Raw genomic sequence first — 111505 nt, forward strand, 5'->3', positions numbered from 1 at the left:
CCGTCGAACGCATGATGCGCGACGCCAAGATCACCCAGATCTACGAAGGCACCAACCAGGTCCAGCGCATCGTCATGGCCCGCAACCTCCCGTAACCACCTGCCCGTCGAAAGGAGACAGGCCGTGACCCTGAAGATCGCTGTCTGTGTGAAGTACGTTCCCGACGCCACCGGCGACCGCGGTTTCGCCGACGATCTGACCACCGACCGCGAGGCCGTGGACGGTCTGCTCTCGGAGCTCGACGAGTACGCGGTCGAACAGGCCCTGCGGATCTCCGAAGAGGCGGACGACGCCGAGGTCACCGTGGTGACGGTGGGCCCGGACGACGCCAAGGACGCGCTGCGCAAGGCGCTGTCGATGGGCGCCGACAAGGCCGTGCACGTCAACGACGAGGACATCCACGGCACCGACGTCATCGGCACCTCGGCCATCCTCGCCAAGGCCCTGGAGCGGACCGGCTTCGACCTGGTCGTGTGCGGCATGGCCTCGACGGACGGCACCATGGGCGTGCTGCCGGCGCTGCTTTCCGAGCGGCTGAACCTGCCGCAGATGACGCTGCTGTCCGAGGTCTCGGTCGAGGACGGCACCGTGAAGGGCCGCCGGGACGGCGACGCCGCGAGCGAGCTGCTCCAGGCCCCGCTGCCGGCCGTCGTGTCGGTCACCGACCAGTCGGGCGAGGCCCGTTACCCCTCCTTCAAGGGGATCATGGCCGCCAAGAAGAAGCCGGTCGAGGAGCTGGACCTGGACGACCTCGGCATCGACGCCGACGAGGTCGGTCTCGCGGGCTCCTGGACCCTGGTCGAGTCGGTCGCGGCGCGCCCGCCCCGTACGCAGGGCACGATCGTCACGGACGAGGGCGAGGGCGGCAAGCAGCTCGCCGCGTTCCTCTCCGCCCAGAAGTTCATCTGACCCACCGTCACCACCCCTCAGGAGCAAGGAATCATGGCTGAGATCCTGGTTCTCGTGGACCACGCCGACGGTGCGGTCCGCAAGCCGGCCCTCGAACTGCTCACCCTGGCCCGCCGGCTCGGCGAGCCCTCGGCGGTCGTCCTCGGCGCCGGCGAGGCCGCGGCCTCGATCGCCGCGACCGCCGGCGAGTACGGCGCGGCGACCGTGTACGTCGCGGACGGCGCCGAGTTCGGCGAGCAGCTGGTGGTGCCGAAGGTCGACGCGCTGGCCCAGATCGCCCGGGACAAGGGCGTCGCCGCCGTGCTGGTGACGTCCTCGGGCGAGGGCAAGGAGGTCGCGGCGCGCGTGGCGCTGCGCCTGGGCTCGGGGCTGATCACGGACGCCGTGGAGCTGGAGGCCGGCGAGAACGGCCCCGTCGCCACCCAGTCGGTGTTCGCCGCCTCGTACCAGGTGAAGTCGGCCGTCTCGCACGGTGTGCCGGTCATCACCGTCAAGCCGAACTCGGCCGCCCCCGAGGCCGCTCCGGCCGCCGGCACGGTCGAGAACGTGTCGGTCGCCTTCTCGGGCAACGCCGCCACGGTCGTCTCGCGCACCCCGCGGGTCTCCACCGGCCGCCCGGAGCTGACCGAGTCGGCGATCGTGGTCTCCGGCGGCCGCGGTGTCGGCGCGGCCGAGGGCTTCGAGGTCGTCGAGAAGCTGGCCGACTCGCTCGGCGCGGCCGTCGGCGCCTCCCGCGCCGCCGTCGACGCCGGCTGGTACCCGCACTCCAACCAGGTGGGCCAGACGGGCAAGCAGGTCTCGCCGCAGCTGTACATCGCGGCGGGCATCTCCGGCGCGATCCAGCACCGGGCCGGCATGCAGACCTCGAAGACCATCGTCGCGGTCAACAAGGACCCGGAGGCCCCGATCTTCGACCTGGTCGACTACGGCGTGGTCGGTGACCTCTTCGAGGTGCTGCCGCAGCTGACGGAGGAGATCGGCGCGCGCTGATCCCTCACATGACGAGAGGGGCGGGGGGGGGGGGGGGGGGGGGGCCCCCCCCCCGGGGGGGGGGGGGGGGCGCCCCCCCCCCCCCCCCGCCCCTCTCGTCATGTCCGCGGTCCGTCAGAACCAGCCGTCGAGCGCGACCTCCTCGCAGAGCCGGACGACGGGCCTCCGGTCGGCGCCGGAGCCCTGGTGGGCCAGCCTGACCCGGGCTCCGGGGCGCACCGCGTGCGGGGGTCCGTCGACCCGGCAGCGGACGACGAAGCCCTCGGCCATGTGCACCGGCCAGAGGTCGGCCTGGGCGGCGGTGAAGGCCCGCCGCACCGAGATCACCCCTTCTCCGGCGCTGAGTTCGGGGGCCAGGTCCGTCGACCCGCAGGTCGGACAGAGCAGGCGCTGGAAGGTGGTGGTGTGGCACCAGCGGCAGCGCTGGAAGTAGAGCTCGGGCTCGGCGGCCGACTCGTCGGCCAGGACGCTGGTCCCGTTCCGCAGGCCCGTTGATCCGGATCCGGTGGGGAACACGATGCTTCTCCTTGCACTCGGCGGCTCAACCGTGCATGGAGCAAAGATATGGCACTGAGTGCCAGCAAATAAAGACCTGAGTTCCCTCAATTGACGATACTGAGATCCCTCCGTGTCCTCTCAGTTCTCCCCGAGGCTCGACTCCACCTCGCGCACCACGCGCCACATCGGGGTGGAGCGCCTGGTGATGACGACGACCACGTCGTCCTCCTCCCCCACCGGAGCCGCCGCGTGCGGGCTCCAGGTCTCCCGCACGAACGCGAGCGCCCGGTCGACCTCCGCCAGCGGGTCGCCCTGGCCGCCGGAGCGCAGCCAGTGGCGCAGGGCGTGGTTGTGGGCGGCGACGACGGCCGCCGCCACGACGTTGGCCCGCAGGGTGCCGTCCCGGCGGTCGGCGAAGCGGGTGCGCAGATAGTCGCCGAGGGTCTTCTCGTACCGCCAGACGACGGAGAGCTCGTACGTCCGCAGCCCGGTCACCTCGCGGGTGAGGCGGTAGCGCTGGACGGAGAAGGTCGGGTTCTCGGCGTACATCCGCATCACGAGCCGGGTGGCCTCGCAGACGCGCTCCAGGGGGTCGTCGGTGTCCTCGCTCGCGGCGAGGAAGGCCGTCATGTCGGCCAGGCTCTGCTCGTGGTCGGGGAAGACCACGTCCTCCTTGGAGGGGAAGTAGCGGAAGAAGGAGCGCCGGCCGACCCCGGCCGTCCTGACGATGTCGTCGATCGTCGTCTGCTCGTAGCCGCGCTCCAGGAAGAGCTGGAAGGCCGCCGCGACGAGGGAGTCACGCATCGAGGGCTTGGCGGGGTTGGTGCTCATGCCCCGAACCTAGCACTCGGACCCCTCGTGCGGCGGCACTTGGTGCCAAGCACCAGGTCAGGACCGCCTGCGTCTCAGCGGGCGGCCATGCGCAGGGCGCCGTCCATCCGGATGGTCTCACCGTTGAGGTAGTCGTGCTCGGCGATCATGGTGACGAGACGGGCGTACTCCTCGGGGCGGGCGAGCCGCTGCGGGAAGGTGACCCCGGCGGCGAGCCCGGCCCGGATCTCCTCGGAGAAGCCGGCCATCATCGGGGTGTCGACGATACCGGGGGCGACGGTGACGACCCGGATGCCGAACGGGGCGAGGTCGCGGGCGGCGGTGAGGGTCATCCCGGCGACGCCGGCCTTGGACGCGGCGTACGCGATCTGGCCCACCTGCCCCTCGAAGGCGGCGATGGAGGCGGTGTTGACGACGAGCCCGCGCTGTCCGTGCGCGTCGGGCTCCTGCCGCGCGATGACCTCGGCGGCGAGCCGCATCACGTTGAAGGTGCCGAGCAGGTTGACGTCCAGGACAGCACGGAACAGCGCGAGGTCGTGCGGCCCCTTGCGGCCGAGGATCCGCGCGGAGGGCGCGATGCCGGCGCAGTTGACGGCGAGCCGCAGCCCGGCCCCGTCCTCCTCGACGCGGGCGAGCGCGGCCCGCACCTGCTCCTCGTCGGTGACGTCGGCCGCGATCAGGGTGACCCCGTCGGCGGGGGCCTCGGCCCCGGCGACCGCCTTGTCGAGGTCGAGACCGTAGACGGTGGCCCCCTTCGCGGCGAGCGCGGCGGCGGTGGCGGCCCCGAGCCCGGAAGCGGCCCCGGTGACGAGCGCGGCGGAACCTGCGATGTCCATGGAACTCCTCGTACGAACCGGCGGCCCGCCTCCGGGCCGCCTCATGGGTGGTCTGCTGCTTCCCGGGGCCCGGCCCCGGGCCCCGGACGCCCCGCCGCGGTCAGGCAACGGTCAGGCCGCGGCTGATGACCAGCCGCTGGATCTGGTTGGTGCCCTCGAAGATCTGCATGATCTTCGCCTCGCGCATGTAGCGCTCGACGGGGAAGTCACGCGTGTAGCCGTAGCCGCCGAGGACCTGCACCGCGTCGGTGGTGACCTTCATGGCCGTGTCGGTGGCGATCAGCTTCGCCACGCTGGCCTGGCGGCTGAAGGGGCGGCCGAGGTCGCGGCGGCGGGCCGCGTCCAGGTAGGTCGCCCGGGCCGTGTCGACGGCGGCGGCCATGTCGGCGAGCAGGAAGCCGAGGCCCTGGTGGTCGATGATCTTCCGGCCGAAGGTGGTGCGCTCGTTGGCGTACGCGACGGCGGCGGCGAGGGCGGCCTGGGCGAGTCCGGTCGCGCAGGCGGCGATGCCGAGACGGCCGTTGTCGAGGGCGCTGAAGGCGATCTGGAGGCCCTGTCCCTCGGCGCCGATGCGGCGGTCGGCCTCGACGAGCGCGCCGTCCCAGTAGGCGGAGGTGGTGGGGACCGCCTGGAGGCCCATCTTGCGCTCGGGCCTGCCGAAGCTCAGGCCGTCGGCGGCGCCGGGGGCGAGGAAGCAGGAGATGCCGTGGCTGCCGGGGGCGGTGCGGGCGAACAGGGCGTAGAAGCCGGCCCGGCCGCCGTGGGTGATCCACGCCTTGGTGCCGGTGACCCGGTAGGCGGCGCCGTCCTCGGTGAGCTCGGCCTTGCAGGCGAGCGCGGCGGCGTCGGAGCCGGCCTGGGGCTCGGAGAGGCTGTAGCCGCCGATGAGGCGGCCCTCCAGCATGTCCGGGAGCCAGCGCTCCTTCTGCTCCGGGGTGCCGAAGGCGTACAGCGGGTGGCAGGCGAGCGTGTGGACGCTGGTGGCGACGGCGACGGCGGCCCAGCGGGCGGCGAGCTCTTCGAGGACCTGGAGGTAGACCTCGTACGGCTGGCCTCCCCCGCCGAACTCCTCGGGATAGGCGAGGCCGAGCAGCCCGGCCTCGCCGAGGGTCGCGAACAGCCCTTCCGGATAGGTCTCGGCGGCCTCGTGCTCGTCGGCGCGGGGGGCGAGCTCCTTGTCGGCGATCTCCCGCACGAGAGCGATGAGGTCCGCTGCCTCGGGGGTGGGAAGCAGGCGGTCGACATCCATGGCGACTCCATCACGACGCAGTCGGTGCTGCGAAAGAGCGAAACGGTACTGCGAGGGGTACCGCAGTACCGGTTAGCGTAGCGCAGAAGGCTGCCCGCGTAACCCCCCGAACGGGTCGACCCGGCATACTGTTCGGGTGATCGAGACCTCCGCCGCCGACACACCCCGGCTCACCGGCCGGGGCGCCGCCCGGCGCTCCGAGCTCTTCGAGGAGCTGGTGGCGCTCCTGGTCTCCGAGGGCTTCTCCCAGCTGACCCTCGACGACCTCGCCGCCCGGCTGCACTGCTCCAAGCGCACCCTCTACGGCCTCGCAGGCAGCAAGGAGCAGCTCGTCCGGGCCGCCGTGGTGCACTTCTTCCGGCGCGCCACCGTCCGCGTCGAGTCGGTGCTCGCCGCCGAGTCCGACCCGGCCGAGCGCCTTGCCGCCTATCTGCGCGCCGTCTCGGCCGAACTGGCCCCGGTCTCGGGGGAGTTCTTCGACGACGTGGCCGCCTTTGAACCGGCCGCGGAGGTGTACGAGCGCAACACGCGCGCCGCGGCGGGCCGCGTCCAGCAGCTGATCGAGGAGGCGGTCACGGCCGGTGTCTTCCGCGAGGTGCACGTGACCTTCGCGGCCGACGTCATCGCCTCCGTCATGGTCCGCATCCAGCGGCGCCAGGTGGCCGCCGCGACCGGCCTCGCCGACGCGGCGGCGTACGAGCAGCTCGCCGAGCTCCTGCTGCACGGCCTCCGCAAGGGCTGAGCCCGCGGCCCCGCCTGGGCGGGCCCCCGCGCCCGTACCGTACGCGTGCCGGTGCCGGGGCCCGCGCCACGGCGCACGCGCCCCGGCGCCGCCGCCCACGCCCGCGCACGCGCCCGACGTGACGACCGCACGCGAAAAGCCCGTCGGGCACTCCGGAAGACCGGAGTGCCCGACGGGCAGGACGAGACAAGGGCGCCGAGGAACCGGCGCCCGCGCCGGGCGCCGGCCGCCGGACCGGCCGTCAGGCCACCAGACCGTCAGGCCACCACGCCCTCAGGCCGCCAGACCGTCAGGCGGACCCACGGGCGGCTCCTCAGGCCACCGAGCCGATGCGGCCCGCCGGCGTGCGCGGGCCGTCGTGGTGGATGGGGGTGTGGGCGCCGGTGAGGGAGACGCCGCTGCCGCCGCGGCGGTTGGCGACGATCTCGGCGCCGATGGACAGGGCCGTCTCCTCCGGCGTACGGGCGCCGAGGTCGAGGCCGATCGGGGAGCGCAGGCGGGCGAGTTCGAGTTCGGTGACGCCGACCTCGCGCAGGCGCTTGTTGCGGTCCTCGTGGGTGCGGCGGGAGCCCATCGCGCCGATGTAGGCGACGGGAAGCCTCAGGGCGGTCTGGAGCAGGGGCACGTCGAACTTGGCGTCGTGGGTGAGGACGCACAGCACGGTGCGGCCGTCGATCTCGCCCGCGGCGGCCTGGGCCTCCAGGTAGCGGTGGGGCCATTCGACGACGATCTCGTCGGCGTCCGGGAAGCGGAGCTTCGTCGCGAAGACGGGCCGGGCGTCGCAGACGGTGACGTGGTAGCCGAGGAACGCGCCGACCCGGACCAGCGCGGACGCGAAGTCGATCGCGCCGAAGACGATCATGCGGGGGGCGGGGACCGAGGACTCCACGAGGAGGGTGAGCGGCTGTCCGCAGCGGCTGCCGTCCTCGCCGATCTCGACGGTGCCGGTGCGGCCCGCGTCCAGCATCGCGCGGGCCTCGCCGGCGGCGGTGCGGTCCAGCTCGGGGTGGCCGCCGAGCCCGCCCTCGTACGAGCCGTCGGGGCGGACCAGGAGCGCCCGGCCCATGAGCTCCTCGGGGCCGGACACGATCCGGGCGAGGGCCGCCGCCTCCTTGGAGACGGCGGCGGCCAGCGCGGCGGGGTAGACCCCGCCGCGGACCGGGGTGACGAGGATGTCGATGACACCGCCGCAGGTCAGACCGACGGCGAAGGCGTCCTCGTCGCTGTAGCCGAAGCGCTCGACGACCGTGCGGCCGTCCTCGATGGCCTGTTGGCACAGCTCGTAGACGGCGCCCTCCACACATCCGCCGGAGACGGATCCGATCGCCGTGCCGTCGCTGTCGACGGCGAGCGCGGCGCCCGGCTGCCGGGGCGCGCTCCCGCCGACGGCCACCACGGTGGCGACGGCGAAGTCACGTCCCTGCTCGACCCACCGGTGCAGCTCCTCGGCGATGTCCAGCATCTCGAACTCCTCGTGGATGTGTGGGAGGGCGGCATCAGGGGCGTCAGCCGACGCCCAGCCAGCTCTCGATCGGATGGATCGCGAAGTAGACGACGAAGACGGCCGTCAGGGCCCACATGAAGGCTCCGACCTCCCTCGCCTTGCCCTGCGCGGTCTTGATGACCGCGTAGGAGATGACGCCGGCCGCGACACCGGTGGTGATGGTGTACGTGAAGGGCATCAGGACCACGGTGAGGAACACCGGGATCGCCACGGAGCGGTCGCTCCAGTCGACGTGCTTGGCGTTCTGCATCATCATCGAGCCGATGACGACCAGGGCCGCGGCGGCGACCTCCTGCGGCACGATCGCGGTGAGCGGCGTGAAGAAGAGGCACAGGGCGAAGAAGGCGCCGGTGACCACGGAGGCCAGGCCCGTACGGGCGCCCTCGCCGACGCCGGTGGCGGACTCGACGAAGACCGTCTGGCCGGAGGCACCGCCCGCGCCGCCGATGACGCCGCCGGCGCCGTCGATGAACAGGGCCTTGGACAGGCCCGGCATGCGGCCCTTGTCGTCGGCGAGCTTGGCCTCGGTGCCGACGCCCAGGATGGTCGCCATGGCGTCGAAGAAGCCGGCGAGCACCAGGGTGAAGACGATCATGGTGATCGTGATGTAGCCGACGTCGCCCCAGCCGCTGAAGGACACGTCGCCGAAGAGCGAGAAGTCCGGTGCGGAGACCGCGCTGCCGTCGAGCTCCGGCGCGCCGGAGAACCAGGCCTTGCCCGGGATGTCGGCGATCCAGTTGAGGACGACCGCGACGATCGTGCCGACGACGATACCGATGAGGATGGCGCCGGGGACGTTGCGGGCCTGCAGGGCGAAGATCAGCAGCAGGGTGACGGCGAAGATCAGGACCGGCCAGCCCTGGAGCTCACCGGCCGGGCCGAGCGACACGGGACCGCCGCCGGGGGCGGGGTTCTCGTGCACGAAGCCGGCCTTCACGAAGCCGATGATGGCGATGAAGAGACCGATGCCGATGGTGATGGCGTGCTTGAGCGCGAGGGGGATCGCGTTCATGATCATCTCGCGGAGGCCGGTGACCACCAGGAGACAGATCACGGCACCGTAGGCCACCGACATGCCCATGGCCTGCGGCCAGGTCATGACGGGGACGACCTGCGAGGCCATCACGCCGGAGACGCTGAGACCGGCCGCGAGGGCCAGCGGGACCTTGCCCCAGAAACCCATCAGGAGGGTCGTGGCGGCCGCGCACAGCGCCGTGGCGGTGATCAGCGCGGGCTGGCCGAGGACGTTGCCGTCCACATCCTTGCCGGAGAGGATCAGGGGGTTGAGCAGGAGAATGTACGCCATCGCCATGAAGGTGGTGACGCCGCCGCGGATCTCCGTCGCGACGGTGGATCCTCTCTCCGAGATGTGAAAGTACCGGTCGAGCCAAGACCTGCCGGCGGGGTTGCGCGAGCCGTTGCCCGCGTCCTCGGCCGTGGTCTTGGGCTCCACTGACGACTGGGTCATGGGGCCTACTCCCAAGGTTCAAAGGGGCACCCGCAGAAAGCGTTGGGGATTGCGGGATTTGGGATATCAAGTTGGCTGCACGACCCGGGGGACGGCCCGAGACGAACGGGTGAATCGGTACTGCGGTGGTGCGGTGGTGCGGTACCGCGGATCTGCGGTACCGCGGTGGTGCGGCTCTTCTGTGGTGCGTACTGCTGTGGTGCGGTACTGCGGGGATCCCCGGACGGTGCGGGCTGGGAAGTGTGACGTTCCTGGGAGGCACGCACCGTCCGGAGAGGTCCTACAGGGTGCCGGTCAGCGCCTCGGGGCGGACCGGCGTCTTGTTGAGCTCGAGCCCGGTCGCGTTCCGGATCGCCGCGAGGACGGCCGGGGTGGACGACAGGGTCGGGGCCTCACCGATGCCCCGCACGCCGTACGGCGCGTTGGGGTCGGCCAGCTCGATGTAGTCGACCGGGATGGTCGGCGTGTCGAGGATGGTCGGGATCAGGTAGTCCGTGAAGGAGGGGTTCTTCACCTTCGCGGTCTTCGGGTCGACGATGATCTCCTCCATCACTGCCACGCCCAGGCCCTGGGTGGTGCCGCCCTGGATCTGGCCGATGACGGAGAGGGGGTTGACCGCCTTGCCGACGTCCTGGGCGCAGGCCAGCTCGATCACCTTGACGAGACCGAGCTCGGTGTCCACCTCCACCACCGCGCGGTGCGCGGCGAAGGCGTACTGGACGTGGCCGTTGCCCTGGCCGGTGACGCGGTCGAAGGCCTGGGTGGGGCGGTGCCGCCACTCCTCCTCGACCTCCACGGCCTCGTCGCCGAGGACGTCCACGAGGTTCGCGAGGACCTCGCCGCCGTCGGTGACGACCTTGCCGCCCTCCAGGAGCAGTTCGGCCGTGGCCCACGCCGGGTGGTACGAGCCGAACTTGCGCCGGCCGATCTCCAGCACCTTCTCCCGCACGATCTCGCAGGAGTTCTTGATGGCGCCGCCGGTCATGTACGTCTGGCGGCCCGCGGAGGTCGAACCGGCCGAGCCCACCTGGGTGTCGGCGGGGACGATGGTCACCTGCTGGACGCCCAGCTCCGTGCGGGCGATCTGGGCGTGGATCGTGACACCGCCCTGGCCGACCTCCGCCGCGGCGGTGTGGACCGTGGCGACGGCCTCGCCGTTGATGACCTCCATGCGGATGCGGGCGGTCGAGTAGTCGTCGAAGCCCTCGGAGAAGCCGACGTTCTTGATGCCGACGGCGTAGCCGACGCCCCGTACGACACCCTCGCCGTGCGTGGTGTTGGACAGGCCGCCCGGCAGCGCGCGGACGTCCGCGCCCTCCCCGGCCGACTCCCACTGGCGCTCCGGCGGCAGCGGGCGGGCCTTGACCCGGCGCAGCAGCTCGGCGACCGGCGCCGGCGAGTCCACGACCTGGCCGGTCGGCATGATCGTGCCCTGCTCCATGGCGTTGAGCTGGCGGAACTCCACCGGGTCCATGCCCAGCTTGGCCGCGAGCTTGTCCATCTGGGCCTCGTAGGCGAAGCAGGCCTGGACCGCGCCGAAGCCGCGCATGGCGCCGCAGGGCGGGTTGTTGGTGTAGAGGCCGATCGCCTCGATCTCCACGTCGTCGATGACGTACGGGCCGACCGACAGCGACGAGGCGTTGCCGACGACGGAGACCGTGGAGGAGGCGTAGGCGCCGCCGTCCAGGACGATCTTGCACTTCATGTGCGTGAGCTTGCCGTCCTTGGTGGCGCCGTGCTCGTAGTAGAGCTTCGCCGGGTGCCGGTGGACGTGCCCGAAGAAGGACTCGTACCGGTTGTAGACCATCTTGACCGGCTTGCCGGTGCGCAGCGCGAGCAGCGAGGCGAGGATCTGCATCGAGATGTCCTCGCGGCCGCCGAACGCGCCGCCGATGCCCGCCATCGTCATGCGGACCTTCTCCTCGGGCAGGCCGAGGCACGGGGCGATCTGCTGGCGGTCCGCGTGCAGCCACTGGGTGGCCACGTACAGGTCGATGCCGCCGTCCTCGGCCGGCACCGCGAGACCGGACTCGGGGCCGAGGAAGGCCTGGTCCTGCATGCCGAAGGTGTACTCGCCCTTGACGATGACGTCGGCGCGCTTGGCGGCCTCGTCGGCGTTGCCCCGGATGATCGGCTGGCGGTGCACGATGTTGGGGTGGGGGACGTACGCGGCGTGGTGGTCGTCGCGGTTCTCGTGCACGAGCACGGCGTCGGGGGCGGTCGCCGAGGCCTCGTCGGTGATGAGGGGCAGCTCCCGGTACTCGACCTTGATCTTGGCGGCGGCGCGGCGCGCGGTCTCCGGGTGGTCGGCGGCCACGAGGGCGACCGGCTCACCGTGGTGGCGGACCTTGCCGTAGGCGAGGACCGGGGTGTCGCGGAACTCCAGGCCGTAGTTCTTCGCGGCCGGCAGGTCGTCGGCCGTCATGACGGCGTAGACGCCGTCCATGGCCAGGGCCTCGGAGGTGTCGATCGACACGATCTCGGCGTGCGCGACGGTGGACCGCAGGGTCTGGCCCCACAGCATGTCCTCGTGCCACATGTCCGAGGAGTAGGCGAACTCGCCGGTGACCTTGAGGGTGCCGTCCGGGCGGAGGGTGGACTCGCCGACGCCGCCCTTGGTGTGGTTCTGGGTGACCTCGGTCGGCGTGCCGGCCGGTACGGTGCGTGTGTTCTGAGCCATCGTCAGACCGCCTCTCCCTGGCGCTCCTGGCGAGCGGCCGCGAGGCGGACCGCGTCGAGGATCTTCTCGTAACCGGTGCAGCGGCAGAGGTTGCCGGAGAGCGCCTCGCGGATGTCCGCGTCCGACGGGGACGGGTTGCGCTCCAGCATCTCGTCGGCCGCGACCAGCAGACCGGGGGTGCAGAAGCCGCACTGGACGGCGCCCGCGTCGATGAACGCCTGCTGGATCGGGGACAGTTCGACGCCCTCGCCGGTCTGCGAGTCCTGACCGGGCTTGGCCTCCCACCGCTTGGCCTCGTCGAGCGAGGTGCCGCAGGCGCCGGAGGCGCAGCCGCCGTGGCCGTGCTCCTCGCGCTGCTTGGCGTACTCCGCCAGGCCCTCGACGGTGACGACCTCGCGGCCCTCGACCTGGCCGGCGGCGACCAGGCACGAGCAGACCGGCACGCCGTCGAGACGGACCGTGCAGGAACCGCACTCGCCCTGCTCGCAGGCGTTCTTGGAGCCGGGCAGACCCAGGCGCTCACGCAGAACGTAGAGGAGCGACTCGCCCTCCCAGACGTCGTCGGCTTCCTGCGGACGACCGTTGACCGTGAAATTCACGCGCATGGTTATGCAGCTCCTTCAAGGGTGCGGCCGGTGCCGCGGTACTGCTCCCAGGTCCAGCCCAGCGTGCGGCGGGCCATGATGCCCACCGCGTGCCGGCGGTACTTGGCGGTGCCTCGGACGTCGTCGATCGGGTTGCAGGCGCCGGAGGCGAGCTCCGCGAACTGCTTGGCGATCGAGGGAGTGATGATCTTGCCGCTCTCCCAGAAGCCGCCCTCCTCGAGAGCCGCGTTCAGGAACTCCTCGGCGGCCGTCGCCCGCACCGGCGTCGGCGCGGCGGAGCCGATGCCGGTGCGCACGGTCCGGGTCTCCGGGTGCAGCGCGATGCCGAAGGCGCACACGGCGATCACCATCGCGTTGCGGGTGCCGACCTTGGAGTACTGCTGGGGTCCGTCCGCCTTCTTGATGTGGACGGTCTTGATGAGCTCGTCGGGCTCCAGCGCGTTGCGCTTCACGCCCTTGTAGAACTCGTCGATGGGGATGAACCGGCTGCCGCGCACCGACTCGACCTCGACCTCGGCACCCGCCGCGAGGAGCGCGGGGTGGGCGTCGCCGGCCGGGGACGCGGTGCCCAGGTTGCCGCCGACGCCGCCGCGGTTGCGGATCTGCGGAGAGGCGACCGTGTGCGAGGCGAGCGCCAGACCCGGGAGCTCGGCCCGCAGGTTCTCCATGATCTGGGTGTACGGGACGGAGGCGCCGAGGCGGACGTTCTCCTCGCCGACCTCCCACTCGCGCAGCAGCTCGATCCGGTTGAGGTCCAGGAGGTACTCGGGACGCCGGTGGTCGAAGTTGATCTCGACCATGATGTCCGTACCGCCTGCGATGGGCACGGCCGTGGGGTGCTCTGCCTTGGCGGCGAGCGCCTCCTCCCAGCTGGCGGGGCGAAGGAAGTCCATGGTGGCTCTCTTCTTGTGCTTCTAGTGATCAGGGGGGTGTCGTTCGTACGGGCCAAAGGGGACGGCCGGCCCTCGACATGCAGTTCATGTGCTGTTCACGTGGTGTGTGGCCTAGTACACAAGCCCTCCGACCTCGGGGTGCAGTGACAGAAACCATGAAGCGGTTGGCTGGCTGCCATCGTCGTCTTGTAGATTCGAACGAAAGGCGGGGAACAGTCACCTCACTGTTTCCCCCCGGAAACGGTGGCACCGCGCCACCGACGACAACGCGACACCCATCCACCCCTGACGAAAAGGAACGGCGGCGACATCATGCGGCTGCGCGCACTGCTGGAGAACGACGCGCTGGGGCTGCGCCTGCTCGGGGGCGAGGACGAGCTGGACCGCACCGTCCGCGGCGTGATGACGACGGACCTGAAGGACCCGAGCCGCTACCTGTCCGGCGGTGAGCTGGTCCTCACCGGCCTCGCCTGGCTGCGGGAGCCGGCCGACGCCGAACCCTTCGTCCGCATCCTCGCCTCCGCCGGCGTGGCCGCCCTCGCCGCCGGAGAGGCCGAGCTCGGCGACATCCCCGACGATCTCGTACAGGCGTGTTCTCGCCACCGGCTGCCGCTGTTCGCGGTCAACGAATCCGTTGCGTTCGCGACGATCACCGAGCACGTTGTTCGACAGGTCTCCGGCGAGCGCGCCGGAGACCTCGCCGCCGTCGTCGACCGCCACAGGCGCCTGATGACCTCCGGGCCCGCCGGCGGCGGCCCCGAGGTGGTCCTCGACCTGCTCGGCTCCGACCTGGACCTGCGGGCCTGGGTGCTGTCCCCCACCGGCCGCCAGATCGCCGGTGCCGGAGAACCCCTGGAGCCGGGCCTGGCCGCCACGCTGGCCGGCGAGCACCTCGCCGCCACCCGCACCGGACGGCGCGGCCCGCACCGCCTCACCGTCGCCGGATCGCCCTACTCGCTGTTCCCGATCCGCAACACCGGCCGCGGCGCCGCCCCCGCCACCCGCGACGTGCGCGAAACCGTCCTGTCCGACTGGCTGCTCGCCGTCGAGGCCGACGCCGGCGACTGGCCCGCCGCCCGCCTCGACCTGCTCCAGGGCGTCACCCAGCTCATCGCCGTCGAACGCGACCGGCGCGAGGCCGCCCGCACCGTGCGCCGCCGGCTCGCCCAGGAAGTCCTCGAACTCGTCCAGACCGGCGCCGCGCCCGCCGAGATCGCCGCCCGCCTCCGCGTCGCCGCCCCCGTCCTCCTGCCCGGCCTCGGCACCGCCCCGCACTGGCAAGTCGTCGTCGCCCGCGTCGAATGGGACCAGGAGCCCGGCCAGAGTGCCGTCGACACCGGCCCCATCGCCCAGTCCCTCCTGGAGGAGATCCTCGTCGACCCGGCGGCCTCCGGAGCCGACTCCGCCGACCGGATCGCCGTCGCCCACAGCGGCGACGAGGCCATCGCCCTCGTCCCGCTCGCCACCGCCCCCCTGCCCGACAGCGAGGACGAGGTCCCCGCCGCCGCCGTCGGCCTGCACGCCGACGCCCTCCTCGCCTCCGTCCGGGCCCCGCTCTCCGCCGGACTCGACGGCGACGGCCGGCTCACCCTCGGCGTCAGCGCCGCCGTCCACTCCGCCGAGGGCCTGCGCGGCGCCCTCGAAGAGGCCCGGCACGCCCGCCGCGTCGCCGCCGCCCGCCCCGGCCGGGTCTGCGCCGCCGGACACCACGAGCTCGCCTCGCACGTCCTGCTGCTGCCCTTCGTGCCCGACGACGTGCGGCGCGCCTTCACCGCGCGGCTGCTCGACCCGCTGAAGGACTACGACCGACGCCACCGCGCCGAGCTCATCCCCACCCTCGAAGCGTTCCTCGACTGCGACGGCTCCTGGACCCGCTGCGCCACCCGCCTCCACCTGCACGTGAACACGCTGCGCTACCGGGTGGGGCGGATCGAGCAGCTGACCGGACGCGACCTGTCCCGGCTGGAGGACAAGCTCGACTTCTTCCTCGCCCTGCGCATGAGCTGAACGGGTGAAGACGACTCCCGGGTGAGCGCGTTCATCTCATCGGGTGATCAAGCGGGCTGACGGGGCGGCAGGCGACTGCCGCCCCGTGCCATGCCGGGCCGGGTTTCCGCCACCCCTCCCTTTGTGAAAAGTTTCACCCGACCCCTTGGCCCGGCGTCCGGGTTCGTGCTGAGATGCCGTCCTACTCAACAGCTCGATGGCGCGCTCGGGGAGGGCAATGTGGAGTACGGCCGGGGCACCCCACTGGAGACCGCGGTCTGGAGACTTCGCTCACGCGGCTGCTGGACGGACGCAGCCGAACTCCTCGCCCCGCAAGCGGCCGAACCGGCCGCCGCCCTCGAACGAGCGGCTCTCCTGATCGAACGCTGCCTCTACACCGAGCAGGGCTGGGCCGACGCGGAGGAAGCCCTCCGCGCGGCGGAGGCCGTCGCGACGAGCGACGAGGAACGCGGGGCCGCCGCCTGCGAGCGCGGTTACCTCGCGTACGCCTCCACCCTGCTCGGCGTCCGCGACCGGGCCGACGAGGCCCGCGCCGCGCTCGGGCGCGCGGCGGCCCTCATCGGCCCCGAGACGCCCCGCCGCGCCCTGCTCGACTTCCGGCGCGGCCTCGTCGCCCAGAACCTCGGCGACTCCCCCCAGGCGGCCCGCGCCGCCTACCGCCGCGCCCACGAGGGCGCCACCGCCCACGGCGACACCCTCCTCCTCTCCTTCACCTGGCGCCACCTCGCCGGACTCGCCCTGCGCGAGGGCCAGTTGGCGGAGGCGCGACACGGCTTCACCGAATCGCTGCGGATCCGCGAGGAGTTGGGCTACCTGGTGGGCACGGTCCCGGCGCTGGCCTCGCTCGCGGAGGCGGAGACCGAACCGGAGGCGGGGCGGCTACGGGCTGAGGCGGGGCGGCTGTTCCGGCTGCTCGGGGGCGTACCGACGTGGCTGGCGGGGCAGTTGGCGCCGCGCGCGGCGGTCTGAGGGTTCGCGGCGGCCTGAGGGTTCGCGGGGGGACGCGGGTTTCGCGGGGGCGCGGGTTCGCGGGGCGCGGCTGCGCGGTGGGGGGTGGCGCGGGGGCCGCTCCGGGGGTCGCATTCGGGACTGCATGATTTACGGCGCGGGGCCGTGCCCGGAGACGTACGGGCCCTTGTTCCGCGCCACAAATCACGCTTTACGTCCCGAACACGACCCCCTGCGCGTCCCCCACGCCGGGCCGTCGGGCGTCTGCGGGCCGTGCCACGACGCGCGCGTTATCCACTGACCCGCTCCAACCGCACCAGGGCCTCGTCCAGGCCCACCACCAGCGCGCCGTCCGGCGTGACGGTCACGGACCGCACCGGCGGGCCCGGGCGGAAGTCCACGTGGTCGTCCTGCTCCAGGCGGTCGAGCCGCACCGTGCCGTCGGCCCAGGCGGTCGCGAGGAGCGGGCCGTGGGGGGTCTCGGTCGCGGAGAGGGAGACGACCGGAGAGGGGCGCTCGGCCAGCGGGGACGGGTCCGGGTCGCGGCCCGGGGTCCAGCGGCGGACCGTGCCGTCGGTGCCGCCGCTGCAGACGAACGGGGTCGCCGACTCGACCGCCGCCACGGCGGTGACGCGGCCGCTGTGCAGGGCGGCCTGGTGCAGGCCGGTGAGGCCGAAGGCGTGGACGGAGCCGAGCCGGTCGCCGACGACCACGGAGCCGGCGATGGCGGCGAGGGCCGTGCCGGGGTGGCGGGTGAGGGTGGTGGAGACCGCCTCGGTGAGGCGCTGGAGGTAGGGCGGGCGGGGCCGGGTGCCCCGTACGGTGTGCAGCCGGCCGCGCTCGTCGAGCAGCAGGACGGTGCCGTCGGGGGCCGGGGCGAGGGAGGTGACGCGCCCGGTGACGGGGTGGTCGAGACGCCCGAGGGGGCGGGCGTCGGCCGCGGACAGCAGGTGGACGGTGCCGGCGAGGTCGGCGACGAGGAGGGTGCCGTCCTGGGCGGCGAGGGCGGCGGCGGGGCCGGGCCAGGGTGGTGCGACGTCCCCGGCGACGCGGGTCCAGCGCACGCGCCAGGGCGCGCCGGCGGCGAGCTCGTGGAGGGCGGGCCGGAGCCGGGGGTCGGCGCCGTCGCCGAGGAGGGCGAGGAGGCCGAGGGCCCGGTCGGCGGGGGTGCGGGCGGCGCACAGGGCCTGGCCGGCCCGCAGCCAGGCGGGGCGGAGGCCGCCGTGGTCGTCGGCGGGGTCCTGGACGTAGCCGGTGGTGACGGCGACGGGGTCGGCGGCGCAGACGGCGTGGGGGTCGGAGAGGTCCGGCGGGAGCTGGGCGGGGGGCTGGGGCGGCTCGGGGGCCTGGTCCTCGTCGACGAGGGTGACGCGGCCTTCGGCGAGGAGGGTGTGTTCGGGCGTGCCGGGAACGGTCTCGACGACGACGCGGACGCGGCCGAGGGCGGCGAGGTCCTTGAGGAGGCGGGCGACGGCGAGGGGTTCGGCGGCGGTGTGGAGGGCGGGCAGGAGGAGGACGGTGCGGGTGGCGCGGCCGGTCTCGGTGGTGGCGAGGGCGCGGACGAGGTCGCCCGGGGAGGCGGCGACGACGCCGAGGTGGTCGGCGACGGCCCAGGCGGTGCCGAGGGCGGTGCGGCCGGTGAGCGGCACGAGGGCGCGGGTGGTGCGCCGGCGTCCGGCGGCGCGGGGGCCGTGGGCGGCGAGCCAGTCGAGGAGTCCGGGGGCGCCGGTGACGAGGCACAGGCGGGGGGCGTCGGGGGCGGTGAGCCAGCCGAGCAGGGCCGCGGCCCCGGGGCGCTCCGCGCGGACGGACGGCATGGGCACCTCTCGGTCGGCGCGGTTCGGACGTACGGAGACCTTAGTCGTCAGTCCTGCGCTCCGGTGAAGTGCTCCCGTACGAGGGACGACACGACGGGGAGGTCCTGGGCGACGAGGGCGTCGAGGAGGGCGGTGTGTTCGGCGGCGTCGGCGACGAGCCGGCCGTGGCTGGTGGCGGGGGCGCTGACGAGGGGCCACTGGGAGCGGCGGTGGAGGTCGTCGGCGATGTGGAGGAGCTGTTCGTTGCCGGCGAGGGAGAGGACGGCGCGGTGGAAGGCGCGGTCGGCCTCGGCGTAGTGGGCGCGGTCGCCGCGGGCGGCGGCGGTGGCGGTGGCCTCGGCGAGGGGGCGGAGTTCGGCCCAGCGGGCGGCGGGGACGGTGCGGGCGAGCCGGAGCATGACGGGGACCTCGATGAGGGCGCGGACCTCGGCGAGTTCGGCGAGTTCGCGGGGGGTGCGTTCGACGACCCGGAAGCCGCGGTTGAGGACGACCTCGACGGCGCCTTCGGTGGCGAGTTGTTGCATGGCTTCGCGGACGGGGGTGGCGGACACGCCGAAGCGTTCGGCGAGGACGGGGGCGGAGTAGACCTCGCCGGGGCGGAGTTCGCCGCCGACGAGGGCGGTGCGCAGGGCCTGGAGGATCTGACCGCGGACGGAGTGGCGGCGGACGGTCCTCGGGGCCGGCTCGCCGTGGGTGTGTTCGCCGCGTACGTCGTGGGCGCGGGCCTGCCCGGGGACCCTCGCGGTGGCGTCGTAGGGGCTCTGGGCATCGCCGTGGGACGCGGGCGCGGACCTGTCGGTGGTCCGTCCGCGCGTGTCGCCGTGCTCCACCCGGGTCCTCCTGCGCTGTCGTGCCGGGCCCCGGCTCGCGGTGGCGGGGTCCCCCGTGCACGATAGGCGGACGGCGTCGCAGTTCAAACACCGTACGCATCGGGTAAGGTAAGGCTAACCTGCTAACGATCGCGATTCGGTGGTCCCGCATGACCGTGCCCGCTCTGCTGCCGTCTGCTCCCGCTTCGCCCGTCGCGGCCGCGTACGCCCGGCTCGGCGAGGTGTTCACCGCCCTGCGCGTCGACGAGCGGGCCAGGGACGAGCGCATGCCGTGCGGTACGGGCTGGGTCGGCGCGGACGAGCTGGGCGCGGGCGGGGACGGCCTGGACGCCTTTCTCGCCTGGGACGACACGCAGGTGCGCCGGGACTACGGGCGGCCGGCCCGCCCGGACGTGGTGGCGAGTTTCGCACTGCACCGTTACGCCTGGCCGGTCTGCCTCCTGGTGACCCTGCCGTGGTTCCTGCACCGCAGGGTGCCCCGCCTTCCGGCCCGGAACGTGGCCTTCCATCGGGCGCTCGGCCGGCTCGCCGTGCGGGTGGAGGAGTTCGCCTGTCTGCCGGGTGACCCGGCGGCCGCGCTGCCGGGCGCGCGCGTGGTGGCAAACGAGGAGGCGCTGCGGGCGGAGGTGCGCGAGGCGCTGGCCGAGCACTTCGAGGAGGTCCTGGCCGGCTTCCGCCCCCGGATGCGCCGGGGACCGCGGGCGCTGTGGGGCATGGTCACGGACGAGATCGTCGAGGGCCTGTGGTACATCGCGGCACTCCTCGGCGAGGAGCGGCGGGCGCTGGCGGAGCTGGAGCGGCTGATGCCGGGGTCGGTCACACCGTACGTGGGGGCGGCCGGTTTCCGGGAGCTGCCGGGTTCGGCGGAGGCGTGCGGGACGGCACGCTCCACGCGGGACCGGGCGTCGTGCTGCCTCTTCTACACGCTGCGCCCCGAGGACACCTGTCTGACCTGTCCGCGGACGGCCGACGCGGAGCGGGTCCGCCGGCTCGCGGCGACCGCCTGAGGTCACACCACTCCCCCGGGTGATGTGACTCGAACACAACCCGGCTTCTTAGCGCGCGAGTTCGACCAGATCGCACCTATTCGTATGCCGTGCGACCCCGTTGGCGTGCTCTTGCCGCGAAACCCTCTGCCCGCCCCGCCCGGTCGGCCAGTATGGGCGGCCGTATCGCCCTGTTGCGAGGCACTACTGCGAGGCAAGGGACACCGCAATGAGACTGACCGACATATCGCTGGACTGGCTGCTTCCGGGCGGCGTGATGGTGGCGGGAGTCCTGACGGCGGTGGCGGTGCTCGCGCGCGGCAAGCGCGCCGGTGACCAGGCCGCGGCCGAGGACTCCTGGGAGCGCAGCGAGGAGCGCCGCAGACGCAAGGAGGCCGTCTACGGCACCGCCTCCTACGTCCTGCTCTTCTGCTGTGCCGCGGTCGCGGCGGCGCTCTCCTTCCACGGGCTCGTCGGCTTCGGCCGGCAGAACCTCAACCTCTCCGGGGGCTGGGAGTACCTGGTCCCGTTCGGCCTCGACGGCGCCGCGATGTTCTGCTCGGTGCTGGCCGTCCGCGAGGCCAGTCACGGCGACGCGGCCCTCGGCTCCCGTCTGCTGGTGTGGACGTTCGCGGGCGCGGCGGCCTGGTTCAACTGGGTGCACGCCCCGCGCGGCCTGGGCCACGCCGGTGCTCCGCAGTTCTTCGCGGGCATGTCGCTGTCGGCCGCGGTGCTCTTCGACCGGGCACTGAAGCAGACCAGGCGGGCGGCGCTGCGCGAACAGGGCCTGATCCCGAGGCCCTTGCCGCAGATCCGGATGGTCCGCTGGCTGCGGGCGCCCCGGGAGACCTTCGGCGCCTGGTCGCTGATGCTCCTGGAAGGCGTACGGACCCTGGACGAGGCCGTCGACGAGGTGCGCGAGGACCGCCGGGAGAAGGAGCGGAACCGGATCCGCAGGCGGGAGCAGGCGAAGCTGGACCGGGCGCGGCTGAAGGCGCTGAACCGTCAGCACCGCGCGTTCGGCCGGTCCGGCCGTCAGGTCGAGATGGCGGCGCTGGGGGCCGCCTCCGGTGCGGGCTCCGCGACGGGCACGGTGCAGGCCGCCGTCGCGGAGCCCGCCATAGCGGACCCCGGACAGCTGCCGCTTCGACCCCGGCCCTCCCTCCAAGCCGTGAAGGGCGCTGAGCCGCGCCCGGGTGATTCCCGCACGGCGGAGCCCCGGACGGTGGACCTCACCGCCGAGGACGACACCCAGACGCTGCCCCGGCTCGACTCCCTGGAGCGCAAGCTCGCGGACCTGGAGCAGCAGTTCGGCTGAACGCGGTCACGGCGGGGCCGCCTCAGGCGGCCCCGCCGTTCAGTTCGAACCAGACGACCTTGCCCGCCTCGTGGTTCTCCACCCCCCAGGAGTCGGCGAGTGCCTGGACGAGGACGAGTCCCCTGCCGTGCGTACCGTCGTCGGCGTGCGGTACGCGCGGTGCGGGCAGCCCGGAGACGAAGTCCCGGACCTCGACCCGCAGGTGCTCGGGGGCGACGGTGGCGCTGACCACCGCCCCGTGGTCCGTGTGGATCAGGGCGTTGGTCACCAGCTCGCTGGTGAGCAGTTCCGCGACGTCGGTGGCGCCCGGTCCGCCCCACGTCCCCAGCATCGCCCGCAGGGCGTGCCGCACCTCCGGCACCGCGGCGAGATCCGCGCATCCCACCTTTCTGAGCAGCCCCGTCGGCTGTTTCGCCTCCCCGGCCATAACCCCCCACCCCGTCGTCGCGTCGAACAGGCTCACGGGGATGCATGCCCAAGGGGCACGCGGGCATTCATCGGCGTGCACGGACCGTCAGGGCCTGGGTACGTTCCGCAGGTTGGATCGAGCCATCTGGAGCATGCGGCCCACTCCCCCGTCGAGGACGATCTTGCTCGCGGAGAGGGCGAAGCCGGTCACCATGTCGGCCTTGATCTTCGGCGGGATGGACAGGGCGTTGGGGTCGGTGACGACGTCGACAAGGGCCGGCCCCTTGTGCCGGAAGGCGTCCTTCAGGGCGCCCGCGAGCTGCTTGGGCTTCTCGACGCGGACGCCGTAGGCTCCGGCCGCGCGGGCGACGGCGGCGAAGTCGGGGTTCTTGTAGGACGTTCCGTACGAGGGCATGCCGGCGACCAGCATCTCCAGCTCGACCATGCCGAGCGAGGAGTTGTCGAAGAGGACGACCTTCACCGGCAGGTCGTACTGCACGAGGGTGAGGAAGTCGCCCATCAGCATGGAGAATCCGCCGTCGCCCGACAGGGTGACGACCTGGCGTCCGCGGTCGGTGAACTGGGCGCCGATGGCCTGCGGCAGCGCGTTGGCCATGGAGCCGTGGCTGAACGAGCCGATGATGCGGCGCCGCCCGTTGGGGGTGAGATAGCGGGCCGCCCACACGTTGCACATGCCGGTGTCGACGGTGAAGACGGCGTCGTCGTCGGCGATTTCGTCGAGGACGGAGGCGACGTACTCGGGGTGGATGGGTACGTGCTTGTCGACCTTGCGGGTGTAGGCCTTGACGACGCCTTCGAGGGCGTCGGCGTGCTTCTTGAGCATCTTGTCGAGGAAGCGCCGGTCCGTCTTGGCCCGCACGCGCGGGATGACGCAGCGCAGGGTCTCGCGCACGTCGCCCCACACGGCGAGGTCGAGCTTGGAGCGCCGGCCGAGGCGCTCGGGCCGTACGTCGATCTGCACGATCTTCACGTCGTCCGGCAGGAAGGCGTTGTACGGGAAGTCGGTGCCGAGCAGGATCAGCAGGTCGCACTCGTGGGTGGCCTCGTAGGCGGCGCCGTAGCCGAGGAGCCCGCTCATCCCGACGTCGTACGGATTGTCGTACTGGATCCATTCCTTGCCGCGCAGCGCGTGGCCGACGGGCGCCTTCACCCGTTCGGCGAACTGCATGACCTCCGGGTGCGCGCCGGCGGTGCCGCTGCCGCAGAAGAGCGTCACCCGGTCGGCGGAGTCGATCATCCGGACGAGGGCGTCGATCTCGGCGTCGCCGGGCCGCACGGTGGGCCGGGTGGTGACGAGCGCGGTCTCGACCGCCTGGTCGGGGGCCGGTTCGGAGGCGAGGTCGCCGGGGAGCGAGACGACGCTGACGCCGCCCTGGCCGACGGCGTGCTGGATCGCGGTCTGGAGCAGCCGGGGCATCTGCTTCGGGCTGGAGATGAGCTCGCTGTAGTGGCTGCACTCGCGGAACAGCTGGTCGGGGTGGGTCTCCTGGAAGTAGCCGAGGCCGATCTCGCTGGAGGGGATCTGGGAGGCCAGGGCCAGAACCGGGGCCATGGAGCGGTGGGCGTCGTACAGGCCGTTGATGAGGTGGAGGTTGCCGGGGCCGCAGGAGCCGGCGCAGGCGGCGAGCCGGCCGGTGATCTGGGCCTCGGCGCCGGCGGCGAAGGCCGCCGTCTCCTCGTGCCGCACCTGGATCCAGTCGATGGCGGCGTTGCGGCGGATGGCGTCGACGACGGGGTTCAGGCTGTCGCCGACGACTCCGTACAGGCGCTGGACGCCCGCGCGGACGAGGATGTCGACGAACTGTTCTGCGACATTCTGTTTGGCCATGGGTCCATCAACCCATGGCCGTGGAGGTTACGCCTCCCAGACGGCCACCCCCGTACGGTCGTCGGCGTAACCGGTCACCCTCAGCTGGGTGTCGGCGAGGAACGCGGCGAGTCCGGGCGGCTCGGCGCCGGCCCAGCGGGCGGCGAGCTCGCGGGCCAGGGCCGGTTCGCCGCGCAGCGGCTCGGCCAGGCCGTGGGAGGCGAGCAGCAGGGTGTCGCCGGGGCGGGCGACGGAGGCGCGGAAGCGGAACGGTTCGGCGGGCGGGGGCGGAGGGTCCTCGACGAAGGGGCGGCCGGGCGCGTCGGTGACGCCGAGCTTCAGGGTGAGCCGGTCACCGGTCTCGGTCGCCTCGGGGACGTCGGCGGCCTCGCGGGGGTCGGCGGCCTCGCGGGGGTCGCGGGGATCGGCCGTGGCCGGGGGTGACGGCCGCGTGCCGGCGGTGGCGGCCGGTTCGGGCAGGAGGGGCTCGATGTCCTGCCAGGCGCCGTCGCGGAGGCGGAAGAGTCCGCCGGGGCCGACGCCGAAGAAGATCCGGGTGCGGCACGCCGGGTCGGCGGTGAGCAGCAGACAGCGCAGGCCCGCCGTGTACTCCTCGGGGTCGAGGCCGCGTTCGGCGGCGCGGGCGCGCAGCTTGCCGTAGGTGCGGTCGGTGAGCCGGTGGAGGCCGGACTTGAGGTCGCGGCGGCGGCCGGAGCGGATGTCCTCGGAGAGCCGGGCGTGGCTGCGCCCGACGGACTCGCCGATCCAGCGGCAGACGTCGGCGGCGGCGAGGTGGGCGTGTTCGGCGGTGCGCCGGCCGGCGGCGACGGCGACGAGGACGAGGGCGCTGTCGTCCTGGCCGAAGCGGGCGGTGAGCAGGGCGTCGCGGCGGGGTTCGCCGCGGAAGCGGGCGGAGTCGCCGCGGACGGAGGCGGCGCGCAGCGTGTAGGCGCCGTAGCGGGCGCCGTCGAGGACGGTGTCGGCGACGAGTGCGTCGAGCTCGCCGGGGCGGGCGGCGGGCAGGGCGGTGGGTTCGGCCTCGTAGGTGGGCGGCCGGCTGCCGATGTGTCCGGTACGGGGGCGGGGCGCGGGGACCTGGACGGTGGGGGGCTCACTGGGCGGTGCCAGGGCCGGCTGCGCCAGGGGCGGCGGCGTCCGGGCGGGTGCGGCCTCGGCGGGCGGAGCCTCGGCGGGCGGGGCCTCGGCGGGCGGATCCGCCTGGGGCGGGGCCTCGGTGGGCGATCCGGCTTCGGGCGGGGCCTCGGCGGGCGGGCCGGCCGTGGTGCGGGCGGCGGAGGCGTAGCGCTCGTCGAGACTGTCGGACGTCGGGGCGGGCGCGGTGTCGGGCGCCGCCTCGTCGTAGAGCTTGTCCCACCAGTTGGTGTCCCCCTGCTGAGTCATGCCCTTATTGTCCACCGCACAGGCCGTCAGAAAACGGGACATCCGGAAATGTGTCGCGGAAGCAGGGGGTGCGGAAGGGGTGGTCCGGGAAACGGGTGGTCCGGAACCGGGGGTCGGGAAAGGGGGTCCGCCGGGCGGCCCCACCCCCCACGGGAAGGACGCCCGGCGGACCGGCGTGATCAGCGCACGTCGTAAGCGCGGACCACGGTCTGGGTGACGGAGTTGCCGCGGGCGTCCGTCAGTTCGGTCCTCAGGGTGACCTGCCGGCCGGTGGCGCCCGCGTGGTCGACGGTCGCGCTCCAGGCGTCGCCCTGCCGGGAGACCGGCGCTTCGGTCCAGGTCTCGCCCCCGTCGTAGGAGTACGAGAGCCGGGCCGAGGTGAGGGGTGCGGGGGTGTAGCCCGCGTGGCCCGTCACGAAGAGGCCGATCCGCTGGCCGTCGGTCGCGGCGAGGGTCTTGAGTCCGTCCTCCGGAAGGTCGTACCGGGGGAAGAGAATCGGGATGCCCTGAGAATAGACGCTCTCGTCGAGGCGGGAGGTGAATTCCCACACGGAGGTGACGGCCATGGAGCGGGCCCACACCTTGCTGCCCATCTTCATGGTGCGCTGTTCGAGGGTGTACCTGCCGGGTTCGGCCGGCACCTCGAACACTCCGAACGGCCAGGCCGTCCGGCCGAGCACTTCTCCGTCGCGGCTGAGCCGGAGGCTTCCGATGTCACCGAAGGAGCCGGACTCGGCGTGGTGGGCGCTGTCGCCCCACAGGGCGGCGGCGAAGCCGATCAGGTTGCCCTGGCGTTCGGCGACGAGGACCGGCTTTCCGGCCCGGTCGCGCGGGGCGGTGGGGGTGACGACTCCGTCGTACCAGCTCTCGGAGCGCCGCTCGCCCGCCCGGTAGACGTGCGGGGTGCCGATCATGAGCTCGCCGAAGGGGAAGCTGGAGCAGAGCGTCTTCTCCCAGACGGTGTCCCCGGCCGTGTAGTACTCGGTGCGGGTGCCGGGCGCGGGGGCCGGCTCCAGGCCCGCGAAGGAGGCGGAGGCGCCGCTCGGGCGCCGGGCGAGGCCGAAGTCCACGAAGTCGTTGGCGATGCCCATGGCGGTGTACGTGGACCGGGTGCTGCCCAGGGCCGCGTCGCGGACCCGGTAGGTCCGCTCGTCGCGGATCGCGCCGGACTCGGGGAACGCCAGCTGGTAGACGTACGGGCTTCGCGCGGTGGCCTTCCACGTGAGGGTGACCTCGCCGGCGGAGAGCCTGCCCAGGAGCTTCGCGGCCTCGGCCGACTCGACGGCGAGCACCGGCAGTCCGGCGCTGCCGAAGCCGGCGCTCGGGTACCAGCGGCCGGGGGCCGTGCGGTGGCCGAGGACGGCGACGGCGCCGGCGGCCTTGGCGTCGCGGGCGACGGTCCCGGAGTACTCCTCGCCGTCCGCGAAGCGCACCAGGGCGATCCTGCCCCTGACCTGAGCGGCCGTCAGCTCGGCCGGGGTGCCGGTGCCCGCGTCGACGAGGCGCGCGGTCCCGGTGCCGTCGAGGTTGTCGGAGCCGGTGGAGCCGGTGACCGGGTGCAGGGCGAGACCGTCGCCGGTGGTGAGCGCGGAGATCTGCGGGGCGGCGGTGCGCCAGTAGCTGCCGAACTCGAAGTCGCCGTTCTCCGCCTCGCCCTCGACCGAGGCGTAGTAGCCGCGGAGGGTGCGGCCGGCGGCGACGCTGCCGGCGTGCAGCCAGGTGCCGTCCCAGGAGCGGGCGAACGCGAGGGTGCCGGAGCGCACGTCGGAGGGCCGGTCGGTGCGCACGGAGAGCCGGTGGGCCTTGCGGGCGTCGAGGACGACGAGGGTGTCCTTCGTGAGCCTCAGTTCGGGGCGGGCGAGGTAGCTGAGCGAGTCCTCCAGGGTGGCGCCGGGCGTGGCGTCGCGGGTGGTGACGAAGGCGGAGAGGAAGTAGCCGCCGGGGCGGAGCCGGTAGACCTGGTCGGTGGCGCCGTCGTTGAAGCGGCGTTCCCCGGTGGCGGTGTCGGTGCCGATGACGTCGAGGGAGGAGGCGCCTTCGGCGGACCTTCCCTGACGGTCGATCAGTTGGACGCGGAGGGTGACGGTTTCGGGCTCGACGTACAGCGAGAACGGGGTGGAGACGTGGATGCCGCCGGGTCCGGTGGCGAGGACGCGGCCGGTGACGTCGCCGTACTGGGCGCGGTCGAGCCGGGCGGCGGGGTCGAGCCGGAGCGGGACCTCGACGGTGGCGCCGGCCGGGACGGTGACGGTGCGGCTGCCGAGGCGGGCGACGGAGGACCGGACGGCGGAGCCGTCGTTGCCGGTGACCCGCTGCACGGCGAGGGAGAGGGTGACGGGCTTGTCGCCGGTGTTGGTGTAGGGGACGGCGACGGTGGTGCGGTCGGCGGCGCCCTGCGGCCAGGGGTAGGTGCCGCCCTGGACGGCGGGGGCGCCGAGGACGGTCTGGTCGACGGCGGCCTTGACGTCGAGGCGGCCGCCGCCGACCTCGCGGACGTCGCCGGGGACGCCGCTGTCGGCGGAGGAGACGAGCGCGGCCTTGATCCGCTGGGCGGTCCAGTCGGGGTGGCGCTGCCTGAGGATCGCGGCGGCGCCCGCGACGTGCGGGGTGGCCATCGACGTACCGGACATGCCCTGGTACGCGTACACGCCCCGGCCGCCGGCCGCGGCGGCGGAGATGGCGACGCCGGGGGCGGCGATCTCCGGCTTGAGGGTGTGGCCCAGGGTGGTCGGACCGCGGCTGGAGAAGGAGGCGGTGGAGTCGTCGCGGTCGGTGGCGCCGACGGTGAGGACGCTCGGCGCGCAGCCGGGCGAGGAGACGGTGTTGAGCGAGGGGCCGCTGTTGCCGGCGGCGACGACGAACAACGTGCCTTCTTCGCGGCCGAGTTGCTCGGCGGCGACGCTCATCGGATCGGTGCAGTCGGTCTCGGAGGGGTTGCCGAGGCTCATGGAGACGACGTCGGCGCCCTGGGCGACGGCCCACTCCATGCCGGCGATGATCCATGAGGTGGCGCCGGAGCCGGAGTCGTTCAGGACCTTGCCGTTCAGGAGGTCGGCGCCGGGCGCCACGCCCTTCTTCCTGCCGCCGCTCGCGGCGCCGCTGCCGCCGACGGTGGAGAGCGTGTGGGTGCCGTGGCCCTGGCGGTCGTCGGCGGTGTCGGAGTCGGTGAAGTTCTCGGAGGCGGCGATCCGGCCCTTGAGGTCGGGGTGTTCGGCGTCGGCGCCGGTGTCGAGGACGGCGACCTTGGTGCCGGTGCCGTCGTAGTCCGCCGCCCATGCCTCGGGGGCGTGGACCTGGGCGGTGGAGCGTTCCAGGGTGGCCCGCACCTTGCGGTCGAGCCACAGCTTCCGCAGGCCGCCGCGCGACGCGGTGCGGGCGGCGGGTCCGTCGACGTCGGCCCAGAAGGTGGCGGCCTGCTTCTTGTCGGCGGTCAGCGCGACGGCGTCGACGCTTTCGAGGACGTGGCCGCGGGTGGCGCCGCGCGGGGCGGGCGGCAGGGACCGGGCGGTGGCCAGGTCGGTGCCGTAGACGGCGATGAGCGGGAGGGCGGCCGAGCCGGCGTCGTCGTAGCCCTGGCGGATCAGTCCGGTGACGTTGAAGAGCTCCTCGTCGACCCGGCCCGCGGCGAGGGCGGCGGTGGCGCCCTCGGGGTAGACGTAGAGCTCGGGACCGGACCTGCGGGTCTGGACGGACGGCACGGTGCCGTCCTCGCGGGGCAGCGCGGCGGCGGCCGGGTTGCCCTGGGCGTCCCGGGTGACGAGCACCCGGTCGCCGGTGACGAGGGTGACCGTGGCGGGTCGCTGCGCGGCGGTCCGGGCCGCCTCGCCGCCGACCAGCGGTCGCTTGCCGGTCGCCGGGGCGTCCTGCGGCGTTGCCGCCGTGGACGTCGCGACCGCGGTGACGGCCAGGACGGCGGCGGTCGCCGCCCCCAGGGCCGTACGCGAAATCGGGCGCATCACTCTCCCCATCTGTTTCCGGGCATGGCGGCACAAGGTGCCCATCTCCGGAGGCTGTCGGTGCTGCGGTGGCGCCACATTGGCAGAGGTGAGGGTGGTGGAGGCAGGATGGGCGCGGCGGGAATGCGCCGTGGCCGATTCCCGCCAGTGCACCGACGGAACGAACGCGTCCGCCGGTCGTCCCGGGAATCTCCGGGTCGTCCGGGGACGTCCGCGCGAGGGGTGGGGTCAGCGATGCTGGGAGCGATAGGTCTCGACGAACGGCAGGAGTCCGCCTACCGCGCTCTGGTCGCGATGGGCGCGGCCGAGGTCTCCGACCTGGCGCACCGGCTCTCGCTGCCGGTGGTCGACACCGAGCGGGCGTTGCGCCGCCTGGAGTCGCAGGGTCTGGCGGCGCAGTCCTCGGCCCGTACCGGGCGGTGGGTCGCGGCGCCGCCCGGCGTGGCGCTCGGCGCGCTGCTCACCCAGCAGCGGCACGAGCTGGAGCAGGCGGAGCTGGCGGCGGCGCTCCTCGCCCAGGAGTACCGGGCCGAGGCCACCGAGCCGGCCGTGCACGACCTGGTGGAGGTGGTGACCGGCGCGAGCGCGGTGGCGCATCGTTTCTTCCAGCTCCAGCTGGGTGCCACGCAGGAGGTCTGCGCGCTGGTGACGGGCAAGCCGATCGCGGTGACCGGCCTGGAGAACGACGCCGAGGCGATGGCCGCCGAGCGGGGCGTGCGCTATCGGGTGGTGATCGAGCGCGAGGTGCTGACCCTGCCGTCGGGTCTGCACGAGCTGTCGGCGGCGCTCGGCCGCGAGGAGCAGATCCGGATCGTGGACCGGGTGCCGACGAAGCTGGTCGTCGCCGACCGGACCCTCGCGATGGTGCCGCTCACCGGCCGCGGCGCCGAACCGGCCGCGCTCGTGGTGCATGCCAGCGGGCTCCTGGAGTCGCTGATGGGCCTGTTCGAGTCGGTCTGGCGCGAGGCCCTGCCGCTACGGCTCGGCGCGGGCGCCCAGGTGACGGAGGACGAGGTCCCGGGCCCGGACCCGACGGACCTGGAGATCCTCAGCCTGCTGCTCGCGGGGATGACGGACGCGAGCGTGGCCAAGCAGCTGGACCTGGGGCTGCGGACGGTGCAGCGGCGGGTGAAGGGGCTGATGGAGCTGACGGGCGTGACGACCCGGCTGCAGCTGGGCTGGCACGCGTACGAGAAGGGGTGGGTGGCGCGGCGGTGAGGGGGGCGCGAGGGGTGGGCGGTCGTGGGGGGCTCATGGGGCAGGGGCCTGTCGCGGGGCCGTAGGGCCGGGCCTTCGGGGCGGGGCCGTATGGCAGGGTGGCGGCCGGTTTTCTTTCGGCTCGGAGCGGAACGAATCCCGCCCTCTCCCCTCTCCCCCAGGAGCACGACTCATGAACGGAAGGCGCCGCCGCGCCCTGCTGACCGCCGTCACCCCGATGCTGGAGCCCGGGGAGCGGGTGGAGGTCACCTCCCTCGTCAACCTGAGCTCGGTGTCCGTGCGCCGTACCGCCGCCTTCGGCATCGCCTCGGCGATCGCCAGCGGCGGGTCGATGGCGGTGATCCCGGCGCCGACCCCGATGTACCTGGCGATGACCGACCGCCGGATCCTGATCTTCCGGGCGGACCCGGTGTTCGCGAAGCCGGTCGAGCACACGATGACGATCCGGCGGGAGGGTTTGTTCCGCTCGGAGATCAAGGAAAGGTTCCTGAACTCGTCGTTCGTACTGTCGTCCCCGTACAGCGAGACCTCGCTCAAGGTCATCTTCCCGCTGATCGACCGCAAGGCCCGGAATCTGGTGGCGGCGGCCCTGCCGGTGGCGGGCTGACCGTCCCTGGCCGGCCGGTCTTGACCTGCGGGAACATCCGACTTCCGGCACCCTTGGCAGATGGGTGTGTGGCAGCTCCTGATGGTCGCGATGGTGATGCTGCTCGGCCTGTTCGGGGTGCTGACGCCCGGCGTGCCGGGGACGTGGCTGGTGTGGGCGGCGATGCTGTGGTGGTCGCTGCACGAGCAGTCGGGCCTCGCCTGGATCCTCCTCGTCTCCTCCACCGGACTGCTGCTCCTCACCCAGGTGGTCGTATGGCAGCTGCCGCCGCGCCGCTTCCGGGGCGTGGGCATCACCCGGCGGATGGTGACGTACGCGGGAGTGGGCGCGTTCCTGGGCTTCTTCCTGGTGCCGGTGCTGGGAGCGATCCCCGGGTTCGTCGGCGGGATCTACCTCTCCGAGCGCCTCCGCCTCGGCGGCCACGGCCAGGCCCGTGCCGCCACGCGCACGGTGATGCGGGCGGCGGGGACGAGCGTCCTGGTGGAGCTGTTCGCGTGCCTGCTGATCGTGGGGGCATGGGCGGGAGCGGTGATCTGGGGCTGACGGGGGCCGGTTGGCCGGTCGTGAGCCGGTCGGCCGTGAGCCGGTCGCGGTCAGGCGTGCGCGGGGGTGGCCGTCCACGGGGTCAGGCCGACTCAGGCCGTCCAGGGGGTCGGGGCGATGGCGGACACGTCACGCGGTCCGCAGGTAGCGGGCGGCGTAGGAGCGCCAGGGCCGCCATTCCGGGTGGGCGTCGGGGGCGTCCTCGGGGTCCGGGAACACGTCCGGGTCGCCGAGGGCCCGCATGCGGATGACGGCGGCGGCCCGGGGGCTCACTCCGGGTACGGCGGCCAGGGCCGCGGCGGAGGTCGCGCGGTCCGCACCCGGATCGAGGCGGACGGTCCCGTCGGCGAGCGCGGCGGCGAGCGGCCCCGCCACGGGGTGCCCGACGAGCGCGGCCGGCCGGGGGAACACGTGGGTGAGCGTGCCGCAGGGCGTCTCCAGGGGCGTGCCGTGGCCGGCCACGAGCCGGGCGGCCTCCTCCGGGCCGACGACCGTGCGAAGCGCGAACTCCTCCGGCTCCGCCGTGCCCGGTGACCGTACGCCGGGGCGGGCGGCGACCTCCGCGGCGAGGGCGGGATCGGCGCCGAGGCGTTCGGCGACGGCGTACGGATCGGCGTCCAGGTCGAGCAGCCGGCGCAGCCGCTGCACGGCGGTGGTGAGGTCGCGCAGTTCGGTGAGGTGGATCCGGGCCTCCAGCCAGGCGCCGGGGGAACGCTCGTCGACGGAGACGATCCCGGTGCCGTACGGGAGGCGGAGCGTACGCCGGTAGGTACGGGCACCGGGCTCGCCGACCACTTCCTCGACGCCCGGCACCGCCTCGGCGGCCAGCAGGTCGAAGACCTCCCCCGCCGCGTACGGCCCCCGGTGGGCGAGGCGCAGCGGCACCCCGGCGGCGAGCGCGGTGCGCGGACCCGCGCCGGTGCCGGACTCGGCGCGCAGTTCGCTGGGGGTGCGGGCGTAGACGGCGCGGATGGTGTCGTTGAACTGCCGGACGCTGGCGAAACCGGCCGCGAAGGCGATGTCGGTGACCGGGAGCGGGGTGGTCTGCAGCAGCAGGCGCGCGGTGTGCGCCCGCTGCGCGCGGGCGAGCGCCACGGGCCCGGCCCCGAGCTCGGCGGTCAGCTGACGCTGCACCTGCCGGGCGCTGTACCCGAGCCGTACGGCGAGGCCGGGCACGCCCTCCCGGTCGACGACCCCGTCACCGATCAAGCGCATCGCGCGCCCCACCACGTCCGCCCGCACGTTCCACTCGGCGGCCCCGGGCACGGCGTCGGGCCGGCAACGCCGACAGGCCCGGAACCCGTGCCCCTGCGCCGCCGCGGCGGTCGGGAAGAAGCGGACGTTCCGCCGCTTGGGCGTGACGGCGGGGCAGCTGGGCCGGCAGTAGATCCCGGTCGTCGCCACCCCGAAGAAGAACACCCCGTCGAACCGGGCGTCCCTGCTGCTCACGGCCCGATACCGAGTCTCCTCGTCCCCGGGCCAGCCGGCGGCGGTGCCCGTCGCGGTGTCCGTCGTCGCCGTGTCCGTCATGCCCTCCAGTGTGCGCGAGGAGGTGGAGCCGAACTGGCGGTTTTCGGACACGGAGGTGGGAGGAGGGAGTGCGGGACGCCTGTGACCGGGCCAATAGCCAGGGCCGGGGCCGAGGTCCGGCCCGGATCCCGCCCCCTCTATGGGCCCGACGGGCGGGCAGCCGGTACCAGTGGTCCGCGCCGGTCAGGCCGGGTCCGCGCCCGACCGCGTCTGCGGGCCGCGTCCCGCGCGTGCACGCGAAGGCGGGTCACAGGCCCAGGTGGCGCAGGGCCGCCGCGACGTGGCCCCGCAGGGAGCGGTCCCAGCCCGCGACGGCACCGGAGACCGCGACCGCGTCGGCGTGCACGAGGACGGTCAGTGCCGCGTCGGGCAGTGCCGTCACCTGTCGGCGGGCCAGGGCGATCGCGGCCGTGACCCGTACCACGTCGTCGGGTGAGGCAAGGCCCGTCGTCAGGGCTCCGAGTTCATCGGCACCGGGGTGTCCGGGCAGGTGGGCAAGGGCGAGGTTCGCCGACGCCCGCGCTTCGGCGGTGACGCACGGCACGGCGGCGAGCGCGCCCGGCAGTCTTGGCACCGGGGAGAACCAGACGAGCAACGCCGCCGCGAGGGTCACCACGGCGGGGTCGGGATCGTGGAGCCACCTCAGGAAGGAGGCCGTATGACGCTCGGCCGCTCGGTATGCCTCGGCGGCCCAGTGCAGTGCCACGGCGTCGGCGACGTCGGCGACGGCATGGATGTCCGGGTCCTCCTCCTCGAAGAGAACCCGGAGCACCGCATCCTCGTCCGCCGGACGGACACGGTCGGCGTCGGCGAAGGCCCGCGTGGGATCGAAAGGCAGTTCGTCATCGCGCAGGTCGCCGATGGCGACGGCATGCAGGATGTGGAGGACGGTGTCCCGGTCGGGAGTCGACGGAGTGTCGACGAGGGCGACGAGCGGAGCCACCACACGCGCGCTGGCCGGCCACCGGGTGCCCTGGTGGTAGACGCTACTGGTGAGGGCCGACGTGGCCGCACGGCGTACGGCCGGGTCGGAGCCGGACAGTGCCGCCAGATGCCCCGGGACGTCCGCCGCCCGGCCGTGGGCGTGGTACAGGCCGGCCCAGTCCGTCGACGGTGGGATGCTCACGGATCGAGAGCCTAACGACTTGTCACCCGGTGGCGCGGGGCCGGCCGTGACATGACGACGGTCGCACGGGCCGAGTGAATCGTGACGCCCCTCCTCCGCCCGCGCGGTCATGTCCCACCTCGCCTTCTGTGGCCTGACCGTGCACATCTCGGCGATCTGATCGAGGAGTCGGTCGGCCCGTGGACGGCGCGGTGCGAAGCCGCGCTCAAGGAACGACGCGGGCGCGACCGTCAGCGGGCGGCTGTGCCGGACCCGATCACCAGGCCCCCGGGTACGCCCGGCGGCCGGGCGGCCGGGCGGCGCCGGTGATGCTCCGATCGACGTGCGTCGCCGGGGTGCGGCCGGGGGCGAGCGAGGCCCGCTCCCGGCCGGGCGCCGCCGTGCCGGCCCTCAGCGGACGCGACCCCGCTTCGCGGCCATCGCCGCACGCCCCTCCGCGCCCTTGCGCTTCCAGTCCTTCAGGATCTCGGCGCGGACGCGGGCGTCGGTCTTGGCGACGAGGCGCTGGTTCTCGCGGAGGAGCTTGCGGTAGCTGTCGAGGCGGCGTTCGGGCAGGGAACCGTCGGCGATGGCGGCGGTCACGGCGCAGCCCGGTTCCGTCTCGTGGGCGCAGTCGTGGAAACGGCACTCGGACGCGAGGTCCTCGATCTCGGCGAACACCTGGCCGACGCCCGCCTCCGCGTCCCACAGGCCGACGCCGCGCAGACCGGGGGTGTCGATGAGCACGCCGCCGCCGGGCAGGACGAGCAGGTTGCGGGTGGTGGTGGTGTGCCGGCCCTTGCCGTCCACGTCGCGGGCGGCCTGGACGTCCATGACGTCCGCGCCGAGCAGCGTGTTGGCGAGGGTCGACTTGCCCGCGCCGGAGACGCCGAGCAGCACGCTCGTCCCGCCTCCGGCGACCGCCCGGAGCACGTCGAGTCCCTCCCCCGTGTGGGAGCTGACGGGCAGGACCTGGACGCCGGGCGCGACCGTCTCGACGTCCTCGACGAGATACGAGAGCCCGACCGGGTCCGGCACCAGGTCGGCCTTGCTGAGGACGACCAGCGGCTGCGCACCGGACTCCCAGGCCAGTGCCAGGAAGCGTTCGATGCGGCCGAGGTCGAGCTCGACCGCGAGCGACACGGTGATGATCGCGTGGTCGACGTTGGCCGCGAGGATCTGCCCCTCCGACCGCTTGGAGGAGGTGGAGCGGGCGAACGCGGTACGGCGCGGCAGACACGCCCGTACGTAACGGGGGTCGCCGGCCCCGTCCGGGTCGACGGCCGCCCAGTCGCCGGTGCAGATCACCCGCAGCGGGTCGTGCGGGGTGACGAACGCGGTGTCGGCGCGCACGAGCCCCTCGGGGGTGACCAGGTCGCACTGGCCGCGGTCGACCCGGACGACCCGGCCGGGCAGCAGGCCCTGTGCCCCGTACGGGGCGAACTCGGCCGCCCACGCGTCGTCCCAGCCGAAGGCGTGCAGGGAGGAGTGGTCGGTGGAGCTGGTGGTGGTGGAGCCGGTGGTGGAGAAAGACAAGGGGAACCCTTCACAGGGTGGCCCCGGCGCTGCGCTCGGCGCAGCCGGTGGAAAAGGTCAGCCGGTGGCCACGGAGGTGGAGTGGACGAGCATCTGGATGCGGGCAACGCCCGTCGTGACGACAGCCATCGGTCACACCTCCTGGTCGAAAGGGTCGGCAAAAAGCCTTCTGGACCACGATCGTCGGTCTTCGCGGTCCAGAAGACCGTAGCGGGCGCACGGCCCCACGCGCCACGCGTTTTTCCGGCGCGCCCGAACACCCCGTCAGGCGGGGAGCGCGTGACCGGTCGTCGCGTCCACGTGGTCCGGCAGTTCGTCGTGACGGTCGCCCACCGAGAGCGTCCCGGTCGGCTCGAACAGCAGGATCGCGGCGCCGGCCGGGGCCGACGGACGGTGTTCGGTGCCCCTCGGCACGGTGAAGACCGAGCCGCGCGGCAGGACGACGGTGCGCTCCCCGGTCGGCTCACGGAGGGCGATCCGCAGCTCCCCGTCGAGCACGAGGAAGAACTCGTCGGTGTCGTCGTGCGCGTGCCAGACGTGGTCGCCCTCGACCTTGGCGACGCGGACGTCGTAGTCGTTGACGCGGGTGACGATCCGGGGGCTCCAGAGGGCGTCGAAGGAGGCGAGGGCACCGGCCAGGGCGATGGGTTCGTTGTTCATGGGCCGATCCTCGGCGGTCCCGCCCGTACGCCGTGAGTGCTAGAAATCGCGCATGGCGAAAGAATCCTCGCAGGGCAGGGCGGCCGGTGCGGCCGGAACGACGGGGGTGACCGGGGCAACCGGGGCGGCCGGGGCAGCCGGGGCAGCCGGGTCAGCCGGAAAGGCGCTCCACCGGGTCGTCGTGATCGTGGACGAGAACTCGAACCCCTTCGAACTGGGCTGCGCCACCGAGGTCTTCGGGCTGCGCCGCCCCGAACTCGGCCGCCACCGCGACCTCTACGACTTCTCGCTGTGCTCGCCCGAGCCCCGCACGCCGATGCGCGACGGCTTCTTCGCCCTCACCGGCGTCGCCGGCCTGGAGGCCGCCGACACGGCGGACACCCTCATCGTCCCCAACCGGCCCGACGTCGAGGTGCCGCGCCGCCCGGCCGTGCTCGACGCGGTCCGACGGGCACACGCGCGGGGCGCGCGGCTGATCGGCTTCTGCAGCGGCGCGTTCACCCTGGCCGAGGCCGGGGTCCTGGACGGGCGCCGCGCCACCGCGCACTGGCAGTGGGCGGACGACTTCCGTGCCCGGTTCCCCTCGGTGCGGCTGGAGCCCGACGTGCTGTTCGTGGACGACGGCGACATCCTGACCGCGGCGGGCAGCGCGGCCGCGCTCGACCTGGGGCTCCACGTGGTCCGCCGGGACCACGGCGCCGAGATCGCCAACGCCGTCAGCCGGCGGCTGGTCTTCGCGGCGCACCGGGACGGCGGTCAGCGGCAGTTCGTCGAGCATCCGATGCCCGAGCTCAGGGACGAGTCCCTCGCACCGGTCCTGGCCTGGGCGCGGGAACGCCTGGACGCCCCGCTCGCCGTCGCCGACCTCGCCGCCCGCGCGGCGGTGAGCCCGGCGACGCTGCACCGCCGCTTCCAGGCCCAGCTGGGCACGACCCCGCTGGCGTGGCTCACCGGTGAACGGCTGACGCTGGCATGCCGGCTGATCGAGCGCGGCGAATCCCGCTTCGAGGTGGTCGCCCGGCGCAGCGGCCTGGGCACGGCGGCCCATCTGCGCATGCTGATGCGCCGCGAGATCGGCATCACCCCGTCGGAATACCGCCACCGCTTCGGACCGCCGCCGGCCCTGCGCTGATCCCCATAGCGGCGGCCGCCACCCCGGCCGCCACCGCCACCGCCGGGCCGACCGGGCCTGGCCGCGCACCGGGCCGCCTCGTCGTGTGGGGCCCCCACCGCCGGCCCTGGCCTCCCTCCGCGCCGCCTCGTCGCGTGCGGCCCCCACCGCCGGGCCTGGCCTCGCACCGCGCCGCCTCGCCGTGTCCGATCCGTACAAGACGAGACCGCGCCGCCCTTCCTACCGTGCGCGCATGAACACGAACCGATCCTTCCCCTCCCCGGCCCCGTCCCCCGTGCCCACTCCCCGTCTCGACGTCGTCGGCCTGGTCACGGCCGACATGGCGGCGTCCCTCGCCTTCTACCGGCTGCTCGGTCTCGATGTGCCGGACGGCGCCGAGCGGCAGCCGCACGTGGAGGTGGCGTTGCCGGGCGGGATGCGGGTGTTGTGGGACAGCGAGGAGGTCGTACGGTCCTTCGACCCCGCGTGGACGCGGCCGGCCGGCGGCGGCGAGCGGGTGACGCTCGCGTTCCGCCTCGGGGAGCCGGCCGAGGTCGACGCGCTGTACGAGACGCTGACCGCCGCCGGTCATCGCGGCCACCTCAAGCCGTGGGACGCCGTCTGGGGACAGCGTTACGCGGTCGTGCTCGACCCGGACGGGTCCGCGGTGTCCCTCTACGCCGATCACACCGATCACCCCGACCGCGTCGACGCCGCCGACCACCCCGACCGCGCCGATCACGCCGGCGAAGCCGCCCGCACGGACGCCGTGTAGCGGGACAGGGTCGTGCCCGTCAGGGCGCGCATCTCGCGGGCGAGGTGGGCCTGGTCCGCGCAGCCCGCGCGGTGGGCGGCCTCCGCGTACGGCACTCCGGAGGTCACCAGGTCGAGGGCGCGCCGCAGCCGCAGGATCCGGGCCAGGGTCTTCGGGCCGTAGCCGAAGGCGGCGAGCGAGCGCCGGTGCAGTTGCCGCACGCCGAGGCCCACCGCGTCCGCCGCGGCGCCGACGGGCTCTCCCGCCCGGAGCCGGGCGACCACGGCCCGCAGCAGCGGATCGGGCGCGGGCGCTTCGGCCGCCCTGCGCAGCACCAGCGCCTCCAGGGCGGCGGCCCGGTCGGCCGCCCCCGTGACGTCGTCGGCGAGCCGCCGGGCGGTGCGGGCGCCCCACAGGTCGGCGAGCTCGACCCGCCGGTCGCGCAGGGCACTCGCCTCGGTGCCGAGCACGGCCGGCGCGTCGCCGGGCGCGAACCGCACCCCGGCGTAGGCGTGGGCGGGGCTCTCGGGCACGTACGCCCGCGTGTCGGGCCCGGCCACGAGCAGTGTGCCGTCGGCCCAGATCAGGTCCATGCAGCCGTCGGGCAGGACCGGCCGGGTGCCCGGATCCGCCGGATCGGCGGTGCCGGTGAGCCGGGTCCAGACGACCGCGCCGTCGAGCCGGGAGGGACGTTCCTCGTACACCCCACCAGGGTAGGCGGACCGCCTGACAGCGGCCGATCGGTCGGACAGAATGGTGCGTGAGCCAACTGGTCGGGCCACGGGGGTCTTTGTGGGTACGTTCATGGAGTTCGGCACGGAGAGCGGCGCGGTCCTGGTGGAGGCCGACGGGCACCAGCCCGGCGCCCGCCCGGTCTCGCGCGGCGGGAACTCCCTGGTCCGGGCGGGCCAGACGCTGGAGGAGGCGCTCGCCGGGATCCGTACGGCGGCGGAGTCCGCGCTGGCGGTGTTCCGCGGGGGTTCGCTCCGGCCGGACGGGGTGGAGCTGGAGTTCGGCGTGAAGCTGACGGCCGAGGCGGGCGCGGTGATCGCCAAGACGGCGGTCGAGGGCCATCTGGTGGTCCGGCTCTCCTGGTCCCCGGACTCCGGCGCCCCGGAGGCGACGGTCACGGCCCCCGCCGAGACCGCTGCGGAGTCCCGGGGAGAGGCGCCCGTACCCGAGGCATCCGGGCCCGAAGCATCCGGGCCCCGGGCATCCGGACCCGAGACCTCCACGTCCGGGACCTCCGTGTCCGACGCGCCCGCGCCCGGCGCATCCGTGTCCGAGGCGGGTGACGGCGGACTGCTCGGCGGCCGGTGATGTCCACGACGCCGTCGACCCCCTCGACGCCCTTCTCGGCCTGGCACGCGCGGGTCGACCACGCGGGCGAGGTCCTGGGCTCCGCCTTCCTCGTCACGTCCACCACCTTGCTGACCTGTGCCCATGTGGTCGCGGACGTCGACCGCGTCTCCGTGCGGTTCCCCGGCGCGCAGGGCCTCGGCGAGCTCCCGGCGCGGGTCGCGGTGCGCGGGCCGTGGGGCGGATCGCCCACCGACCCGGGTGACGTCGCCCTGCTCGCCCTCGACGGGCCGGTCGACATGGCGCCGGCCGTGTTCGCCGCGCCCGAGGACCTGCGGGACATGTGCGCACCGCCGCGCCTGGTCGCCTACGGCTTCCCCGAGGGCTACGAGCGCGAGGGCGCCCAGAGCGAGGTGCGGATGCTCGTGCCCGGTCAGTTGATCCAGGACGAGTGGAACCAGGTCGAGTCCCTGTCCGGGCACGGGCAGAAGCCCTCGTTCGGTTTCAGCGGCTCCGCCGCCATGCGGGCCGACGACGGGACGGTCGTCGGCATGGTCACCGCGTACGACCCCACCGCCCACACCGCCCGGATCATCCCCGCCCGGGTGCTGGCCCGGTACGTCCCCGCCCTCGCGCCTCTCGTGCCGACGCCGGGCTGTTCGGCCGATGAGAAGCGCTGGTTGCGCGAGCTCGTGGACCGGGTCGAACGGACCGGTGCGCTGCGGGTCCCGGTGGAGCGGCTCCTGCGCGCGGCGGCCGGCCCCCTCCTCCCTCCCCCGCCGACGGCCGCGCACTCGGGGCTGTGGCAGGCCGTCTGGTATCTGCTCACCGAGACCCGTCCCGCGGACGGCCGGGTGCCGCTCGCCGAACTCGCGGAGCGGCTCGCGGACCAGGTTCCCGACGAGGAGCTGCGGTGCGAGTTCCGCGCCTGGGCGCGCCACCACCGCGCCCGGCACGCCCCGGTCGCCTCTCCCCCCTCCTGTCGTCCCTCCGCGCCGCCCCGGCCCGACCCGGCCTCCTTGCCCGCCTCGCCCGCCTCGCCCCCCTCGTTTCCCACGCCTCCCTCCTCTTCCTCGTCTTCCTCACCTCTCGCATCTTCCCCACCTGACTCGCCTGCCTCGTTCACCTCCCCGGCGTCATTCACCTCCTCCGCGTCGTCGCCCTCGTCCTCCGCGTCGTCGCCCTCGTCCTCCGCGTCGCCCATGGACGCGGCCGGACCGGAGCGGGAGGCGCCGCTGCCCTGGGCGCCGATCCTCGTCGAGGTGCGGCACAGTGGGGCCGACCGCGAGACGGTGCTGGCGGAGGTGTCCGTGCACCGGCACGGCGAGCGGATCCTGGTGAGCGAACGGCGGCTCGCCAAGGCCGACCTGCGCGCCTGGGTGTGCGACCGGATCGACGAGGCCCACCACGACATCGTGGACGGCCGGCCGCTGGTCGCGTTCGCCCTGCCCCGGGGCTGGCTCAACAAGAACGTCGACCAGTGGCGGCGCAGACGGCGCGAGCAGCCGCTCGGCTGTCTGGTGCCGGTCGTCCTGCTCGACCACGACCGGCGCACCAAGGGCCGGCACCAGTACGAGCTGCGGAAGAAGTGGGGCGAGCTCGAACGTCAGCATCGCTCGTCGCTCTACCGGGTGGCCTGTGACACCGCTTACCAGCCGGCCCAGCTCGCCGCGTGGCTCCAGGGCGTGGGCGGCGCGGTGGGTTTCACCCGGCCGCCGACCGCGGCTCGTACGCGGAAGCTGCACGACGCGGCCCTGGACGCGCCGGCGCCGATCGTGTTGTGGCCGCGCATCGGCTGTCCGCCGGGCGAGCCGTGCACAGGCGGCTGCCGGGGCGACGGCTTCCTGGACCGGATCGCGGAGTGGATCTCGGCCGCACCGCCGTACGAACTCCCCGAGCTGGTCCGTCAGTTGCGCATCCAGGCGTTCACCCACCTGGAAGCCGAACGGCACTGGGCGGCGGACGGCCTGTCCCTCGTCTGGGACGATCCGCACTGCTTCGCGAACGTACGCCCGCTGCGCAGCTCCCCCGTCGGCTGACCTCACCCCCTGGAGACGTGCACATGTCCCTCTGGCCGGTCTACACCGGATCGAGCGCGCCGCACGACGGCATCGACGCGCTGCCGGCGCCGCCGCCGTGGCGGCGGTTCGACGGCGGCCCCGCACTGCCGCCGGCGCGGGAGGAGGAGGACGGCGGGGCTCCGGGACGGAGCCACCGGGCCCGGACCTACCAGCCCACCGCGGAGACGGTGCGGTGGGTGAACGCCGCCCTGTATCTGCGGCGGCCGCTGCTGGTCACCGGCCCGCCGGGAAGCGGCAAGTCCAGCCTCCCGTACGCGGTGGCGCGGGAGTTGCGGCTCGGCCGGGTGCTGCGCTGGAACATCACCAGCCGCACGACGCTCACGGACGGGCTGTACCGCTACGACCCGCTCTCACGGCTCTACGCGGCCGGCCGGGGCGGGGCCGGTGGTGCGGGCGGGGCGGGCGGGGCGGGCGGGGCGGCCGGCTCCGACGAGGCGAGGATCGAGGACCATCTGCGGCTCGGCCCGCTGGGCACCGCGCTGCTGCCGTACGAGCGTCCGCGCGTGCTGCTCATCGACGAGATCGACAAGTCCGACCTCGACCTGCCCAATGACCTGCTGCACATCCTGGAGGAGGGGCAGTACGAGATCCCGGAGCTGGTCCGGGCGGCACGCTCGCACCCGGAGGCCGAGGTGATGGTGGCCGACTCGGAGGAGCGGGTGCCGGTACGGCACGGGGAAGTGCGCTGCCGGGCCTTCCCGTTCGTGGTGCTGACCAGCAACGGTGAGCGGGAGTTCCCGCCCGCCTTCCTGCGCCGCTGTGTGCGCCTCGAACTGCGGCAACCGGTGCGCGAGCAACTGGAGGACATCGTGCGGGCCCACCTCGGCGAGCTCGACGAGCGGGACCGCGCGCTCGTGGACACGTTCCTGCACCGGGGCAGCGCGGGCGAGCTCGCCACCGACCAGTTGCTCAACGCCATCTACCTCACCCGGACTTCGGGCCTGGAGGCGTCCTCGCTGGAGGAGCTGGCGAAGGCGCTGATGCCGTATCTCGGCCGGGTCACGGAATCCTGGGACACCGATGACTTCTGACGCGGCGGACGGCGAGGGCGGCGCGGGGCACGGACGCGACGAGGGGCGTACGGGCGATGGGCGCGACGAGGGGCGTACGGGCGGTGCGGAGCGCACGGGCGGTACGGGCGGTGCGGGGCGTACGGTCGACGAGGGGTGGTCGCGTGCGCTGAGCGCCCTCGCCGGTCTGCTCGGCCGGGCGGGACAGGAGCCACCGACCGGGCGTGAACTGGCCGAGCTCCTCTGGCTGGCCCGCCAGATGGACGGCCCGACCGGGTTCCTCACGGGGACCGACCGGCGAGGATCCGGGACGCCTCACCTCCCTCCTGGCATGCCGGTCGACGTCGACAAGCCGCCGAAGCCGTCATCTCCGCGCGAAGGCCCCACGGCGCCGACCGCCCCACCACCGCCCGAACCGCCCGCCGTCCCGGACGCCTCGCCCCGGGTGCCGCTGCGCACCCCGGCGTGCGGGTCCGGCCCCGTCACCGAGGAGCGTGCGGGGCACGCCGGTCTGCTGGCGCCGGCGCCGCCGATGCTGGCCGGACCGCTCGCGCTCCAGCGTGCGCTGCGTCCGCTGCGGCGCACGGTACCGGCCACGGACGGCTGGGAGCTGGACGAGGCGGCGACCGCCGACCGGATCGCCGCCCTCGGCCCACTCGGCCCGTCCGGCCCTCTCGGCCCCTCCGACCCGTCCGGCCCACTCGGCCCCTCCGATCCGCCCGGCCCTCTCGGCCCCTCCCATCCGCCCAGCCCCTCCGATCCGCCCGGCCCGCTCGGACCGCCCGGCCCCTCCGGTCCACCCCGCGCACCCGGACCGTCCGGACCCCGCCGGCTGCTGTGGCTTCCGGTGCTGCGGCCCCGGCGCGAACGCTGGCTGCACCTGCGGATCGTCCACGACACCGGCCCCACCATGGCCATCTGGCGGCCGCTGGTCCACGAGCTGCACACCGCCCTCGCCCAGACCGGCTCCTTCCGCACCCTCGACGTGCTGGCGCTCGGCGCGGACGGCCGGCTGCCGCCGCGCCACCGGGAGCGGGGGCGCACCGCGGTCCTGGTGGTCAGCGACGCCATGGGACCGCAGTGGCGCGACGGCCCGGCCGGAGTGCGCTGGCGGACCACGCTCGCGGCCCTGGCCGCGGAGATGCCGGTCGCGCTGCTCCAGCCGCTGCCCGAACGGCTGTGGCGGCACACCGCGGCGCCGACGGTGCCGGGCCGGTTCGCGTCCCCCGCGGCGGGCGTGCCCAACACGGCCCTGGCCTTCGAGCCGTACGACGACGGTCACGCCCCGCCGGGCGTGCCCGTGCCCGTGCTCGAGACCTCGGACGTCTGGCTGGGCCACTGGGCCGCCCTGGTCGCCTCCGTGGCCGGTACGGAGGTGCCGGGCGCCGCGGCCTTCGTGACCCCGGCCGCCCCCGCCCCGCCGAACGACGCCCTCACCCCCGAGGACGCCGACCCGAAGGAGCTGGTGCTGCGCTTCCACGCGCTCGCCTCGCCGCAGGCCTTCCGGCTGGCTGCGCACCTGGCGGTCGGCTCGGCGCACCTTCCGGTGATGCGTCTTGTGCAGGCGGCCGTCGAGCGGCGGCCCGAACCCCGGCACCTCGCCGAGGTCGTGCTCAGCGGCATGCTCGTCGCCCACCCGGACGCGCCCCCCGGTGCGTACGACTTCCGTCCCGGGGTCCGCGAGGCCCTGCTCACCGCCCTGCCCCACACGTCCATGGTCTCCACGGCGCGGCTCCTGGCCCGCGTCAGCACCGAGATCGAGTCCCGCGCGGGCAGGCTGCCGGGCGAGTTCCGGGCGCTGGTGGAGTGCCTCGCCGGGCAGGACGGCGAGCGGGCGGTGGGGCGGCCGTTCGCGCTGGTGAGCGAGGAGTGCCTGCGGATGCTGCGGGGGCCGGAGCGGGCCGCGCCGATCGGCGCCGGGATCCGCCCGCCGTACGAGGACGACGGCCGCCCGCCGTACGGGGACGGTGACCGGCCGCCGTACGGGGACGGCAGCGGCCCGCCCGCCGGCGGCGCCCTGTACGGGGCCGACGTCCCGTCGGCCGGCGGCCCACCGCCCGCGGATCCGCCGTCGGCGGTCCCGCCCGGGGCGCACCCGCCGCGCGAGGATCCACAGCGCGAGGATCCGCAGCGTGAGGATCCGCCGCATGCCGACCCGCCGGCCGCCCTCGGCGAGCGGTACGAGACCGGCGCCCGGCTCGGAGGCGTCGGCAGCCGGGTGTGGAGCGGCTACGACCGCCGTCTGGAGCGGCCGGTCGCCCTGGCGTACCGCTCCTTCCCTCCCCCGGGTGAGCGTCCCCCGGGCGCGACGGACACGGACGCGGTGGTGTCGGCCGTCATCCGGCACTTCGTGGAGACGGAGGCGGGCCCCGGCCTGGTCCCCGTGCTCGACGTCGTCGCGTTCGGCACGGGCTGTTGCCTGGTGACCGAGCTGGTCGAGGGGCGTTCGCTGCGCCGGTACCTCGACGCCTCCGGTCCGCTGCCGGTCGAGGAGGCGGTACGGATCGGCCAGGCGGTGCTCGGCGGTCTGCGGACGCTCCATCGGCAGGGAGCCGTCCACGGCGACCTCACGCCCTCCAAGGTGCTCGGCGCCGACACCGACGCGCCCCGGCTGCGCGACCACGGACTGCGCTGGCCGTACGCGGACGACGGCGACCCGGGCCCGGACACCCCGGGGCTCTTCCCCCGTGACCCGGCTCCCGGCGTCCGGCCCCTGCGGGGCACCGCGCGCTATCTCGCCCCGGAACGGCAGCACGCGGAACCCACCCCCGCCACGGACCTCTACGCCCTCGGGTGCCTCCTCTTCGAGATGCTGACCGGCGCCCCGCCGTTCACCGACGACGACCTGGGGACGGTGCTCCGGCACCACGCCGAGACCGAACCGGCCGACCCGGGCCGTCTGCGCCCGCAGACCCCGCCGGCGCTGGCCGCCGCGGTGCGGGCGCTGCTGGCGAAACGGCCGGAGGCACGCGAGAGCGGCGCAGCGGCCCTGGACGGCCTCCACCAAGGGCCGGGCCCGGCGGCCGCGGACGTCGTCTACGGACTGCTCGGGCCGCCGCGTGCGACGGTCGGGGGCGAGGACGCCACGGAGGCCTCGTACCGCAACAGCGCCTTCCTGTGCCGGCTGCTCGCGGCACGGGGGGAGCCGGTCGGGGAGGCCGAGCTGCGCGCGGCCGTGCCCGGGACGCCGGCGGAGGAGCCGCTGACGTACGCCCTGCGGCTGCGCGACCTCGGCCATCCGGTGGAACTGCTCCACGGGGCCTACCGGCTGGCCGTCGGGCCGGGCTCCCTGGACCTGCTCCGGGCGGAGGCCCTCGCCGAGCAGGCCGCCGAGGCGCTGCGGCGCGGTGACCGGAACGCGGCACGCCACGCGCTCGGTGCGGCGCTCACCCTCTGGTACGGGGACCCGCTCGACGGGGTGCCGGGGCCGTGGGCGGCGCGGGAGCGCGACCGGCTGCGTGCCTTCCGCGAGGACCTCGCCGAGCAGGCGGCGGAGCTGGACACGCCACCGCGGACCGCGCGGGGCGTGCTGCTGGTCCGCCGGCGCTCCGGCACCCGGGCCGTCCCGAGCACGCTGATCACCGACCTGGACGCCCTGGTCCGCGATCGGCTGGGCCCCCTGTCCTTCGGCCGGGTCCAGCCGCACACGGACGGTTCCCTGCGAGCGTCCCTCTCGCCGGGACTCGACGCGGCGGAACTGGTGGCGTGGGCGGTGGAGGAGTTTCCGGACGCGCTCGCCTCCCGGCTGTCCGCCGCCGGCACCGGCCGTACGGTCGCGCCGGTACGGGTCGATGTCGTCGTCCACGAGGGCACCGAGGCCGCCGGGGTGTCCCTGGCGGCGGTCGGCCGGGAGCCCACGGCGGCGGAGCGCGAGGCCGCGCTGCTGATCGTGACGGTCCTGGTGTCCCATCGCGTGCGGGCGAGGCTGCCGCGCGGCCTGCGCCGGAACTTCGGCACGGTCACGGAAACGGCGGAGGGCTGGCAGCACGTGGTGGTCGTCCGACGCCCGGGGCCGGTGACCTGACCTGGCCTGACCTCATCTGACCTGACCTGGCCTGACCTGACCTCACCTCACCTCATCTGACCTGACCGGACCTGACCGGCCGCGGGCAACCCGCTGTCAGTCCTTCTCCCACCCCGCGTGCAGCCGCGACTTCACGTCGTCCGGCGGCAGGAACCGCGACCAGCGTTCGGGGAACTCCGACGGCATGTCGGGGTCGTCCTCGTCCACGTCCTCCGCCTCCGCGCGGAGGCGGGCCATCAGTTCGGCCGCCTGGACGGCGCGGGCGCGTTCGTTGGCCTCGCGGGCGGCGGCCGTGGCGACGGAGGGCCAGACGCGGTCGATGGCCGCGTTGACGGCGGCGCCGACGAGCACGGCGAAGGCGGAGATGCCGATCCAGAGGAGGACGGCGATGGGGGCGGCGAGGGAGCCGTAGATGGTGGGCCCCTCGACCTGGCTGGTCAGGTAGATGCGCAGCAGGAAGCTGCCGAGGACCCACATCGCCAGGGCCACGAGGGCGCCGGGGATGTCCTCGATCCACGGCGAGCGCACCGGCACGGACACGTGGTACAGCGTCGTCAGGAAGGCGATGGACAGCAGGATGACGGCCGGCCAGTACAGCACGGAGACGACCTCCGTACCGAAGGGGACGAACTCCACCACCCGGTCCGGGCCGACGACCGCCAGCGGGAGGACGACGGCGCCGATGATCAGGGCGATGATGTAGAGCAGGAAGGCCAGCAGCCGGGTCTTCACGATGCCGCGGTGGCCGTCGAGGCCGTACATGACGGTGATGGTGTCGATGAAGACGTTGACGGCACGGGAGCCGGACCACAGGGCGATGGCGAAGCCGAGGGAGATCAGGTCGGGCCGCTTGCCGTGGGTGACGTCCTCCAGGAGGGGCCGGGCGATCTCGTTGACGCCCCGGTCGGACAGGACCGTCCGGGCGGCGTGGAGGATGTTCTCCTCGATGCTGGCGACGGTGTCGGTGTTGGTCCACTCGTCGGCGTAGCCGAGGAGGGCGATCAGGCCGAGCAGCAGCGGCGGCAGCGACAGCAGGGTGAAGAAGGCGGCTTCGGCGGCGAGGCCGAGGATGCGGTACTCGATGCACGAGTTGACCGTGTCCTTGAGGAGCAGCCAGACCATTTTGCGCTTGGAGACGTTGCGGTACAGGACGCGGGCTCGGTGGAGCCGGCTCCAGGGCCGCCGCTCGGGTCGTTCGGGTGTTTCGTTTGCTGCCTGCACCTCCTTACCGTATCGGCATGGCAGCCGGCACCCACACCGTGACCAACCAGGCTCCGCCCCTGGTGGCGTACGACATGTTCACGTCCGATCGGGCCCTCGCGGAGGCCGTCGAGCGGCATCTGCCGCCGGACGTGTACGGCGAGGCGATCGGGCACCTGACCTCCTTCGGAGTGTCGGCGGGCTCGGCACAGGCGCAGGGGTGGGGGGCGCTCGCGAACGAGTGTCCGCCACGGCTGCGCACCCACGACCGGTACGGCAACCGGATCGACGAGGTCGACTTCCATCCGTCGTGGCACCGGCTGCTCGGCCGGGCGGTGACGGCGGGTCTCTCGGGCGGCGCATGGGGCCGTCCGGGTGGTCATGTGTGGCGGGCGGCGGGTTTCGTCCTGGCCACGCAGGTGGAGGCGGGGCACCTGTGTCCGCTGTCGATGACGCACGCGGCGGTGCCGGCGCTGCGGGCCGAGCCGGAGCTCGCGGCGGCGTGGGAGCCGCTGCTCGCCTCGCGGGTGTACGAGCAGGGGCTGCGGCCGCCGCTGGAGAAGGCGGGCGTGCTGCTCGGGATGGGCATGACGGAGAAGCAGGGCGGCAGCGACGTACGGACGAACACGACCCGGGCGGAGCCGCTGGCGGCCGACGGGGAGTACGTGCTGACGGGGCACAAGTGGTTCTGCTCGGCCCCGATGTCGGACGGCTTCCTGGTGCTCGCGCAGGCCCCGGCGGGGCTGACCTGCTTCCTGGTGCCCCGGGTGCTGCCGGACGGGACGCGGAACACGTTCCTGATCCAGCGGCTCAAGGACAAGCTGGGCAACAGGTCGAACGCGTCCGCCGAGGTGGAGTTCGACGGGACGACGTGGGCGCGCCGGGTCGGCGAGGAGGGGCGGGGGGTGCGCACGATCATCGGGATGGTGGCGGCGACCCGGCTCGACTGCGTGCTGGGCTCGGCGGGTCTGATGCGGCAGGCGGTGGCGCAGGCCGTGCACCACGCCTCGTACCGCAGGGCGTTCGGCGGGCTGCTCGTCGACAAGCCGCTGATGCGGAACGTGCTGGCCGATCTGGCGCTCGAGTCGGAGGCGGCGACGGTGCTCGGGCTGCGGCTGGCGGCGGCGTACGACGCGGACGCGGAGCAGGAGCGGGCGCTGCTGCGGGTCGCGGTGCCGGTGGCGAAGTACTGGGTGACGAAGCGGTGCACGCCGGTGGTGGCGGAGGCGCTGGAGTGCCTGGGCGGGAACGGGTACGTGGAGGAGTCGGGGCTGCCGCGGCTGCTGCGGGAGTCGCCGCTGAACTCGATCTGGGAGGGCGCGGGGAACGTGCAGGCCCTGGACGTGCTGCGGGCACTGCAGAGGGAGCCGGCGGCGCTGAACGCGTTCCTGGAGGAGGTCGGGCGGGCCCGCGGGGCGGATCACCGGCTCGACCGGGCGATCCGGGACCTGCTGGCCGAACTGGCGGACCTGGAGGGGATCGAGGCGCGGGCGCGCCGCCTCGTGGAGCGGATGGCGCGGGTGCTCCAGGGGGCGCTGCTGGTGCGGTGGGCGCCACCGGAGGTCGCGGACGCGTTCTGCGCCTCGCGGCTGGGCGGGGACTGGGGGACGTCGTTCGGGACGCTGCCGCACACGCTGGACCTGGCGACGGTGGTGGAGCGGGCGCGGCCCGTGGACACGGATTGACGGGGACGGGTCCCCGCACACGGACCGACGGAGAAGGGTCCGCGCATACGGGCCGACGGAGACGGGTCCACACAGACGGGCTGACGGAGACGGGTCCGCGCTGACGGGTTGAACGTCCGTTCGCGGGGACCGCCTCGGGGGTGACGGTGGTGTGTTGTGCCGCGCGTGCCAGGGGTGGACCTGAGGGGGTCGGCACGCGCGGAAGAGCGGAGGGTGGTGCTGCGCCGACACGGCACCACCCTCCGCTTCGGTTCCACCCTCCTGTACGGGGGCGGGCGTCGCCAGAGTTGCAAAGGGTTGCAGGATTACCCGAAGCGCCCCGCGTGCGGCACTGCGGCGCGGCACGATGGGCGCCGGGACGCACACAGTGCAGAACCGATACAGCACGGATACCGCAGAGATACCGCAGCAGGACAGCACCGATCCGACGCCGATACGGCACCGCGGTGGCTGGGAGGGACCGATGAACAACACTCAGCTCGACCTGAACCGGCTGGCCGCCATGGATTCCGCCCAGGCGACGCGGCTGCTGCTCAAGGTCCGCGAGGCGACCCTGTCCGGCCGGACCCCGCCGGTGGCGCCGCGTCCGGTGATCGACGCGTCGTGGCAGCGGATGTTCCGGCTCGGCCTCGACCCCGACCAGGGCACGAGCAGTGTGCTGCTGCGGCGCGACGAACTGGAGGAGCGGCGCCGGACGACGGCGCTCGGCGAGGTGATGCGGACGCTCAGCGCGGGTCTCGCCGGGATCGCCGACGCCTCCATGCAGATCATGGTGGTGACGGACGAGCAGGGCCGGGTGCTGTGGCGGGAGGGCAACATGGCGGTGCTGCGCCAGGCCCACGGGATCTGTCTGGAGGAGGGCGCGGCCTGGAGCGAGCACGACACCGGGACGAACGCGGTGGGCACGGCGCTCGCCATGGGCAAGGCCGTGCAGGTGCACTCGGCCGAGCACTACGTCCACCAGCTGCACAACTGGACCTGCGCCGCCGCGCCCGTGCACGACCCGCGCGACCAGCGGCTGCTCGGCATCGTGGACGTGAGCGGTCCGGCGTCCAGCTTCCATCCGGCGACGCTGGCGCTGGTGGCCTCGGTGGCGCAGCTGGCGGAGGCGGAGATGCGGCAGCGGCACCTGCGGTCGATCGAGCGGCTGCGTTCGGTGGCCGCGCCGATCCTGTGCCGGGTGGGCGGCCGGGCGATCGCGGTGGACACGCACGGCTGGACGGCGGCGGTCACCGGGATGGCGCCGGTGGACCGGCTGGCGCTGCCCAAGTCCTTCCGGGCCGGGCGGGTGTGGCTGCCGTCGCTGGGGATGTGCGCGGTGGAGCCGTTGCCGGGCGGCTGGCTGCTGCGGGTCGAGTCGGAGACGGCGCCGGCCGGTGCCGGCTCGGGCGCGGCGAGCCGGGTGGTCCTCGACCTGAGCCGGCCGCGCCGCTGGACGGTGGCGGTGTCGGGCGCGGCCGGCAGCTGGTCGCAGGAGCTCAGTCCGCGCCACGCGGAGTTGCTCTATCTGCTCGCCCTGCACCCGGAGGGGCGGACGGCGGCGGACCTGGCCCAGGACGTGTTCGGCGACCGGACCCGGACGGTGACGGTCCGGGCGGAGCTGTCGCGGGTGCGCCGCAACCTGGCGGGGGTCCTCGCCCACCGCCCGTACCGCTTCAGCGAGGAGGTCGAGGTCGAGGTCGTCACCCCGCCCCGCCCGGTCGACCTCCTCCCCCACTCCACGGCCCCGGCGGTCCGCGCGGCCCGCGCGGGCCAGGCAGGGAGCACGGGACAGGCAGGGAACGCGGGATAGGAGGGGAGCACGGGACAGGCGGACGCGCCGGGACAGGCGGACGCCTGGGCGGCGCGTGTCATCGGGCCCTGCCGGGATCCAGTAGGGTGACGTGCGCTCGTCAAACGGGCGCCTTTCCTTGCACACGCACATCTGCAGAACACTCAACGGGGGTTGAAGCGTGAAGCTTCGTCATGTCCGCGCTGTCGCCGTCTTCGGAATCGCCCTGGTCGCCCTCACCGGCGCCCGCGGCTCCAGCGGCGGAAGCTGCGGCGGTGGCCACGACTCGAACAGTTCCAGCAGCTCCGGCAGCTCCGGCAGCGGTTCCGACAGCAACGGCTCCAGCTCCGGTGGTGTCACCTCGGGGGGCGTCGGGGGCTCGTCGAAGGACCGTGCGCAGCGCGATGTCCGCATCGACGACTGCGCCCTGAGCGCCGACCGCAAGAACCTGGTCGCCAAGGTGACCGTCACCAACAGCGACTCGTCGGCGTACCTCTACGACGTCACCCTGCAGTTCAAGGGCGCCGAGGGTTCGAGCGCCGCCAACCTGGCGCTGGCCGAGATCAAGGACCTGCGGGTCGAGGGCGGTACGTCGAAGCAGGGCGAGGCCACCACCCCGTACACCGGCAGCGGTGACGGCTCCGAGTACACGCGCTGCGTCGTCGTCGACGCCGACCGCACCATCGGCTGACACGGGCTGAGCCGAGACACGTGAGCGGGCCCCCGGCTGCGGCCGGGGGCCTTCGCGCGGTGTGGGACCCCCCCTCGCGGTGGCGGATCACCCTCCCCATGTCCGGACCGCCCTCCTGGTGTCAGACCGTGCTCGCCAGGTCCTGCGCCCAGGGCGGGTTCGCGCCGCGGACCGTGCAGGTGGTGGCGGCGACCCGGGTGCCGAAGGCCACGGCCTCGTGCAGCAGGGCGGGGGCGAGGGCGTCGAGGCGGCCACCGAGCGCGCCGGCCGTGTGGAGGCGGTGCAGGAGGCCGGCCGTGAAGGCGTCGCCGGCGCCGACCGTGTCGACGACGTCCACGGGCGGGGCGGGGACGTGGGTGCGCACGCCGTCGTACGAGACGAGGGCGCCGGCGCCCCCGAGGGTGACGACGACGAGCGGGACCCCGGCGCGGTGCCAGGTGTCGCAGGCGGCCTCGGGTGCGGTGCCGGGGTGGAGGTGGGCCAGGTCGTCCTCGCTCAGCCGCAGGACGTCGGCGAGGGCGCACCAGTGCGGGAGCCGGGCGCGGTAGCGGGCGGGCGCGACGAGCAGCGGGCGGACGTTGGGGTCGAGGGAGATCGTGGTCGTGGGCCGCAGCTCCGCGAGGAGCTCCTCGACGGCGGCGGCGCCGGGTGCGCGGACCAGGGCGAGCGAGCCGGTGTGCAGACAGGCGGGGGCCGCGCGGCGGACGGGGGCGAGCTCCTGTCGGGTCCACTGCCAGTCGGCGGTGTTCTCGGCGTGGAAGGAGTAGACGGCGGCGCCGTCGGGGCCGAGGTCGGCGACGGCGAGGGTGCTGGGTTCGGCGGCGTCCGGGCACAGGTCGGTGCGGACGCCGGACGCGGCCAGGCGGCGGCGGAAGAGCCCGCCGAAGACGTCGCCGGAGAGGCGGGCGACGAGATGGGTGGGGGTGCCGAGGCGGGCGAGCGCGACGGCGGTGTTCGCGGGCCCGCCGCCCGGCAGTACGTCGAGCCGGAGGCCCGTTCCTCCGGTCGCGTCGGGGGCGACGAAGGCGTCGGCGACGCATTCGCCGAGTACGGCCACGGGGCGGCGGGTCGCGGTCATGCGGGGTGCCTTTCGATGAGCGGGCGGGTGTGGGACCGGAGGGCGGGCGGCGCCCGTGCGAGGCCGGGGCCGGGCGGCGCCCGTACGGGAGCCGTACGGAAGCCGGGCCGGGGCCCGTACGGGAGCCGGACCAGGACGTACGGGAGCCGGACCGAGGCCGTACGGGAGCCGGATCCGGGCCCGGGCCCGGCCGGCTGCCCGACGGCGGGGCGGGCCGCCGGCCCTCCGGGCGGGTGTCAGTCGGTGAGGACGGCGGAACCGAGCGGGGTCAGGGAGGCGCTGACCAGCCGGATCCGGCCGGTCGGCGCGGTGAACTCGACGGCGTCGGAGTCCCGGTAGCGGGGGTGGACGCGGGCGGTGAGGGCGCTGCCGTCGCCGGCGAAGACCTCGACGGAGGAGCGGTCGATCAGGATGTCGAGGGCGAGGGTGTCGCCGGGCCCCGGGGTGACGTGGGTGGTGTACGTGGCGGGGGTGCCGTAGCCGGCGCGGGTGGTGTCGAGGGCGAGGGTGCCGGTGGACTTCTCGTAGCGCAGTTCGGTCGCCTCGGCGGCTGACGCCTTGAGGCGGAGCGTGACCGTGTCGGCGGTGGTGGCGCCGAGGTCGATGACGGCCTTCAGGCGGGCGCTGTCGCCCCGGCCGATCCGCCAACTGCCCTGCACCGTCTTGCCGGTGACGGTGGTCGGCGGTCCGGCGGCAAGGGAGTCGGCGGCGGCGACGGGCCGCTGGCCGAGCCGGCCGTCGGGGGTGAGGAAGAGTTCGCGGTGCAGGGTCTGGGCGCCGGCCCAGCCGCCGATCCTGGTCGGTTCCTTGGCGTTCCAGTCGCTCATCCAGGCGGTCGCCAGCCGGCGTCCGGCGTCGTCGAGGTAGCTCTGGGCGGCGTAGGCGTCGCCGCCGCCGTCGAGGATCCCGTGGCGTTCGGCGGTGAAGCGGTGGCCGTCGTAGTCGCCGACGGCGTAGCGCTGCAGGGACTGCCCGCCCTCGTTGGTGGAGTACAGCAGGACCCACCGGCCGTCCAGCGGGAAGAGGTCGGGGCACTCCCACATGGCGCCGGTGCTGCCGTCGCCTTCGGTGAGGACGCCGTCGTACGTCCAGGTCCGCAGGTCGTCGGAGGCGTAGAGGTGGACCTTGCCGCGGCCGGCGTCGCCGGAGCCGACCACCATCTTCCAGCGGCCGTCGAGCGGGTCGCGGAACAGCTTGGGGTCGCGGAACCCGGCGGAGGAGCCGGGCGGGGCCTGGGAGACGACCTCGGTGCCGGGGGTGAAGGTGACGCCGTCGGTGCTGGTGGCGATCTCGACGGTCTCGGGGGTGGCGCCGGGGTGGGCGGCGGTGTCGGTGGACCGGGTGTAGGCCACGGTGAGGGTGCCGTCGTCGTCGACGGCGCTGCCGCTGAAGATGCCGCTGTTGTCGGTGGGGGTGGCCGGGGGCGGCGGGGTGAGGGCGACGGGCCGTTCGCGCCAGTGGACGGCGTCGGGGCCGTCGGCGTGCGCCCAGTGCATCGGGCCCCACTTGGGGGCGTCTGGGTGGTACTGGCTGAACAGGTGGTGCCGGCCGCGCCACTGGATCAGCCCGTTGGGGTCGTTGATCCAGCCCTGGTAGGGCGTGTAGTGGAACTGGGGCCGCAGCGGGTCGGCGGTGAAGTCGCGCCGCGCGGTGGGCTGGTTGGCCTGGCCGAGGGTCCGGAAGACGAGGCCGTTGTCGTCGCGCAGGGCGGCGTCGCCGACGCGTACGTCGTCGAGGTTGAGGTGGCCCCAGCCGCCGGTCTTGCGGTCCACGACCTCCAGGTGGACGGGCTGGCCGCGCCAGGCCGAGGTGTCCCACACGGTGCGTACGTACGCCTCGTCGTCGACGCCGGTCTGGGTGAGCAGCCGGGCTCCGTCGGCGTCCCTGACCAGGGCGACGTACAGGCGCTCGGGGTCCCAGCCGCCGGCGACGAGGAAGCTGAGCCGGGCGGGGGCGGCGAAGGTCGAGGAGGTGAGGGTGCCGGTGGCGTCGTCGCCGGCGGCGGCGAAGCCCCAGAGGTGGTGGCGGCCCCGGTGGTGGAAGGGGCCGCCCCAGTAGGTGGTGGCGGCGGTGACGGCGCCGGTCCCGAAGGCGGTGCCCGAGGCGGTCCAGCCGGTCAGGTCCCCGGTCTCGAAGCCGGGGTTGACCGGCCCGGACGGGAGGGCGCGGGGGGTGGCGGCGTGACTTGTCACCGGTGTGGTGAGGGGGAGGGCGGCGGCGACGAGCGCCGCCGCGAGAAGGGTGGTGTGCGGTGCTTTCCAGCGGCTCATCCGGAAGCCTCCGTTGCCAACTCGTGACGAGTAGGGGGCATTGACGTTGCTCGCCGCGGAGTCCATCATCCTGGCCAGTCGATGTCAACGTTGACATAAGTCAACGATGACATCGACGCCGACATCCCTGCGTCCCCGAGGAGCCGCGCCATGAAGCGCACCCGGCGCATACCGCGCACCACCACGTCCTTCATCGCCGCGACCCTGCTGCTCACCGCCTGCGGCGAGGGAGCGCAGGGATCCGGCGGCGGGAACGGCGCCGTCAAGGTCGGTCTGATCACCAAGACCGACACCAACCCGTTCTTCGTGAAGATGAAGGAGGGCGCGGAGCGGGCCGCCGAGAAGTCCGGCGCCGAACTGTCCACCGCCGCGGGCAAGTTCGACGGCGACAACGAGGGCCAGGTCACGGCCATCCAGAACATGGTCGCCGCGGGCGTCAAGGGCATCCTCATCACGCCCAACGACTCCAAGGCCATCGTCCCGGCGATCGAGCAGGCCCGGAAGAAGGGCGTCCTCGTCATCGCCCTCGACAGCCCCACCGACCCCCAGGACGCCGCCGACGCGCTCTTCGCCACCGACAACCTCAAGGCCGGGGAACTGATCGGCCGTTACGCCAGGGCGGTCACGGCCGGCAGGCCGGCGAGGATCGCCACCCTCGACCTCGCCCCGGGCGTGGCCGTCGGGCAGCTGCGCCACGACGGCTTCCTCAAGGGCTTCGGCATCAAGGAGGGCGACCCGGCCCTCGTGTGCTCCCAGGACACCGGCGGCGACCAGGCCAAGGGCCAGACGGCGATGGAGAACTGCCTCCAGAAGGCCCCCGACGTGAACATCGTGTACACCATCAACGAGCCCGCCGCGCTCGGCGCGTACACCGCGCTCAAGGCCAAGGGCCGGGAGAAGGACGTCCTGATCGTCTCCGTCGACGGCGGCTGCACCGGCACCCGGGCCGTCAAGGACCGCAGGATCGCGGCCACGTCGCAGCAGTACCCGCTGCTGATGGCGGCCAAGGGCGTCGAGGCCGTCGTCACGTACGCCAGGACCGGCACCAAGGCCGCCGCCCTCCGAGGAGCACCCTTGACCACCACGACCACCGCCCCGGCGGGCGCCGCCCCCGCGCCGCCCACGGCCGCACCGCGCGGCCGGCAGCTGTTCACCCATCCCACGGCGGGCCCGCTCGTCGCCCTGCTGGCCGCCTGTCTCTTCTTCTCCTTCCAGAGCGACCAGTTCCTCTCCGGCGGGAACCTCTCCCTCGTCGTGCAGCAGGTCATGGTCGTCGGCACCCTCGCCCTCGGCCAGACCCTGATCATCCTCAGCGCCGGCATCGACCTGTCGTGCGGCGCGGTCATGGCCTTCGGCTCCATCGTGATGGCGAAGCTCGCCGCCGACGGGACCCTGCCGCCGCTGCTCGCGGTGATGGCCGGCATCGGCGTCTGCGCCCTGTTCGGCCTCGCCAACGGCGCGCTCGTCACCCAGGTCAGGCTGCCGCCGTTCATCGTGACGCTCGGCATGCTCAACATCGCCTTCGCGCTCACCCACATCTACTCCGACGAGCAGACGATCACCGAACTCCCCGCCCTGCTCACCGGCCTGGGCGAGACCTTCCCGCTGGGCAGCACCGACATCACGTACGGCTCGGTGCTCACCATCGTCCTCTTCCTCACCTTCGCCTACCTCCTGGGACAGACCGCCTGGGGCCGGCACACCTACGCGCTCGGCAACAGCCCCGAGGTCGCCCGGCTCACCGGCATCCGCACCACCCGCCTGCTGCTCGGCGTCTACACCCTCGCCGGGGTGATCTACGGCATCGCGGCCCTGCTGCTGGTCTCGCGCACCGGCGTCGGCGACCCGAAGGCGGGCCAGACCGACAACCTGGACGCCATCACGGCCGTGGTGCTCGGCGGCACGAGCCTCTTCGGCGGGCGCGGCGCGGTCCTCGGCACCCTCGTCGGGGCGCTGATCGTGGGCGTCTTCCGCAACGGCCTCCAGCTCATGGGGGTGGGGTCGATCTACCAGACCCTGATCACCGGCGGCCTGGTGATCCTCGCCGTGACCGTCGACCAGTTCTCCCGCAGGAAGGCCCGCCGATGAGCACGCCCCCGCCCACGCCCACGACGACTGCGACGACGACTCCGACGCCCGTGCTGCGCGCCCGCGGCCTCGTCAAGCGGTACGGACAGGTCACCGCGCTCGACGGCGCCGACTTCGACCTGATGCCCGGCGAGGTCCTCGCCGTGATCGGCGACAACGGCGCCGGCAAGACCAGCCTCATCAAGGCGCTGACCGGGGCGCTCCAGCCCGACGAGGGCACGATCGAGCTCGACGGCGTGCCGGTCCGCTTCCGCGACCCGCTGGACGCGCGCCGGCACGGCATCGAGACCGTGTACCAGGACCTGGCGGTCGCGGCCTCGCTCGACATCGCCAGCAACATGTTCCTGGGCCGGGAGGTGCGGCGGCGCGGGCCGCTCGGCTCGGTGCTGCGGATGCTGGACAAGAAGCGGATGCGGGAGGAGTCGGCGGCGCACATGGCCGATCTGAGGATCGGGCTGCGCTCGTACACCCAGGCCGTGGAGACGCTCTCCGGCGGCCAGCGGCAGGGCGTGGCGGTGGCCCGGGCGGTCGCCTGGGCGCGGCACGTGGTGGTGATGGACGAGCCGACGGCCGCGCTCGGGGTGAAGGAGTCGGCGCAGGTGCTCGACCTGATCCGGCGGGTCCGTGACCGGGGCCTGCCGGTGGTGCTGATCAGCCACAACATGCCGCACGTCTTCGAGATCGCGGACCGGATCCACGTCCAGCGGCTCGGTCGCCGGGTGGCGCAGCTGCGGCCTGCGGACCATTCGATGGCGGAGGTCGTGGCGATCATGACGGGCGCGCTGACGGTGGAGGGGCCGGGCGGCGGTACGGTGCCGGTGAAGGGCTGAACCGACGACAGGAACGGTGATCATGGCGGGCACCCGGCGGCCGACTCTGGCCGATGTGGCGGCGCGGGTCGGAGTGACCCCGAAGACCGTGTCCCGGGTGCTCAACGAGGACGGCCCGGTCTCCGCGGCGACCCGCGAGAAGGTGCTCGCGGTCGTCGAGGAGCTGGGTTTCCGGCCCAACCTCATGGCCCGCAACATGCGGGTGGGGGCGCGGGACTCGACGGTCGGCCTGGTGGTGCCGGACATGGGCAACCCCTTCTTCGGCACGGTCGCGGGCGGGGTCGAGCAGGCCGTACGGGGCCGGGAGCTCACCCTCCTCATGGGGTCGTCCGGCGAGCGGGAGGAGGCGGAGCACGCGCTGATCACCACCTTCCTGGCCCGCCGGATCAGCGGCCTGCTCGTGGTGCCGGCCGCCGGGAGCGACCACCGCTTCCTGCGCCGGGAGCGGGAGGACGGCCTTCCGCTGGTCTTCCTCGACCGGCCCGGTTCGGGGCTCGCCGCGGACGCGGTGGTCAGCGCGAACGAGGAGGGGGCGCGGGTGGGAGTGGCCCATCTGATCGCCCACGGGCACCGGCGGATCGCCTTCGTCGGTGACCGGCCGGCCCGGCTGTACACCCGCAGGACCCGGCAGCGCGGCTACCTGGCGGCGCTGGAGGCGGCGGGCATCGCACCCGATCCGGCGCTCGTGGTCACGGCGCACGATCCGTACGCGGCGGGCGTGGCGGTACGGCGGCTGCTCGCCCTCGCCGATCCGCCGACCGCGGTGTTCGCGGCGAACAACTTCGCCACCCTCGGCGTGGTGCCGGCGCTCGCGGAGGCGGGCCGCCGGGACGTGGCCCTGGTCGGCTTCGACGACATCCCGCTGGCGGGTGTCCTGGAGCCGGGCCTCACGGTCGTGGCGCAGGACCCGGCGGCGATCGGGCGGGCGGCGGCCGAGCAGCTGATCGCCCGGCTCGACGGGGACCGCTCGCGGGCGGTGACCCGCACGGTGCCGGTGACGCTGGTGCCGCGCGGCTCGGGCGAGCTGCGGCCACCGGCGGGGTGACCGGACGCGGGGCGGCGGCCGCCCGACCGGGGCGCCACCCGCCTCCCGCCCGCCGGGCCCGGGGCCGCACGAAGCCTCCCGCCCGCCGGGCCCGGGGCCGCACGAAGCCTCCGGGCCGCCCGACCGGGCCGCCACCCGTCTCTCGGACAGGCTGTCCGCCATGCGGACAGCATTCCGCCAGGACCGAACACGGTGGGAATCCGATCCTCCGCATGATGCGATGAAGCCATGAGCATCACTCTCACCACCTGGTCCCTCGAACAGACCTCCCCGTCCGACCTGCGCCCGGTCCCCGCGCCCGAGGGCGGGGACCTGAGGATCGTGCGGGCCGAGGTGCCCTCGCCGGAGTTCAGCCGCTTCCTCTACACCGCGGTCGGCGGCGACATCCGCTGGACCGACCGGCTGCCGCTGACCTACGCGCAGTGGCGGGAGATAGTGGAGCGGCCGGGCGCCGAGATCTGGGTCGCGTACGAGAAGGGGACGCCGGCCGGGTACGTGGAGCTGGAGGCGCAGCCCGACGGCGTGGTGGAGATCGTGTACTTCGGCCTGATCCCGGCCTTCCGCGGCCGGGGGATCGGCGGCCACCTCCTGTCGTACGGGGTGGAGCGGGCCTGGGACCTGGCCGAGCGCTGGCCGGACCGGGAGCCCACCCGGCGGGTGTGGCTGCACACCTGCTCGCTCGACGGCGAGCACGCGATGGCCAACTACGAGCGCCGCGGCTTCCGGCTGTTCGACACCAACGTCGAGCAGACCGAGGAGGCCGAGAACCCGGGCCCGTGGCCGGGCGCGTACGCCTGAAGGATCCCGGGCGATCCCGCACCCTCGGCCTTCGGGCCGTCAAAGGGGCCCTGAACAGGGCCCCTTTCGCGTGACCCACACCACACCATCTCGCACACCGAGACAGTCATGTCCATATTCTGGACGAAGCTGGACTGGGTCCAAAGTCCCGTGACACGCTTCCGTCATGTCTGGAACTGGAATTGCCTTGGTGAGTCGGCGGCACGTCGACCTCGGCCGCATGTCCAGCGCCATGTGTTCGGCGCGCTGAGAGAACCAGCACCGCCGCACATCTCTTCTGAAGTCCTGTCCCTGCCACCGTCGCGCCACCCTCCGTACCGAGCGCGAGTGTGCAGGTCAGAGCCGCCCTCCCGCAGTCCCGAAGGACATATCGCCATGGCCGCCACCCCGGAAAACCCCACACCCGCCGCCGCCCGCCGCAAGGCCGGGCGCCACCGTGGCGAGGGTCAGTGGGCCGTGGGGCACTTCACCCCGCTGAACGGCAATGAGCAGTTCAAGAAGGACGACGACGGTCTCAATGTACGGACACGTATTGAGACGATCTACTCCAAGCGCGGTTTCGACTCCATCGACCCCAACGACCTGCGCGGACGCATGCGCTGGTGGGGCCTCTACACCCAGCGCCGGGAGGGCCTCGACGGCACCAAGACCGGTGTCCTGGAGCCGGAGGAGCTGGACGCCGAGTACTTCATGCTCCGCGTCCGCATCGACGGCGGCCGGCTGACCACCGAGCAGCTGCGGGTGATCGGCGAGATCTCCCAGGAGTTCGCCCGTGGCACCGCCGACATCACCGACCGGCAGAACGTCCAGTACCACTGGATCCGTATCGAGGACGTCCCGGAGATCTGGAACCGCCTGGAGGCGGTCGGCCTGTCCACCACCGAGGCCTGCGGTGACACCCCGCGTGTCATCCTCGGCTCCCCGGTGGCCGGCATCGCCGAGGACGAGATCATCGACGGCACCCCCGCCATCGAGGAGATCTACCGCCGGATCGTCGGCAACAAGGACTTCTCCAACCTGCCCCGCAAGTTCAAGTCCGCGGTCTCCGGCTCCCCGCTGCTCGACGTGGCGCACGAGATCAACGACATCGCCTTCGTCGGCGTGAACCACCCCGAGCACGGTCCCGGCTTCGACGTCTGGGTCGGCGGCGGCCTGTCCACCAACCCCAAGCTGGGCGTCCGGCTCGGCGCCTGGGTCTCCCTCGACGAGGTCCCCGACGTCTACGAGGGCGTCATCTCCATCTTCCGCGACTACGGCTACCGCCGGCTGCGCAACCGCGCCCGGCTGAAGTTCCTCGTCGCCGACTGGGGCGCGGAGAAGTTCCGCCAGGTCCTGGAGGACGAGTACCTGAAGCGCAAGCTGACGGACGGTCCCGCCCCCGAGCAGCCGGCCGGCCGCTGGCGCGACCACGTGGGCGTCCACAGGCAGAAGGACGGCCGCTACTACGTGGGCTTCGCCCCGCGCGTCGGCCGGGTCGACGGCGCCACCCTGACGAAGATCGCCGAGATCGCCGAGGCGCACGGTTCGGGCCGCATCCGTACCACCGCCGAGCAGAAGATGATCGTCCTGGACATCGAGGAGGCGCAGGTCGACTCGATCGTCTCCGCCCTGGAGGCCCTGGACCTGCGGGTCACCCCCTCGCCGTTCCGGCGCGGCACCATGGCCTGCACCGGCATCGAGTTCTGCAAGCTGGCCATCGTCGAGACCAAGGGCCGCGGTGCCTCGCTGATCGACGAACTGGAGCGCCGGATCCCGGAGTTCGACGAGCCGATCACCATCAACATCAACGGCTGCCCGAACGCCTGCGCCCGTATCCAGGTCGCGGACATCGGTCTCAAGGGCCAGCTGGTCCTGGACGACGAGGGCAACCGGGTCGAGGGCTACCAGGTCCACCTGGGCGGCGCGCTCGGCCTGGAGGCCGGCTTCGGCCGCAAGGTCCGCGGCCTGAAGGTCACCGCGGCCGAGCTCCCGGACTACGTCGAGCGGGTCCTCAAGCGCTTCCAGGCGGAGCGCGAGGACGGCGAGCGCTTCGCCACCTGGGCGGCGCGCGCGTCGGAGGAGGCCCTGTCGTGAGCGGAGCGAGCGAGACGAGGGAGGGCGCATGAGCGAGCGGGCCGCCCCCTTCCACTGCCCCTACTGCGGGGACGAGGACCTGCGTCCGAACGAGCAGGGCCATGGCGCCTGGGAATGCGCCGCGTGCAGCCGAGCCTTCCAGCTGAAGTTCCTGGGGCTGCTCGCCCCGGGAACTTCGATCAAGTCCACTGGAGGGGAACAGACATGACGGTCACTCAGGAGACGACCGCGGCCGACCTGAAGGCACTCGCCGAGCAGGCCGGCCGCGATCTGGAGGACGCCTCCGCGCTGGAGATCCTCCAGTGGGCCGCCGACACCTTCGGCAAGGAGTTCTGCGTCACCTCCTCGATGGAGGACGCGGTCGTCGCCCACCTGGCCTCCCGGGCGATGCCCGGCGTGGACGTGGTGTTCCTCGACACCGGCTACCACTTCCCCGAGACCATCGGCACCCGTGACGCGGTCGACGCCGTCATGGACGTCAACGTCATCACGCTGACCCCGCGTCAGACGGTGGCCGAGCAGGACGCCGCGTACGGGCCGAGGCTGTTCGAGCGCGACCCCGACCTGTGCTGCGCGCTGCGCAAGGTCAAGCCGCTGGAGGAGGGCCTGACCCGCTACCGCGCGTGGGCCACCGGACTGCGCCGCGACGAGTCCCCGACCCGGGCGAACACCCCGGTCGTCGGCTGGGACGAGAAGCGGCAGAAGGTGAAGATCTCCCCGATCGCCCGCTGGACGCAGGAGGACGTGGAGGCCTACGTCCTGGAGCACGGCGTGCTCACCAACCCGCTCCTCATGGACGGTTACGCCTCCGTCGGCTGCGCCCCCTGCACCCGCCGGGTCCTCGAGGGCGAGGACGCGCGGGCCGGCCGCTGGGCCGGGCGGGCCAAGACCGAATGCGGGCTGCACGGCTGATGACCACCCCCGAGACTTCCCAGGAGAACGACGTGACCGGTGCCACCATCTGGCTCACGGGCCTGCCGAGCGCCGGCAAGACCACGATCGCGTACGAGCTGGCCGGCCGGCTGCGCGAGGAGGGCCACCGCACCGAGGTCCTCGACGGCGACGAGATCCGCGAGTTCCTGTCCGCGGGCCTCGGCTTCAGCCGCGAGGACCGGCACACCAACGTGCAGCGGATCGGCTTCGTCGCCGAGCTGCTCGCCTCGCACGGCGTGAAGGTCCTGGTCCCGGTCATCGCCCCGTACGCCGACAGCCGCGAGGCGGTCCGCAAGCGCCACGAGACCGCGGGCACCCCGTACGTCGAGGTGCACGTGGCCACGCCGGTGGAGGTGTGCTCGGAGCGCGACGTGAAGGGCCTCTACGCCAAGCAGGCCGCGGGCGAGATCAGCGGGCTCACCGGCGTCGACGACCCGTACGAGGCGCCCGAGACACCCGATCTGCGGATCGAGTCCCAGAACCAGACCGTGCAGGAGTCCGCGGCGCAGCTCCACGCGCTGCTCACCGAAAGGGGCCTGGCGTGACCACTGTTGCCCACGTTCACGACGCGACCGACAGCCCGTTCGCGCTGACGCACCTCGACTCCCTGGAGTCCGAGGCCGTCCACATCTTCCGTGAGGTGGCGGGCGAGTTCGAGCGGCCGGTGATCCTGTTCTCCGGCGGCAAGGACTCGATCGTCATGCTGCACCTGGCGCTGAAGGCGTTCGCGCCGGCGCCGATCCCGTTCTCGCTGCTGCACGTCGACACCGGGCACAACTTCCCCGAGGTCATCGAGTACCGCGACCGGGTGGTCGCCGAGCACGGGCTGCGGCTGCACGTGGCCTCGGTGCAGGAGTACATCGACGCGGGCAAGCTGCGCGAGCGCCCGGACGGCACCCGCAACCCGCTGCAGACCGTCCCGCTGACCGAGGCGATCCAGCAGCACCGGTTCGACGCCGTCTTCGGCGGCGGCCGCCGTGACGAGGAGAAGGCCCGCGCCAAGGAGCGGGTGTTCAGCCTGCGCGACGAGTTCTCGCAGTGGGACCCGCGCCGTCAGCGGCCCGAACTGTGGCAGCTGTACAACGGCCGGCACGCCCCCGGCGAGCACGTGCGGGTCTTCCCGCTGTCCAACTGGACCGAGCTGGACGTGTGGCAGTACATCCAGCGGGAGAAGATCGAGCTCCCGGAGATCTACTTCGCGCACGAGCGCGAGGTGTTCGCCCGCAACGGCATGTGGCTGACGGCCGGCGAGTGGGGCGGCCCGAAGGAGACCGAGACCGTGGAGCGGCGGCTGATCCGCTACCGCACGGTCGGTGACATGTCCTGCACGGGCGCGGTGGACTCCGACGCCACCACCCTGGAGGCCGTGATCGCCGAGATCGCCGCGTCCCGGCTCACCGAGCGGGGCGCGACGAGGGCGGACGACAAGCTGTCCGAGGCCGCGATGGAAGACCGCAAGCGCGAGGGGTACTTCTAATGAGCACGTCCACCGAACAGCCCACCGCCGGGCACGCGGAGCTGGCGGCGACGACCCTGCTGCGTTTCGCGACCGCCGGGTCCGTCGACGACGGCAAGTCCACCCTGGTGGGCCGACTGCTGCACGACTCCAAGTCGGTGCTGGCCGACCAGCTGGAGGCCGTCGAGCACGCCTCGCGTTCGCGCGGGCAGGAGGCGCCCGACCTGGCGCTGCTGACCGACGGCCTGCGGGCCGAGCGGGAGCAGGGCATCACCATCGACGTGGCCTACCGCTACTTCGCGACGCCCCGGCGCCGGTTCATCCTCGCCGACACCCCCGGGCACGTGCAGTACACCCGGAACATGGTCACCGGCGCGTCCACCGCCGAGCTCGCGGTGGTGCTGGTCGACGCCCGCAACGGGGTGGTCGAGCAGACCCGCCGGCACGCGGCCGTCGCCGCCCTGCTGCGCGTCCCGCACGTGGTCCTCGCTGTGAACAAGATGGACCTGGTCGACTACCGGGAGTCCGTCTTCGCCGCGATCGCCGAGGAGTTCACGACGTACGCCTCCGAGCTCGGCGTCCCGGAGATCACCGCGATCCCGATCTCCGCGCTCGCCGGCGACAACGTCGTGGAGCCGTCGGCGAACATGGACTGGTACGGCGGCCCGACCGTTCTCGAACACCTGGAGACGGTGCCGGTCAGCCACGACCTGACGGCCTGCCACGCCCGCTTCCCGGTGCAGTACGTGATCCGTCCGCAGACCGCCGAGCACCCGGACTACCGCGGGTACGCGGGCCAGATCGCGGCCGGCGCCTTCCGGGTCGGCGAACAGGTCACCGTACTGCCCTCGGGCCGGACGTCGACGATCACCGCGATCGACGCGCTGGGCGAGTCGGTCGACATCGCCTGGGCGCCGCAGTCGGTCACCATCCGTCTCGCCGACGACATCGACATCTCGCGCGGCGACCTGCTCGCCCCGAGCGGCGACGCCCCGGCCACCAGCCAGGACGTCGAGGCGACCGTCTGCCACGTCGCGGACACCCCGCTCACCGTCGGCCAGCGGGTGCTGCTCAAGCACACCACCCGTACGGTCAAGGCGATCGTGAAGGAGATCCCGTCCCGGCTCACCCTGGACGACCTCTCCCAGCACCCCGACCCGGGCCGGCTCGTCGCCAACGACATCGGCCGGGTGAAGGTCCGCACCGCCGAGCCGCTCGCGCTCGACGCGTACGCCGACTCCCGCCGTACCGGCTCGTTCCTGCTGATCGACCCCGCGGACGGCACCACGCTGGCCGCCGGCATGGCCGGCGAGTCCTTCGCCACCGCCAAGGCCACGGTCTCCGTGGACGACGAGGAGGGGTGGGACTTCTAGATGGCCCAGGACATGTACGCGACCTTCGCCAAGGAGGGCGGCCGGGTGGGATCCGGCGCCCTCGGCGCGGGCCGGGGAGGTGTCGCGCGATGTGCGTGCTGACCTCCGTACGCCGCTCCGGCGGCGCGACGCCGCTCCACCCGCACGCATCCGTGCGGCACCGACACCGACATCGAAGACGCTGAATCGAGGGGAAGACCTCCCGTGCCTGCCACCACCCGTACCACCCTGCGCCGCAGCCTGGTCACCGCCGCCGCCCTGCCCCTGCTGATCGGGGCGCTCGCCTCCTGCGGCTACGGCTCCCAGGCGAAGAACGCCGAGGACTCCGCGAAGAAGGTGGCAGCCGAGGGCGAGAAGCTCTCCGCCGACACCGTACGGGTCGGGTACTTCCCCAACCTCACGCACGCCACGGCCCTGGTCGGCGACCAGGAGGGGATCTTCCAGAAGGAGCTGGGCGGCACCCGGCTCGAGACGACGTCCTTCAACGCGGGTCCCTCGGAGATCGAGGCGCTGAACGCGGGCTCGATCGACATCGGCTTCATCGGTCCCTCGCCGTCCATCAACGGCTACACCAAGTCCAAGGGCACCAACCTGCGCATCATCGGCGGCTCGGCCTCCGGCGGCGTGAAGCTCGTGGTGAACCCGGCGAAGATCAAGACCCTGGACGACGTCAAGGGCAAGCGGATCGCCACCCCGCAGCACGGCAACACGCAGGACGTGGCCTTCCTCAACTGGATCTCGGAGAAGGGCTGGAAGGTCGACGCCCAGAGCGGCAAGGGTGACGTCTCCGTGCTCCGTACGGACAACAAGATCACCCCGGACGCCTACACGTCCGGCTCCATCGACGGCGCCTGGGTGCCGGAGCCGACCGCGTCCAAGCTGGTCAGCGAGGGTGCGAAGGTCCTGCTCGACGAGTCCGACCTGTGGCCGGGCAAGCAGTTCGTCATCACCAACATCATCGTGTCGCAGAAGTTCCTCAAGGCGCACCCGGATGTCGTCGAGGCGGTCCTGCGGGGCTCGGTGAAGACCAACGAGTGGATCAACGCCAACCCGGAGAAGGCGAAGGCCTCCGCCAACGCGCGGCTGAAGGAGCTCACGGGCAAGCCGCTCGGCGACAAGGTCATCGACGGGGCCTGGCCGTCGATCCGGTTCACCGACGACCCGCTGGCCGCCACGCTCCAGGCGCAGGCCGACCACGCGGTCAAGGCCGGTCTCCTCGAAGAGCCCGACCTGGCCGGCATCTACGACCTGAAGCCGCTCAACAAGGTCCTGAAGGCCGCGGGCAAGCCCGAGGTCTCCGACGCCGGCCTCGGCGCGAAGTAACCCACGTCCGCAGCTGACACCCAGGAGGTGACGACCATGGCCACGACCACCACGCTCGCCAAGGCCGAGGACCGCGTCGGCGCGGTGGGCCACGCCGCGCGCATCGAGCACGTCTCGAAGTCCTTCGGCGGACCCGCCGGCGGCCAGCTCGTCCTCGACGACATCTCGCTCGATGTCGCCCCGGGCGAGTTCGTCACCCTCCTGGGTGCCTCCGGCTGCGGAAAGTCCACCCTGCTCAACCTGGTCGCCGGGCTCGACCGGCCGTCCGCGGGGTCCATCGACACCCCCGGCGGCCGGCCGGCCCTGATGTTCCAGGAGCACGCCCTCTTCCCGTGGCTGACCGCGGGCAAGAACATCGAACTCGCACTGAAGCTGCGCGGGGTGCCGAAGGCGGAGCGCCGCCCGGAGGCCGAGCGGCTGCTCGAACTCGTCCGGCTCAGCGGCTCGTACGGCAAGCGGGTGCACGAGCTGTCCGGCGGCATGCGCCAGCGCGTGGCGCTCGCCCGTGCCCTCGCCCAGGACAGCGACCTGCTGCTGATGGACGAGCCGTTCGCGGCGCTCGACGCGATCACCCGGGACGTGCTGCACGACGAGCTGACCCGGATCTGGCGCGAGACGCGGCTGTCGGTCCTGTTCGTCACGCACAACGTGCGCGAGGCCGTGCGCCTCGCCGAACGGGTCGTCCTCCTGTCGTCCCGGCCGGGCCGCATCGCCCGGGAGTGGACCATCGACATCCCGCAGCCGCGCCGCATCGAGGACGCCGCCGTGGCGGAGCTGTCCGTCGAGATCACCGAACAACTGCGTGGGGAGATCCGCCGCCATGGCCAGCACTGAGACGACGACCACCGCCGTCAAGGCCGACGACCTCGCCGGCCTGGAGGCCGGCCTCGACGCCCTCGACAGCGTGCAGATCAGCCGGACCCCGCTGCGTGAGGTCCTGCTGAAGAAGGTGCTTCCGCCGGTCCTCGCCGTCGTGCTCGTCCTGGCGGTGTGGCAGCTGCTCGTGACCCTGGAGGTCGCCGAGGAGGGCAAGCTGCCGTCGCCGGGCGCGGTGTGGGACAGCCTGGCCACCATGTGGCTGGAGGGCACGCTCTTCGGCGTGCTGTGGACCAGTGTGTCGCGGGCGCTGCTGGGCTTCCTGATGGCGCTCGCCATCGGTACGCCGCTCGGCCTGCTCGTGGCCCGGGTCGCCGTGGTGCGCACGGCGATCGGCCCGATCCTGTCGGGCCTGCAGTCGCTGCCGTCGGTGGCCTGGGTGGCGCCGGCCGTGCTGTGGCTGGGCCTCGACGACTCCATGATGTACGCGGTGATCCTGCTCGGCGCGGTGCCGTCGATCGCCAACGGCCTGGTGGCGGGCGTCGACCAGGTGCCGCCGCTGTTCCTGCGGGCCGGGCGGACGCTCGGCGCGACCGGGCTCAAGGGCGCCTGGCACATCGTGATGCCGGCCGCGCTGCCCGGCTACCTCGCGGGCCTGAAGCAGGGCTGGGCGTTCTCGTGGCGCTCCCTGATGGCGGCGGAGATCATCGCGTCCTCGCCGGACCTCGGTCTCGGCCTCGGCCAGCTCCTGGAGAACGGCCGCAACAACTTCGACATGCCCGGCATCTTCCTCGCGATCTTCCTGATCCTGCTCGTCGGCATCGCGATCGACCTGCTGCTCTTCAGCCCGCTGGAGCGCGCGGTGCTGCGCCGCCGCGGCCTGCTGGTGAAGGCCTGAGCACCATGAACGCCCCAGTCCTCCTCGTCGTCGCCCACGGCAGCCGCGACCCGCGGCACGCGGCGACCGTCCAGACGCTGGTGCGCCGGGCCGGTCTGCTGCGGCCGGGCGTGCGGGTGGAGACGGCGTTCCTGGACTTCAACCTGCCGTCCGTGCCGGGGATCCTGGACCGGCTGGCCGCGGAGGGCGTGCGCGAGGTGGTGGCGCTGCCGCTGCTGCTGACCCGCGCCTTCCATGCCAAGGCCGACATCCCCGCCGTACTCCGCCAGGCGCCCGCCGGGCTCCACATCCGGCAGGCGGACGTCCTCGGCCCTTCTCCGCTGCTGCTGGCGACGGTGGAGCGGCGGCTGTACGAGGCCGGGCTCACGCCCGGCGACAAGAGCACGACCGGGGTCGTCCTGGCCTCGGCGGGCTCCACCGACCCGGAGGCGATCGCAGCGATCGCAGAAACGGCGCGGGAGCTGCGGAACACCGGTTGGTGCTCCGTGCGGCCTGCGTTCGCCTCCGCATCCCTTCCCCGTACGGACGAAGCGGTACGGGCGCTGCGCGCCGAGCCCGGCGTCCGGCGGGTGGCCGTGGCCCCGTACGTGATCGCCCCGGGCCGCCTCCCGGACCGCATCGCGGCGGGCGCGTCGGACGCCGACGTCCTCGCCGGTGTCCTCGGCCCCTCCCCCGAACTGGCCCGGCTGCTCCTGGAGCGGTACGAGGAGGCGGCGCGCGCCCCGGAGCGGGTGGCGGTCGCGGGGTAACCGCTCGGCGGATCAGCCGGTCGGCCCGGCGGCCGGGTTCCGGCCGCTGAGGGCGAGGGCCCGGGTGAAGGTGTCCGCGTCCGCGGGGGCGGTGACGGGCGCGGCGAAGCCCTCGTAGCGGCGGTAGACCTCGGCGTGTTCCTCGACGACGCCGAGGACGAAGGCCGCCGTCGGTTCGGGCAGGTCGATGTCCTGGCCCGTGGAGCGGGCCAGGTCCCAGCCGTGCAGGGCGAGTTCCTTCACGAGGAGGGCGGCGACGGTGGGGGCGGGCATCGTCACGTAGCCGGTGTCGACCTCGCCGTCCCAGACGCCGGGGCGCTGCCAGGCGGCCAGGGCGCGGTCGAGCCGGTCCGCGTACCGCTCGGCCCAGTCGGGCTCGGCGGTGAAGTCCCGTTCGACGGTCTCCTCGGGGAGCGGGGTGCGCAGGGCGCGGTGTTCGAGGCCGTGCGCGGAGTAGAGGACGAGGTGGTTGGCGAGTTCGCGGACCGTCCAGTCGGCGCAGACGGAGGCCGTGGCGAGCTGCTCGCCGGTGACTTTGCGGGCGATGCGGGCCGCTTCGGCGGCGCACACGGTGAGGTGGTGGTGGATCTCGTTCATGCGCCCGACGCTAGGGGCCGTCCGGGGGCCGGTCTTGAATTTTCGCGACAGGGCCACGGGCCGTGTCAGGAGACGTCGAGGCCGCCGGTGCGGGTGCGCTTGATCTCGAACAGGTCGGGGTGGCCGGCGAGCACGCGGAAGGCGTCGAAGAGTTCGGCGGCCTTCTCGCCGCGCGGGACGGCCCGCAGGACGGGTCCGAACCAGGCGGTGCCGTCCACGTGCAGGGTGGGGGTGCCGACGTAGGCGCCGGCCTCGGGGTCCTTGCCGGCGTCGTGGCTGCGGCGGACGGTCTCGTCGTGGGCGGGGTCGTGGGCGGCGTCGGCGAGTTCGGCGGGCAGGCCGAGTTCGGCGAGGGATTCGGCGATCACGGCGTCGAAGTCCTTGTTCTTCCGCTGGTGGATGCGGGTGCCGAAGGCGGTGTAGAGGGGGCGGAGGATGTCGTCGCCGTACTTCTCGGCGGTGACGGCGGCGACTCTGACCGGGCCGATCGACCGGTCGACGAGGGTGCGGTACCAGTCGGGCAGTTCGTTGCCCTCGTTGTGGAGGTAGAGGCTCATGACCTTGAAGCGCAGGTCGAGGTCGCGGTGCCGTTCGACTTCGAGGATCCAGCGGGAGGTGATCCAGGCGAAGGGGCAGGCGGGGTCGAAGTAGAAGTCCACGGTGGTCGTCATGGCGTCGACCCTAGACCCGGCTTGGCCCCTTCCAGCGGGCCATTCAGGCTCCGCCGGACTGGGCCAATCAGCCCGTCATCTCGACCAGCTTGCGGACCGTGTTCCAGTTGCGGGCGGTGACGGTGAGCCCCTTGAAGAGGGCGGGCCGGGACAGGACCTCGCCGAGCCGGGAGCGGCCGAGGCCGTCGGGCGCGTAGAGGTAGAGCACGCGGTCGCCGAGCGCGAAGGACTCGGGGGCGAAGGACGCCCGGTCGAGGCCGGCGAAGCGGTCCTCGTCGACGGGGCCGGAGAGGAAGAAGGCGTGCAGCTGCTTGCCCTCGAGCTCGGCGGCCGGGTAGGGGCAGTCGGCGGCGACGGCGGCGAGGTAGCCGTGGTCGCGGACGAGACAGTCGACCGGGAAGCCGAAGCGCTGCTCGATCGCCGCCTCGACGGTCTCCCTGACGGCCTCGTCGGGCTCGTCGGCCCCGCTGGTGAAGACGGCGTTGCCGCTCTGGAGGTAGGTCTTCACGCCCCGGTGCCCGAGCTCTTCGAGGAGCGAACGGAGCTCCGCCATGGGGACCTTGCGGTGTCCTCCGACGTTGATCCCGCGGAGCAGCAGGGCGTAGGTCGTCGTCATGGGGCCACCTTAGAGGTCGTCTCGTTCGGTTGGCCTGCGGTAGCACGTGCGGCCTTGCGCCGGGGCGCCGGCTTTCACCTCCGCCCTCGCCCAGCCCGGTCATCCGGCTTGAGCGGAGCTGCTCGTGGCACGACGATCCCACGGACAGATCCAAGAGACAGGCCCCTACATGCCTGAGGGGGTCAGCTCTGCTATCCAGCGGCGGGCCTCGGCGGAAGGTGTGTCGGCGCCGAGGAGGGGGCCGGACGACAGCTTCCGTCTTCCCTTGTCCTCGCTCGCCCAGAACGTCAGGGAGGCGGTGCTTCTGGTGCAGCCCGAGGGCTGCTTGCTGTCGGCGAGCTCCGCGGGCGCGATGCGGAGCCGGGTCGGCTCCTGGGAGAACACCTCCGCCTTGTACGTGCACCTCTCGCCCACCGCGCTGATGGACACGAGACGGATGTCGCGCTTCGCCGCGCCCTGACCCATCGTGACTTCGAAGCGGTAGGTGCCGTCCGCTCCCCGGCCGCCCCACGAGCCCCGGAACTTCTCCGGCAGCGCGCCCGTGGCGGGCGGCACCTTCTCGAACAGGTCGGGTTCGTAGGAGGTCTGTCCGTCATTGTGGCGGTCGTAGAAGCTCGGGTCGTCCTCCCACTCGAACGCACCGTTCCACGAGGCGACGAACGCCCCGGTACCGTCCGGGCGGGAGGAGCTGTAGTCCTCGGTGGTGTCTTCGCACCGTTCCGCCTCGGACCGGGGGCTTACCCTCTTCAGCCGGCTCGATCCGAGCGCGATCGCGTCGCTTCTGGAGGCGGTGATGGTGCTTTCCCAGACGCACAGCCGCACCTCGTTGAGCAGGGAGTACTGGGCGGTGCCCTTCGCATCGACGAGCAGGCGTGCGAGCGCCCCCTCCCTGCGCAGGTCGCCCATGCTCAGGCGCGCCTCCCAGCTCCCCTGCAACGCCTTCGGAGCACTCAGCGACGGTGGTTCCCCCGCCCCGCCCTGCCACGGGCGGAGCGCGAGCAGGCCACCGACGGTGACGAGCACCACGACGGCTGCCATCCCCGCCACGACGGCCGGGCGACGCCGCTGTTCCGGGGGCTGCGCCGACACGTCCGAGCGTGCCGTTTCGTCGTGTCCCGGCCCCACCGTGGGCGCCTGCGCGAGCGCGTCCGACGGAGCCGCGGCGGGCGCGGGCACGGGCTGAGGTGCGGCGGGCACGGGCCGGGGTGTGGGTACGGGCCGGGCGGGCACCGGCGGAGTGGGAACCGGACCCGGCACGAGGGCCGTGTGCGGCCGCAGCGGATCGAAGTCCAGCAATTGTGCCGCGTGCCGCCCCAGTTGGCCGAGCAGCGCGCCCGGAAGCCATTCATCGACGCCTTCTGTGGCGGTGCGGGCGGCGATCTGCTCCGGCGTGGGGCGTTGTGCCGGGTCTTTCCGCAGGCAGTCCCGTACGAGTCCGAGGAGCGTCTCCGGCAGCCCGTCCAGGTCGGGCTCCTCCTCGGCGACCCGGAACAGCTGGGCGTGCAGCCCGTTGCCGGTCGCCCCGAAGGGCTGGCGCCCTGTGGCGGCGTAGGCGAGGACCGAACCCAGGCAGAACACATCGGAGGCGGTGGTGACGTGGAGCCCACGCACCTGCTCCGGGGACATGAAGCCGGGCGAACCGATCACCATGCCCGTACGGGTCTGCAGGCTGTCCCCGCTGATGCTGTCCAGCGCCCGGGCGATACCGAAGTCGATGACCCGGGGCCCGTCCACGGTGACCAGGACGTTGGACGGCTTGAGGTCGCGGTGGACGAGTCCCGCCCCGTGGATGGCCTGCAGGGCGAGCGCGAGCCGGTTGGCCAGGACTCGCACCGACTGCTCGGGCAACGGCCCGTGCCGCTCGGCCACGACGGCGTGCAGATCGGGTCCGGGAATGTACTGGGTCGCGACCCAGGGCGTCTCCGCGTCCGTGTCCGCGTCGAGCACGGCAGCGGTCCAGGCTCCACCGACCCGTTTCGCGGCCGTGACCTCGCGCGCGAACCGGGAGCGGAATTCGGCGTGTTGGGCGAACTCGGTCTGCACGACCTTGACCGCGACAGTGCGCCCGCCTTCGGAGCGGGCGAGATAGACCCGGCCCATGCCGCCGGCACCTAAGCGGGCGATGAGGCGGTAAGGGCCTATGCGCGGCGGGTCTTCGGCAGTCAACTGGTCCACGAGGAAGGAGGGTAGCCCAACGGTCCACCAGCGAGGGGTCGGACGGTTTCGTTCCGTGCAGCGGGTGCGGACCGCCCGTGCCCGGCAGGGAATTGCTTGTGTGCGAGATCGCCGCCCACAGGCCCAGCCGCGTCCTGCCTCGCGCTGTTTGAACGGGATAGCTTCGATCAGTCGGCGACGGTGCCGATCAGCCGCCGCGGGGTGATCCTCACGACCACCCGCATCACCTCCGGCGGCAGTTCCAGGTACTCCTCGCCGGCGCCGGGCCCCTCGTACTGCTCGGCCAGTTGCACGGCCAGCTTCCGGTCCACGTCCTCGGCCACCGTCGCGGTGCCGCGTACCTCCAGGTAACGCAGCGGGTCGGCCCGGTCGTAGACGGTCAGGCTGACCCGCGGGTCGCGCTCCGATCGGGAAATCCCGTGCCGGCGCGCGGGCACGGGACGACCGCCGCGCCCCGTGGGGGAGGGCACGGCGGTCGCCGGTCTCAGTGGTGCTCCGCGCGGACCGTCGTCACTCGACGATCTTCAGGAGCTTGTTGGCGGTGCCGGGGTTCGCGTTGGAGATCTTGTCGGGGGTGGCCCCGGAGATCAGTGCCTCGGCGACCTGGTCCGGGGTGGCGTCGGGGTGGGCCGCGAGGTAGACGGCGGCGGCGCCGACCACGTGCGGGGTGGCCATGGACGTGCCGGAGATGGTCTTGGTGCCGGTGTCGCTGTCGTTCCACGCCGAGGTGATGTCCGAGCCGGGGGCGTAGAGGTCCACGACCGAGCCGAAGTTGGAGAAGCTCGACTGCTGGTCGTCCTTGGTGGAGGAGGCGACGGTGAGGGCCTCGGTGACGCGGGAGGGGGAGCCCTGGCCGGCGTCGGAGGACTCGTTGCCGGCGGCGACGCCGAAGGTGACGCCGGAGGCGATCGCCTTCTTGACCGCCTCGTCCAGGGCCGGGTCTGCGCTGCCGCCCAGGCTCATGTTCGCGACGGACGGGCCCTTGTGGTTCTGGGTGACCCAGTCGATGCCGGCGACGACCTGCTCGGTGGTGCCGGAGCCGTTGTCGTCCAGGACGCGGACGGCGACGATCTTGGCCTTCTTGGCGACGCCGTGGGCGGTTCCGGCGATGGTGCCGGCGACGTGCGTGCCGTGGCCGTTGCCGTCCTGGGCGGTGTTGTCGTTGTCGATGGCGTCGAAGCCGTCGGCGGCGCGGCCGCCGAAGTCCTGGTGGCTGACGCGGACGCCGGTGTCGATGACGTACGCGGTGACGCCCTCGCCCGCGTTGTCCGGGTAGGTGAACTTCTTGTCGCCGGCCGTGTCGGCCTGGTCGACCCGGTCGAGGCCCCAGGACGGCGGGTCCTCCTGGGTGGCGTTGATGGTGAACCTGCGGTTCTGCACCACCTTGGCGACGGCCGGATCCGCGGCGAGGCGCTTGGCCTCGGTCTCGGTGAGGCCGTTGACGGAGAAGCCGTTGACGCTGGAGTCGTACGAGCGGCGCAGGGTGCCGCCGTACTCCTTCGCCAGGTCGTTCTTGCCGCTGCGGCCGGTCTTCTCGTCGAGCAGCACGACGTAGCTGCCGGCGACGGCGTTCTCGGCGCCGAGGCCGTAGACCGTTCCCTCGGCGGGCGTGGGGGCCGCGCCGGCGAACGGGCTTGTGAGGGCGGTGATTCCGGCGGCCGCGGCGATCGCGGTCGTGACGGCGATGTAACGGGTCCGGCGGACTCGCTTGTGTATGGCCATGAAGAGGGGTCTCCTCGTCAGGATTTGTGGGGGGTTGGGCCACCGGCGGGAAGATCTCCGGTCGCTCGTTCGAAACCCTGACTCATTGACGAGTGCAAATCAAGACCTTCACAGAGCTATGACTTGTTCAACAAGGTTTCTTAATAAGAAAAGGGGCGAGTCTTCTCAACTCGCCCCTTGCCCCAGCCCCTTCAGGATCGGGGCACCTCCGCCTCGATGAGCTCCGCCTCGATCAGGTCGGCCGCGCGCCGCGTCCCGCCCTCGCCCGCCATCTCCTCGGCGATCTCGCGTGCCCGGCGGGCCACTTCGGGATCGTCCACGAGAGCGAGCACGGTCTCGCGGAGCCGTTCGGGCGTGACCTCCTCCATGGGCAGGTGGCGGGCGACTCCGAGCGCCTGGAGCATGTCGGCGTTGCCGAACTGGTCGACCGCCTGCGGCACGGCCACCATCGGAGTCGCGGTGGCCAGGCCCTCCTGGCTGCCGCCGGCCCCCGCGTGGGTGACGAAGGCGTCGGCCTGCTGGAGGACGGCCAACTGCGGCACCCAGGAGTGCACCTCCACGTTGTCGGGGACGTCGCCGAGTTCGGCGGGGTCGACGAACCTGCCGATCTGCAGCACCACGTGCCATCCGTCGAGGCCGCCGAAGGCCTCGACGCAGGCGCGGTAGAACGCCGGCTGTTTGGTGAAGGCGGAGCCGAGCGAGACCAGGAGCACCTTCCCGGCCGTCTCGGGGCGCCGCCACTCCCCCGCGTCCGGCTGCTCGGCGCGGCAGGAGCCGACGAAGGTGTAGACGGACTGGTCGACCCGGTCGGCGTGCGGCTGGAGTGCCTTCGGGATGAGGACGAGCGCGCGCCTCGGGCGGGCGATGAGCCGGTCGGGGTGGGTGTCGACGCCGTGGGCGGCGAGCCACTCCTCGAACCGCGCGTAGTACGCCTTGCCGCGGGGAGAGGCCTTGAGCTCGGCGAACATCGGCTCGGCGACCTCCTCCTCGTATCCCTCCCAGGGGACGAGATTCGGCCAGAGCGAGAGGGCGGGGACGCCCCAGGTGTGGGCGAGGACGGGGGCGGGGTACGAGGTGATGTCGTGCAGCACCAGGTCGGGGCGGTCCTGGTCGAAGGCCGCGGCGAGCTGGGGCAGGGCCTGGACGGCGTCGTCGAGGAACGGCTCGATGTTGTCGATGAGTTCGGTCCCCCAGGCGTCGGGGTCGTCGTCGGTCGGCAGCACGCTCTCGTACACGACCGGGGTGGCGCCGGTCGCGGCGACCTTGTCGGCGAAGGAGGCGGGGATCGCGTAGCTCACGCGGTGCCCCCGGTCGACGAGTTCGCGGATGACGTCGAGGCTGGGGTTCACATGGCCGTGGGCGGCGATGGAGAACATGGCGATGTGGGAGCGGTGAGTCGCGGTCATGAGGAGGACTCTAAACGAGACGAGACGTCTCGTCCAATCTTTTTCCCGTACGCCCCCCTGCGGGGCGACCGGGAGCTCAGTCCCGCTGGTAGCGGGCGAGCACCCGGTTGCCGTCCTCCACCAGACGCCGTCTCAGCTCCTCGTCGCCGATCGCCCCGCTGTAGTACTCCTGGAACGCGGGCGTGGCGACCTTGTCCTTCCACTCCGGATAGCCGCGCACCGACTGCGCGGGCGCCGGCCGCAGCTGCCGGGCGACCGCCGCGCCCGTCGCCCAGCCGGCCTCCGGGGTGTGCAGGGCCGGGTCGGCGAGCGCGGTGGTGGAGGTGGGCAGCATCCAGTCGCCGAGCGCGAGCCGGACGGTGTTCCGGGGCTGGAGCAGGAAGTCGAGGAACGCGGCGGCCTCCCGCTTGTGGGGACTGTCCTCGGCGATGGAGAGGGTCTGCGGACTGACGCCCTGCGCGAGCCCGCCCGCTCCGGCGGGCGCGGGCAGCACCATCCAGTCGAAGCCCTTCGGGGCCTGCTGGACGATCTGCTGGCGGTACGAGAAGCCCAGCGGGACCATCGCGTACCTGCCCCCGAAGAAGCCGGGCAGGGTGTCGGAGCCGCCGCTGCCGAGGGTGGACCGGGAGGCGGTCCGGTCGGTCGCGACCATCGCCCGGATGGTGCCGGGCACGACGGCGTCGCCGTCCTCGAAGCGCAGCGTGACCTTGCCGTCGGTCCCCCGGTGGAAGAGCCGCCCGCCGGCCGACAGGCCCAGGTTGAGCGAGACGGAGACCGGTTCCTTCAGCGGCCAGGCGACGGCGTACCGGCCCCGGCCCATCCGGGCCGTCAGGTCCCGCGCGACGCTCCGGAACTCCTCCCAGGTCCAGGGCCGTTCGGGTGTGGGGATGCGGACGCCAGCCTGGGTGAGGATCTTCCGGTTGGCCATGATCACGCGCGGTTCCTGGAGGAACGGCACGCCGTAGATCCCCTCGCCGAAGGTGGTGGTCCGCCAGCTGTGCGCGGGGATGTCGGCGCGCAGCCGCTCGGACAGCAGGGGGCGCAGGTCGGCGAGGTAGCCGCCGTAGGCGAAGTCGGCGAGGTCGTCGGAGGCGTCGTGGATGAGGTCGGGTGCCTCGCCGCCCTCGAAGGAGGTGAGCAGCTGGTCGTGGACCGAGTCCCAGCTGCCCTGGACGTAGTCGACCTGGACGCGGGGGTGGGCGGCGTTCCACTCCGCCACCAGTTCCTTGTTGGCGTCGACGGACTCCTTCTGCCAGGCCAGGGACAGGAAGCGGAGCCGGACCACTCCGTCGGCGGCCCGCTCGTCGCCGGAGCCGCCCGCGGTGCAGCCGGCGAGCAGCAGGACGAGGACGGCGACGGCGCCGGCGAGCTTCGTCAGGCGCCTCATGACTTCACCGCCCCGGCCAGCATGCCGCCGGTGATCCGCCGCTGGATGACGGCGAACACGACGAGGGAGGGCAGGGTGGCGAGGAAGGCCGCGGCGGCGAGCGGCCCGAGGTCGGCGACGCCCTCCGCGCCGAGGAAGTGCGTGAGGACCACGGGCAGGGTCTGTTTCTCCGGGGTCTTGAGGAGCACCAGGGCGAAGAAGAACTCGTTCCACGCGGTGATGAAGGCGAAGAGGGCGGTGGCGACGATGCCGGGGGCGAGCAGCGGGCCGGTGACGGAGACGAGGATCCGCAGCCGTCCGGCGCCGTCGACCGCGGCCGCCTCCTCCAGCTCGGTGGGCACGGCCCGTACGTAGCCGGTGAGCATCCACAGGGCGAAGGGCAGCGACCACACGACGTACACCGCCACCAGCCCGCCGAGGGTGTTGATCAGATGGAGGTTCTTGAGGATCAGGAAGAGCGGGATGATCAGCAGGACGAAGGGAAAGGCCTGGCTGACCACCACCCAGCCGGTCGCGGCGGTGGTGAGCCGCGAGCGGCGGCGGGCCAGGACATAGGCCATGGGGGTGGCGACGGCGACCGCGACGAGGGCGGCGGCGAGCGCGGCGAGCAGGCTGTTGCCGGCCGCCCGGAGCAGCGGCTGTTCGTCGAAGGCCTGCCGGAAGTTCTCCAGCGTGGGGTCGTGCGGGATCCAGGTGGGGTGCAGGGAGCCCAGTTCGCGGGCGGGCTTGAAGGCGGTGGAGACCAGCCACAGGAACGGGAAGGCGAGGAAGACCAGATACGCGAGGAGGGCCGCGTACTGGCCGGCGCGGGCGGGCCCGCTGGTACGGAAGGCACTCACCGGTCCTGATCTCCCTTGAGCCGTCCGACGAGGAACAGGGCGAGGAGTACGGAGACGACGGCGACGAGCACGCAGCCCATGGCCGCCGCGTAGCCGAACTGGCCGTAGCGGAAGGCCTCCTCGTAGGCGAAGAGCATCGGCAGCCGGGTCCGGCCGCCCGGTCCGCCGGCCGTCAGCACGTACACCAGGGCGAAGGAGTTGAAGTTCCAGATGAAGTTGGTACTACCTGTCGTCCGGATCCGCTCACCTGGCAGTCGTCCCAGCGAGGAGCTGCTGACCTGCGCATTTGCCCGCATGGTCCATCATGGGTTGATCAGTGGACGTGGCACGTTGAGCAAGATCATCTCCCGCTCGTTTCCCACCTCTCCCCCACACAGACCAGGGCCGGGTCGCTCAACACCCTCGAAGGCGTCCACAGCGACCCGGCCCTGGCTTTGGCCAGCGAATGTCTCGTACAAGGAGTGGACCTTGAGGGACACTCGCTGGTGCGAGCACCCGTCATTGTGGGACGGGTGACCGTAGGGGCCGTCTTCTGCTCGCGCTGGGGAATGGGCGAACTGGAGGCGGTCCCATCGGCGCCTGCGAGACCTGAACCCGAGGCGCCGAGCTCTCTATGCAGTTGCCCCCGGTATACCAACCGAAGCGTAGCGCCCTCTAGATATATCTAGCGGCCTCCGCGATTCGTACCCTGCGACCCTCAGTGAAGATCATCCCCAGGGGTCGCCATGTCAGCCGATGCGCGCTACCGCCGCATCGCCGCCGACATCCACGCCCGCATCCAGGCCGGCGAATGGAGATCGGGAGAACTTCTGCCCTCCCGAATCGTCATGGCCCAGCGGTACGGCGTGCACGAGCAGACCGTCCGGCTGGCCTACCAGCTCCTCCGGCAGACCGGAATCCTCGAGGGAGAGAAGCGCCGCGGCGTCTACGTAGCGCACCCTCCTGCTATGCGCACCCTCACGGATCCCGACGCGCCCTGGCCCTTCAGTTGCGAGACCACCGAAGCCGTCTCCTGCCGGGCGACGGATGACCTGTCCGCTCGCCTCGACGTTCCCATCGGCGCCACCCTTCGGCGCGAGGTGGTGGAATGCATGGACCCGGGGGGTCGGTCGGCCATGCTGGTCACGTCGTGGTGGCGCGGCCGGCGCCGACGGCATGCATCGTTCGTAGTGGAACTGGGAGTGCGGCCGGTGGTCGAGAACGAGGCCCGGTCGCTCGGGCTGCTGGCTGACGCCCTGGCCTACCGCTTGGTGCGGACACGTCTCGATGATGGGGGGCGCCCCGTGGAGACCGCTGATCTCGTCCTCCCGATGGATCGCTGGATGATCCGCCTGAGCGGCACGGCATAGCGCGACGTCAGCGGGGGCGCCCAGCAGTGCAGGGCCTGACGCACATGTCGCAGCATGCACTACTTGGCATATGCCTGTGAACGGGTGTGCGAGAGAAAGTTGCACGCTCAGTTCACACGGGGCGCGTTTCTGTCACAAGGAGCGACGCTTTGGGGATAGTGTCCGACCCCCGCCGTAGGCTTGCCGCATGCCCGAGTCGACTGAGACACCCCGCCAGACGGCCGCCGAGCTCAACGACCAGATCCGCCACCTGGTCCGCGGCGGGCTCACGGCGACGGCCGGCGCCGAGTACCAGCGGCTCGTCGTCGCCTGGGCCGAGGCGCTGCGAGCCGAGCAGGAACTCGCCGCTTAGGATCCGCCCGTGGCAATCGAACTCTCACCCGAGCTGATCCGGCTCGAGCAGCAGGCCTGGACAGAGATCCAGGCCAAAGCCCTCACCGTGGAGACCGCGGCGGCGGTCCAGCAGGCGATCACCGCGCATACGGAGGCGACCGGACAGGACCGGTATAAGGTCGAGATGGCGCTGAAGAAGCAGGTGCGGAACCCGGAGCCTCCGGCGGCCTCCGAGTAGGCGCCGGGCGCATCCGAGGCGGCGCCGTCGACAGAATGCAGCAGTGGGCCCCCACCGTCGTCGGCGACGGTGGGGGCTCGCTCGCGTCCAGACAGTGCCCCGCCCCGGTGCATCACGCCGGGGCGGGTCCGGTAGCCGCGTCAGCCAGAAGACGCGGATAGATGACAGCTGGGTACAACTCGCCGCTGACAGCCCCAGATGCTCGGCGATCCACCTGACCACTAGACTCGAACTTGTGTACGACTTGCCGCCGGATCTGCCCCGCCTCCGCACCCTGGAGACGTACCTCGCCATGCTCCTCGGCGACGTCCGCGACCGCATCCGGAAGGCCGAACAGCAGCAGGCTGCAGCCGTATCCGCCCGAACCCTGCCCGCAGGACCCGGCTTCGTGCTGTCCTTCCTGCGGAAAGGCGGCCAGGCCCACGCCGACAGCGTCCACCTCGATGACTGCACGATGGCTAGCCGCCACACCCGCCCGCTCGACCGCGACCAGGCCCTCCAGGCCATCACCACCGGTGGCATCCGCGCCTGTGAAATCTGCCGGCCCGACTCCGAACTCGGAGTCCTCGAGTAGGACCGGCGGCCTTGGGCACTCGCCGGTGCATGAGCGCCCCGATCATCGTCCACAGGCCCAGCCCGTCCGGCGGCCGGCGCGTCACCGTTCGCGACGACCAGATCCTCGGCCTCGCTCACAGCGACAAGGACGTCGTCGAGTTCCTGCGCCGAGCCGGCCTCGACGACGCAGAGGCCCTACTGGACGACCCGCGCTGGGTCGAGTGGCGCGGAGGCCGAGCCCACGAATACGAGGCCGCCTAGGACGCCCGCTTTCGGGCCGTCTTCTTTGCTGGCGCCTTCTTCTCGGTGGTGGTCTTCTTCGCTGCTGTCTTCTTCGCTGCGGCCTTCTTCTTCGGCTTCGGCATCTCGTGCACCGTGGCCGGCCCGCCGGTCTCGCCGCGGGACTCCCGCGCCTTCGCCACGGACGCCTCCAGGGCCGCCATCAGGTCGACCACCGGCGCCGTAGGCGCCTCCTCGCCCTCAACCGGCTTGGGCTGGCGGTGCTCGGCCTTCGCGGCGATCACCTCGTACAGCGCCTCGGTGTAGTGGTCGGTCAGCCAGTCGCCAAGGTCGGCCATGCGCTCGATCGACATGGTCGCCAGCAAGGCGAGCGCGCCTTGGATCTCCTGCTCGGTGAGCTCCGTCTCCGGAGGTGCGAGCTCGCCGGACGAGCGGATCTCGTCGCCCCAGTGCAGCCCCTGGATGACCAGGGCCTCGCCGAGGGGGCGCATCAGCCCAAGGCGCTCACGGCCGCGCAGCGCGTACTTCGCGACGGCCACCTTCTCCGTGCGGTCGAGGGCCTGCCGCAGGAGGGTGTACGGCTTCGCGGCGACGGCGCCACTCGGGCGGGCGTAGTAGTCGCCGGCGCCGTAGCTGACCGGGTCAATCGAGTCGGCGTCGACGAACGCCACGATCTCGATCGCCTTCGCCGTGGGGAGCGGCATGGCAGCCAGGTCCTCGTCCGTGATCGGGACGAGATTGTCCTTGGACACCTCGTAGGCCTTGCCGATCTGGTCCTCGGTGAGCACCTCGCCGTCAATCTCGCAGCGCTTCTGGTAGCGGATCCGGCCCCCGTCCTCGAGGTGGATCTGCCGGAAGTGCACGTCGTGCGACTCGGTCGCCGGCTCCAAAGTGATGGGCACCGTGACCAGGCCAAACGAGATCGCGCCGGACCACATAGGACGGGGCATCGTGCTCCTCCAGAACGCCCCCCTGGGGTTCTGACCTCAGGCTATGCAGACGCCCCCGGTGATCGCACGCCTGAAGCCTCCCGTGGGGAGGACCGGGAGGCCGGGCGCGGCCCCGCCCACTGGGACAAGCAGGCGAGGCCAAGCGCGGTCCCTCTCCGGGGGATGGTTGCGAGGACCGCGTGCGCACAGCCTGCACCCGGCGCCCGCAGCGACGCTAGAGGCGTGCACGAAAGAGACGGCGGCATATGACCAAGTTCTGTCAGCACGTGCACATAGCGGTGATGGTTGTCTCGGCCATAGGGCCTCCTTGGGTGGTGGGAAGTTAAAGGCCAGTTGAGCCGATGGAGGCCCGACTGCGCATCTCTACAAGGTTGTTCGGAGTGTCGCGCGCAACTGGCCTCAACGCTGGGAGCCGCCTGGGGCGAGCAGGTTGGTCAGTTCGGCGATGGCCTCAGGTGAGGGCTTGAAGTACTTGCGGACGTTCTCAGGCTTCTTGTGCCGCGACTTCGCCATGAGCATCAACAGGGATGCGCCCTGCTCGCCGAGGTGGGTAAGCGAGGAGTGCCGGTACTCGTGGAGGTCCCAGCCCGTCCCGGGCCCGGCTGTAGCGGTGGCCTCGTCAAGCAGTGCGCGTGCTTGGCCGTAGGAGAGGCGGGCGAATCCGGTGTCGGGGCAGACATCACGGGCGCTGACGATCTTCCCAGGACCCGGTTTCCGGTGGGCTACAAAGACAGGGCCACGGGTGCGGTCCTTGAGAAGGCGCGGGAGTAGCCGCGCCGTGCCGGCGTCCCAGTAGACGGTCTCGAGGACGAAGTCGTCACGGGTTTCGCCGCGCCGACGGGTCTTGGCCTTTGCGCCCTTGGCCTTCACCTGGCAGCGGCGGCCGGCGAAGTCGAGATCCTCGATGTTGAGGCCCAGGATCTCGTCGGAGCGGGCGGCCGTCTCGTACAGCATGCGCCAGAGCGTCTTCTCGCGCAGGTGGATGTCGCGCCGGCCGATGAGGCGGTCGATCTCTGCCTTGGATCGTGCGGGAGTATCGCTGTCGGGTGGGGTGATGCGCTTCGACCAGGGCGGTACGGAAGGGCCGCCGTATCCGCGCTCCTGGCACCACGTGAACCACGATTGCACGGCCGCGCGGCGGGCGTTCCACGTGTTGACGGCGGCCAGTCCCCAGAGTTGCTCTAGGGCCTGCCCGACTTCGTCGTCGGCGATGGAGTCGAGCGGTCGCCCGGCCCCGATGTGCTCGACGGTTTTGCGGATGCCGATGCCGTAGTTCCGTGCCGTGTTGGGGTTGTTCAGCGCGTCCAGGTAGCGGTCTGCCGCCGCCTGGACGGTGAGCGCTTTGCCGGTGGGGAGCTGTACGACGTTGCCCACGTTTCTCCTTGCCGCAGATAACAGGGTGGGTTCGTGCGGCCGTTGGTTGGCATCCGTCCAGCTCAGCTTTGGCCGTACCACAGATAATAGAGCATTATCTGTGGTTAACTTCAGCGCATGGCCTACGACATGGAGCAGCGGCGCGAAGCTGCTGAGAGAAGCGGCGTGCCCTTCGAGTACCTCGCCCGTCTCGTTGCGGCAGAGTCGACTCCCGACGACCCTCGCGGCGACGGGGCCCTCATCCGCCAGATGACGGTGGTCTTCGACCACCATCTGGCCAAAGCGCTCATCGGCCCGGACCCAATTGAGGACTTGAAGCGCTTCGGGTTTGTGGAGACCGCCGAGATCCTCGAGGCTCGCCGCAAGAGCTAAAGGACACAGCAGAGGGCCCCCGCCGCGTGATGCGGCGGGGGCTCTGTCATTCCTCCTGTGGCCAGTCGGGCTCGAGGAAGAGGCCTTCGTGCTGGGGGGTGGGCTGCTCGGGTAGCACACCCATGTCGACGAGGGTCTCGGTGTCGGCTGCGGCCGGGTCGATACGACGCTCGACGGGCCGAGGGGACGGCGGTTCAGGCATGGTCACACTCCGGTGCGGTTGTACTCCTCGACGAGCGGGTGCACAGGCACCGGTTCGATGCCGGCCTTGTGCATCTGGTCCGCCCACCGGTTCACAGTCCATGAGAAGGCCCGCAGCAGCGACTCGCACCGGGCCTGCCGGCCACGCAAGGCACTGTTCTCCTCGTCCACCCTCTTCACCGTAGCCTGGAGCACCGCCAGGTCTGCGGCCTGCTGCTGCGGGGCGGCCGATGCCTTCGCGGCCTTGACGGTGGCGCGGGCGACGAACACGCCGCCCCCGCCCAGGATGCCGCCGGCGGCCCCCACGATGGCCGCCCAGTCACCGACGTTCATCCGGCCTCTTCTCTCCGGCCGCGGCGAGCTGGGGGACCGAGTACTCGGGCACCGTCGCGGCCCACATGATGACCCCGACATGTGAGGTCAGGTACCAGACCGCGACCCAGATGGCGCGGGAGTAGTCGCCGGTGAGGACTGCCGCCAGGTAGGCGACGGCCCACACCGATGGGGGGATGAGCGCCGCGAGGAAGCCGTAGCGGTCACGGCCGACGCGGAGGAACGCGGAACTGACTGTGATGAGGCCGCACACGATCCACAGCCAGGCCCAGTGGCGCAGGCTGCACAGGTTGGTGAGCAGCTGCAGCCCGTCGCCGCTGGGCGGGTCGACGAGGAAGCTCACGCCCCAGCAGGTCTTGCCGGTGCCGAGAATGAGGAGGAAACCGCCGCGGCGCCCCAAGTGCTTTCGGGCGCGCCGCAGCGCCGCGCACCGCACCTACACCCCAGTGACGCTGCGACCGCTGGTCGTCGGCGAGACCTGGCCGCGGGTGATGAGGCCGAGGACGGCGAGCACGACAGCGTTGAGGGCGCCCACGGTCTCAGCGGACACCTCCAGGCCGTAGGCGGCGAGGAGAGCGACGCCGGCGGCGACGAGACCGGTGAACGCACTCGGGGCGATGGGGCGGGTCATGGCGGCGGTCGCGGCGGCCAGGACAGCGGAGATGGCAGCGACGATGGCGCCTGCCTGCTCGCCGCTGAGGCCGACGTTGAAGGTGACGAGCAGCGACAGGGAGGCGCTGAGGGTGGCGATGACGAGCGCGGGCTCGCGGCCGAAGATTCTCATGTGGGTCTCCTTCAGGCGGCGGGGGTGCCGTTGATGTCGACGTCGACCTTGATGACGGCGTCGCGGATGGCTGCCTGGACGGCGGCCACGACCTGGTCGGTGTCGACGTCCTCGCCGACGAGCTTCGTGAGCGCCTCCACCGCAGCGGTCAGGGCGGCGAGCTGGGTCATGACCCGCTGGTGCCGGCTATCAGCCCAGCGCACGAATGTGGCGGCAGACCGGGTCGGCCCCTCCGGGTCGGTCGGGGACTTCCACGCGGTGGCCCACGTCTTCGCGGCAGCCAGGTCCGCGATCTTGTTCATCTCGGCGTCGGTCAGGGGCACGTCGTTCTCCTCGAGCGGTGGGGTGGTCTGGCCGGGGTTCCAGCTCGGCGGGTGCTTGAGCCGCTCGGCGACGGCCCGGCGGAAGGCGTTCATGTCGATCCGGGGGTCCAGCGGCTTGCGGCGGGTGGCTTCCTTGTGCGCCCAGATGGAGTCCGCCGACCAGCCGTGAAAGCGGCACCGGGCAGCCTGCACGCGGACAGCGACGTCGTACTGCTTCGCCGGCCAGGCGCGGCCCTCGGCACCGGAGTTCTCCACCTCCAGGCCGTAGGAGACGGCGTTGCCGTCGAGCTCGTCGGGGCCGGGCGCCGGGTGCACGGAGCGCTCGTTCAGCACGACGTCGTAGGCGTTGCGCGCCACCTTCCCAGCGTGGTTGGTGCGGCCGTTCCCGACGAGGTAGAGGCGGCCGGAACGGGCGAGGAAGTCGTGGCACACAGGGCCCGGAAGGTCGGCGTTGCCGCGGTAGCAGTAGTCCGCCAGGCCGGATCCTTCGCCGGCAGTGTGGTGGACCATCGTGGCGTGGACGTCGCCCCAGGCGCCGCGGCCGTTGCGGTTGTGGGTGCGCCAGCCGGGCATCTCGACGATGTCGGTGACGCCCTCGGCGCGCAGGGCCGCCAGCCACTGGTCGGCGGTCATCGGTGTGGCCATCGGGCCTCCAGACATGCAGAAAGCCCCGGTCCGTGGCGGCGGGGCGGGGGCGGGATTAGATGAGGCCCCAGACGGTGATGCACCGGTAGTCGAAGGTGGCCGTCGAGGCGGAGTTGACCCGGTGCTTCATCGTCACTGTGAGGGTCTCGCCGGCTACCAGGCCGGTGAGGCGCTTCGTCAGCGACAGCGACAGGTTCGTTGTGCCGGAGCCGGACCAGATCAGGGCGGCGTTGTCGTTCTCCGTGTACACGGTGCCGGACGTCGACCCGACGCCCCGCCAGCTGGTGATCGTGTTGAGCGAGCCGGAGTTCCGCTGCGTAGATCGGATCGCGACCATGACGCGGCCGGAAGGCGGGACGGTGATCGTGGTGCTGAGGGCGCCGCCGCTGGCGTCGGTGAAGGTGGTCGACGTGGTCGTGCGAGACGAGGTGTCTTCGGCCTCATTGCTGTCGACGGTGATCAGGGCGTCAATGTCCTCGGCCAGGGTCTGGTAGTGCTCCCACAGCCGGTTGTGGTCCGTGGACTCGGGATACGTGATGCCCTTGGGTGTCTGCTGGGTCATCCGCGCCTCCAGTTGATCGTCATGGTCCACGCCGCGGACCATGAGGCGCGGCCGGCAAGTCGGATGTAGGGGTCGTCGGAGGTGATGCTGATGGCGAGGCCGCCGCGTGTTCCGTCGACCATCGCTTGGGCCCACGAGGTGGGGATGGCGAAGGCGTTGTTGGTGGCGTTCACGGCGAGCGATGGGCCGGTGGTGGTCTCGTTGAGTGTCGGCGCCCCGGAGGGCCGTGTGGACTGGGTGACGAGGCGCAGGGTCGCAGTCCGGGCGGCGTAGTCACCGCTGGTGAGGCGCCGCACTTGGACGGTGGCGCCTGTCACGGTCGCACCGGCGAGGGACCGCGGTGTGGAACCGTAGAAGACGCAGCCAGTCATGCGGCCGAAGGACGAGCCGGTGTAGCGGCCCTGGTAGGTGTCGGCCGAGTTCACGGCGCCGATGTCGGTCCGCCACACGCCGTCGCGGTAGGTGGCCGTGGCGACCGGGGAACACACGAGCCTGCCTGTCTTCACCACGGGCTTGGGGTCAGGTGAGGTGTCTCCGCCGTCCGGCCCCGATCCGGCCGCGGGAGGTGTGGGCGGTGATGAAGGGGCTGCTGGGACTTTCGCGATAGCCCAGTAGGTGGGGCCCCGGCGCACGAAGAGCAACTGGTCGTTGGCGGCGACGGTCAGGCCAGAGACGACGCGGGCGGTGACCTCGATGCCGCCGACGCGCACGACGCACGCCCCGCTCGACGAGGCTGTCAGGGCGACGCCCTGGAGGGCGCCGATGCCGGCCAGGCTGACGCGGGTATCTGCGAAGTCGGGCATCAGATCACCCTCACTGTCAGCGTCATCGCCTCGGTCGTGTAGGGCAGGGTGAAGGCGTCGATGATGCAGGGCTGGGAGGTCAGGCCCGCCCCTGTCACGGAGACCACGTCGCCAGTCATCAGGCCTGGGTGGGGCAGGGTGGTGACGGTGAGTTTCCGCGAGGCGTTGCGGCGCAGTCTCTGCAGGGCAGTGTTGGCGGCGGTGCGGCACTCGGTGATGGTTCGTAGCAGCGGTGAGTGCATGCGGTAGGGGACGGGGAGCGGGTTGAAGTTGCCGCCGTATCGGAAGGGGCTGCCGCCCTGCTGGTCGTAGGCAACACCTTGAATCTGGTTGCCGCTGGCGTCCTCGCCGGACGCTACGACGGCGTTGTAGGCGCCGTCTCGGCTTGCGGATCCCTGCCAACGAACGACCGTCCCGTCAGCGGCCTCTGTGAGATCGAAGACGGGGGTGCCTGACTCGTCGAGGGGCTCGACCACCAGAACGCCGTCTTCGGTTACGCGGGCGTCCGCTGGCCATGCGGCCACGACTTCGGTTAGTGCAGCCATCCGGTCGTCGTCCCACTGCATTCCCAGAGGGACGGCCCGGTCCGTGAGGCCGCCGTCGATTACGGCGGTGAGCGCTGGCTCGACGAGGGCGCGGACGACGCTGCCGAGGGTGTCGGTGCTCGATGGCTGGAAGGGGGCGACGAACCGTGCCTCTTCGATGAGGCTGAGCAGGCCGAGGAGGGTGAGTTCCACCTCGTCGCCGTCGGTGCTGGAGTCGTCGATGAGGAACCATCCGCGGTTGATCCACTCGGTGTGGTTGCCGACCTCGATGCCGTAGTCGATGCGAAGCTGCTGGCCGTAGGTGGCGAGGGGGTGGTCTGGGGTGAGAGGGGCCCAGTCTGTCCCTCGGTCGCGGCGGGGGACTCGGAGGGTGATGCGCTCCGGCACGGCCATGGAATGGTCGCGGGTTTCGCTTCCGGCGGCGATAGGGATTTCGTCCGCGAGGAGTTGGCCGCCCAGCCATGATTCGGCTCGTATGCGCATCTTCTGGTCGCCGCGGACGATGGCGAGCGCTTCGTCGGACATGCCCAGCATGGATCACCCCCAGTCGTACAAGGCGATGTCCAGGAGCGTGCCTGGGAACGCGGTGGCGAGGTCCTGAAGCGAGGTGAAGTTGTCGGCGATGTCCTGCAAGGTGAAGCCGGCGGCCTCCAGAGTGTCGGGCCACGGCTCGGCGGCGTCCGCTTCGAGCGTCCACACGACTTGCTCGTCGTACCAGGTGGGGTCTTCCTCGTCGGAAGGGATCGCGTAGTGGCCGTCGAGACGGGCAAGTTGCGTGCGGTGCCGGATGAGGATGACGCCTTCTGTTGCGGAGTCGAGGACAGTGTCCAGGTCGGTCGCCGCGGCGTCACTCTCCGTCTTGAGCACCAGGCTGAAGGAGGGCGCCGAGCGAGGCTTTGACACCATGACGCGTCGGCCGCCTACGTTGAAACGGGTGGCGTCCCGGTCTCGCTTCCTACTTGAGGTGGCCTGGAGTCGGACGGCCGCACCGATGCCGGTGATGGCGTCGCTGATCACGTCGCTGCTGACGCTGGAGGTCAGAGAGTTGGAGGTGATAACCCACTGGACGCCGTTGACGTCTGTGAGGACAGCGACGTAGGAGACCGGGACGCCGAAGGGCTGCTCGCCGTCGACCCGAAGTAGCACATTGCTGCCGGTCACGTCGACGGCACTGGCTGCGCGGACGACGGTGCGAGCGGTGCCCACCTGTCGGTACACGGTGACCGTGGAGACGTTCTCTGCCAGGAGCCCGGTGACGGACACCAAATTGCGCGGCGGGAAGACGCTTTGTGCCGTGGCTGTGATGCTGGCCGAAGCTTCCCTCAGCCGCAGCACGCCCGCGGCGCCAGTGGAGGCGACCGCGAGCGTCGCGGTGACGGTCGAGGTGGTGGTTCCCGAGCCGGCAGTGACGCTGCCGGTTGCAGTGCCGAGACGTGCGTCGTGACCCGTGGCCACGGAGTCGTCGGCACGTTCGGTGAACGTGCCGAAGGTGATGCCGCTGGCTGTGAGCCCTTCAGCCGACAGGGAGGCTCCGGCCACGGGCAGGGCGTAACCAAGAAGCGCGAGGTCACCCGAGGCCCACGTGAGGGAGGTAGCGCTGGCCGCGGAGAAGCCGGTGCCCGAAGTGGTGTCCTCGCCGAACGCTGCACCCCACCGCCAGCCGGTGCCTGCGGTGCGGGCGAGGGTGACGACTCGGCCGGCGAGGAGGCTGTTGGCATCCCCTGCGGGGAGCGCGGTCGTCGGAGCTGCTTCCCCGCCGAGAAGGACGCGGGTGAAGAACGTCAGGCGTCGCGGCCCCGTTCCTGCGCCGTAGGTGCCTCCGCCGCCCGACGAGCTTCCTGCCAGGTTCCAGCCAGACGGCGTGGAGGGGACCGAGTCGTTGGTGTGTGCGGAGACGACCTGCAGCACGGCAAGCTCTCCCGCGACCGCCCCCGCCGGGATGGCGGGGGTGATCGTGGTTGTGGAGTTGGAGAGAGCACCGATGCTGCTGTAGGAGATCGTCATAGCGCCCGGCCCACCTTTGCTCTGTAGGCCTGGGCCTTCTCCGACTCGCGAATCATCGGCTGCACCTCGACGCGGACGATGTCGCGGACCTCCCGGTCCCCGATGAACACGCGAGCGGCTACGTCGACGTGGATCGGCCCTGTGCCGCCTGGAGCACCTGAGGTGAAGTGGCGACCGGACAGCGTGCCTGGCGCCCGCATTGTGTTCAGGCCGTCGAGGAATCCGGGCCCGTACTTGCGGACCGCCGCGGCCCGAATGACGTACTCGCCGGCCGAGAGCATGGCGGGCACGCTGTCGCTCGTCGACGAACCGGCACCGAGGACCATACCGCCGGTCGAGTAGCGGTTGATTCGCCCGCCACCAGCATGCTTGGAAATGCCTCCCTCGCCGCGCTGGGGGCGGCCCACCGTGTTGTTCTGCACCGTCCGGTGCACCGTGGTGACCGTAACCTGGCGGTCTCGAAGGTTGTCCAGGGCCCGCCGCAGCGCTGCCACGCTCGACTGCGCGGCGTTCGTCGGCGCCGTGACGCGGACGTCCTTGCTGCCAGGGATGCTCTTTACCGCGTAACCGGCCGCCTGCAGCGCCCGCACTGCCTCCCCGGTGGGCGCCTTGATGACCACTGTCTTGCCGGGCTGCAAGTTCGCAACGGCGTCGTACAGGTCGTTGATCTGACGGATGGCATCGGCTGCCCCAGGGGCCGCCACGTCGGTCTCCGCAGACACCGGAAGCTGCGCGTAGGCTCCCGTCAGCTCGTCGATCTGCTCGGTCGTGAAGTCGGCTTGCGCCATCGCCTGACGCAGCAGACCGATGTTCTTGGCCAGAACAGCGTTGCCCGCCTCCTGCGAGCCCATCTGCTCGGAGACGGCCTGGGCGTGCTCCATCGCTGCCTTTGCGGCGTCGAGGAACGCCGTCTTGACCGCGCGACCCTTCTCGGTGGTGACGTCCAGGGAGTGGCCGTTCTCCTCGACGGCCGTGGACAGCTCCGCCAGGGACTCCCGGAAGGAGATCTCGCCCTCGGCGGCGGAGATCGCGGCGCCGTTGAGGGCGTTCAGCGCATCCTGCAGCTTTTCGGCCTCGGTGCGCTGATCAGCCATTTCGTCCGCGGTCATCGCGGTTGCATCGCCGAGGGAGCCCTGGGAGTCGGCCGCGAGCTTCGCCTGGGTGTCCGCGTTGGTCAAGGCCTCTGCGTACTGAGGCAGCAGCGTCCGAAGCTTGTCGGCGGAGGTTCCGCTCGCTTCGGCTTCGGCGGCCAGCCTTTGGAAGTTCTCCGCTGCCAGCTGCGCGTTCCCAGACTTCACCAGCGAGGCCATGGCCTCGTCAATGGCCTGCAGTTTTTCGACGGCTGCGTCGAGACCGGGGCCGCCGTGTTCGGTACCGGGGTCGAACGTCCCGAAGAAGTCCTCGACCCGGTCCAGGACGCCCGGGTGAGCGATGCGGGCGACGGCCTCGCCGAAGCCGTCGAGATCGGCACCGAAGTTGCGTGCCAGCTCGCCGGCGACCTTGCCGCGCTGCGCGAAGTCGACCAACGCGTTCGTCATCTTCGTGACGTTGGGCGGCGCCTCACGGAACTGCTCGGCGATCTTGTTGATGCCCCAGCCGATGGCGGTGAGGGTTCCAAGGACCAAGCCGAGCCGCCCAAGGGTCATCAGCTGAGTACGCACAACCTGGGCGGTGATGCCGAGAGCCAGGAGCTCCCGCCGGACGAGCAGGATCCTCGGAAGGAGAAGCAGCATCGACGCGCCGACCAGACCGATCACGCCGACCAAGCCGGTGAGCAGGCCGGTGGCTTCCTGGAGGCCAGGCGGCAGCTGGTTGTAGATGTTCACCAGACGAGTGATCCACTGCACCATGTCCCGCAGTGCGGAATTCGCGGCCGTGCCGGTCTGGATAAGCGCGGTTTCCAGGGCGCTGCGGAGCAGTTTCAGGTCGCCGATGAGGTTGTCCATGCGCGTCTGTGCGACCGCGGCGGCGTAGCCCTGGTCGTTGACAGCATCGGTGTACCGGCGAATGCCTTGCTCGCCGTACTTGTAGAGGATGTTCGCGGCGCGGACCGCGTCACTGCCGAAGATGACGCCCATGGCGGCGTTGCGGGCCTCGGGCGTCAGGTTCTTGAACGCGGTCTGCATGCGCCCCGCGAACTCCTGAAGGCCGACGAAGTTGCCCTGGGCGTCATACGCTGACAGGCCGAGCTTGTCCATCGTGGCCTGGGCTTCCTTGCTCTGGGGGGTGAGCCTTTGGAGCATGACCTTGAAGCTGGTGCCGGCGTCGGAGCCCTTGAGGCCCTCGGCGGCGAACAGGGTCAAGGCGCCAACGGTGTCCTCGATGGACAGTCCGGTCTGGGAGGCGACCTGACCGGCCATGCGAAGCGACATGCCCATCTGGTGTACGTCGGTCGTGGACTTGTTGGCCGCGGCGGCGAGCAGGTCGGCGACATGGCTCATGTCCTTGCCCGAGAGGCCGAACACCGTCATAGCGTTGGCGGCGATTTCGGCACCTTCAGCGACGTCGACCTCAGCCGCCGCTGCGAGGTTGAGGGCGCCAGTGAGCGCGCCGCCGGTGATGTCGGCCGTCGAGACGCCCGCCTTCGCCAGCTCGTGCATCGCATCCGCGGCCTGTACTGCCGAGAAGGCGGTCGTGCGGCCCGCCTGAAGCGCTGCAGCCCGCAGCGTCGCCATCTCGCCCGCCGAGGCCTGTGAGACGGCCTTCACGTTGCTCATGGCCTTCTCGAACCGGGCTGCAGCGGCCACGGCGAACCCGAACGCGGCAACCAGAGCCAGGCTGCCGCCCTGCACAGCCCTGAGGGTCCGCGTCTGGTTCTCCCCGATGCGCGCCATCGTCCGGGCAGAGTCCCGCATCGAATCCCGCATGCTTCGCGCTGCGCGGTCCGTGTTGCGGGCCGCCTCGGCCATGCGCGCCCGGAAGGCGCCGATGTCCGCGGTCAGCAAGACGGAGACGGTACGGACGGCCACGGCTCACCTCAGCTCTTCATGACGTGGACCTGGAGCCCTCGGGTGTCACCGCCGTTGGACTCGTGCTGTCCGATGGCGCGGGCCGCTGCCGCACAGGCGTGGCACTTCGTCAGCTCGCCGCGCCAGGCGAACTCGTTCTTCGGGTCGGTGGCCTCGTCCCATGGCTGGTGACAGTCGGGGCAGCGATCCGCCTCCACGTAGTGCAGGGCGAGAGCCCACTGTCGGTCCTCGTCCAGCCACATCGGCTCGCCCGGCTGTGGCCACGGCCGACCCAGGAAGATCGAGCGAGGTACGCCCCAGGCCCGCGCGGTCTCTACTTCCCGTCGGTGCGGGAGGCGAGGATCGCGGAGGCGTGAAGCGAGAAAGGGACCGCCGTCGCCTCCCCGTTGACCTGCCACGCGGCGTCGATGAGCTGCTGGCGCTGTCCCACGTTGAGGGCCTCGAACAGCTCGTCCACCTCGGCGGGGGTCATCGCAGGGTCGACCGCGCACGCCGAGACGAGTGCGGGCGCCAGGGTCTCGGCGTCCCATGCCTCGTCCGGTGTCTTGCCGGGATGCTCGGCCACCAGATCCGACCACGCCTTCGCGCCGAGGGCGCGGAAGGTGAACTCGACCTCGGCGTCCTTCATCTGCTCCTGAAGCTCAGCCATCCGCTCGGCGATCGCGGCCGAGGGGTTCTCCTCCGCCATCGACTGCGGCTGCCAGGTAGAGACGGCAGACAGCTCGGCCTGCAGCCGGTCGTACTCCGCGGCAAGGTCGCCGGCCACACAGATGCGGATGGAGTGCTCGCGGGGCCGAGCCTTCGCGAGGATGTCCTTGATGTCGGGCATCAGGCGGCCACCACGGCAGACGTGTCGGGCTCCTCGCGGAGCTTCATCTGCGACGTGAACTTGGCGACCTCGTTCGGCGCCGGCGGGATGGTGTTCCGCTCGCCGCACTCCACGGGGTACACCTCGACATCCTGACCGGCAGCCCAGGCGGTCGTGTACGAGAGCACGCGGCGAACCACCAGGTAGCCCATCGTCTGGTAGGTGAGCGTCGACCATGGGAGGTCGTCGCCCGCGTTGTCACCCCGCTTGAACGTGACTTCCGGAGTGAAGCTGCGGCGACCCGCGCGGTTGGTGGTGAACGTGGACGCCAGGCTGGAGTTGTCCACGTCGGCGGTCTCGGCCGGGATGTTCAGGCCGTCCGGTGTGATCCGCTCGGTGAAGTCGAGGCCGGCGTTGAGCTCGGCGACGGTCGGGGCGGAGATGTTGGCGATCGTACTCACCCACACGACGCGGGTCTTGCCGTCGTTGATCACGTCAGACACGGCGTGCCTCCTTCGGGGCATAGAAAAAGCCCCGACGAGGCGGGGCGTGCAGGGGTCTGAGTCCGTCAGATGCGGATGGCTGCGACAGTCACGCTGGTCACGCCGGAGTACGTCACCGAGGCCAGACCCGAGTCGGAAGCGTTCGCGAACGGCGAGGCGGGGACCGGGATCATCATCTCCCCCGACGCGCCGACCGTGTACATCGGATCCGGATTGGCCACCGACCCGTAGTACGTGCCCGGCGCCACCAGCGTCACGGTGATCGAGGAGCCGCCGCCGTTGATGACGTGCAGGAACGTGCCCTTCCCGGGCTTGAGCTTGTCGCCACCACCGGAGGCCGCGGCGTAGGTCGGATCGAGGCCCGCGGCGCCGATCGTCTGGACGGAGAGAGTGGCCACAAGAGCCTCCTAGCTAGTGGACCGGACCGTGAACTGGATGGGCGTGTAGTAGAGCGGTGGAGTCACGTCGTCGTCACGCTGCACCGGAGGACCCCCCTCGTCCTCCGCCCGGTACGCGACCCGGCCAGCGACCGTCAGCGGCCCCCACAGCGCCGTGCGGACCTTGTCGGCCAGCCACAGGCAGCGCTCCTCATCCGGAGCCACGCAGGTCACTTGCACGACCGTCTGGAAGTCGGTGCGCCGGTCCGCCAGAGACTCCGAGATCGACTGGCCCGGCGCCACGTACACCACGACATACATGTGGCTGTCCGGTGCCGGAACCGGAGCCCGGCCCAACCCCACGGCCAAGCCCTCGGCCTCCAGAGCGGCCACCACGGCGTCTCGGTGCGGCAGGACCGCGGGGGCAGTCATCCGCGGCCCATCTGCGCGCCGATCGCCGCAATGTGCGCCGTGAACGCCGCGGCCTCGGCTGCCAGGGCCCGAGCACCGTCCATGTGAGGCGGGTTGTTGACCGACCCGAACTCCAGCAGGTTGCCGAGGGCGCCCTGAGGCCGGCTCTTGTCGGGTCCGATCTCCGCCGAAGCGCCCGTCGGGTGCGGCAGCATGCTGTAGCTGATGCTCAGCGGGTAGAGGCGGGCGTGCTGGCCGGCCGTGGCCGTCGCGTTCGCCCGCCAGCCGTTCTTGATGTTCAGCGCACCCCGCGCCACCACGGCACGAGCCTGCACCTGCGCCTGGACAGCGTTGACGCGGAACACCGCCGCCAAGGCCTCGAGCTGGCGAGTATCGATCTCGGTCATGACCTGTCCTCCGCGATGATCCGCCACGCCGTGGCCGTGGAGCCGTACTGGACACCCGTCACCCACAACCGGAGGCCGCCCAGTCTGGGGTCTGGCGATGCCGATACATCCACCAGATCCCCCGGCCTCAGACGGTCACCGGACTCGGGCGGCGCCGTCGAGAACGGGACGCTCACCGTGTACTGGCGCAGCACGACCTCGCGCTCGCCCGCTTGAGCATCCGTGTCGGAGGCGCTCAAAGGCTTCACCCTCGCCGGCCCCGTGTAGAACACGACCTCCGGCAGACCCGGCAATGTCTGACCGGTCTCCCTATCGAAGACGTCCGGTCCAGGCCGGTACACCGTGACCGTCTCCCGCATCAGCTCCGCCGCGGCAGAGCGGCCCGCAGCGAGGGCCTCCTCGAGCTCGCTCACTTCACTGCCACCGTCCCGATGCGCCGACGGTACGCCGACAGGGTCGACTTGTGCGCCGGCGACAGGGCCCCGACGCCGAGCGTCTCCGTGGCGTAGGTGCGGCTGTAGTCGTCGATGGCCACCGAACGCAGCCAGGTTGGGTTGGACACCGACATGGACGCCAGATCCAGGCACACGGCCCTGACGTCGTCCGGTACCTCCGGCCAGCCGTGGGTGTAGGTCACCTCGACCAGGCCCGGGTCGGGGTAGGTCGTGGTGCCCGGAAGATGCCGCCAGCCGCCGGTACGCAGCAGACGGTCGCCTGAGAGCACCCAGTCGGCCAGGACCAGGCTGCCCGCCTTGACCTGGGACACGGACTCCACTGGCCGTTGCGGCAGAACGAGCTCGGAGACGTCGAGGATCCGCAGAGTCACCACGTCGTCCTCTACACGAGTGATGTCCTGCCTGGTCCATCTCCGGATGGCGGCGGACGCCAGCGTGAGCGCCAGGTCGGCGGTCGCATCCGGGAGATCCGACCGCTGTGTCAGAGCGGCCAGGTCGGCCGCCGTAGCAAACGGGGGCAGGGCCACGGCGGCCTCCCTTCATCAGCGCTTACGCGCCTCGTCCAGCTCCTGCCGGACCTTCCGGGCGTGCTCGGGGTCCGTCTCCGGGGTCGGCTTGCCTGCGAGAACGCCTGCCACGGTGTAGTTCTCCTTGGGCGTCGGATCCACGGGGACACCGATGTAGCCCTTGCCCTCCGCCTCGTCGACGGCCGCCTGGACCTCTGCCTGCGCCTCGTCCTTGGGGGCGCTCTTCCGCTCAGCCATGGGTGTTCTCCTCAGCGCCTCGAGATGGTGACTCGGACGACGCCGCCCGGGTCGGTGATTCCGGTTCCGACTGCGATCGACCGCCACTGGAGGGTGTCTCCCGCCGTGAGGTCGAGGTTCGCGGCGGTGCCGGACAGGGTGATCGCGCGCTCGTCGTTCGCCGCAGCGTTCACGCCGGAGTCGAAGGACAGCGTGGCAACTGTGGTCGAGCCGCTGCCGGCCTGGCCCTTGTTGACCACCGTTACGGTGCGGTGGTTCGTTGCCGCGCCGGTGATGGCGGCTTCGGGGACGTACTGCACCGAGGTGACGGTGCAGTCGAACGGCGCCTGCCCGAGGACTGTGTCGTCGGACGCGTTCGCCGTCGACACGGCGGGGACGTTCCGCTCGATGACCTGCACGTAGGGAGCAGTGGTCATGGCTTGTACCTCTCTTCCTGGGTGCGGGTCAGTACTTCAGGACGGCGGCCGGGTAGCGGTTGGCTTCGACGGCCTGCTCGTTGTTGATGGGGTTCGAGACCTGCCAGCCGACACGGAACGTGAGACGGACGGCCGTCATATCCTGCTGGGCCAGGTTGAACATGATCGCGCCGGTGTTGTCCTGGATGACGGCCTGGTCGAGGATCTTCATCGTGATGTCCTGGCGGACGCCGAGGACGAACTGGCTGAAGTCGCCGCCGAAGAGGCGGGTGTTCGTGCCAGCGCCGCCGCCGGACGGGAACAGGCCGCGCATCGCGTAGGCCACCGGCAGGCCGTCGAGGGTCTGCAGGTCGCCCGAGACGCGGGTCTCGTCGAGCTTGCGGCCCTGTGTGTCGCGGGCCCTGCGCAGCTTGGACTTCGCCGCGGTCGAGGCGACCCAGCCGTCGATCTCGTAGCCGTCGGCCTCGACCTTCTCGTACAGGTTGTCCAGGTCGCCGAAGAACCCGCCCTGGGCCGCGGTCGAGCCCTCGGTGACGCTGTTGCCGGCCGCCGTCGCCGCGGTGGTGATGTCCGACGGCCAGCTCGACGGCGCGTTCGTGCCGAAGAAGATCGCCGCGTCGAGAGTCCGGCCGAACGCCTCCGTCAGGAGAGGCATGGCCTCGTCCCAGATGTTCGCGTCCACGTCCGCCAGCACGTTGTCCGGCACCGGCATGATCGTGGCGATCTCCTCGATGTTGAGGAACTTGTTCGACCAGGCGACCTCGGTGGTCTGCTTCAGACCGGTGTCGCCACCGACGAAGTAGGCCACCGGCAGGGCAGACAGGACCGGGAAGCGGACCTGGTTGCGTCCGACCGGCACCCGGCGGAACAGGGAGAGCGCGGCGGACTGCTCCGTCGCCTTCCCCAGCATCTCGTTGGACACTTCCTCGGGGATGAGCGCTGCGGCGTCCGTCCGCGAGGTCACGTTGTTGTAGGCCATGGTCCGGCCTCCTCCTGGGTTAGTGCCGGCCGGACCGATCCGTGCCGGGAGTGGTTCAGCCCAGGCCCGCCTTCTGGCGGATCAGGGCGTTCATATCGGTGGGTGGGGTCGCGGTGGTGCGGGCGCCACCGTCGAAGGACGGCGGAGCCTGCTCCTTGGCGAGGTGCGGCTTTCGCTTCAGCAGGTCCGCCAGAGCCTTCTCGACGGCCTTCGTGTCGACGTCCCCGTCGTCACCGATGAGCTCGTCGACGTTGAGGAACGCCGCGGCGTCGGATGGGTCAGCGAACTGAGGGGCGGCCAGGGCCCGGATCTCGGCCTTGGCCACTCGCCGTGCTGCCTCGGCGGCGCGGGCGTCAGCCTTCGCCGCTCGTTCGGTCGCCTTCTGCAGCTCTGACTTGTCGCGGTCTTCCAGCTCCTGCAGGCGGGCCGCCTGCTCCCGGCTGGCCTTCTCGGCGGCTCGGGCCCGCTGCTTCCATTCGGTGAGGGCCTTCTCCCCAGCCGGGCCGAGCGGCGCATCCGAGCTACTGCTCGGCGGGCTGGTCTCAGCGCCCTCGGGAGCGCCAGCAGGCTCCGAGACGGGGGTCGTGTCGGTGGATTCGGACATGGTGCAAGCTCCCGTTGCGGGAAGGGCCTGGGCGTTGCGCCCGGCCGGTGGATGGTTACGGCCCCGTGAGGTAGCCGAAGCGCCGGAGCATGGCGATGGCCTCATCGCGGGACCCGGCGAGTCTGTAGATCTCCTCGGGCAACAGCCTGGGAGTGCGGAGCTGAAAGCCCCGTCCGGATGGCGCCACCTGCCCGCGCGCGATGGCTCTCGCCCGCTCCGCACGGTGAAAGGCGCCGCGGCGGGTGGTGCCCTCACGCGTCGCCTGCAGCGTTCGACCGTAGGCCGCGGCTGTGTACATGCCGCGGCGGGCGTTCACCACAGATGAGATGTCCGCGCCGTCCCGGATCGCGCGTGCGCCGGCGATCGTGAAGATGCGGTCCTGCTCGGCACGCGAGAGCGACTGGAAGTACCGGTTGGCATCGACAAAGCCGCGAGGCCCGCCGCGGCCCGTTGTCGGGAACATCTCCTGCCGCTCAAGCTGGCCGCGGCGAAGACTGCTGCGGGCGATCAGTGTGGCCGGCATGTGGATGCAGTCGCACCGCGGATGCCGCTGAAAGCCGGCGTTCCAGCCGAACTCCTTGCCCGACAGGATCGCGCAGCGGGCACAGCATGGTGCCGTCGCGACCCGGATGTAGCCCTGGATCGTCCGGCGCCCCGCAATCCCCGCACCCGTCGCCGTGCGGCCGGCGTCAGCCACCTGTGTCGCCGACATCCGCAACAGCTGATTCAGGCCCCGCATCATCGCGTCTACCTGATCCGCCCCAACAGCGATGGCCTCCTTTGTGGTGACCACGGGGATGTACAGCAGCGAGTCGAGAGCGCGCCCGTCGGAGGCGTAGCCGGCGAAGGCCTGAGGTCGGATCCGGCCGCCGATCGCCGGATCAGCGCCCCCAGCGGCGACCATCGCATCGAGGTACGGGTCAGTTTGCTCGGCGGCCCTCAGCTGGCCTGCCGTTACCGCCTCGATCACCTGCGGGCCCACCAGTGCGGCCCACGATGACGAGAGATCCTGCCAGTTCAGCTGACGCCACAGCGCCTGGACGCGGTTGTTGGTCGAGCGGACCACTCGCTGCTGGGCCGCGTAGTACCTGCGGGCGATCGCCTCGGCTTGCTCCGCCACGGCTCACTCCCCGACGGCCGCAGGAACGCCGTCCTCGGGGATCCCAGCCTCGGGCTTCGCCCCGTAGCCGGCAGCGAAGTCGCCGTCCATGGCGCGGTCGAGGGCCTCCTCGTTGAGCCGGCGCCAGCGCTCGATCTCCTGCGGCGTCGCACCCCACCGCTCCCACAGCACCTCGCGCGGCACGCCAAGGGTGCCCATCTTCACCAGCGCGTCGACGAGCTCGCCTTCGGTCCGCCACTCCGGGGACTTCCACACGATTCGGGCCTGGGACGAGGCGATGCCAGCCAGGCGCATCGTCCGCTCCAGACCCTCCTCGAGGAAGCGGCGCCGCTGGTAGATCTTGTGGATGAGCCCCGCTTCGGCGGCTTTCAGGGCTTCGGCGGACAGGTTGACCATCGAGCCCAGCAGGTAGTGCGGCGGGGTCGAAGTGATCGCTGCGATGTCGGTGACGTCGGCCTCCTTCGCCTTCAGGTAGCCGCTCAGGTCGGCGGCGGCGAACTGGCCAAACTTCGCTCCGGCCTCCTCCGCGATGAGGATCTTGTTCACGGCGACGTCGAACGGCTCGATCTCCTGGCCGTTCTCGTCAACCGGGATCTCCATGCCGGTCGCCCACTTCTGCGGAAAGGCTGCCGCCTCCTGGGTCATCATCCGGTCCGTGATCGTCTTGTTGATCCGGTCCTGAATGCCGGTCACCGAGCGAAGTTCGGATGCGCCCGGCTTCAGCATCCGAGGCCGGTTCGCGAGCTCCCCGAAAGGCACCTCGCCCAGGACGTTCTTCCCGCCCCACTCCTCGCCACGCACCTCGCGCCTCACCCAGCGCGGCGCCTCCCCTACCTTCAGCTCCGGTGCGTCGAACTTGTAGATCCGGTCAGGCAGGTAGACGGTGCAGCACAGGCGCCTCGTCCAGTCGTCCATCCACAGCTTCAGGGCCGCCGCCATCTCCCCTGCGTTGCCAGGCATCCCCTCGGTGATGACCTGCGTCGGGTGCTCCGGGGTGATCCGGAAGCCGCGGCGTCCGTCCGGCGGTGACACCAGCATGTAGGCGTTGCCGCGGATCGCGGCCTCCAGAAATGCCAACTGGCTGCCGCCGTCGAGGTTGTTGTCCTGCCACAGCGCCCAGGCCTCTTCGTCTGATCCGCCGTCCACGTCCGACTGGAAGCCGGCCACTTCCAGGCGGCCCACGAAGGCGTCCACCACGAGCTCGCAGTAGTTCGCGCGCGACATCTTCAGCAGTCGGCGGAACGGGGCGCGGGCCCGCTCGTGAAGATGGGGAAGCGGGTGCTCACATTCGTAGTAGTCGTCGAAGACGTTCGTCTCCTCGGTCCGCTTGCACAGGGCGTTGTACAGGCGGTCACGCCACCACTCAGGGGACTGGACAGCAGGCTGAGGCATCCCGCCCCCTCTCGATCAGAAGCCGCGGGCGCGGCGCCTCTTCGGCTTTGCCTGGCCGGCTGCGATCGCGTCGCCAGCCGCTTCATGGGCGAGGATCGAGCACATGCCGAGGTCGATCTTCTGGGCCTCGGACGCCTTCTTCAGGACGTACCGGCCCGCCAGCCGGGCGCCCTTGCGCATGTTCCTGATGTGCTGGCCGGCCCACTGGCAGCCATCGTGGCGGAAGGTCGAGTCCTTCTTCGTTACGTCCGTAGCCAGCCGCTCAGCCGCACCGTGCATCTGCGCGATCCGGTTCGTGTACCAGCGGGTGACGACTTTCTCCCCGTGCTTCTCGGCGAGCGTGTCCACCTCGGACTCCCAGTACGGCGGATCAAGGTAGGCGCGCACTACCGTGAAGCGGTCGAAGATCTCATCGAACGCCGCCATGACCTCCAGGCGCGGCACCTGACCGCCCCAGTCCTTCGGGTTCCACACGGTGGGCAGCTTGTCCGGACCGTAGGCAGGCGTGAACTGGTAGCCGTCCAGCGTCTCCAGGCGGATTCCGGTCCAGTCGTCGATGTCACTGCCGTCGAAGCCGAGCGTCACCACGGCGCCGTCCTCGACCTCGCGCTCCTCGCGCAGCAGGTCCCAGCGGTCGCCGTCGATGTACGCGCCCGTGCCGGCCACGACCCGGTTCAGGTAGAACCGCTCTGCCTGTGCCGGATCCTTCTCCGCGATCTCGATCAGCTCGCCGTCGATGCGGTCCAGGTCAACCCAGCCGCCGGCGAGCACGGAGGAGTCTCCGTAGGCGATCCGCAGCGCCTTGTGCCGCTCCCGCTTGTTCGCCAGGGAAGCCGGTGCCGGAATCCGGTGATCGCGGTACACGTCCTTGACGGACGCCTCCGCGGTCCGCTGGGCAACCGACTGCTCGCTTGGGTCCCACGCGTTCGTTGTCTCCACGGCCCGGCCACCCGTTCCGGACAGGTTCCGGCGCTGGGTCTCGGCGAGCTTCCAACCGCCGTTCGCCTCCAGCCAGCTATGCGTCTCGTCCTGCACGGCGAACGTGATCCGCTGACCAAGGCGAGCCCGGCCGGAAGACGTCACCGGTTCGATGCGTCCCCCGCCCGGCGTGTTGATCCGCGTCTCGCCCGTGTCGTGCACCAGATCAGCGAGGGGACCTTCGTCGATCATCGGCACGAGGGCTCGGTAGACGTTGTCCGTCTGGTCCTCGGACGTCGCCGCGATCTGGATCCACGGCGTCTCCCACGCCCTGCCGACAGGCTCCCCGTAGGAGTCCCAGCCGGCGAACCGAACCGGCCCGACCGCCTCGGCGCACACCATGGCGCACGTCAGCGGCCCCTTGCCCCACTTCTGCGGGCGGACAAGCTGGCTGCGGCGGTACGCCCAGGCAGACCGCCACCCCTCCTCGGTCGCCGTCTCCCGCAGCCGGTAGTGCCAGGCCAGGAACGTCCACATCTCATCGGTAAGCAGGTACGGCTCGCCGATCTGATCCCCGTCGGGGATGACGCAATGGGCCTCAATCCACTCGCCCACCTGCCAGCCCAGGGTCGGGAACTCGCCGGGATGCTCAGGACCCCGCCACGGCATCGAGACCACCCTCGACGACAGCCTTGCGAAGCACCCCGAGGTCGACCGGGCCGTCCATGACCACAACCAACGGCAGGTCGAGCAACTCCTTGAGCCTGTCCATCGCAGGCGCGATGCCCTCAGGGTCGAACCCCTGGCAACCGATCACCAGAATGTCCCCCGGCTCGATCACGACGATCTGCGCCATCAAGCACCCCCCGCAGCGCTACCCGGATCCACGATCTTCAGCCTCTGCCGGGCAGTCTTAGGCGCCGACCGAGCACTGCGCTCCTGGCGCTGCTCCGCCACCTCGTCCGGCGCTATCTCCCAGCGCAGCCGCAACATGGCGAGCGGCGTCAGCCCGAGCCGGTCGCCGAGCTGCCGCGCCTCCTTCGAGGCATCCAGGTCCCCGAGTTCCGCCTGGACCTTCCACCGGACGTACTGAGCGACCTCACGAGTCCAGCCCAGGCGCTCCCAGGCGACTGCCTGCGGCGTGGCCCACAGGTCACGCCACAGCTCGGCCTCAAGCTTCTGCTGGGCCTCGATCTGCTTGTCGAGGATGTTCGCCCCAGTCTCGGCCGCGGCCAGCTTCCTCTCCGCAGCCGCCTTCGCTCTGCCGGTCAGGTCCGGCTCCAACAGGGCCAGTTCCAGCTCGTCGGCCTGTCGCCTCGCCATGTCTCGCTTGGCCGTGGTGACGACGTCATCCATGAGCGGCCACCGCGGCGGCTCGCCCTTCCTGCCCCCTGCCGGCAGCCGAGTCATGGCGACAGTGGCGTTGCGCCTGCGTCGCTCCCCGGCCGGCTTGGGAGGCGGTCCCATACCTGCCATCGTGATCACCCTTTCGTGCCGTTGCGGCACGTCAGCACCAGCCGTTGCGGCAGGCGCGCGGTTCACGTTGCGTCACTAGACGCGTGATCTTGGACTTCCCAGACCCGTACAGGGATCGACGGCCCTCCCCGGCGGTCCGGGCAAGATCGCCGGAGGGAGCCCCTCCCCACCCCGCCGGGCACGCTGCGTGACGATCAGTCGGTCTCGTCGTCGCTCGGGGTCAGCCTGGGCGCCGCCTTGGTGCAATGAGCGGTCCGCTCGACCGTGACCATCTCGCCTGCTTCCCAGTCCGCGACCCGCCGGCCTGCGGGGTCGAGATCGAAGGCGTGGTACCAGATGGTGTCGCCTACGAGACGAATGGCGTGGTCGGCTGAGACGGTGTTCGGGTCGATGCCGTTGGCATGCAGCCAGTCGGCCAGCGCCTCACGGTTCCGTCGCATCAGGTACGGGCTGAAGGTGACCGTGGTCGGCTTGCTCGCTGCGGTCTTGCTGGCGCTGCTCTTGCTGGTCACTGGTTGAACCCTCCGGGCTGGTGCTGGGCTGTCTCGCGGGAGTGGCATGGACCGCACAGCCCGCGCCCGTGCTTGGGATCATCGGGGTCCTGGCCGCTGGCTACGAGCTCGCGCCGGCTGAGGGGATGGTGGTCGGCATGGACACTGGGCGCCTTGCGGCACACCACGCAGATCCTGTCGCGAGCCAACACGGCCGGACGGAACCGGGTCTCGTGGCCCCTGCCGTAGCCCCTCTGCCGGGCTGTTCCTCGCCGCTGCTCGGCCTCTGCCCTGCATCCGTCGCAGCGTCCGCCCTGGCTGAACTCCGGACAGCCGGGGGTGGAGCACACGCGCCAGCCTGCACGTCTGGGCACGAGCCACCTCCTGTCGCTACGGTGTGCCCCTCGAATCTGGGGGTCTCATGCGTGGAGAAGTCCTGGCCGGCCTGTTCGTCGCCGCCTTCGTCCTGCTGGTGTGGAGCGTGAAGGCGGACTGGCCTGTCGCCACTGCAGTGTCTCTGGCCGTGGTCATCGGCACGGTCGTGACACATGTGGCAGCCCAGCAGGGGGCAGGTCGACGAGAGGGCGAGGATCGACCGTGGCGCAACAGCTAGACGACGTACCAGTTGCCTCCGGACGGGACGACCGTGGCCTTCTCCCACTGCGTGGAGAGGACCTTGGTCGTGGCGCCGTCGATGGTCTGGCCGCCAGCTGCCGCGATGGTGACGGTGTTGGCTGAGCTGTCGGTCTTCTTCACCGTGTAGGTGTTGGGTGTGGCGACGGCGCTGATCAGGGTGATGGTGCGGTTGCCGCCGCTCGCGTCGACGAGCAGCACCTCGTCGATGACCCGAACCGTGGCGTCCGCGTTGACCGAGCGGACCGGGTAGGCGAGCTTCCCGTTGATCAGCTTGATGCCAGTTGGGTTCGACACCGAGACGCCTGATTCAGTGAAGAGCCCGAAGAGCCGGATGATGCCCTTCGCAGCAGCCATGGCTGCCGAGCTGTTGCCCGAGAACGTGGGCGTGCTCGTCTCAGTAGACAGCTGGTCGATGTCGACGGTGGGCCCGACGCCGCCCGACCCAACACCCATGATGTACACCTGGTTAGTGCAGGCCTCGATGCTGGCTGACAGCACCTTCATGGCGTGCACGGATCCGACACTGCCCGCGTAGGTGCCGACGGGGACGAGGCCGGCCCAGCAGTACAGGGCCATGTAGCGGGTGACGATGGCGTGCTCGGTGAGGAAGCAGGCGTAGGTGTAGCCGCCTCCGATTCCGAGGTTGTTGACAACGACGTTGTCGTTGTTCCCTGGCGCCGGCAGCAGGCAGCCGACCGACAGGCCAGTGCCGAAGATATTGGGGCTGGTGTAGTCCGTGCTGGGGGAAGCTACCGTGCCAGCGGTGCCGATGCCTACGTTCTCGATGTGGGCGTTGGCGCAGCCGTACAGGTTGAACGCTCCGTAGGTGAAGCCGTGGGCGCTGTGCGTGGTGAGGATGGCCAGGTTGCGGATGATGGCCATCGTGTTGGAGAAGGTGGCTGAGACGCCATAGCCCCAGCCTTCCTGAGGTCCGCAGATCACGCCGGGGTTGCCGTCGGCGTTGATGTTGTTGATCTGCGCCGCGGCCGAGGCGTACACGCCGAAGCTGATCAGGCATGAGCCGGCGAACTGTGGCACCGTCTGCTGCCAGTGCCGGACCGCCGCAGCGCCATCGGAAGCCCCACGGAACTCCAGGATCTTCTTCACCCCGGTCACGGCGACCGGCCCGAACACGATCTGTCCGTTGCCGGACTTCGTGTTGTTGAGGGCGCCGGCGACGATGTACGGCCGAGGCGGGAAGTACACCTGGGCGTAGGTGTTGCCGGCCGCCAGGTAAGCCTCGGCAGCGTCGACAGCGGACTGGATGGCGGCCTGGTCGTTCGTGCCGAAGATGACGGAGGCGCCGGTTACGGTCGTCGCCGCGGTGGCGCCGAGAATGACGGTGCTGGCTGAGGTGTAGCCGGTGATCGTGGTGATCAGTGACGTGACACCGGTCGCGGCAGCGCCTTTCACCAGGATCGACTTGCCGACGTCGCCCGAGGTGAAGGGCGCCGAGGTGGTGCAGGTCAGAGTGGCGGACCCGCTGGTCATGGCTCCGTCGGCGACCACGCGCCCGTTGCCGGCTGCACCGTAGGCCGTGACGTCGAAGACCTCGCCGGGCTTGTTGGAGGTCGCGTAGGTACCGAGGCCCAGGTTTGTGCGGGCCGTCGAGGCGCTCGCCAGATCGGCGAGGTTCGAGGTCTTGGCGAGGAACTGTCCGCTGGCCCAATCCCTGTCACCGTGCGGGTCGCTCGCGCCGGCATGCGCGGACACCTTGTTGGTGGCGTCGGTGGCCGCAGCTGTCGTGGCCGCACTCTGCGCCGCATCAGCCTTCGACTGGGCACCAGTCTGGGTCTCCAGCACTGCCGTGTCGGCGATGCCGTGGACCGCGGTGGTGTCGTCGGCGTGCGCGTTAAGAGCCGTGGTTGCGGCGGCCCGGTCACCGTGCGGGTCGCTCGCCGCCGCGTGCGCGGCGACAGCGCCTTCGGGCTCGGCGTCGACATCCTCGGCGTCGAGGACGACTACACCGGTCTCACCGTTCACGGACGAGACGGCGCCGCCTCCACTGCCTGCCCCACCGTTCGGGGCGGGCACAGGAGCGACGTCAGCAAGGTCGATCGTGCCGGTGCCGGTGAGATTCGCCCAGAACTGGATGCGCTTCCCGCCGGTCGGCTGAATGTCGACAAGCCAGCGCCACCCGGAGGGCTGGACACCAGCAGCGTCGCAAGGCAGCACGTCGATGCTGAACTGCCCGTTCGCATCGAGGTCGACCTTGCCGCCGCCCGCGTACACGGCGTTCCGGGTCGAGTCGACGAGGTAGGCGGACGGGGTGAGGCTGACCTTGCCGCGGTAGGCGGTGCCGGCCACAGCAGACGGAATCGTACCCGTCAGCGTCTTCACCGGGGTGCCGGGAGGGAAGGGCATGGCGCCTCCCCTCGGTCAGCAGTCGAGTGTGAGCGGGGGCCGCCAGATCTGCCCGTCACCGGGTGTGCCGGGCCGGGGCGTGTAGTGGAGCGGCACGAGGTGGGTGTCGGCGGCGGTTTCGTTGCGGGTGCCGAGCCACAGGTCGATGATCTGCCACGGCTGCCCGTCGAGGACGGTTACGGTCCTGGGCTGTCCGCCGCACGAGTTGCCGTTGAAGATGCGGCGCCCGTAGGCCGGCGCGCCCCAGCCCACATTCCCCGGCGCCGACCAGCCCGAATACAGGGCTGGCGAAGTCGCGTAGCCGATCGGCGTACCAGCGCAGTAGCCACAGCCCTGATCCGAATACGTCATCACGTACTGCTGCGTCGCCGCATCCCACCAGCCACCCGGCCCCTCGATCGGACCGCCCATGTTCGCAACCTTACGAACGCCCTGGCCGGTGCCGCCCGAGCCGGAGTAGTTGAGCTCCTCGATGTTCAGCTGGCCGGCGCTCGGCATCGTGCACACAAGCGCCGGCCGCTGACCCGCGCGCTCGATGAAACCGAAGTCGCCGTTGCCCGCACAGACACTGAGCGACGGCTTGTTGTAGGACCCGTAGGGCGTCACGCCCGGACCGCACGGACCGGCCGGGCCCGCACAGCCCATCACGTTGTAGGCGTTCGCGCCGGTGTCGCTGTAGTGCCGCGGCGCGTTGAACCACAACACGTGGACACCGTCGCTCGGACCCCAGCCAGTCCGCTGAATCATCCGCGGGTTGAAACAGCCCTGGCCGGTGCCGCCACAGGTGACCTGCCACGAGCGTTTCGACCACGGGTCCCACGAGTTCGGATCGAACAGGAGCCGCGGCTCAGACCACGGGCCCTGCGGCGTCGGCGCCGTCGAAACGCCGAATCCGCACCAGGGCGTGCCGCTCACGTACCACTCGTAGCCGCAGTCGTACATCGAGCCGTACAGGTAGTACGTGTCGCCGAAGCGCTTCATCGTCGAGTCATGCAGATCCAGCTCCTGGATCGTGAACGACTGCGGCGACGGCTCATCCGCGGCGGACGGCGCGGCGCCAGTCAGGAGAGACGCAGCGAGGGCTAACGACACCAGCAGAGCACGGAGACGCGACACGCCCCCTCCTTCACGGGTCGGGGGCGGCGATGAGGTCAGGCGGCTCGAGCGGGACGGCCGGCGGGCACCTTCGCGGCGGCCTTGATGGTTGGCAGGTGGTAGAGCGCCTCGCCTCCAGCAAGGGGGATGCGCTCGATCTTTCCGCGGCTTTCCCAGACCCGAATGGTGCCCGGCTTCACCTCGGCCACCCGGGCCGCCTCGAAGACAGTGCCAACGTCGTCGAGGTAGATGTCGCTGATATCAGGGTTCTCGAAGGTGGGCACGTCGCCTCCCCTGAAACGCAGAAACCCCCACGCTTGGCGGGGGTTTCGGTGGCACGTGGGATGGGTGTTCCACCATCGAATTCTGAGATTACGGTATCCCCGTCCGATCTTGTCAAGCCTTATCGGAGAACCAGTTCTGTCCGTCGGGGACGATGGAGCCGTCCCACTGAGGCGGGCCGTAGTCTCTGCGCAGGGTCTCGATGTGCTTCTGCAGATCCGCCCCAGGGTGGAAGTACTCGCCGCTCGCCCTGAGGTGGGAGAACTCTCGGTGCCGTTCGCCTTCCAGAATCAGGCTGCCGGGTTCCAGTGCGAGGACCTCGTTCGGCCGGATCGCCATGAAGCGCGTCGCGAGGTCCACGGTGGTCCCGATCTTCACCAGGTGGCCGCAGCGAACGTAGTAGACCCAAGACGGGCGGTCGATGTCGATCTCTTTCCCCGACCTCTTCCATCGGGGGACGTCCCCAGGGGCCACGTCCGCTTCTTCGAGTGCGCGCTCACTCCGCCAGCGCCCGAGCTTGGTGGCGATTTCGATGGCGCGGTCGTCTATCTCAACGCCAGCCTGCTCCATGTAGTGGATCGTCAGCAGGATGTGCGAGCGTGCGGGGTCTTCGGGGTCGACCTTGTCCGAGTGAGGGATGCGGTCCCCCTTGTTCTGCTTTGACCAGGGGGGTGGCTGAACGACGATTCTACCCATGCTGGATTCTCCCAAAGGGTGCTGACACTGCGATTGGCCTGCGCCGCCGTGGGCCGCTCCGGCAGACTGCCGCCCATGGCGACGGTGTTCTCGGTGCAGGCGGATTCTGAGGATGAGTGTCGGGTGGAGCTGGCGCGCTTGTGTCGGGTGTTCGGGTTGACTCCGCAGTTGTTGCCGATGGAGTCCCGGGGCACTGGGCGGTGGATGGCTAGGGCGACCGCGAAGGCCCCCGCCGATGGCGAGGGCCGGCGGTAGGGCTAGCGGCCGGGCCAGGGGCTGCCCTGCTTCCAGCCGCGGCGTCGGGCTTCGTCGAGCATTCCGTTGAGGTCGTCGGTGAAGGCTTCCTCACGCTTCTTGTCGCCGTTCTTGCGGGCGAGGCGGGCGGTGTCGCGGGCGAGTTCGATTGACTGGACGAGGTCGGCGTCGGATGCGCTGGTGTACCAGGCCATGGTGGGTGCCTTTCGGTGGCAGGTGGGTGGGTTTATCGGGGGCGGCTGGGCAGGATGGGCTGGTTGATGTGCCGGTGCTGGACGTGTACGCGTCCGTGGCCGCGGAGTTGCTGGCCGAGTTGTTCGGCGATGGCGACTGACCTGTGGCGGCCGCCGTAGCAGTGGACGTGGACGTCGATGTGCTGCTGGCCGTTCTTGATGCGCTGTTCGATGGTGCGGCGGGCGTGGTCGACGAGGTGTTCGGCGCCGGGTGTGTTCATGACGTAGGTGGCGACGGTGGGGTCGAGGCCGGTGAGCTGGGTGAGTTGGCGGCGGACGGCGGGGTCGTCGGGCGGGTTGCGGAGGCTGGTGGTGTCGACGACGACCGGGTTGGCTGCGGCTGGAGGGTCGTTGTGGCCGGTGCCGTAGGACGTGATGCGGATGTGGACGGTCATCGGGCTTCCTTGGCGGCTTCGCGGATGAGGTGGAGGACTTCGGTCTGGGTGCGGCCGTGCTGGTCGTTCCAGCGGTGGTAGGGGTCGGTGATGCCGCGGCGGGCGAGGATGTTCTGCATGGCGCGGCCGGCGGCCTGGGCGGTGTGGTGGTCGCCGTAGCCGAGGCGGTAGAGGACTGCTTGGGCGCCGAGGATGCAGCGCCGGCCGCTGGTGGTGCGGAGGGCGCCGCGTTTCCATCCGTACTGCTCGATGACGAGGGTGGTGAGGTGGAGGTGCTGTTCGACGGTGATGTGACGGGTCTGGCCGGCGTGGAGCTGGCGGACGAGCGCGAGTGCCCAGTCGGGCAGGATCCGCCACATCCGCCCGGGGGTGGTGAGGGTGGGTGCCGCGGGCGTCGTGGTCTGGCCGGCGAGGGCTTCGGCGATGAGCTGGTTGGTGGTCTTGGTGACGAGCGGGTGCGCGGTTCGGGGGGCCTGGCCGGCGAGGTAGGTCTCGATCTGCTCGATGAGCCGCCGGGCGTCGACGTCGAGGGTGGGGGTGGCGCGGGGCAGGGTGGTCGTGGTCATGTGGTGTTCTCCTGTTTGCGGGAGGTAGGGGCGCCCCTGGTGCTGTCCAGGCGGTCAGGGGCGCCTCATGGGCTACGTGCGCTCAGATGTTTGGGGTCACTTCTTCTTGTTCTTCTTGACGGCTTCCGCGAGCGCGCCGGCGTTCTGGGATACGGTCCCGGGCCCTTCCAGCAGGGCGTGCACGTAGTTCTTGGCGGCCTTCTCGACTCGAGCGGTGTCGCCAGAAGCGAGATCGGCGGCGATGCTTTCGGCGGTCTTCTTGATGAAGCCCATGCGTGTTCTCCTTGGTGAGATGGTTGGGGTCGGGCCTGTCCCGGCTCCCCTCACCGCCCGTGCGTGTCGGGCGGATCGGGCAGCGGTCAGGCCCGGTTCAGTCGGTGATGTGGCGGATGCCGGCGGGGGGCTGGGTGTAGAGGCGGCGTTCGCGGGTGTGGAGCTGGGTGATGCTCTGCAGGCCGCCGGTGGTGGTGCAGCGGACCATGGGGTGGCCGAAGATCGGGGCCTTGTCGCGGGTGACTTCGTACTCGCTGTAGGCGTGGGGGTCGTCGTAGCCGTGGGGTCCCTTGCCGAGGACGTAGCGGTCGGCGATGTCGTGGATGACGTAGAGGCG

111 protein-coding genes and 2 pseudogenes (1 of these 113 cut by a window edge) are annotated in these 111505 nt (G+C 71.9%); 42 read left to right on the plus strand and 71 right to left on the minus strand.

Annotation, left to right across the window (positions count from 1 at the left end):
* The 3 genes from ABTZ91_RS15110 to ABTZ91_RS15120 all read left to right on the plus strand — a co-directional run.
* Window positions 1-95 (plus strand): acyl-CoA dehydrogenase family protein (locus tag ABTZ91_RS15110; RefSeq protein ID WP_132919430.1); only part of this gene is annotated, 95 nt, incomplete at its 5' end.
* A gap of 28 nt (window positions 96-123) precedes the next feature.
* Window positions 124-909 (plus strand): electron transfer flavoprotein subunit beta/FixA family protein, encoded by a 786-nt coding sequence (locus ABTZ91_RS15115; RefSeq protein WP_352077586.1) that lies wholly within the window; start codon window positions 124-126, stop codon window positions 907-909.
* Window positions 910-942: 33 nt separating this feature from the next.
* Entirely contained in the window at window positions 943-1899 is a 957-nt protein-coding gene (locus ABTZ91_RS15120) for an electron transfer flavoprotein subunit alpha/FixB family protein (protein ID WP_352077587.1), read from the plus strand.
* A gap of 114 nt (window positions 1900-2013) precedes the next feature.
* Here the strand turns inward: ABTZ91_RS15120 and ABTZ91_RS15125 are convergent, their stop codons facing one another.
* From ABTZ91_RS15125 to ABTZ91_RS15140, 4 genes are all read right to left on the minus strand, one after another.
* On the minus strand, window positions 2014-2415 hold the full coding sequence (locus ABTZ91_RS15125; protein WP_352077588.1) for a zinc ribbon domain-containing protein: 402 nt from the start codon (window positions 2413-2415) through the stop codon (window positions 2014-2016).
* 120 nt (window positions 2416-2535) lie between these two features.
* Window positions 2536-3228: a TetR family transcriptional regulator gene (locus ABTZ91_RS15130; RefSeq protein ID WP_352077589.1), complete on the minus strand. Its 693-nt coding sequence runs from the start codon at window positions 3226-3228 to the stop codon at window positions 2536-2538.
* A gap of 74 nt (window positions 3229-3302) precedes the next feature.
* Window positions 3303-4064 carry an SDR family NAD(P)-dependent oxidoreductase gene (locus ABTZ91_RS15135; RefSeq protein WP_352077590.1) on the minus strand — a complete coding sequence of 254 codons (762 nt, stop codon included), beginning with the start codon at window positions 4062-4064 and terminating at the stop codon, window positions 3303-3305.
* A gap of 100 nt (window positions 4065-4164) precedes the next feature.
* Entirely contained in the window at window positions 4165-5313 is a 1149-nt protein-coding gene (locus ABTZ91_RS15140; RefSeq protein WP_352077591.1) for an acyl-CoA dehydrogenase family protein, read from the minus strand.
* Window positions 5314-5449: 136 nt separating this feature from the next.
* Between ABTZ91_RS15140 and ABTZ91_RS15145 the strand changes: the two genes are divergently transcribed.
* Window positions 5450-6055 (plus strand): TetR/AcrR family transcriptional regulator, encoded by a 606-nt coding sequence (locus tag ABTZ91_RS15145; protein ID WP_352077592.1) that lies wholly within the window; start codon window positions 5450-5452, stop codon window positions 6053-6055.
* A gap of 313 nt (window positions 6056-6368) precedes the next feature.
* Here ABTZ91_RS15145 and ABTZ91_RS15150 read toward each other — a convergent pair whose 3' ends face one another.
* From ABTZ91_RS15150 to ABTZ91_RS15170, 5 genes are all read right to left on the minus strand, one after another.
* Entirely contained in the window at window positions 6369-7517 is a 1149-nt protein-coding gene (locus ABTZ91_RS15150; RefSeq protein WP_352077593.1) for an XdhC/CoxI family protein, read from the minus strand.
* Window positions 7518-7560: 43 nt separating this feature from the next.
* Window positions 7561-9027, minus strand: coding sequence for an NCS2 family permease (locus tag ABTZ91_RS15155; protein WP_352077594.1), 1467 nt, complete (start codon window positions 9025-9027; stop codon window positions 7561-7563).
* 280 nt (window positions 9028-9307) lie between these two features.
* On the minus strand, window positions 9308-11707 hold the full coding sequence (locus ABTZ91_RS15160; protein ID WP_352077595.1) for a molybdopterin cofactor-binding domain-containing protein: 2400 nt from the start codon (window positions 11705-11707) through the stop codon (window positions 9308-9310).
* A gap of 2 nt (window positions 11708-11709) precedes the next feature.
* Window positions 11710-12312 (minus strand): (2Fe-2S)-binding protein, encoded by a 603-nt coding sequence (locus ABTZ91_RS15165; RefSeq protein ID WP_345484892.1) that lies wholly within the window; start codon window positions 12310-12312, stop codon window positions 11710-11712.
* 2 nt (window positions 12313-12314) lie between these two features.
* Complete coding sequence (locus ABTZ91_RS15170; protein WP_352077596.1) at window positions 12315-13205, minus strand: xanthine dehydrogenase family protein subunit M; 891 nt, start codon at window positions 13203-13205, stop codon at window positions 12315-12317.
* Between the two features lie 312 nt (window positions 13206-13517).
* On the opposite strand from ABTZ91_RS15170, the gene ABTZ91_RS15175 reads away from it, so the two are divergent.
* Both ABTZ91_RS15175 and ABTZ91_RS15180 read left to right on the plus strand, forming a co-directional pair.
* Window positions 13518-15212: a PucR family transcriptional regulator ligand-binding domain-containing protein gene (locus ABTZ91_RS15175; protein WP_352077597.1), complete on the plus strand. Its 1695-nt coding sequence runs from the start codon at window positions 13518-13520 to the stop codon at window positions 15210-15212.
* A 219-nt stretch (window positions 15213-15431) separates the two neighbouring features.
* Window positions 15432-16181 carry a hypothetical protein gene (locus tag ABTZ91_RS15180; RefSeq protein WP_352077598.1) on the plus strand — a complete coding sequence of 250 codons (750 nt, stop codon included), beginning with the start codon at window positions 15432-15434 and terminating at the stop codon, window positions 16179-16181.
* Window positions 16182-16450: 269 nt separating this feature from the next.
* On the opposite strand, the gene ABTZ91_RS15185 is transcribed toward ABTZ91_RS15180, so the two are convergent.
* Entirely contained in the window at window positions 16451-17977 is a 1527-nt protein-coding gene (locus ABTZ91_RS15185; RefSeq protein WP_352077599.1) for a hypothetical protein, read from the minus strand.
* 47 nt (window positions 17978-18024) lie between these two features.
* The gene (locus ABTZ91_RS15190; RefSeq protein WP_352077600.1) at window positions 18025-18807 is read right to left on the minus strand and encodes a GntR family transcriptional regulator; all 783 of its coding nucleotides are present in this window, start codon (window positions 18805-18807) and stop codon (window positions 18025-18027) included.
* A 149-nt stretch (window positions 18808-18956) separates the two neighbouring features.
* Here ABTZ91_RS15190 and ABTZ91_RS15195 point away from each other — a divergent pair, with 149 nt between their 5' ends.
* On the plus strand, window positions 18957-19814 hold the full coding sequence (locus ABTZ91_RS15195) for a (2Fe-2S)-binding protein (RefSeq protein ID WP_352077601.1): 858 nt from the start codon (window positions 18957-18959) through the stop codon (window positions 19812-19814).
* Between the two features lie 208 nt (window positions 19815-20022).
* Complete coding sequence (locus ABTZ91_RS15200; protein WP_352077602.1) at window positions 20023-21111, plus strand: DUF2637 domain-containing protein; 1089 nt, start codon at window positions 20023-20025, stop codon at window positions 21109-21111.
* Window positions 21112-21133: 22 nt separating this feature from the next.
* Here the strand turns inward: ABTZ91_RS15200 and ABTZ91_RS15205 are convergent, their stop codons facing one another.
* From ABTZ91_RS15205 to ABTZ91_RS15220, 4 genes are all read right to left on the minus strand, one after another.
* Window positions 21134-21538 (minus strand): ATP-binding protein, encoded by a 405-nt coding sequence (locus tag ABTZ91_RS15205; protein ID WP_352077603.1) that lies wholly within the window; start codon window positions 21536-21538, stop codon window positions 21134-21136.
* Window positions 21539-21625: 87 nt separating this feature from the next.
* On the minus strand, window positions 21626-23368 hold the full coding sequence (locus ABTZ91_RS15210; RefSeq protein ID WP_352077604.1) for a pyruvate dehydrogenase: 1743 nt from the start codon (window positions 23366-23368) through the stop codon (window positions 21626-21628).
* Between the two features lie 27 nt (window positions 23369-23395).
* Window positions 23396-24748, minus strand: a complete 1353-nt coding sequence (locus ABTZ91_RS15215; protein WP_352077605.1) for a protein phosphatase 2C domain-containing protein — start codon at window positions 24746-24748, stop codon at window positions 23396-23398.
* Window positions 24749-24927: 179 nt separating this feature from the next.
* Window positions 24928-28704 carry a S8 family serine peptidase gene (locus tag ABTZ91_RS15220; protein WP_352077606.1) on the minus strand — a complete coding sequence of 1259 codons (3777 nt, stop codon included), beginning with the start codon at window positions 28702-28704 and terminating at the stop codon, window positions 24928-24930.
* Window positions 28705-28938: 234 nt separating this feature from the next.
* On the opposite strand from ABTZ91_RS15220, the gene ABTZ91_RS15225 reads away from it, so the two are divergent.
* From ABTZ91_RS15225 to ABTZ91_RS15235, 3 genes are all read left to right on the plus strand, one after another.
* Window positions 28939-29922, plus strand: a complete 984-nt coding sequence (locus ABTZ91_RS15225) for a helix-turn-helix domain-containing protein (RefSeq protein ID WP_352077607.1) — start codon at window positions 28939-28941, stop codon at window positions 29920-29922.
* Window positions 29923-30094: 172 nt separating this feature from the next.
* Window positions 30095-30529: a hypothetical protein gene (locus ABTZ91_RS15230; protein ID WP_352077608.1), complete on the plus strand. Its 435-nt coding sequence runs from the start codon at window positions 30095-30097 to the stop codon at window positions 30527-30529.
* 60 nt (window positions 30530-30589) lie between these two features.
* Window positions 30590-31072 carry a DUF456 domain-containing protein gene (locus ABTZ91_RS15235; protein ID WP_352077609.1) on the plus strand — a complete coding sequence of 161 codons (483 nt, stop codon included), beginning with the start codon at window positions 30590-30592 and terminating at the stop codon, window positions 31070-31072.
* A gap of 129 nt (window positions 31073-31201) precedes the next feature.
* Here the strand turns inward: ABTZ91_RS15235 and ABTZ91_RS15240 are convergent, their stop codons facing one another.
* From ABTZ91_RS15240 to ABTZ91_RS15255, 4 genes are all read right to left on the minus strand, one after another.
* Window positions 31202-32602 carry an AlkA N-terminal domain-containing protein gene (locus tag ABTZ91_RS15240; RefSeq protein WP_352077610.1) on the minus strand — a complete coding sequence of 467 codons (1401 nt, stop codon included), beginning with the start codon at window positions 32600-32602 and terminating at the stop codon, window positions 31202-31204.
* Window positions 32603-32849: 247 nt separating this feature from the next.
* Complete coding sequence (locus ABTZ91_RS15245) at window positions 32850-33728, minus strand: hypothetical protein (protein WP_352077611.1); 879 nt, start codon at window positions 33726-33728, stop codon at window positions 32850-32852.
* Between the two features lie 390 nt (window positions 33729-34118).
* On the minus strand, window positions 34119-35243 hold the full coding sequence (rsgA, locus tag ABTZ91_RS15250) for a ribosome small subunit-dependent GTPase A (protein ID WP_352077612.1): 1125 nt from the start codon (window positions 35241-35243) through the stop codon (window positions 34119-34121).
* A 264-nt stretch (window positions 35244-35507) separates the two neighbouring features.
* Window positions 35508-35903, minus strand: a complete 396-nt coding sequence (locus tag ABTZ91_RS15255; protein ID WP_352077613.1) for a cupin domain-containing protein — start codon at window positions 35901-35903, stop codon at window positions 35508-35510.
* A 181-nt stretch (window positions 35904-36084) separates the two neighbouring features.
* Between ABTZ91_RS15255 and ABTZ91_RS15260 the strand changes: the two genes are divergently transcribed.
* A complete protein-coding gene (locus tag ABTZ91_RS15260) occupies window positions 36085-37035 on the plus strand; it encodes a helix-turn-helix domain-containing protein (RefSeq protein WP_352077882.1) in 951 nt (316 codons plus the stop codon).
* A gap of 232 nt (window positions 37036-37267) precedes the next feature.
* Window positions 37268-37789, plus strand: a complete 522-nt coding sequence (locus tag ABTZ91_RS15265; RefSeq protein ID WP_352077614.1) for a VOC family protein — start codon at window positions 37268-37270, stop codon at window positions 37787-37789.
* Here ABTZ91_RS15265 and ABTZ91_RS15270 read toward each other — a convergent pair.
* Window positions 37753-38472, minus strand: a complete 720-nt coding sequence (locus ABTZ91_RS15270) for a helix-turn-helix domain-containing protein (RefSeq protein WP_352077615.1) — start codon at window positions 38470-38472, stop codon at window positions 37753-37755. The two genes, ABTZ91_RS15265 and ABTZ91_RS15270, sit on opposite strands and share 37 nt — an antisense overlap.
* 100 nt (window positions 38473-38572) lie before the next feature.
* On the opposite strand from ABTZ91_RS15270, the gene ABTZ91_RS15275 reads away from it, so the two are divergent.
* Genes ABTZ91_RS15275 through ABTZ91_RS15290 form a run of 4 tightly spaced genes read left to right on the plus strand, consistent with a single transcriptional unit; the run spans window position 38573 to window position 46182 of the window.
* Entirely contained in the window at window positions 38573-39088 is a 516-nt protein-coding gene (locus ABTZ91_RS15275) for a CU044_2847 family protein (protein ID WP_352077616.1), read from the plus strand.
* Window positions 39088-41106, plus strand: a complete 2019-nt coding sequence (locus ABTZ91_RS15280; RefSeq protein WP_352077617.1) for a trypsin-like peptidase domain-containing protein — start codon at window positions 39088-39090, stop codon at window positions 41104-41106. The genes ABTZ91_RS15275 and ABTZ91_RS15280 overlap by 1 nt, the downstream gene beginning before the upstream one ends.
* A gap of 23 nt (window positions 41107-41129) precedes the next feature.
* Complete coding sequence (locus ABTZ91_RS15285; protein ID WP_352077618.1) at window positions 41130-42179, plus strand: MoxR family ATPase; 1050 nt, start codon at window positions 41130-41132, stop codon at window positions 42177-42179.
* Entirely contained in the window at window positions 42169-46182 is a 4014-nt protein-coding gene (locus ABTZ91_RS15290) for an SAV_2336 N-terminal domain-related protein (RefSeq protein ID WP_352077619.1), read from the plus strand. Before ABTZ91_RS15285 ends, ABTZ91_RS15290 begins: the two co-directional genes overlap by 11 nt.
* A gap of 96 nt (window positions 46183-46278) precedes the next feature.
* Here ABTZ91_RS15290 and ABTZ91_RS15295 read toward each other — a convergent pair whose 3' ends face one another.
* Window positions 46279-47403: a YihY/virulence factor BrkB family protein gene (locus ABTZ91_RS15295; RefSeq protein WP_345484911.1), complete on the minus strand. Its 1125-nt coding sequence runs from the start codon at window positions 47401-47403 to the stop codon at window positions 46279-46281.
* Between the two features lie 17 nt (window positions 47404-47420).
* On the opposite strand from ABTZ91_RS15295, the gene ABTZ91_RS15300 reads away from it, so the two are divergent.
* The 3 genes from ABTZ91_RS15300 (at window position 47421) to ABTZ91_RS15310 (ending at window position 51529) form a co-directional block, all read left to right on the plus strand.
* Window positions 47421-49067, plus strand: coding sequence for an acyl-CoA dehydrogenase family protein (locus tag ABTZ91_RS15300; RefSeq protein WP_352077620.1), 1647 nt, complete (start codon window positions 47421-47423; stop codon window positions 49065-49067).
* A gap of 463 nt (window positions 49068-49530) precedes the next feature.
* The gene (locus ABTZ91_RS15305) at window positions 49531-50859 is read left to right on the plus strand and encodes a GAF domain-containing protein (RefSeq protein ID WP_352077621.1); all 1329 of its coding nucleotides are present in this window, start codon (window positions 49531-49533) and stop codon (window positions 50857-50859) included.
* A 160-nt stretch (window positions 50860-51019) separates the two neighbouring features.
* Complete coding sequence (locus ABTZ91_RS15310; RefSeq protein WP_352077622.1) at window positions 51020-51529, plus strand: hypothetical protein; 510 nt, start codon at window positions 51020-51022, stop codon at window positions 51527-51529.
* Window positions 51530-51650: 121 nt separating this feature from the next.
* Here the strand turns inward: ABTZ91_RS15310 and ABTZ91_RS15315 are convergent, their stop codons facing one another.
* Window positions 51651-52607, minus strand: a complete 957-nt coding sequence (locus ABTZ91_RS15315) for a carbohydrate kinase (protein WP_352077623.1) — start codon at window positions 52605-52607, stop codon at window positions 51651-51653.
* 236 nt (window positions 52608-52843) lie between these two features.
* Window positions 52844-54877 (minus strand): GH32 C-terminal domain-containing protein, encoded by a 2034-nt coding sequence (locus tag ABTZ91_RS15320; protein ID WP_352077624.1) that lies wholly within the window; start codon window positions 54875-54877, stop codon window positions 52844-52846.
* Between the two features lie 150 nt (window positions 54878-55027).
* Between ABTZ91_RS15320 and ABTZ91_RS15325 the strand changes: the two are divergent.
* The 16 genes and pseudogenes from ABTZ91_RS15325 to ABTZ91_RS15400 form a co-directional block, all read left to right on the plus strand.
* Window positions 55028-55933, plus strand: a pseudogene (locus ABTZ91_RS15325) (substrate-binding domain-containing protein); the annotation flags it as partial.
* A gap of 18 nt (window positions 55934-55951) precedes the next feature.
* Complete coding sequence (locus tag ABTZ91_RS15330) at window positions 55952-56965, plus strand: ABC transporter permease (RefSeq protein ID WP_407077967.1); 1014 nt, start codon at window positions 55952-55954, stop codon at window positions 56963-56965.
* Entirely contained in the window at window positions 56962-57795 is an 834-nt protein-coding gene (locus ABTZ91_RS15335) for an ATP-binding cassette domain-containing protein (protein WP_352077625.1), read from the plus strand. The genes ABTZ91_RS15330 and ABTZ91_RS15335 overlap by 4 nt, the downstream gene beginning before the upstream one ends.
* Before the next feature lie 22 nt (window positions 57796-57817).
* Window positions 57818-58840: a LacI family DNA-binding transcriptional regulator gene (locus tag ABTZ91_RS15340; RefSeq protein WP_352077626.1), complete on the plus strand. Its 1023-nt coding sequence runs from the start codon at window positions 57818-57820 to the stop codon at window positions 58838-58840.
* A 228-nt stretch (window positions 58841-59068) separates the two neighbouring features.
* Window positions 59069-59638 carry a GNAT family N-acetyltransferase gene (locus ABTZ91_RS15345; protein ID WP_352077627.1) on the plus strand — a complete coding sequence of 190 codons (570 nt, stop codon included), beginning with the start codon at window positions 59069-59071 and terminating at the stop codon, window positions 59636-59638.
* A gap of 166 nt (window positions 59639-59804) precedes the next feature.
* Window positions 59805-59888 carry a putative leader peptide gene (locus ABTZ91_RS15350; protein ID WP_352077884.1) on the plus strand — a complete coding sequence of 28 codons (84 nt, stop codon included), beginning with the start codon at window positions 59805-59807 and terminating at the stop codon, window positions 59886-59888.
* Between the two features lie 125 nt (window positions 59889-60013).
* Entirely contained in the window at window positions 60014-61711 is a 1698-nt protein-coding gene (locus ABTZ91_RS15355; protein ID WP_352077628.1) for a nitrite/sulfite reductase, read from the plus strand.
* A gap of 28 nt (window positions 61712-61739) precedes the next feature.
* Entirely contained in the window at window positions 61740-61919 is a 180-nt protein-coding gene (locus tag ABTZ91_RS15360; protein ID WP_352077629.1) for a hypothetical protein, read from the plus strand.
* Window positions 61916-62623, plus strand: a complete 708-nt coding sequence (locus ABTZ91_RS15365; protein WP_352077630.1) for a phosphoadenylyl-sulfate reductase — start codon at window positions 61916-61918, stop codon at window positions 62621-62623. Before ABTZ91_RS15360 ends, ABTZ91_RS15365 begins: the two co-directional genes overlap by 4 nt.
* Complete coding sequence (gene cysC / locus ABTZ91_RS15370; protein WP_407077962.1) at window positions 62605-63189, plus strand: adenylyl-sulfate kinase; 585 nt, start codon at window positions 62605-62607, stop codon at window positions 63187-63189. Before ABTZ91_RS15365 ends, cysC begins: the two co-directional genes overlap by 19 nt.
* Window positions 63186-64121: a sulfate adenylyltransferase subunit CysD gene (gene cysD, locus ABTZ91_RS15375; protein WP_352077632.1), complete on the plus strand. Its 936-nt coding sequence runs from the start codon at window positions 63186-63188 to the stop codon at window positions 64119-64121. Before cysC ends, cysD begins: the two co-directional genes overlap by 4 nt.
* On the plus strand, window positions 64121-65473 hold the full coding sequence (locus ABTZ91_RS15380) for a GTP-binding protein (protein ID WP_352077633.1): 1353 nt from the start codon (window positions 64121-64123) through the stop codon (window positions 65471-65473). The genes cysD and ABTZ91_RS15380 overlap by 1 nt, the downstream gene beginning before the upstream one ends.
* A 204-nt stretch (window positions 65474-65677) precedes the next feature.
* Window positions 65678-66796, plus strand: a complete 1119-nt coding sequence (locus ABTZ91_RS15385) for an aliphatic sulfonate ABC transporter substrate-binding protein (protein WP_352077634.1) — start codon at window positions 65678-65680, stop codon at window positions 66794-66796.
* A 36-nt stretch (window positions 66797-66832) separates the two neighbouring features.
* A complete protein-coding gene (locus ABTZ91_RS15390) occupies window positions 66833-67630 on the plus strand; it encodes an ABC transporter ATP-binding protein (protein WP_352077635.1) in 798 nt (265 codons plus the stop codon).
* Entirely contained in the window at window positions 67617-68510 is an 894-nt protein-coding gene (locus ABTZ91_RS15395; RefSeq protein ID WP_352077636.1) for an ABC transporter permease, read from the plus strand. Before ABTZ91_RS15390 ends, ABTZ91_RS15395 begins: the two co-directional genes overlap by 14 nt.
* Before the next feature lie 5 nt (window positions 68511-68515).
* The gene (locus tag ABTZ91_RS15400; RefSeq protein ID WP_352077637.1) at window positions 68516-69259 is read left to right on the plus strand and encodes a sirohydrochlorin chelatase; all 744 of its coding nucleotides are present in this window, start codon (window positions 68516-68518) and stop codon (window positions 69257-69259) included.
* Window positions 69260-69271: 12 nt separating this feature from the next.
* Here ABTZ91_RS15400 and ABTZ91_RS15405 read toward each other — a convergent pair whose 3' ends face one another.
* The 10 genes and pseudogenes from ABTZ91_RS15405 to ABTZ91_RS15450 all read right to left on the minus strand — a co-directional run.
* Entirely contained in the window at window positions 69272-69856 is a 585-nt protein-coding gene (locus ABTZ91_RS15405) for a TIGR03086 family metal-binding protein (RefSeq protein ID WP_352077638.1), read from the minus strand.
* A 65-nt stretch (window positions 69857-69921) separates the two neighbouring features.
* Entirely contained in the window at window positions 69922-70527 is a 606-nt protein-coding gene (locus ABTZ91_RS15410; protein WP_352077639.1) for a DsbA family protein, read from the minus strand.
* 67 nt (window positions 70528-70594) lie between these two features.
* Window positions 70595-71143, minus strand: coding sequence for a DUF1697 domain-containing protein (locus ABTZ91_RS15415; RefSeq protein ID WP_352077640.1), 549 nt, complete (start codon window positions 71141-71143; stop codon window positions 70595-70597).
* A gap of 165 nt (window positions 71144-71308) precedes the next feature.
* The gene (locus ABTZ91_RS15420; RefSeq protein WP_352077641.1) at window positions 71309-73318 is read right to left on the minus strand and encodes a serine/threonine-protein kinase; all 2010 of its coding nucleotides are present in this window, start codon (window positions 73316-73318) and stop codon (window positions 71309-71311) included.
* A 167-nt stretch (window positions 73319-73485) separates the two neighbouring features.
* Window positions 73486-73755, minus strand: coding sequence for a hypothetical protein (locus ABTZ91_RS15425; protein ID WP_352077642.1), 270 nt, complete (start codon window positions 73753-73755; stop codon window positions 73486-73488).
* A gap of 73 nt (window positions 73756-73828) precedes the next feature.
* Complete coding sequence (locus tag ABTZ91_RS15430; RefSeq protein WP_352077643.1) at window positions 73829-75040, minus strand: S8 family serine peptidase; 1212 nt, start codon at window positions 75038-75040, stop codon at window positions 73829-73831.
* Window positions 75041-75231: 191 nt separating this feature from the next.
* Window positions 75232-76446, minus strand: a complete 1215-nt coding sequence (gene mgt / locus ABTZ91_RS15435) for a macrolide-inactivating glycosyltransferase (protein WP_352077644.1) — start codon at window positions 76444-76446, stop codon at window positions 75232-75234.
* 76 nt (window positions 76447-76522) lie between these two features.
* Complete coding sequence (locus ABTZ91_RS15440) at window positions 76523-77833, minus strand: extracellular solute-binding protein (RefSeq protein ID WP_352077645.1); 1311 nt, start codon at window positions 77831-77833, stop codon at window positions 76523-76525.
* Window positions 77830-78672, minus strand: coding sequence for a carbohydrate ABC transporter permease (locus ABTZ91_RS15445; protein WP_352077646.1), 843 nt, complete (start codon window positions 78670-78672; stop codon window positions 77830-77832). Before ABTZ91_RS15445 ends, ABTZ91_RS15440 begins: the two co-directional genes overlap by 4 nt.
* Window positions 78669-78890 (minus strand): annotated as a pseudogene (locus ABTZ91_RS15450) (sugar ABC transporter permease); the annotation flags it as partial. The gene ABTZ91_RS15445 and the pseudogene ABTZ91_RS15450, both read right to left, overlap by 4 nt.
* Before the next feature lie 507 nt (window positions 78891-79397).
* On the opposite strand from ABTZ91_RS15450, the gene ABTZ91_RS15455 reads away from it, so the two are divergent.
* The 5 genes from ABTZ91_RS15455 to ABTZ91_RS15475 all read left to right on the plus strand — a co-directional run bounded on the left by ABTZ91_RS15455 (window position 79398) and on the right by ABTZ91_RS15475 (window position 81408).
* On the plus strand, window positions 79398-80021 hold the full coding sequence (locus ABTZ91_RS15455; RefSeq protein WP_352077647.1) for a GntR family transcriptional regulator: 624 nt from the start codon (window positions 79398-79400) through the stop codon (window positions 80019-80021).
* A gap of 187 nt (window positions 80022-80208) precedes the next feature.
* Entirely contained in the window at window positions 80209-80373 is a 165-nt protein-coding gene (locus ABTZ91_RS15460) for a hypothetical protein (protein ID WP_352077648.1), read from the plus strand.
* A gap of 9 nt (window positions 80374-80382) precedes the next feature.
* Window positions 80383-80592 carry a hypothetical protein gene (locus ABTZ91_RS15465; protein WP_352077649.1) on the plus strand — a complete coding sequence of 70 codons (210 nt, stop codon included), beginning with the start codon at window positions 80383-80385 and terminating at the stop codon, window positions 80590-80592.
* Between the two features lie 235 nt (window positions 80593-80827).
* Entirely contained in the window at window positions 80828-81166 is a 339-nt protein-coding gene (locus ABTZ91_RS15470; RefSeq protein ID WP_352077650.1) for a DUF6233 domain-containing protein, read from the plus strand.
* A 29-nt stretch (window positions 81167-81195) separates the two neighbouring features.
* On the plus strand, window positions 81196-81408 hold the full coding sequence (locus ABTZ91_RS15475) for a hypothetical protein (RefSeq protein WP_352077651.1): 213 nt from the start codon (window positions 81196-81198) through the stop codon (window positions 81406-81408).
* Here ABTZ91_RS15475 and ABTZ91_RS15480 read toward each other — a convergent pair.
* Window positions 81405-82337, minus strand: a complete 933-nt coding sequence (locus tag ABTZ91_RS15480) for a Ku protein (protein WP_352077652.1) — start codon at window positions 82335-82337, stop codon at window positions 81405-81407. The two genes, ABTZ91_RS15475 and ABTZ91_RS15480, sit on opposite strands and share 4 nt — an antisense overlap.
* A gap of 399 nt (window positions 82338-82736) precedes the next feature.
* The gene (locus ABTZ91_RS15485) at window positions 82737-83711 is read right to left on the minus strand and encodes a site-specific integrase (RefSeq protein ID WP_352077653.1); all 975 of its coding nucleotides are present in this window, start codon (window positions 83709-83711) and stop codon (window positions 82737-82739) included.
* Between the two features lie 117 nt (window positions 83712-83828).
* On the opposite strand from ABTZ91_RS15485, the gene ABTZ91_RS15490 reads away from it, so the two are divergent.
* A complete protein-coding gene (locus tag ABTZ91_RS15490; protein ID WP_352077654.1) occupies window positions 83829-84083 on the plus strand; it encodes a hypothetical protein in 255 nt (84 codons plus the stop codon).
* A 204-nt stretch (window positions 84084-84287) separates the two neighbouring features.
* Here ABTZ91_RS15490 and ABTZ91_RS15495 read toward each other — a convergent pair whose 3' ends face one another.
* The 36 genes from ABTZ91_RS15495 to ABTZ91_RS15670 all read right to left on the minus strand — a co-directional run.
* Complete coding sequence (locus ABTZ91_RS15495; RefSeq protein WP_352077655.1) at window positions 84288-84617, minus strand: hypothetical protein; 330 nt, start codon at window positions 84615-84617, stop codon at window positions 84288-84290.
* Window positions 84604-84960, minus strand: a complete 357-nt coding sequence (locus ABTZ91_RS15500; RefSeq protein WP_352077656.1) for a hypothetical protein — start codon at window positions 84958-84960, stop codon at window positions 84604-84606. Before ABTZ91_RS15500 ends, ABTZ91_RS15495 begins: the two co-directional genes overlap by 14 nt.
* A gap of 93 nt (window positions 84961-85053) precedes the next feature.
* On the minus strand, window positions 85054-85401 hold the full coding sequence (locus tag ABTZ91_RS15505; RefSeq protein ID WP_352077657.1) for a hypothetical protein: 348 nt from the start codon (window positions 85399-85401) through the stop codon (window positions 85054-85056).
* An 11-nt stretch (window positions 85402-85412) separates the two neighbouring features.
* Entirely contained in the window at window positions 85413-86369 is a 957-nt protein-coding gene (locus ABTZ91_RS15510; RefSeq protein WP_352077658.1) for an N-acetylmuramoyl-L-alanine amidase, read from the minus strand.
* 55 nt (window positions 86370-86424) lie between these two features.
* A complete protein-coding gene (locus ABTZ91_RS15515) occupies window positions 86425-86931 on the minus strand; it encodes a hypothetical protein (RefSeq protein ID WP_352077659.1) in 507 nt (168 codons plus the stop codon).
* Window positions 86928-87734, minus strand: a complete 807-nt coding sequence (locus ABTZ91_RS15520) for a hypothetical protein (RefSeq protein WP_352077660.1) — start codon at window positions 87732-87734, stop codon at window positions 86928-86930. Before ABTZ91_RS15520 ends, ABTZ91_RS15515 begins: the two co-directional genes overlap by 4 nt.
* Window positions 87734-88804, minus strand: coding sequence for a DUF5047 domain-containing protein (locus ABTZ91_RS15525; protein WP_352077661.1), 1071 nt, complete (start codon window positions 88802-88804; stop codon window positions 87734-87736). Before ABTZ91_RS15525 ends, ABTZ91_RS15520 begins: the two co-directional genes overlap by 1 nt.
* Before the next feature lie 12 nt (window positions 88805-88816).
* Entirely contained in the window at window positions 88817-90283 is a 1467-nt protein-coding gene (locus ABTZ91_RS15530) for a hypothetical protein (protein WP_352077662.1), read from the minus strand.
* Window positions 90280-93228 carry a phage tail tape measure protein gene (locus tag ABTZ91_RS15535; RefSeq protein WP_352077663.1) on the minus strand — a complete coding sequence of 983 codons (2949 nt, stop codon included), beginning with the start codon at window positions 93226-93228 and terminating at the stop codon, window positions 90280-90282. The genes ABTZ91_RS15530 and ABTZ91_RS15535 overlap by 4 nt, the downstream gene beginning before the upstream one ends.
* A 32-nt stretch (window positions 93229-93260) precedes the next feature.
* Window positions 93261-93494, minus strand: coding sequence for a hypothetical protein (locus ABTZ91_RS15540; protein ID WP_352077664.1), 234 nt, complete (start codon window positions 93492-93494; stop codon window positions 93261-93263).
* 71 nt (window positions 93495-93565) lie between these two features.
* Window positions 93566-94081 (minus strand): hypothetical protein, encoded by a 516-nt coding sequence (locus ABTZ91_RS15545; protein WP_352077665.1) that lies wholly within the window; start codon window positions 94079-94081, stop codon window positions 93566-93568.
* Entirely contained in the window at window positions 94081-94563 is a 483-nt protein-coding gene (locus ABTZ91_RS15550; RefSeq protein ID WP_352077666.1) for a hypothetical protein, read from the minus strand. The genes ABTZ91_RS15545 and ABTZ91_RS15550 overlap by 1 nt, the downstream gene beginning before the upstream one ends.
* Before the next feature lie 65 nt (window positions 94564-94628).
* Window positions 94629-94961, minus strand: a complete 333-nt coding sequence (locus ABTZ91_RS15555; RefSeq protein WP_352077667.1) for a hypothetical protein — start codon at window positions 94959-94961, stop codon at window positions 94629-94631.
* Window positions 94962-94970: 9 nt separating this feature from the next.
* Window positions 94971-95336, minus strand: coding sequence for a hypothetical protein (locus ABTZ91_RS15560; protein WP_352077668.1), 366 nt, complete (start codon window positions 95334-95336; stop codon window positions 94971-94973).
* 32 nt (window positions 95337-95368) lie between these two features.
* Window positions 95369-95758 carry a hypothetical protein gene (locus ABTZ91_RS15565; protein WP_352077669.1) on the minus strand — a complete coding sequence of 130 codons (390 nt, stop codon included), beginning with the start codon at window positions 95756-95758 and terminating at the stop codon, window positions 95369-95371.
* The gene (locus ABTZ91_RS15570) at window positions 95755-96171 is read right to left on the minus strand and encodes a DUF6093 family protein (protein ID WP_352077670.1); all 417 of its coding nucleotides are present in this window, start codon (window positions 96169-96171) and stop codon (window positions 95755-95757) included. The genes ABTZ91_RS15565 and ABTZ91_RS15570 overlap by 4 nt, the downstream gene beginning before the upstream one ends.
* Window positions 96168-96740 carry a hypothetical protein gene (locus ABTZ91_RS15575; RefSeq protein ID WP_352077671.1) on the minus strand — a complete coding sequence of 191 codons (573 nt, stop codon included), beginning with the start codon at window positions 96738-96740 and terminating at the stop codon, window positions 96168-96170. Before ABTZ91_RS15575 ends, ABTZ91_RS15570 begins: the two co-directional genes overlap by 4 nt.
* 15 nt (window positions 96741-96755) lie before the next feature.
* Window positions 96756-96977, minus strand: a complete 222-nt coding sequence (locus ABTZ91_RS15580) for a hypothetical protein (protein WP_352077672.1) — start codon at window positions 96975-96977, stop codon at window positions 96756-96758.
* Between the two features lie 11 nt (window positions 96978-96988).
* A complete protein-coding gene (locus ABTZ91_RS15585) occupies window positions 96989-97393 on the minus strand; it encodes a hypothetical protein (RefSeq protein ID WP_352077673.1) in 405 nt (134 codons plus the stop codon).
* A gap of 28 nt (window positions 97394-97421) precedes the next feature.
* Complete coding sequence (locus ABTZ91_RS15590) at window positions 97422-98372, minus strand: phage major capsid protein (protein ID WP_352077674.1); 951 nt, start codon at window positions 98370-98372, stop codon at window positions 97422-97424.
* A gap of 55 nt (window positions 98373-98427) precedes the next feature.
* A complete protein-coding gene (locus ABTZ91_RS15595) occupies window positions 98428-98976 on the minus strand; it encodes a hypothetical protein (protein ID WP_352077675.1) in 549 nt (182 codons plus the stop codon).
* Between the two features lie 55 nt (window positions 98977-99031).
* Window positions 99032-100096, minus strand: a complete 1065-nt coding sequence (locus ABTZ91_RS15600) for a hypothetical protein (RefSeq protein WP_352077676.1) — start codon at window positions 100094-100096, stop codon at window positions 99032-99034.
* A gap of 3 nt (window positions 100097-100099) precedes the next feature.
* On the minus strand, window positions 100100-101488 hold the full coding sequence (locus ABTZ91_RS15605) for a phage portal protein (RefSeq protein WP_352077677.1): 1389 nt from the start codon (window positions 101486-101488) through the stop codon (window positions 100100-100102).
* Window positions 101489-101503: 15 nt separating this feature from the next.
* Window positions 101504-103075 (minus strand): hypothetical protein, encoded by a 1572-nt coding sequence (locus tag ABTZ91_RS15610; protein WP_352077678.1) that lies wholly within the window; start codon window positions 103073-103075, stop codon window positions 101504-101506.
* Complete coding sequence (locus tag ABTZ91_RS15615) at window positions 103056-103262, minus strand: hypothetical protein (RefSeq protein WP_352077679.1); 207 nt, start codon at window positions 103260-103262, stop codon at window positions 103056-103058. Before ABTZ91_RS15615 ends, ABTZ91_RS15610 begins: the two co-directional genes overlap by 20 nt.
* Window positions 103262-103762 (minus strand): hypothetical protein, encoded by a 501-nt coding sequence (locus ABTZ91_RS15620; RefSeq protein WP_352077680.1) that lies wholly within the window; start codon window positions 103760-103762, stop codon window positions 103262-103264. The genes ABTZ91_RS15615 and ABTZ91_RS15620 overlap by 1 nt, the downstream gene beginning before the upstream one ends.
* 314 nt (window positions 103763-104076) lie before the next feature.
* On the minus strand, window positions 104077-104394 hold the full coding sequence (locus ABTZ91_RS15625) for a hypothetical protein (RefSeq protein ID WP_352077681.1): 318 nt from the start codon (window positions 104392-104394) through the stop codon (window positions 104077-104079).
* Between the two features lie 588 nt (window positions 104395-104982).
* Complete coding sequence (locus ABTZ91_RS15630) at window positions 104983-107373, minus strand: hypothetical protein (RefSeq protein WP_352077682.1); 2391 nt, start codon at window positions 107371-107373, stop codon at window positions 104983-104985.
* A 15-nt stretch (window positions 107374-107388) separates the two neighbouring features.
* Window positions 107389-108489, minus strand: coding sequence for a hypothetical protein (locus ABTZ91_RS15635; RefSeq protein WP_352077683.1), 1101 nt, complete (start codon window positions 108487-108489; stop codon window positions 107389-107391).
* Between the two features lie 35 nt (window positions 108490-108524).
* Window positions 108525-108752 (minus strand): hypothetical protein, encoded by a 228-nt coding sequence (locus tag ABTZ91_RS15640; RefSeq protein WP_352077684.1) that lies wholly within the window; start codon window positions 108750-108752, stop codon window positions 108525-108527.
* Window positions 108753-108864: 112 nt separating this feature from the next.
* The gene (locus ABTZ91_RS15645; protein WP_352077685.1) at window positions 108865-109446 is read right to left on the minus strand and encodes a hypothetical protein; all 582 of its coding nucleotides are present in this window, start codon (window positions 109444-109446) and stop codon (window positions 108865-108867) included.
* 257 nt (window positions 109447-109703) lie between these two features.
* Window positions 109704-109895: a hypothetical protein gene (locus tag ABTZ91_RS15650; protein ID WP_352077686.1), complete on the minus strand. Its 192-nt coding sequence runs from the start codon at window positions 109893-109895 to the stop codon at window positions 109704-109706.
* Between the two features lie 32 nt (window positions 109896-109927).
* Window positions 109928-110329 carry an RNase adapter RapZ gene (locus ABTZ91_RS15655; protein ID WP_352077687.1) on the minus strand — a complete coding sequence of 134 codons (402 nt, stop codon included), beginning with the start codon at window positions 110327-110329 and terminating at the stop codon, window positions 109928-109930.
* The gene (locus tag ABTZ91_RS15660; RefSeq protein ID WP_352077688.1) at window positions 110326-110895 is read right to left on the minus strand and encodes a hypothetical protein; all 570 of its coding nucleotides are present in this window, start codon (window positions 110893-110895) and stop codon (window positions 110326-110328) included. The genes ABTZ91_RS15655 and ABTZ91_RS15660 overlap by 4 nt, the downstream gene beginning before the upstream one ends.
* A 96-nt stretch (window positions 110896-110991) precedes the next feature.
* Window positions 110992-111168 carry a hypothetical protein gene (locus tag ABTZ91_RS15665; RefSeq protein ID WP_352077689.1) on the minus strand — a complete coding sequence of 59 codons (177 nt, stop codon included), beginning with the start codon at window positions 111166-111168 and terminating at the stop codon, window positions 110992-110994.
* A 97-nt stretch (window positions 111169-111265) separates the two neighbouring features.
* A protein-coding gene (locus ABTZ91_RS15670; protein ID WP_352077690.1) for a hypothetical protein crosses the window boundary here: on the minus strand, window positions 111266-111505 show its 3' portion. It continues 75 nt past the right edge of the window; the window shows 240 of its 315 coding nt (coding positions 76-315); its start codon lies beyond the right edge, outside the window — the gene reads right to left on this strand; its stop codon occupies window positions 111266-111268.

This window comes from Streptomyces sp. NPDC126499 (genome assembly GCF_040302485.1).
Taxonomy (GTDB): Bacteria; Actinomycetota; Actinomycetes; order Streptomycetales; family Streptomycetaceae; genus Streptomyces.

What these genes read in the sequence shown, in the direction of transcription:
- ABTZ91_RS15285 (WP_352077618.1), top strand. Translation starts at nt 41,130, where the DNA reads ATGTCCCTCTGGCCGGTCTACACCGGATCGAGCGCGCCGCACGACGGC.
- ABTZ91_RS15220 (WP_352077606.1), bottom strand. Translation starts at nt 28,704, where the DNA reads ATGCGCCCGATTTCGCGTACGGCCCTGGGGGCGGCGACCGCCGCCGTC.
- ABTZ91_RS15410 (WP_352077639.1), bottom strand. Translation starts at nt 70,527, where the DNA reads ATGACGACCACCGTGGACTTCTACTTCGACCCCGCCTGCCCCTTCGCC.
- ABTZ91_RS15585 (WP_352077673.1), bottom strand. Translation starts at nt 97,393, where the DNA reads ATGACCACTGCTCCCTACGTGCAGGTCATCGAGCGGAACGTCCCCGCC.
- ABTZ91_RS15430 (WP_352077643.1), bottom strand. Translation starts at nt 75,040, where the DNA reads ATGGCCATACACAAGCGAGTCCGCCGGACCCGTTACATCGCCGTCACG.
- ABTZ91_RS15400 (WP_352077637.1), top strand. Translation starts at nt 68,516, where the DNA reads ATGAACGCCCCAGTCCTCCTCGTCGTCGCCCACGGCAGCCGCGACCCG.
- ABTZ91_RS15660 (WP_352077688.1), bottom strand. Translation starts at nt 110,895, where the DNA reads ATGACCACGACCACCCTGCCCCGCGCCACCCCCACCCTCGACGTCGAC.
- ABTZ91_RS15215 (WP_352077605.1), bottom strand. Translation starts at nt 24,748, where the DNA reads ATGACTCAGCAGGGGGACACCAACTGGTGGGACAAGCTCTACGACGAG.
- ABTZ91_RS15280 (WP_352077617.1), top strand. Translation starts at nt 39,088, where the DNA reads ATGTCCACGACGCCGTCGACCCCCTCGACGCCCTTCTCGGCCTGGCAC.
- ABTZ91_RS15185 (WP_352077599.1), bottom strand. Translation starts at nt 17,977, where the DNA reads ATGCCGTCCGTCCGCGCGGAGCGCCCCGGGGCCGCGGCCCTGCTCGGC.
- ABTZ91_RS15205 (WP_352077603.1), bottom strand. Translation starts at nt 21,538, where the DNA reads ATGGCCGGGGAGGCGAAACAGCCGACGGGGCTGCTCAGAAAGGTGGGA.
- ABTZ91_RS15235 (WP_352077609.1), top strand. Translation starts at nt 30,590, where the DNA reads ATGGGTGTGTGGCAGCTCCTGATGGTCGCGATGGTGATGCTGCTCGGC.
- ABTZ91_RS15360 (WP_352077629.1), top strand. Translation starts at nt 61,740, where the DNA reads ATGAGCGAGCGGGCCGCCCCCTTCCACTGCCCCTACTGCGGGGACGAG.
- ABTZ91_RS15275 (WP_352077616.1), top strand. Translation starts at nt 38,573, where the DNA reads ATGGAGTTCGGCACGGAGAGCGGCGCGGTCCTGGTGGAGGCCGACGGG.
- ABTZ91_RS15165 (WP_345484892.1), bottom strand. Translation starts at nt 12,312, where the DNA reads ATGCGCGTGAATTTCACGGTCAACGGTCGTCCGCAGGAAGCCGACGAC.
- ABTZ91_RS15645 (WP_352077685.1), bottom strand. Translation starts at nt 109,446, where the DNA reads ATGGGTAGAATCGTCGTTCAGCCACCCCCCTGGTCAAAGCAGAACAAG.
- ABTZ91_RS15155 (WP_352077594.1), bottom strand. Translation starts at nt 9,027, where the DNA reads ATGACCCAGTCGTCAGTGGAGCCCAAGACCACGGCCGAGGACGCGGGC.
- ABTZ91_RS15415 (WP_352077640.1), bottom strand. Translation starts at nt 71,143, where the DNA reads ATGACGACGACCTACGCCCTGCTGCTCCGCGGGATCAACGTCGGAGGA.
- ABTZ91_RS15610 (WP_352077678.1), bottom strand. Translation starts at nt 103,075, where the DNA reads ATGCCGTGGCGGGGTCCTGAGCATCCCGGCGAGTTCCCGACCCTGGGC.
- ABTZ91_RS15340 (WP_352077626.1), top strand. Translation starts at nt 57,818, where the DNA reads ATGGCGGGCACCCGGCGGCCGACTCTGGCCGATGTGGCGGCGCGGGTC.
- ABTZ91_RS15405 (WP_352077638.1), bottom strand. Translation starts at nt 69,856, where the DNA reads ATGAACGAGATCCACCACCACCTCACCGTGTGCGCCGCCGAAGCGGCC.
- ABTZ91_RS15365 (WP_352077630.1), top strand. Translation starts at nt 61,916, where the DNA reads ATGACGGTCACTCAGGAGACGACCGCGGCCGACCTGAAGGCACTCGCC.
- ABTZ91_RS15300 (WP_352077620.1), top strand. Translation starts at nt 47,421, where the DNA reads ATGGCAGCCGGCACCCACACCGTGACCAACCAGGCTCCGCCCCTGGTG.
- ABTZ91_RS15175 (WP_352077597.1), top strand. Translation starts at nt 13,518, where the DNA reads ATGCGGCTGCGCGCACTGCTGGAGAACGACGCGCTGGGGCTGCGCCTG.
- ABTZ91_RS15305 (WP_352077621.1), top strand. Translation starts at nt 49,531, where the DNA reads ATGAACAACACTCAGCTCGACCTGAACCGGCTGGCCGCCATGGATTCC.
- ABTZ91_RS15565 (WP_352077669.1), bottom strand. Translation starts at nt 95,758, where the DNA reads ATGACCGAGATCGATACTCGCCAGCTCGAGGCCTTGGCGGCGGTGTTC.
- ABTZ91_RS15665 (WP_352077689.1), bottom strand. Translation starts at nt 111,168, where the DNA reads ATGGGCTTCATCAAGAAGACCGCCGAAAGCATCGCCGCCGATCTCGCT.
- cysC (WP_407077962.1), top strand. Translation starts at nt 62,605, where the DNA reads ATGCGGGCTGCACGGCTGATGACCACCCCCGAGACTTCCCAGGAGAAC.
- ABTZ91_RS15315 (WP_352077623.1), bottom strand. Translation starts at nt 52,607, where the DNA reads ATGACCGCGACCCGCCGCCCCGTGGCCGTACTCGGCGAATGCGTCGCC.
- mgt (WP_352077644.1), bottom strand. Translation starts at nt 76,446, where the DNA reads ATGACCGCGACTCACCGCTCCCACATCGCCATGTTCTCCATCGCCGCC.
- ABTZ91_RS15395 (WP_352077636.1), top strand. Translation starts at nt 67,617, where the DNA reads ATGGCCAGCACTGAGACGACGACCACCGCCGTCAAGGCCGACGACCTC.
- ABTZ91_RS15150 (WP_352077593.1), bottom strand. Translation starts at nt 7,517, where the DNA reads ATGCTGGACATCGCCGAGGAGCTGCACCGGTGGGTCGAGCAGGGACGT.
- ABTZ91_RS15590 (WP_352077674.1), bottom strand. Translation starts at nt 98,372, where the DNA reads ATGGCCTACAACAACGTGACCTCGCGGACGGACGCCGCAGCGCTCATC.
- ABTZ91_RS15455 (WP_352077647.1), top strand. Translation starts at nt 79,398, where the DNA reads ATGTCAGCCGATGCGCGCTACCGCCGCATCGCCGCCGACATCCACGCC.
- ABTZ91_RS15630 (WP_352077682.1), bottom strand. Translation starts at nt 107,373, where the DNA reads ATGCCCTTCCCTCCCGGCACCCCGGTGAAGACGCTGACGGGTACGATT.
- ABTZ91_RS15505 (WP_352077657.1), bottom strand. Translation starts at nt 85,401, where the DNA reads ATGAGAATCTTCGGCCGCGAGCCCGCGCTCGTCATCGCCACCCTCAGC.
- ABTZ91_RS15210 (WP_352077604.1), bottom strand. Translation starts at nt 23,368, where the DNA reads ATGGCCAAACAGAATGTCGCAGAACAGTTCGTCGACATCCTCGTCCGC.
- ABTZ91_RS15140 (WP_352077591.1), bottom strand. Translation starts at nt 5,313, where the DNA reads ATGGATGTCGACCGCCTGCTTCCCACCCCCGAGGCAGCGGACCTCATC.
- ABTZ91_RS15520 (WP_352077660.1), bottom strand. Translation starts at nt 87,734, where the DNA reads ATGCCCGACTTCGCAGATACCCGCGTCAGCCTGGCCGGCATCGGCGCC.
- ABTZ91_RS15380 (WP_352077633.1), top strand. Translation starts at nt 64,121, where the DNA reads ATGAGCACGTCCACCGAACAGCCCACCGCCGGGCACGCGGAGCTGGCG.
- ABTZ91_RS15320 (WP_352077624.1), bottom strand. Translation starts at nt 54,877, where the DNA reads ATGAGCCGCTGGAAAGCACCGCACACCACCCTTCTCGCGGCGGCGCTC.
- ABTZ91_RS15515 (WP_352077659.1), bottom strand. Translation starts at nt 86,931, where the DNA reads ATGACCCAGCAGACACCCAAGGGCATCACGTATCCCGAGTCCACGGAC.
- ABTZ91_RS15240 (WP_352077610.1), bottom strand. Translation starts at nt 32,602, where the DNA reads ATGACGGACACGGCGACGACGGACACCGCGACGGGCACCGCCGCCGGC.
- ABTZ91_RS15580 (WP_352077672.1), bottom strand. Translation starts at nt 96,977, where the DNA reads ATGGCTGAGCGGAAGAGCGCCCCCAAGGACGAGGCGCAGGCAGAGGTC.
- ABTZ91_RS15265 (WP_352077614.1), top strand. Translation starts at nt 37,268, where the DNA reads ATGAACACGAACCGATCCTTCCCCTCCCCGGCCCCGTCCCCCGTGCCC.
- ABTZ91_RS15170 (WP_352077596.1), bottom strand. Translation starts at nt 13,205, where the DNA reads ATGGACTTCCTTCGCCCCGCCAGCTGGGAGGAGGCGCTCGCCGCCAAG.
- ABTZ91_RS15230 (WP_352077608.1), top strand. Translation starts at nt 30,095, where the DNA reads ATGAACGGAAGGCGCCGCCGCGCCCTGCTGACCGCCGTCACCCCGATG.
- ABTZ91_RS15525 (WP_352077661.1), bottom strand. Translation starts at nt 88,804, where the DNA reads ATGTCCGACGAAGCGCTCGCCATCGTCCGCGGCGACCAGAAGATGCGC.
- ABTZ91_RS15135 (WP_352077590.1), bottom strand. Translation starts at nt 4,064, where the DNA reads ATGGACATCGCAGGTTCCGCCGCGCTCGTCACCGGGGCCGCTTCCGGG.
- ABTZ91_RS15350 (WP_352077884.1), top strand. Translation starts at nt 59,805, where the DNA reads ATGTCTGGAACTGGAATTGCCTTGGTGAGTCGGCGGCACGTCGACCTC.
- ABTZ91_RS15510 (WP_352077658.1), bottom strand. Translation starts at nt 86,369, where the DNA reads ATGGCCACACCGATGACCGCCGACCAGTGGCTGGCGGCCCTGCGCGCC.
- ABTZ91_RS15195 (WP_352077601.1), top strand. Translation starts at nt 18,957, where the DNA reads ATGACCGTGCCCGCTCTGCTGCCGTCTGCTCCCGCTTCGCCCGTCGCG.
- ABTZ91_RS15255 (WP_352077613.1), bottom strand. Translation starts at nt 35,903, where the DNA reads ATGAACAACGAACCCATCGCCCTGGCCGGTGCCCTCGCCTCCTTCGAC.
- ABTZ91_RS15355 (WP_352077628.1), top strand. Translation starts at nt 60,014, where the DNA reads ATGGCCGCCACCCCGGAAAACCCCACACCCGCCGCCGCCCGCCGCAAG.
- ABTZ91_RS15620 (WP_352077680.1), bottom strand. Translation starts at nt 103,762, where the DNA reads ATGGATGACGTCGTCACCACGGCCAAGCGAGACATGGCGAGGCGACAG.
- ABTZ91_RS15605 (WP_352077677.1), bottom strand. Translation starts at nt 101,488, where the DNA reads ATGCCTCAGCCTGCTGTCCAGTCCCCTGAGTGGTGGCGTGACCGCCTG.
- ABTZ91_RS15650 (WP_352077686.1), bottom strand. Translation starts at nt 109,895, where the DNA reads ATGGCCTGGTACACCAGCGCATCCGACGCCGACCTCGTCCAGTCAATC.
- ABTZ91_RS15335 (WP_352077625.1), top strand. Translation starts at nt 56,962, where the DNA reads ATGAGCACGCCCCCGCCCACGCCCACGACGACTGCGACGACGACTCCG.
- ABTZ91_RS15655 (WP_352077687.1), bottom strand. Translation starts at nt 110,329, where the DNA reads ATGACCGTCCACATCCGCATCACGTCCTACGGCACCGGCCACAACGAC.
- ABTZ91_RS15490 (WP_352077654.1), top strand. Translation starts at nt 83,829, where the DNA reads ATGGCCTACGACATGGAGCAGCGGCGCGAAGCTGCTGAGAGAAGCGGC.
- ABTZ91_RS15480 (WP_352077652.1), bottom strand. Translation starts at nt 82,337, where the DNA reads ATGCCCCGTCCTATGTGGTCCGGCGCGATCTCGTTTGGCCTGGTCACG.
- ABTZ91_RS15160 (WP_352077595.1), bottom strand. Translation starts at nt 11,707, where the DNA reads ATGGCTCAGAACACACGCACCGTACCGGCCGGCACGCCGACCGAGGTC.
- ABTZ91_RS15390 (WP_352077635.1), top strand. Translation starts at nt 66,833, where the DNA reads ATGGCCACGACCACCACGCTCGCCAAGGCCGAGGACCGCGTCGGCGCG.
- ABTZ91_RS15540 (WP_352077664.1), bottom strand. Translation starts at nt 93,494, where the DNA reads ATGTGGCTGGACGAGGACCGACAGTGGGCTCTCGCCCTGCACTACGTG.
- ABTZ91_RS15130 (WP_352077589.1), bottom strand. Translation starts at nt 3,228, where the DNA reads ATGAGCACCAACCCCGCCAAGCCCTCGATGCGTGACTCCCTCGTCGCG.
- ABTZ91_RS15200 (WP_352077602.1), top strand. Translation starts at nt 20,023, where the DNA reads ATGAGACTGACCGACATATCGCTGGACTGGCTGCTTCCGGGCGGCGTG.
- ABTZ91_RS15460 (WP_352077648.1), top strand. Translation starts at nt 80,209, where the DNA reads ATGCCCGAGTCGACTGAGACACCCCGCCAGACGGCCGCCGAGCTCAAC.
- ABTZ91_RS15495 (WP_352077655.1), bottom strand. Translation starts at nt 84,617, where the DNA reads ATGAACGTCGGTGACTGGGCGGCCATCGTGGGGGCCGCCGGCGGCATC.
- ABTZ91_RS15530 (WP_352077662.1), bottom strand. Translation starts at nt 90,283, where the DNA reads ATGACGATCTCCTACAGCAGCATCGGTGCTCTCTCCAACTCCACAACC.
- ABTZ91_RS15475 (WP_352077651.1), top strand. Translation starts at nt 81,196, where the DNA reads ATGAGCGCCCCGATCATCGTCCACAGGCCCAGCCCGTCCGGCGGCCGG.
- ABTZ91_RS15345 (WP_352077627.1), top strand. Translation starts at nt 59,069, where the DNA reads ATGAGCATCACTCTCACCACCTGGTCCCTCGAACAGACCTCCCCGTCC.
- ABTZ91_RS15615 (WP_352077679.1), bottom strand. Translation starts at nt 103,262, where the DNA reads ATGGCGCAGATCGTCGTGATCGAGCCGGGGGACATTCTGGTGATCGGT.
- ABTZ91_RS15595 (WP_352077675.1), bottom strand. Translation starts at nt 98,976, where the DNA reads ATGTCCGAATCCACCGACACGACCCCCGTCTCGGAGCCTGCTGGCGCT.
- ABTZ91_RS15225 (WP_352077607.1), top strand. Translation starts at nt 28,939, where the DNA reads ATGCTGGGAGCGATAGGTCTCGACGAACGGCAGGAGTCCGCCTACCGC.
- ABTZ91_RS15545 (WP_352077665.1), bottom strand. Translation starts at nt 94,081, where the DNA reads ATGCCCGACATCAAGGACATCCTCGCGAAGGCTCGGCCCCGCGAGCAC.
- ABTZ91_RS15120 (WP_352077587.1), top strand. Translation starts at nt 943, where the DNA reads ATGGCTGAGATCCTGGTTCTCGTGGACCACGCCGACGGTGCGGTCCGC.
- ABTZ91_RS15290 (WP_352077619.1), top strand. Translation starts at nt 42,169, where the DNA reads ATGACTTCTGACGCGGCGGACGGCGAGGGCGGCGCGGGGCACGGACGC.
- ABTZ91_RS15440 (WP_352077645.1), bottom strand. Translation starts at nt 77,833, where the DNA reads ATGAGGCGCCTGACGAAGCTCGCCGGCGCCGTCGCCGTCCTCGTCCTG.